General features: G+C 47.1%; 95 protein-coding genes and 1 pseudogene. 31 read left to right on the top strand and 65 right to left on the bottom strand.

Going from position 1 to position 97,998, the window contains the following annotated elements; genetic code table 11:
* From HUX64_RS18645 to HUX64_RS18595, 11 genes are all read right to left on the bottom strand, one after another.
* On the bottom strand, nt 1-612 hold a 612-nt coding region (locus tag HUX64_RS18645; protein ID WP_246247136.1), incomplete at its 3' end, for a glycosyltransferase family 2 protein.
* A gap of 284 nt (nt 613-896) precedes the next feature.
* Nucleotides 897-2,189: an adenylosuccinate synthase gene (locus HUX64_RS18640; RefSeq protein WP_174627686.1), complete on the bottom strand. Its 1,293-nt coding sequence runs from the start codon at nt 2,187-2,189 to the stop codon at nt 897-899.
* A 13-nt stretch (nt 2,190-2,202) separates the two neighbouring features.
* Complete coding sequence (locus tag HUX64_RS18635) at nt 2,203-3,393, bottom strand: ATP phosphoribosyltransferase regulatory subunit (RefSeq protein ID WP_174627685.1); 1,191 nt, start codon at nt 3,391-3,393, stop codon at nt 2,203-2,205.
* A gap of 225 nt (nt 3,394-3,618) precedes the next feature.
* The gene (hflC, locus tag HUX64_RS18630) at nt 3,619-4,479 is read right to left on the bottom strand and encodes a protease modulator HflC (RefSeq protein WP_174627684.1); all 861 of its coding nucleotides are present in this window, start codon (nt 4,477-4,479) and stop codon (nt 3,619-3,621) included.
* Nucleotides 4,479-5,681 carry an FtsH protease activity modulator HflK gene (gene hflK / locus HUX64_RS18625; RefSeq protein ID WP_174627683.1) on the bottom strand — a complete coding sequence of 401 codons (1,203 nt, stop codon included), beginning with the start codon at nt 5,679-5,681 and terminating at the stop codon, nt 4,479-4,481. Before hflK ends, hflC begins: the two co-directional genes overlap by 1 nt.
* Nucleotides 5,682-5,862: 181 nt before the next feature.
* The gene (gene hflX, locus HUX64_RS18620; RefSeq protein ID WP_174627682.1) at nt 5,863-7,128 is read right to left on the bottom strand and encodes a ribosome rescue GTPase HflX; all 1,266 of its coding nucleotides are present in this window, start codon (nt 7,126-7,128) and stop codon (nt 5,863-5,865) included.
* A 97-nt stretch (nt 7,129-7,225) separates the two neighbouring features.
* Entirely contained in the window at nt 7,226-7,462 is a 237-nt protein-coding gene (gene hfq, locus HUX64_RS18615) for an RNA chaperone Hfq (RefSeq protein WP_174627681.1), read from the bottom strand.
* Nucleotides 7,463-7,641: 179 nt separating this feature from the next.
* Nucleotides 7,642-8,874: an OmpA family protein gene (locus tag HUX64_RS18610; protein WP_174627680.1), complete on the bottom strand. Its 1,233-nt coding sequence runs from the start codon at nt 8,872-8,874 to the stop codon at nt 7,642-7,644.
* A 53-nt stretch (nt 8,875-8,927) separates the two neighbouring features.
* Entirely contained in the window at nt 8,928-9,704 is a 777-nt protein-coding gene (locus HUX64_RS18605; RefSeq protein ID WP_174627679.1) for an alpha/beta fold hydrolase, read from the bottom strand.
* A complete protein-coding gene (locus HUX64_RS18600; RefSeq protein WP_174627678.1) occupies nt 9,704-10,420 on the bottom strand; it encodes a DUF445 domain-containing protein in 717 nt (238 codons plus the stop codon). Before HUX64_RS18600 ends, HUX64_RS18605 begins: the two co-directional genes overlap by 1 nt.
* Before the next feature lie 248 nt (nt 10,421-10,668).
* Nucleotides 10,669-11,847 carry a BaiN/RdsA family NAD(P)/FAD-dependent oxidoreductase gene (locus tag HUX64_RS18595; RefSeq protein ID WP_174627677.1) on the bottom strand — a complete coding sequence of 393 codons (1,179 nt, stop codon included), beginning with the start codon at nt 11,845-11,847 and terminating at the stop codon, nt 10,669-10,671.
* Nucleotides 11,848-12,152: 305 nt separating this feature from the next.
* Here HUX64_RS18595 and HUX64_RS18590 point away from each other — a divergent pair, with 305 nt between their 5' ends.
* On the top strand, nt 12,153-12,800 hold the full coding sequence (locus tag HUX64_RS18590; RefSeq protein WP_174627676.1) for a FlgO family outer membrane protein: 648 nt from the start codon (nt 12,153-12,155) through the stop codon (nt 12,798-12,800).
* 30 nt (nt 12,801-12,830) lie between these two features.
* On the opposite strand, the gene HUX64_RS18585 is transcribed toward HUX64_RS18590, so the two are convergent.
* Nucleotides 12,831-13,889 carry a formylglycine-generating enzyme family protein gene (locus HUX64_RS18585; RefSeq protein WP_174627675.1) on the bottom strand — a complete coding sequence of 353 codons (1,059 nt, stop codon included), beginning with the start codon at nt 13,887-13,889 and terminating at the stop codon, nt 12,831-12,833.
* Nucleotides 13,890-14,295: 406 nt separating this feature from the next.
* Here HUX64_RS18585 and mtgA point away from each other — a divergent pair, with 406 nt between their 5' ends.
* On the top strand, nt 14,296-14,991 hold the full coding sequence (mtgA, locus tag HUX64_RS18580) for a monofunctional biosynthetic peptidoglycan transglycosylase (protein ID WP_174627674.1): 696 nt from the start codon (nt 14,296-14,298) through the stop codon (nt 14,989-14,991).
* Nucleotides 14,992-15,031: 40 nt separating this feature from the next.
* Here the strand turns inward: mtgA and HUX64_RS18575 are convergent, their stop codons facing one another.
* From HUX64_RS18575 to HUX64_RS18510, 14 genes are all read right to left on the bottom strand, one after another.
* Complete coding sequence (locus HUX64_RS18575; protein WP_174627673.1) at nt 15,032-16,339, bottom strand: replication-associated recombination protein A; 1,308 nt, start codon at nt 16,337-16,339, stop codon at nt 15,032-15,034.
* A gap of 78 nt (nt 16,340-16,417) precedes the next feature.
* Nucleotides 16,418-17,047, bottom strand: coding sequence for an outer membrane lipoprotein periplasmic chaperone LolA (gene lolA, locus HUX64_RS18570; RefSeq protein WP_174627672.1), 630 nt, complete (start codon nt 17,045-17,047; stop codon nt 16,418-16,420).
* 11 nt (nt 17,048-17,058) lie between these two features.
* Nucleotides 17,059-19,401 carry a penicillin-binding protein 1B gene (mrcB, locus tag HUX64_RS18565; RefSeq protein ID WP_174627671.1) on the bottom strand — a complete coding sequence of 781 codons (2,343 nt, stop codon included), beginning with the start codon at nt 19,399-19,401 and terminating at the stop codon, nt 17,059-17,061.
* 1,028 nt (nt 19,402-20,429) lie between these two features.
* The gene (fbaA, locus tag HUX64_RS18560) at nt 20,430-21,509 is read right to left on the bottom strand and encodes a class II fructose-bisphosphate aldolase (RefSeq protein WP_174627670.1); all 1,080 of its coding nucleotides are present in this window, start codon (nt 21,507-21,509) and stop codon (nt 20,430-20,432) included.
* 115 nt (nt 21,510-21,624) lie between these two features.
* Nucleotides 21,625-22,635, bottom strand: a complete 1,011-nt coding sequence (locus HUX64_RS18555) for a transaldolase (RefSeq protein WP_174627669.1) — start codon at nt 22,633-22,635, stop codon at nt 21,625-21,627.
* Nucleotides 22,636-23,022: 387 nt separating this feature from the next.
* Nucleotides 23,023-24,150 carry a hypothetical protein gene (locus tag HUX64_RS18550; protein ID WP_174627668.1) on the bottom strand — a complete coding sequence of 376 codons (1,128 nt, stop codon included), beginning with the start codon at nt 24,148-24,150 and terminating at the stop codon, nt 23,023-23,025.
* A gap of 218 nt (nt 24,151-24,368) precedes the next feature.
* Nucleotides 24,369-25,031, bottom strand: a complete 663-nt coding sequence (locus HUX64_RS18545; RefSeq protein WP_246247135.1) for a hypothetical protein — start codon at nt 25,029-25,031, stop codon at nt 24,369-24,371.
* Nucleotides 25,032-25,164: 133 nt separating this feature from the next.
* Nucleotides 25,165-27,159, bottom strand: a complete 1,995-nt coding sequence (gene tkt / locus HUX64_RS18540; RefSeq protein WP_174627667.1) for a transketolase — start codon at nt 27,157-27,159, stop codon at nt 25,165-25,167.
* Between the two features lie 119 nt (nt 27,160-27,278).
* Nucleotides 27,279-27,812 (bottom strand): 6-phospho-3-hexuloisomerase, encoded by a 534-nt coding sequence (gene hxlB, locus HUX64_RS18535; protein WP_174627666.1) that lies wholly within the window; start codon nt 27,810-27,812, stop codon nt 27,279-27,281.
* Nucleotides 27,813-27,814: 2 nt separating this feature from the next.
* Nucleotides 27,815-28,456 carry a 3-hexulose-6-phosphate synthase gene (hxlA, locus tag HUX64_RS18530; protein WP_174627665.1) on the bottom strand — a complete coding sequence of 214 codons (642 nt, stop codon included), beginning with the start codon at nt 28,454-28,456 and terminating at the stop codon, nt 27,815-27,817.
* A gap of 352 nt (nt 28,457-28,808) precedes the next feature.
* Nucleotides 28,809-31,943, bottom strand: a complete 3,135-nt coding sequence (recC, locus tag HUX64_RS18525) for an exodeoxyribonuclease V subunit gamma (RefSeq protein WP_174627664.1) — start codon at nt 31,941-31,943, stop codon at nt 28,809-28,811.
* Between the two features lie 137 nt (nt 31,944-32,080).
* The gene (locus tag HUX64_RS18520) at nt 32,081-32,554 is read right to left on the bottom strand and encodes a nuclear transport factor 2 family protein (RefSeq protein ID WP_174627663.1); all 474 of its coding nucleotides are present in this window, start codon (nt 32,552-32,554) and stop codon (nt 32,081-32,083) included.
* Between the two features lie 278 nt (nt 32,555-32,832).
* Complete coding sequence (locus HUX64_RS18515; RefSeq protein WP_246247134.1) at nt 32,833-33,714, bottom strand: DUF3014 domain-containing protein; 882 nt, start codon at nt 33,712-33,714, stop codon at nt 32,833-32,835.
* Between the two features lie 166 nt (nt 33,715-33,880).
* On the bottom strand, nt 33,881-34,321 hold the full coding sequence (locus HUX64_RS18510; protein ID WP_174627662.1) for a type IV pilin protein: 441 nt from the start codon (nt 34,319-34,321) through the stop codon (nt 33,881-33,883).
* 165 nt (nt 34,322-34,486) lie between these two features.
* Between HUX64_RS18510 and HUX64_RS19445 the strand changes: the two genes are divergently transcribed.
* Genes HUX64_RS19445 through HUX64_RS18490 form a run of 4 tightly spaced genes read left to right on the top strand, consistent with a single transcriptional unit; the run spans nt 34,487 to nt 39,124 of the window.
* Complete coding sequence (locus HUX64_RS19445) at nt 34,487-35,029, top strand: GspH/FimT family pseudopilin (protein WP_217426616.1); 543 nt, start codon at nt 34,487-34,489, stop codon at nt 35,027-35,029.
* Nucleotides 35,026-35,664 (top strand): prepilin-type N-terminal cleavage/methylation domain-containing protein, encoded by a 639-nt coding sequence (locus HUX64_RS18500; protein WP_217426615.1) that lies wholly within the window; start codon nt 35,026-35,028, stop codon nt 35,662-35,664. Before HUX64_RS19445 ends, HUX64_RS18500 begins: the two co-directional genes overlap by 4 nt.
* A complete protein-coding gene (locus HUX64_RS18495; RefSeq protein WP_174627660.1) occupies nt 35,651-36,961 on the top strand; it encodes a pilus assembly PilX family protein in 1,311 nt (436 codons plus the stop codon). The genes HUX64_RS18500 and HUX64_RS18495 overlap by 14 nt, the downstream gene beginning before the upstream one ends.
* 33 nt (nt 36,962-36,994) lie before the next feature.
* Complete coding sequence (locus HUX64_RS18490; protein WP_174627659.1) at nt 36,995-39,124, top strand: prepilin-type N-terminal cleavage/methylation domain-containing protein; 2,130 nt, start codon at nt 36,995-36,997, stop codon at nt 39,122-39,124.
* On the opposite strand, the gene HUX64_RS18485 is transcribed toward HUX64_RS18490, so the two are convergent.
* A complete protein-coding gene (locus tag HUX64_RS18485) occupies nt 39,125-39,331 on the bottom strand; it encodes a hypothetical protein (protein ID WP_174627658.1) in 207 nt (68 codons plus the stop codon). It lies immediately after the preceding gene.
* Between the two features lie 38 nt (nt 39,332-39,369).
* On the opposite strand from HUX64_RS18485, the gene HUX64_RS18480 reads away from it, so the two are divergent.
* The 6 genes from HUX64_RS18480 to HUX64_RS18455 all read left to right on the top strand — a co-directional run bounded on the left by HUX64_RS18480 (nt 39,370) and on the right by HUX64_RS18455 (nt 41,840).
* Nucleotides 39,370-39,591 (top strand): BrnT family toxin, encoded by a 222-nt coding sequence (locus tag HUX64_RS18480; RefSeq protein WP_246247133.1) that lies wholly within the window; start codon nt 39,370-39,372, stop codon nt 39,589-39,591.
* 52 nt (nt 39,592-39,643) lie between these two features.
* On the top strand, nt 39,644-39,943 hold the full coding sequence (locus tag HUX64_RS18475) for a hypothetical protein (RefSeq protein WP_174627657.1): 300 nt from the start codon (nt 39,644-39,646) through the stop codon (nt 39,941-39,943).
* A 439-nt stretch (nt 39,944-40,382) separates the two neighbouring features.
* Nucleotides 40,383-40,592: a hypothetical protein gene (locus HUX64_RS18470; RefSeq protein WP_174627656.1), complete on the top strand. Its 210-nt coding sequence runs from the start codon at nt 40,383-40,385 to the stop codon at nt 40,590-40,592.
* Entirely contained in the window at nt 40,583-40,927 is a 345-nt protein-coding gene (locus tag HUX64_RS18465) for a type II toxin-antitoxin system PemK/MazF family toxin (RefSeq protein WP_174627655.1), read from the top strand. The genes HUX64_RS18470 and HUX64_RS18465 overlap by 10 nt, the downstream gene beginning before the upstream one ends.
* A gap of 407 nt (nt 40,928-41,334) precedes the next feature.
* Entirely contained in the window at nt 41,335-41,562 is a 228-nt protein-coding gene (locus HUX64_RS18460) for a ParD-like family protein (RefSeq protein ID WP_174627654.1), read from the top strand.
* A complete protein-coding gene (locus HUX64_RS18455; protein WP_174627653.1) occupies nt 41,562-41,840 on the top strand; it encodes a type II toxin-antitoxin system RelE/ParE family toxin in 279 nt (92 codons plus the stop codon). Before HUX64_RS18460 ends, HUX64_RS18455 begins: the two co-directional genes overlap by 1 nt.
* 193 nt (nt 41,841-42,033) lie before the next feature.
* Here the strand turns inward: HUX64_RS18455 and HUX64_RS18450 are convergent, their stop codons facing one another.
* From HUX64_RS18450 to hslO, 5 genes are all read right to left on the bottom strand, one after another.
* A complete protein-coding gene (locus HUX64_RS18450) occupies nt 42,034-42,372 on the bottom strand; it encodes a BrnA antitoxin family protein (protein ID WP_217426614.1) in 339 nt (112 codons plus the stop codon).
* A 41-nt stretch (nt 42,373-42,413) separates the two neighbouring features.
* Nucleotides 42,414-42,614 (bottom strand): BrnT family toxin, encoded by a 201-nt coding sequence (locus HUX64_RS18445; RefSeq protein WP_174627651.1) that lies wholly within the window; start codon nt 42,612-42,614, stop codon nt 42,414-42,416.
* 155 nt (nt 42,615-42,769) lie between these two features.
* Nucleotides 42,770-43,360, bottom strand: coding sequence for a Uma2 family endonuclease (locus tag HUX64_RS18440; protein WP_246247132.1), 591 nt, complete (start codon nt 43,358-43,360; stop codon nt 42,770-42,772).
* A gap of 55 nt (nt 43,361-43,415) precedes the next feature.
* Nucleotides 43,416-44,216, bottom strand: a complete 801-nt coding sequence (locus tag HUX64_RS18435; RefSeq protein ID WP_174627650.1) for a hypothetical protein — start codon at nt 44,214-44,216, stop codon at nt 43,416-43,418.
* A complete protein-coding gene (gene hslO, locus HUX64_RS18430) occupies nt 44,194-45,063 on the bottom strand; it encodes an Hsp33 family molecular chaperone HslO (protein WP_174627649.1) in 870 nt (289 codons plus the stop codon). The genes HUX64_RS18435 and hslO overlap by 23 nt, the downstream gene beginning before the upstream one ends.
* A gap of 100 nt (nt 45,064-45,163) precedes the next feature.
* On the opposite strand from hslO, the gene msrA reads away from it, so the two are divergent.
* On the top strand, nt 45,164-45,796 hold the full coding sequence (msrA, locus tag HUX64_RS18425; RefSeq protein WP_174627648.1) for a peptide-methionine (S)-S-oxide reductase MsrA: 633 nt from the start codon (nt 45,164-45,166) through the stop codon (nt 45,794-45,796).
* A gap of 374 nt (nt 45,797-46,170) precedes the next feature.
* Here msrA and HUX64_RS18420 read toward each other — a convergent pair whose 3' ends face one another.
* A complete protein-coding gene (locus HUX64_RS18420) occupies nt 46,171-47,163 on the bottom strand; it encodes an efflux RND transporter periplasmic adaptor subunit (RefSeq protein ID WP_246247131.1) in 993 nt (330 codons plus the stop codon).
* A gap of 180 nt (nt 47,164-47,343) precedes the next feature.
* Between HUX64_RS18420 and gcvH the strand changes: the two genes are divergently transcribed.
* The 5 genes from gcvH (at nt 47,344) to ypfJ (ending at nt 50,869) form a co-directional block, all read left to right on the top strand.
* Nucleotides 47,344-47,727, top strand: coding sequence for a glycine cleavage system protein GcvH (gcvH, locus tag HUX64_RS18415; RefSeq protein ID WP_174627647.1), 384 nt, complete (start codon nt 47,344-47,346; stop codon nt 47,725-47,727).
* A 101-nt stretch (nt 47,728-47,828) separates the two neighbouring features.
* On the top strand, nt 47,829-48,188 hold the full coding sequence (locus tag HUX64_RS18410) for a diacylglycerol kinase (RefSeq protein ID WP_174627646.1): 360 nt from the start codon (nt 47,829-47,831) through the stop codon (nt 48,186-48,188).
* Between the two features lie 11 nt (nt 48,189-48,199).
* Nucleotides 48,200-49,132, top strand: coding sequence for a carbohydrate kinase family protein (locus HUX64_RS18405; RefSeq protein ID WP_174627645.1), 933 nt, complete (start codon nt 48,200-48,202; stop codon nt 49,130-49,132).
* Between the two features lie 25 nt (nt 49,133-49,157).
* Nucleotides 49,158-49,958, top strand: coding sequence for a nucleoside triphosphate pyrophosphohydrolase (gene mazG / locus HUX64_RS18400; RefSeq protein ID WP_174627644.1), 801 nt, complete (start codon nt 49,158-49,160; stop codon nt 49,956-49,958).
* Between the two features lie 56 nt (nt 49,959-50,014).
* Nucleotides 50,015-50,869: a KPN_02809 family neutral zinc metallopeptidase gene (gene ypfJ / locus HUX64_RS18395; protein WP_174627643.1), complete on the top strand. Its 855-nt coding sequence runs from the start codon at nt 50,015-50,017 to the stop codon at nt 50,867-50,869.
* A 57-nt stretch (nt 50,870-50,926) separates the two neighbouring features.
* On the opposite strand, the gene HUX64_RS18390 is transcribed toward ypfJ, so the two are convergent.
* From HUX64_RS18390 to HUX64_RS18365, 6 genes are all read right to left on the bottom strand, one after another.
* Complete coding sequence (locus tag HUX64_RS18390; RefSeq protein WP_174627687.1) at nt 50,927-51,475, bottom strand: response regulator transcription factor; 549 nt, start codon at nt 51,473-51,475, stop codon at nt 50,927-50,929.
* Entirely contained in the window at nt 51,453-52,832 is a 1,380-nt protein-coding gene (locus tag HUX64_RS18385; protein ID WP_174627642.1) for an ATP-binding protein, read from the bottom strand. The genes HUX64_RS18390 and HUX64_RS18385 overlap by 23 nt, the downstream gene beginning before the upstream one ends.
* A gap of 230 nt (nt 52,833-53,062) precedes the next feature.
* Nucleotides 53,063-54,730, bottom strand: coding sequence for an energy-dependent translational throttle protein EttA (gene ettA / locus HUX64_RS18380; protein ID WP_174627641.1), 1,668 nt, complete (start codon nt 54,728-54,730; stop codon nt 53,063-53,065).
* Between the two features lie 63 nt (nt 54,731-54,793).
* The gene (locus tag HUX64_RS18375; protein WP_174627640.1) at nt 54,794-55,267 is read right to left on the bottom strand and encodes an SRPBCC family protein; all 474 of its coding nucleotides are present in this window, start codon (nt 55,265-55,267) and stop codon (nt 54,794-54,796) included.
* 496 nt (nt 55,268-55,763) lie between these two features.
* Nucleotides 55,764-55,973, bottom strand: coding sequence for a cold-shock protein (locus HUX64_RS18370; RefSeq protein ID WP_174627639.1), 210 nt, complete (start codon nt 55,971-55,973; stop codon nt 55,764-55,766).
* 169 nt (nt 55,974-56,142) lie between these two features.
* On the bottom strand, nt 56,143-57,045 hold the full coding sequence (locus tag HUX64_RS18365; RefSeq protein ID WP_174627638.1) for a DMT family transporter: 903 nt from the start codon (nt 57,043-57,045) through the stop codon (nt 56,143-56,145).
* Nucleotides 57,046-57,306: 261 nt separating this feature from the next.
* Between HUX64_RS18365 and HUX64_RS18360 the strand changes: the two genes are divergently transcribed.
* Nucleotides 57,307-57,525 (top strand): hypothetical protein, encoded by a 219-nt coding sequence (locus HUX64_RS18360; RefSeq protein ID WP_174627637.1) that lies wholly within the window; start codon nt 57,307-57,309, stop codon nt 57,523-57,525.
* 25 nt (nt 57,526-57,550) lie between these two features.
* On the opposite strand, the gene HUX64_RS18355 is transcribed toward HUX64_RS18360, so the two are convergent.
* The 3 genes from HUX64_RS18355 to HUX64_RS18345 all read right to left on the bottom strand — a co-directional run bounded on the left by HUX64_RS18355 (nt 57,551) and on the right by HUX64_RS18345 (nt 59,062).
* Nucleotides 57,551-58,240 carry an O-methyltransferase gene (locus tag HUX64_RS18355; protein ID WP_174627636.1) on the bottom strand — a complete coding sequence of 230 codons (690 nt, stop codon included), beginning with the start codon at nt 58,238-58,240 and terminating at the stop codon, nt 57,551-57,553.
* A gap of 80 nt (nt 58,241-58,320) precedes the next feature.
* Nucleotides 58,321-58,773 carry a DUF4112 domain-containing protein gene (locus tag HUX64_RS18350; protein WP_174627635.1) on the bottom strand — a complete coding sequence of 151 codons (453 nt, stop codon included), beginning with the start codon at nt 58,771-58,773 and terminating at the stop codon, nt 58,321-58,323.
* A complete protein-coding gene (locus HUX64_RS18345) occupies nt 58,727-59,062 on the bottom strand; it encodes a hypothetical protein (protein WP_174627634.1) in 336 nt (111 codons plus the stop codon). The genes HUX64_RS18350 and HUX64_RS18345 overlap by 47 nt, the downstream gene beginning before the upstream one ends.
* Nucleotides 59,063-59,269: 207 nt before the next feature.
* Between HUX64_RS18345 and HUX64_RS18340 the strand changes: the two genes are divergently transcribed.
* On the top strand, nt 59,270-59,740 hold the full coding sequence (locus HUX64_RS18340; protein WP_174627633.1) for a CreA family protein: 471 nt from the start codon (nt 59,270-59,272) through the stop codon (nt 59,738-59,740).
* 21 nt (nt 59,741-59,761) lie between these two features.
* On the opposite strand, the gene rnd is transcribed toward HUX64_RS18340, so the two are convergent.
* From rnd to HUX64_RS18320, 4 genes are all read right to left on the bottom strand, one after another.
* Entirely contained in the window at nt 59,762-60,934 is a 1,173-nt protein-coding gene (gene rnd, locus HUX64_RS18335) for a ribonuclease D (RefSeq protein WP_174627632.1), read from the bottom strand.
* A gap of 143 nt (nt 60,935-61,077) precedes the next feature.
* Nucleotides 61,078-61,680 carry a DbpA RNA binding domain-containing protein gene (locus tag HUX64_RS18330; protein ID WP_174627631.1) on the bottom strand — a complete coding sequence of 201 codons (603 nt, stop codon included), beginning with the start codon at nt 61,678-61,680 and terminating at the stop codon, nt 61,078-61,080.
* Between the two features lie 44 nt (nt 61,681-61,724).
* Nucleotides 61,725-63,029: a peptidylprolyl isomerase gene (locus HUX64_RS18325; protein ID WP_174627630.1), complete on the bottom strand. Its 1,305-nt coding sequence runs from the start codon at nt 63,027-63,029 to the stop codon at nt 61,725-61,727.
* The gene (locus tag HUX64_RS18320) at nt 63,026-65,875 is read right to left on the bottom strand and encodes an LPS-assembly protein LptD (protein ID WP_174627629.1); all 2,850 of its coding nucleotides are present in this window, start codon (nt 65,873-65,875) and stop codon (nt 63,026-63,028) included. Before HUX64_RS18320 ends, HUX64_RS18325 begins: the two co-directional genes overlap by 4 nt.
* Before the next feature lie 137 nt (nt 65,876-66,012).
* Between HUX64_RS18320 and HUX64_RS18315 the strand changes: the two genes are divergently transcribed.
* Genes HUX64_RS18315 through HUX64_RS18305 form a run of 3 tightly spaced genes read left to right on the top strand, consistent with a single transcriptional unit; the run spans nt 66,013 to nt 67,860 of the window.
* A complete protein-coding gene (locus HUX64_RS18315) occupies nt 66,013-66,978 on the top strand; it encodes an aminoglycoside phosphotransferase family protein (protein WP_246247130.1) in 966 nt (321 codons plus the stop codon).
* Nucleotides 66,975-67,658 carry an N-acetylmuramate alpha-1-phosphate uridylyltransferase MurU gene (gene murU, locus HUX64_RS18310; RefSeq protein ID WP_174627627.1) on the top strand — a complete coding sequence of 228 codons (684 nt, stop codon included), beginning with the start codon at nt 66,975-66,977 and terminating at the stop codon, nt 67,656-67,658. Before HUX64_RS18315 ends, murU begins: the two co-directional genes overlap by 4 nt.
* Nucleotides 67,651-67,860 carry a dodecin gene (locus tag HUX64_RS18305; RefSeq protein ID WP_174627626.1) on the top strand — a complete coding sequence of 70 codons (210 nt, stop codon included), beginning with the start codon at nt 67,651-67,653 and terminating at the stop codon, nt 67,858-67,860. The genes murU and HUX64_RS18305 overlap by 8 nt, the downstream gene beginning before the upstream one ends.
* Before the next feature lie 53 nt (nt 67,861-67,913).
* Here the strand turns inward: HUX64_RS18305 and HUX64_RS18300 are convergent, their stop codons facing one another.
* From HUX64_RS18300 to HUX64_RS18290, 3 genes are read right to left on the bottom strand one after another with little or no spacing between them, the layout of a single operon-like run.
* Entirely contained in the window at nt 67,914-69,344 is a 1,431-nt protein-coding gene (locus HUX64_RS18300) for a TolC family protein (protein WP_174627625.1), read from the bottom strand.
* Nucleotides 69,345-69,349: 5 nt separating this feature from the next.
* Nucleotides 69,350-72,508: an efflux RND transporter permease subunit gene (locus HUX64_RS18295; protein WP_174627624.1), complete on the bottom strand. Its 3,159-nt coding sequence runs from the start codon at nt 72,506-72,508 to the stop codon at nt 69,350-69,352.
* Between the two features lie 12 nt (nt 72,509-72,520).
* Nucleotides 72,521-73,633, bottom strand: coding sequence for an efflux RND transporter periplasmic adaptor subunit (locus tag HUX64_RS18290; RefSeq protein ID WP_174627623.1), 1,113 nt, complete (start codon nt 73,631-73,633; stop codon nt 72,521-72,523).
* 848 nt (nt 73,634-74,481) lie between these two features.
* On the opposite strand from HUX64_RS18290, the gene HUX64_RS18285 reads away from it, so the two are divergent.
* Both HUX64_RS18285 and HUX64_RS18280 read left to right on the top strand, forming a co-directional pair.
* Entirely contained in the window at nt 74,482-75,954 is a 1,473-nt protein-coding gene (locus tag HUX64_RS18285; RefSeq protein ID WP_174627622.1) for an ATP-binding protein, read from the top strand.
* The gene (locus HUX64_RS18280) at nt 75,954-77,306 is read left to right on the top strand and encodes a sigma-54-dependent transcriptional regulator (RefSeq protein WP_174627621.1); all 1,353 of its coding nucleotides are present in this window, start codon (nt 75,954-75,956) and stop codon (nt 77,304-77,306) included. Before HUX64_RS18285 ends, HUX64_RS18280 begins: the two co-directional genes overlap by 1 nt.
* 110 nt (nt 77,307-77,416) lie before the next feature.
* Here the strand turns inward: HUX64_RS18280 and HUX64_RS18275 are convergent, their stop codons facing one another.
* Nucleotides 77,417-78,463: a hypothetical protein gene (locus tag HUX64_RS18275; RefSeq protein WP_174627620.1), complete on the bottom strand. Its 1,047-nt coding sequence runs from the start codon at nt 78,461-78,463 to the stop codon at nt 77,417-77,419.
* Between the two features lie 90 nt (nt 78,464-78,553).
* On the opposite strand from HUX64_RS18275, the gene HUX64_RS18270 reads away from it, so the two are divergent.
* On the top strand, nt 78,554-78,967 hold the full coding sequence (locus HUX64_RS18270; protein ID WP_174627619.1) for an HIT domain-containing protein: 414 nt from the start codon (nt 78,554-78,556) through the stop codon (nt 78,965-78,967).
* A 29-nt stretch (nt 78,968-78,996) separates the two neighbouring features.
* Here HUX64_RS18270 and HUX64_RS18265 read toward each other — a convergent pair whose 3' ends face one another.
* Complete coding sequence (locus HUX64_RS18265; protein WP_174627618.1) at nt 78,997-79,386, bottom strand: flagellar basal body-associated FliL family protein; 390 nt, start codon at nt 79,384-79,386, stop codon at nt 78,997-78,999.
* Nucleotides 79,387-79,458: 72 nt separating this feature from the next.
* On the opposite strand from HUX64_RS18265, the gene nagZ reads away from it, so the two are divergent.
* From nagZ to HUX64_RS18250, 3 genes are read left to right on the top strand one after another with little or no spacing between them, the layout of a single operon-like run.
* Nucleotides 79,459-80,475 (top strand): beta-N-acetylhexosaminidase, encoded by a 1,017-nt coding sequence (nagZ, locus tag HUX64_RS18260; RefSeq protein ID WP_174627617.1) that lies wholly within the window; start codon nt 79,459-79,461, stop codon nt 80,473-80,475.
* Nucleotides 80,468-81,025: a hypoxanthine-guanine phosphoribosyltransferase gene (locus tag HUX64_RS18255; protein WP_174627616.1), complete on the top strand. Its 558-nt coding sequence runs from the start codon at nt 80,468-80,470 to the stop codon at nt 81,023-81,025. The genes nagZ and HUX64_RS18255 overlap by 8 nt, the downstream gene beginning before the upstream one ends.
* Nucleotides 81,022-81,765, top strand: a complete 744-nt coding sequence (locus HUX64_RS18250; RefSeq protein ID WP_174627615.1) for an S-methyl-5'-thioinosine phosphorylase — start codon at nt 81,022-81,024, stop codon at nt 81,763-81,765. Before HUX64_RS18255 ends, HUX64_RS18250 begins: the two co-directional genes overlap by 4 nt.
* A gap of 32 nt (nt 81,766-81,797) precedes the next feature.
* Here the strand turns inward: HUX64_RS18250 and HUX64_RS18245 are convergent, their stop codons facing one another.
* Nucleotides 81,798-82,277 (bottom strand): FKBP-type peptidyl-prolyl cis-trans isomerase, encoded by a 480-nt coding sequence (locus HUX64_RS18245; RefSeq protein WP_174627614.1) that lies wholly within the window; start codon nt 82,275-82,277, stop codon nt 81,798-81,800.
* 503 nt (nt 82,278-82,780) lie between these two features.
* Here HUX64_RS18245 and HUX64_RS18240 point away from each other — a divergent pair.
* A complete protein-coding gene (locus HUX64_RS18240; protein WP_174627613.1) occupies nt 82,781-85,168 on the top strand; it encodes a Lon protease family protein in 2,388 nt (795 codons plus the stop codon).
* Between the two features lie 154 nt (nt 85,169-85,322).
* Here HUX64_RS18240 and HUX64_RS18235 read toward each other — a convergent pair.
* The 12 genes and pseudogenes from HUX64_RS18235 to HUX64_RS18185 all read right to left on the bottom strand — a co-directional run.
* Nucleotides 85,323-85,594: pseudogene (locus tag HUX64_RS18235) on the bottom strand (formaldehyde-activating enzyme); the annotation flags it as partial.
* Between the two features lie 989 nt (nt 85,595-86,583).
* On the bottom strand, nt 86,584-87,213 hold the full coding sequence (locus HUX64_RS18230) for an SPOR domain-containing protein (protein ID WP_174627612.1): 630 nt from the start codon (nt 87,211-87,213) through the stop codon (nt 86,584-86,586).
* A 1-nt stretch (nt 87,214) separates the two neighbouring features.
* On the bottom strand, nt 87,215-88,975 hold the full coding sequence (gene argS / locus HUX64_RS18225; protein ID WP_174627611.1) for an arginine--tRNA ligase: 1,761 nt from the start codon (nt 88,973-88,975) through the stop codon (nt 87,215-87,217).
* A gap of 58 nt (nt 88,976-89,033) precedes the next feature.
* Entirely contained in the window at nt 89,034-91,262 is a 2,229-nt protein-coding gene (locus HUX64_RS18220) for a primosomal protein N' (RefSeq protein WP_174627610.1), read from the bottom strand.
* Between the two features lie 338 nt (nt 91,263-91,600).
* A complete protein-coding gene (locus tag HUX64_RS18215) occupies nt 91,601-92,407 on the bottom strand; it encodes a class I SAM-dependent methyltransferase (protein WP_174627609.1) in 807 nt (268 codons plus the stop codon).
* Between the two features lie 14 nt (nt 92,408-92,421).
* On the bottom strand, nt 92,422-92,934 hold the full coding sequence (locus HUX64_RS18210; RefSeq protein ID WP_174627608.1) for a disulfide bond formation protein B: 513 nt from the start codon (nt 92,932-92,934) through the stop codon (nt 92,422-92,424).
* Nucleotides 92,922-93,620 carry a potassium channel family protein gene (locus tag HUX64_RS18205; RefSeq protein ID WP_174627607.1) on the bottom strand — a complete coding sequence of 233 codons (699 nt, stop codon included), beginning with the start codon at nt 93,618-93,620 and terminating at the stop codon, nt 92,922-92,924. The genes HUX64_RS18210 and HUX64_RS18205 overlap by 13 nt, the downstream gene beginning before the upstream one ends.
* Entirely contained in the window at nt 93,617-94,531 is a 915-nt protein-coding gene (locus tag HUX64_RS19975; RefSeq protein WP_246247128.1) for a potassium channel family protein, read from the bottom strand. Before HUX64_RS19975 ends, HUX64_RS18205 begins: the two co-directional genes overlap by 4 nt.
* Nucleotides 94,419-95,219, bottom strand: coding sequence for an ion transporter (locus tag HUX64_RS19970; protein ID WP_246247127.1), 801 nt, complete (start codon nt 95,217-95,219; stop codon nt 94,419-94,421). The genes HUX64_RS19975 and HUX64_RS19970 overlap by 113 nt, the downstream gene beginning before the upstream one ends.
* Nucleotides 95,216-95,377, bottom strand: coding sequence for a hypothetical protein (locus HUX64_RS18195; protein WP_174627606.1), 162 nt, complete (start codon nt 95,375-95,377; stop codon nt 95,216-95,218). Before HUX64_RS18195 ends, HUX64_RS19970 begins: the two co-directional genes overlap by 4 nt.
* A 12-nt stretch (nt 95,378-95,389) precedes the next feature.
* Nucleotides 95,390-95,668: a hypothetical protein gene (locus HUX64_RS18190; RefSeq protein ID WP_217426613.1), complete on the bottom strand. Its 279-nt coding sequence runs from the start codon at nt 95,666-95,668 to the stop codon at nt 95,390-95,392.
* A 70-nt stretch (nt 95,669-95,738) separates the two neighbouring features.
* Nucleotides 95,739-95,900 carry a hypothetical protein gene (locus HUX64_RS18185; RefSeq protein ID WP_174627604.1) on the bottom strand — a complete coding sequence of 54 codons (162 nt, stop codon included), beginning with the start codon at nt 95,898-95,900 and terminating at the stop codon, nt 95,739-95,741.
* 1,096 nt (nt 95,901-96,996) lie between these two features.
* Between HUX64_RS18185 and HUX64_RS18180 the strand changes: the two genes are divergently transcribed.
* Nucleotides 96,997-97,155: a hypothetical protein gene (locus HUX64_RS18180; RefSeq protein ID WP_174627603.1), complete on the top strand. Its 159-nt coding sequence runs from the start codon at nt 96,997-96,999 to the stop codon at nt 97,153-97,155.
* Nucleotides 97,156-97,188: 33 nt separating this feature from the next.
* On the opposite strand, the gene HUX64_RS18175 is transcribed toward HUX64_RS18180, so the two are convergent.
* The gene (locus tag HUX64_RS18175; RefSeq protein ID WP_174627602.1) at nt 97,189-97,953 is read right to left on the bottom strand and encodes an AAA family ATPase; all 765 of its coding nucleotides are present in this window, start codon (nt 97,951-97,953) and stop codon (nt 97,189-97,191) included.
* Between the last annotated feature and the right edge of the window lie 45 nt (nt 97,954-97,998).

Here is a 97,998-nt window from a genome sequence, read left to right as displayed (position 1 = left end):
ATAAGTGGGAATATTGATGACTAGAATTCCCTGCCAGAATAAACGCACGACAATATCAATATCAAAATCCATGCGTTTGCCAATGGCGGCAAAACCGGCTAATCGCTCTACAGCAGCCAGGGGATAGGCTCTGAAACCGCACATCCCGTCAGCAATCGCAAGAGACAAGGTGTTTATATGAATCCACAGGTTGGTGAAATGCCGGCCGTAAAGACGGCTTTTGGGAACTGTTTCATCAAAAAGCGGCTTGCCCAGAATCAATGCATCCGGATTTAAACGGCTTGCTTCAACAAACCGGGGAATATCAGTGAAGTCGTGCTGTCCATCGGCATCAATTTGTATGGCGTGGGTAAATCCCAGTTGTCTGGACAAGCTAAAACCATCCATAACAGCCGCGCCTTTGCCGCCGTTTTCGCGCCTATTTACCAGGCTAATCCAGGTCGATTCATTTTCGGCGCAGTTTTCCAGCACTTTGGAACATAGGGCTGAACTGCCGTCATTAATCAGTAAACACGGAATTCCGTAATTTTTTAATTTTGAGATAACCTGAGGAATGGCCTGTTCGTGATTATAGACAGGCACAATAATGCATATTTTGTAACTATTCAGCACACAGTTTATATACCGGGTTGATAATGATCCCACTTGCCGATTTTAAGACCTGCTGAATAAGTTAACATATTTTCATCAATTATTTTCGTAATGTCAGGCCCAGCGCATAAGCTATGCCCCGACAGCACAGTGTAACTCGGTATCTAGTTGTGCTGCCTGCCTGAAGGAAGAACCGCCTCAGCTTGACTATTGGCGCATCCGGATAAGGGCGGCCAGTGTTAGGTATAAAAGGCTGGTCTGTATTTTCATCGCTATACCCATTCTGGTTTTACAAGGCGAGTTAATCAAGCAAAGGGATGTTCCAGAATTATAGTTTCTTCCCTATCCGGGCCTGTTGATAAAATAGTCATTTTAACACCTATCAGTTCTTCAATTCTCTTGATATAGGCTTTGGCATTGTCAGGCAGGTCATTGAAATCAGTTATGCCTGCGGTAGCGCCCGTCCAGCCCGGCAACTCTTCAATAATGGCATGGCATTGTTCATACTGGTCTGCGCCTAGCGGCGCCGTTTCAGTAACAGCTCCTTTCAGTCTGTAGGCCGTACAAATGCCGACTTTTTCAAGACCGTCAAGCACATCCAGCTTGGTCAAACAAATTCCGCTTAAACTGTTTAGCCTTGCTGATTTTCGCATGGCTACGGCATCAAACCAGCCGGTACGTCGTTTGCGTCCTGTTGTAGCGCCAAATTCCTTGCCTCTAGCACTCAGATGTTCGCCTTTTTTATCATGTAATTCCGTAGGAAAAGGGCCATTCCCTACCCGGGTGGAATAGGCTTTAGTAATCCCCAGCACATAATCAAGATCAAGAGGGCCTATGCCGGTACCGGTAGCCGCGCCGCCTGCTGTTGTGCTGGATGAGGTGACATAAGGGAAAGTGCCGTGATCTATGTCCAGCAATGCCCCTTGAGCGCCTTCAAATAACAGATTTTTTCCTTCCGCCTGAAATTTATACAGCTCTTCACTGACATCAGAGAGCATGGGTTTGATTTGTTCACCCAGCATCAATGTTTCATCAAGCATCTGCTGATAATCAACGGCATCCGTATGATAATAATGACTTAAAATAAAGTTATGATACTCCAGCAATTCTTTAAGCTTTACCGCAAAGCTCCTGGCATTCAGCAAATCTCCGGCACGTAATCCTCTTCGCGCGGCCTTATCCTCATAAGCAGGGCCTATGCCACGGCCTGTGGTGCCAATAGCTTTATTGCCGCTCGCTTTCTCTCGCGCCTGATCAATGGCGGCATGCATAGGTAAAATTAAGGTACAGGCTTCACTGATCAGCAAGCGATTCCTGACCGAGATCCCGGCTTTTTCCAAAAATTCAATTTCGTGGAGCAAATCAGCAGGCGATAAAACCACGCCATTGCCGATCATACACTGCACATTATCCCTGAGAATACCGGAAGGAACCATATGCAATACGGTTTTTTCTCCACGTATAACCAGGGTATGGCCGGCATTATGCCCTCCCTGGAATCGTATTACAGCCTCCGCCTGATCCGTTAATAGATCAACCACTTTACCTTTTCCTTCGTCACCCCATTGGGTGCCGATAACAACGACGTTTTTTCCCATAATTATTCCAGACTTAATCCAAGGGCCTGACAACCCAGTGGTGATTATCTTTTTCTAAAATTGAGGTACAGCCCAGTTCTTTTGCATTTCCGGCCTGACCTGGTAATTGCTGAATAACAGCTTGCCGCCGTGCGCGCAAGTCCCTGATTTTTTCATTCAGAATCCCATCATCGAGATGCGGAGCGAAAATCCGCGCGCTCTGTTGTTTTTGGCCGGAATCCTTGCTTAATAAGGATAACGTTTTCAAATCGGCGCTAAAGCCGGTGGCGGGACGGGCGCGTCCAAAAACAGCACCGATATTATCATAGCGGCCGCCTCTGGCGATTTCTCTGCCTATTGACGGAACGAAAGCTGCAAAAACCACACCGGTATGATAATGATAGCCGCGCAATTCAGCTAAATCGAAACTGATTGGCAAGGAGGGAAAATGGACGGCCAGTTTTTCCGCAATAGCCTCCAGATCGGCTAATGCCAGTTTTACTTCATCATTGGCCGTGGACAGCAACTGACGCGCTTTATTAATAATTCCCCTGTCACCGTTCAGTTCCGGTAATTTCATAAGCATCATTTTAAGGTCACTATTAATACTGTATTCAGCCAGTAAATCCTGAAGCTCGGGTCTGGCCTTGCGTTGCAATACATCGAATAATTCACTTTCCTGAATTTTTGTTAAACCGGCCTGTTCTGATAAAGCCCGGTATATTCCGACGTGTCCCAAATCAAGATGCACAGCTTGTAGTCCTGCCATTACCAGCATTTCCAGCATGAGGCGAATCACTTCTACATCGCTTTCCTGACCCGCATGCCCATAAAGTTCGGCGCCAATCTGCATGGGGCTTCTGGTCTTTTCCAGGGGATCGCCGCGGGTATGTAAGACAGTCCCCACATAACACAGACGGGTGGGCGGCTCATGCTTAAGATTATGAGCATCTATTCGGGAAACCTGGGGTGTCATATCCGCTCTGACTCCCAGCATTTTACCGCTGATCTGGTCTGTCAGCTTGAAAGTTTGCAATTCCAGGTCATGCCCTGATCCGGTCAGCAATGAGTCCAGAAAATCTATAAATGGCGGTATAACCAGTTCATAGCCCCAGCAGGCGAACATATCCAGCAGCGTGCGCCGCAAGTTTTCAAGGTGCCTGGCCTCGTCGGGCAATATTTCTTCTATGCCGTCGGGCAAAAGCCAGAAGTCTTTTTGTTGCATGTTTTATCTGTCCGCTCAAACAAAACGCCCCGCAAGCGGAGCGTTTTTATATCAAAAAAGCAGGCTAATCAAATCGCCTTGCCGGTTTCTGACCCCGGCCTGAAGGCCAGCGGGGAGGGCCTGCCGCCAGCAAAGCAGTGTTGCTTTCGCTGCCGCCGAGGTGACGGGAGGCAGGCCTCGTCCCGATCATTGGCTTGATACCAGAAGGCAGGCTTCCTTTTTGCCTTATTTCTGGACATGACCCTTAAAATACTTGAAGAAATCAGACTCAGGATCAAGCACCATCATATTTGAATGTGAAAAAGTATTCTTATAGGCATTCAAGCTGCGATAAAAGGTAAAAAATTCAGTATCTTCCCCAAACGCCCTGGCATATATTTCTGCGGATCTGGCATCACCTTCGCCGCGCAGTTTCTCGGCATCCCGAAAGGAATTTGCGAGAGTAACCACCCTCTGTCTGTCCGCATCGGCACGAATCCTTTCCGCTGCTTCTGAGCCTTGGGAGCGGAATTCACGAGCCACTCTCTCACGCTCTGCTTCCATTCGGCGATAAACAGAACTGCTGACTTCACTAGGCAAATCAATGCGCATTACCTGAACATCAATAATATTCATACCCAGGTTAGCTGCGATTTTTTTGGAATTCTGAATCAAAATCTCACGTATAGCCTTGCGATCCGTTGACACTAGCTGCCTGATATTGCGTTTGCTAAATTCGCTGCGGAACGCATCTTTAATGATTTGATCCAGCCGTAAATTAGCCTGTTCTATATCACCCGCAACCACGGTATAAAAAGTTGTTACATCGCCTATGCGCCATTTAACAAAAGAATCCACAATTACGTTCTTCTTTTCAGCCGTTAAAAAGCGTTCGGGTTTAGCATCCATGGTTTGAATTCGGGAATCAAACTTTTTTACATTATTAATAAAGGGCACTTTAAAATGAAGTCCCGGTTCATAATCAGATTTTATGATTTCACCCAAACGAAATTTAATGGCTTTTTCTGTTTCATTGACTGTAAACACGCACATCAGGCCAATAAGCAATAGTCCTGCTACACCTACCAATATTTTATTCAATGTCATTAGCGTCCCCTTGCGTCACGGCCGCGGGTTATTGTTCGTAAACCGGGTTGATCTTCAACCTCATCTGCAGCGGATTCATGTACAGAGCTTTGAGCTGTCTCTGTTTTCTGAAGCGAGGGCTGCGGCTGACGTTCAATTATTTTATCCAGCGGCAAGTAAAGCAAATTGTTGCCTCCTTTAACATCAATCAAGACGGTATTGGATTCAGTCAGCACAGATTCCATTGATTCAAGATAAAGACGCTTCCTGGTTACGTCAGGGGCTTTTTTATATTCTGCAAGTAATTGTGAAAAACGGCTGGCTTCACCTTCAGCCTGCGCAATAACCTGTTCTTTATAGCCTTCGGCCTCCTGTATCTTTCTGGCTGCCGCACCGCGTGCTTTAGGGACCACATCGTTTGAATAAGCTTCAGCCTCATTGATTAATCGCTGCTGATCTTCACGCGACTTAATGGCATCTTCAAAAGCATTTTGCACTTGTTCCGGCGGCTGCGCATCCTGAAGATTGACACTGGTGATCTGAACGCCGGATTGATAATAATCCATAATATCCTGTATTTCCTTTTTAATTTGCGCGACAACTTCACTACGACCTTCGGTTAAAACAAAGTCCATTGTGCTGCTGCCAACTACTCCCCGTTGCGCGCTTTCGATGACCTGTTTTAAGGTAGCCGCGGGATTTACTACATTAAACAGAAAATCCTTGGCATTCTTTACCTGGTACTGAACTGCCAGACGAACATCGACAATATTTTCATCCTTGGTCAACATCAAGGCTTCTTTCGGCACCGAGCCGCGGCTCTGATCGCTGCCGCCGCTGCGATAACCGACCTCAATAAAACGTTGTTGCCTAACATTAATAATGTCAACCGTTTCAATAGGTACAGGAAAATGCCAGTTTAATCCGGACTGGGTTGTTGCAATATATTTACCAAATCGCCTTTCAACGCCATGGTTACCTTCATCAACAATATAAAAACCGCTTAGCCCCCACAATAACAAAGCACCGGCGATAAAAAAACCAATTGCTTTCATTGATGCCCCCTCAGTGGGGCCTCTGCTACCGCCTCTGCCGCCGCCAAAAATCTTGCCTAGTTTTTCTTGCAATGAACGTATTGCTTCATCTAGATCAGGAGGAGTTTTCTGGTCACCTCGACCGCTCCAGGGGTCTTTCTTATCGCCACCAGGCTCATTCCACGACATATATTTGCTCCATATTGGATTATTTAAATTTTATTATAATCATCCCGCAGGATATTTATCTTTAAGGGGGTCGGATGTTGCCATAGCCGAGCCATGCAATATTGGTATTCTATCGTAAATAGTCAGATTCTCATTGTTTAACTGGGAAATTTTATAAATAAGAACATCATCATCGCTAACATTAAAGCATTTCTTCAATTTTTACGGAGTTCAATAAATTCAGCTGCCTGGCATCAATTTCAATCACTAATTCACTCACGCCGGCAGCATCAATTTGCTCATCAATTATCTTTGCACAGCTAAATAACTTTGCTCGTATATCGCCTTGATCAGGTTGTAAATAACATTTTCTTTTAATCTTTGGGATTGAAAATATTTCCGCTAATACCTGATAAAGCAGATCAATACCTGCCCCGGTCTCTGCGGACACCCATACCCGAAGCGGATTCCCGGCCTCATCCCGGTCAACTCGAGGACTGATTTTATCGAGTAAATCTATTTTATTGAAAACCTCGATCTGCCTGATTTTATCAGCCTTTATATCTGTCAAAACCTGATTGACCTGGACAATAGTTTCATCTCTGTCTTCGGCATTAGCATCAATGACATGCAGCAATAAATCCGCTTCACTGGCTTCCTGCAACGTGGATTTAAACGCCGCCACCAGTTCATGCGGCAAATGCCGTATAAAACCCACGGTATCGGCCAAAACAACTTCTCTGTTGTCAGGTAATCGGCAGCTGCGCAAAGTAGGATCCAAAGTAGCAAACAATTGATCCGCAGTATATGTGGCTGCACCGGTCAGCTTGTTAAATAAAGTGGATTTGCCGGCATTGGTATAGCCTACCAATGAAACTGACGGAATTTCGGCCTTTTTTCGTTTGCTGCGCCCCTGATGTCTTTGCTTATCGACTTTTCCCAAACGCTGCTGTATCTGTTTAATGCGCAAGTCCAATAATCGCCTGTCGGTTTCCAACTGGGTTTCACCCGGCCCGCGAAGGCCGATACCGCCTTTCTGGCGTTCCAAATGAGTCCAGCCTCGAACCAGGCGAGTGGACAGATGGCGCAACTGCGCCAGTTCAACCTGGAGCTTGCCTTCAAAGGTCTGGGCTCGCTGCGCAAATATATCAAGGATCAGACCGTTTCTGTCGACGACTCGGACACCCAGAGTCTCCTCGAGGTTTCTCTCCTGGCTGGGTGAAAGCGGATGATTGAACAAAACGATGTCGGCAGAATAGGTCTCGATAATATTCTTAAGCTCATCAAGCTTGCCTTTGCCTACGAAATATTTTGGATCGGGACTTTTGCGACTGCCGGTTACTACATAAACAGGATCAGTCCCGGCTGATTTGGCCAATTCTTTTAATTCTAAAAGATCTTCCTGCCCGGAATGAAGGGTCAAATGAACCAGAACTGCCCGATCACCTGAATCGGGACGATCAAACAACGAGACCCTCCATTGACATGTTTATATAGCGGATTTTATTTTCTTGCGTTGTAATGATCTTAACCAACAAGAGACTTGCCTGAAGTGATGAAAGCGATTACTCGCCTGTTTCGTCATCCCGAATAAGTTTGACTGCCTTACTCGGTACAATTGTCGATATAGCATGTTTATAAACCATCTGACTGACGGTATTTTTCAGCATGATCACATACTGATCAAACGAATCTACCTTTCCCTGTAATTTTATTCCATTAACAAGGAAAATTGAAACAGGGGTATGCTCCTTTCTAAGCGTATTTAGAAAATTATCCTGCAAATTTTGACCTTTTGACATCCGGTTTCTCCTTATTTTTATATGAAACTGCTTATTAAGATAACTGCAATTGCATGCCAACACAATTCATTAATTATAAAGCTAAAAAACTGCATGTGCAGCCAAGCTGACTGAACATCAATTTTTATAATTTATCAGCTTATCGTCATATTATAAAAAATTCGGCTTATGATAGGCAATCAGCCAACAAAATCAATCATTACTCGCCTGTTTAACGCACGTCCTTCAGGCCGCCGGTTGGTTCTGATCGGCCGCTCTTCACCATAGGCTTTGATATGAATCATGGCAGCGGGTACGCCCTTCCTTTCGAGGTAACTCTTGAAATTTTCGCCTCTTTTCCGGGCAGCGGCCTGATTATCGATTCTTGAACCCTTGCTATCAGTATGACTACTGATGACCAGCCTGCCTTGATTAAAATATTCACGTATATATCGGGCCAGCAAATCCAGCCGCTGTTTATCTTTTGAATGCAAACTTGTATTATTGCTATCGGTAAAATAAAAAAATCTCAAGTCATCGGGACCGAATACATGAAGTGCGATGACTTTATCTTGTCTTTCAGACCAGGAAGATAAAGATTGCCTGACTGATACTCTGTTTGCTGAAATGCCCATCTGTTTCAGTTGTGCAATAACAACAGCGGCCCTGCGGGCAAACCATTCTCTGTCAGTACCGGCTACTGCCGTATCACTACTGACAATAACCTTCATTTCCGAAGACTGTTTCATGTAATCAGCAATTTTAGCAAGTTCCCGCTTAGCCAATATATTCAGGCGGTTACTGCCTTGATTAAAAAACAAGGTGCTGCTTTGCAGGTTTTGAATGTCCTGTTTTTGCTGTTCCTGCACTCGAGTTTGAACCGTATAATTTTGCGCCGCAACCGGATGCAGATTATTACGGCAATTCAGGAATTCTTTATAGCTATCGCTAAAGTTGATTGAAGATACCTCAACGCGGGTTTCTTCGAGATTAATGACAGAAGAATTTCGCAGGTAGGTAAAGGTTGGATAGTGTCCCTGTAATAAAATGTCAAGCATCGATTCGGCCGCATCGCCGTATACTGATAACCGGCCGTAGCCGTCACTGTCACCCGCTTGATCCAGATAGACCGGATAGGCAGAGGAAGAAAATGCCGCATCAGGCATCCACGGCGAGGGCATGGCTGTTAAAGTGGCCTTGATCACAGGAGACTTATGGCGTTGTTCCTGTATTGAAAACTGCAGGGGTTCGCCGGCCCGTTGGATAAAATCAGCGCTGCCGTAAAAGGGAATAAGCTGCTGCAAATAACAGACAGTGCGGCTGCCCGTGGCCTGCCACTGGACCTCCTGCATAGGGGTCTGATAATAATCCGCAAAGCTCCGCATGCTTAGCGGTAATAAAGTAATGATAATAACCCGTAGCCACGCCTGCATAATCAAAAACCTGTTTTAGCTGACGATAACTATCGGCAGCAAGAGGTTTTTTTTTACTCATGTTGTAAAAATTTTTCCACCAGCGCTATAAAAACCTCCGGCTGCTGCACATGCAGCCAGTGTCCGGCCTTGGCGATAACCTTCAGAGTAGCTTGGGGAAATAATCCGGCTATGTCATCAGGCTTGATATAGTCTGAATCTTCGCCGGCAATAAACAAGGCTTCTCCCGTAAATGGGGCCAAATGACTGGCATCCGGAAACGCTATAATATTCGGCGCCATGCGGTAAAAAATATCCAGATCAATTCGCCAGCAATAAGCGCTATTTTTCAAAACAAGATTTTGCAGCAGAAACTGCCGGTAACTCAATGCCGGAATAGCAGAGGCAAGCCGCATCTCGGCCTGTTTACGATTGCTGATTTCACCCAGCGGCAATTCCTTTAACGCCAGAATCAGCTCATCGAAGCTATGCGGGTAGCTCACCGGCGCAATATCAACAACAATGAGTTTATGGACATAGCCGGGATAATTAAGCGCAAACCACATGGCCACCTTGCCGCCCATGCTATGGCCCAGCAAACTGGCTGATTTTAACCGGTGATTATCAAGAAACAGCAACAGATCGGCTGCCATGGCGGGATAATCCATAAGAGGATGGTGAGGAGAGTTGCCATGATTGCGTAGATCCAGCGCGTAAACATGAAATTCAGCCGACAATTTTTCCGCTACGCTTCGCCAGTTACGCGAGGACGCAAAAAAACCATGCAGGATGATCAGGGGCAAATCATCCTGCCTGCCGAATTCCTCAAAGGCCAAATCCACGCCAGCCATTAAAAGTACACGAACAAGGCGCCCAGCAAGCCGCCGAATACGCCGCCCCACACCACCAGCCAGCCCAGATGCTCGCGAATAATCGCCTGAACCATCTCCTTGACCAGTTGCGGAGTTAATTCATTGAGGCGTTTATCAATCACTGTTTCAATTTTACCGATAATATCTTCGCTGATTTTGTGAGCATCCAGGCTATGCTGCAGGGCGGATTTAAAATGGTTGGACTCAACCATTTCGGCCACAGTGATTTTTATTTTTTCGGTAACCGGGGCTTTTAACGGCGCCAGAGCTTCTTCTCCGCCCATCATCACCAACAGGCCGCCAAAAGAGGATGCCATAATCGATGAGACCAGGCTTTCATAAATTTTGTCATAATCGATCGCCTTTAGCAAAAGCGTAAGATTCAGCACCTTGCCGGCCTGCTGTTCCTCAGTTTCAATAAACTGTTCAATATTGTTCAGGGTAAAAAACTGCTGCATCATCAGTTGCTTGATTGAGAACTTAAATTCTTCAAACCGGTTCGGTATAACGCCAGAACCGTATAAAAAAGGAACTTCCTCAAATAGCATATAAATTGCCAACCAATTCGTGATGGCACCGGACAGGGCAAAAAAACCAACTGATTTGATTAATTCCTGTTGAAAAAGGTAGCCTGTTAAAATAATAGCAACGGCGATCAGATTAGTAACGGAATTTTTATTAAGGAAGGGTTTCATCGTTTTTTAATAAAAGGATCATAATAAGTCTTCTCTTGTTTCAGCTGAAAATCCCGACGTTTCAGCTAGAGCTGGGCGCATGAAGCGCTGGCTTCAAATCTTCAGGGCCAGTTTATGCTTTGTTCAGCATCTGAAATACTATCTGGAAGAGGAGTAAAGTATAGATCAGGACCAGCTCTTGTAACCAGGGCAGGTTCATACCTATGCAATTGTTTATAGGTTGCAAACATTGTGCGAATTAATATTTTTTATACATACTGGCCCGCACACCACCCCGATGACCATGCCCATTGAAAGTTGTAGCCGCCCAGCCAGCCGGTCACATCCATAACCTCGCCAATAAAATAAAGTCCCGCTATCTTCTTGCTTTCCATCGTTTTAGAAGAAATAGCATTGCAGTCAACTCCACCGAGGGTAACTTCGGCGGTACGATAGCCTTCAGTGCCATTGGGCCTGATTGACCAGTTCTGAAGCTGATCAGAAATCTGCTGAAGCTGCCGGTCAGATAAATCCTGTAATGACAAATTCAGCAAATCCTCATTTAATAAGCACCTGATCAATCGCCTGGGCAAATAGTTATCCAGAATGGTTTTTAAAGTGCTTTTTATTTTTTGCCGCCGCTTTGATTTCAGCTCTGCGCTTAAAATTACCTGAGGCAGCAGGTTAACGATAAGCTCTTCTCCAGGCTGCCAATAGGACGAAATTTGTAGCACGGCCGGCCCGCTCAGTCCGCGATGAGTAAACAGGATGTTCTCCTGAAAGCTTTGATTTTTATTGCTGATCAGGCACGGCTGCGCAATTCCGGATAAAGGTGAAAGTTTATCTTTATCCGCCGGATGCAGGGTTAAAGGCACCAGACCTGCTCGCGTTGATACCACAGGTATGCCAAATTGCTCGGCAATTTTATAGCCCAAGGGCGTAGCGCCCATCTTGGGTATTGATAATCCGCCTGTCGCGATGACCAGCGATTTGCAGACAAAACCGCCGTTACCGGTTTTTATATAAAATTGCTTGGCGAGTCGTTCAATGGCATCTATGCGCGTATTCAACTGCACAATCACGCCGGCCTGAGCGCATTCTGATAACAGCATAGCCAGAATACTTCTGGCGCTTTCATTACAAAACAACTGTCCGTGATCTTTTTCATGAAATGCTATCCGGTATTTTTCGATTAAAGCCAGAAAGTCCCACGGGCTATAGCGGCTCAGCGGGGACTTGCAAAAATCCGGATTAGTGGAAATGAAATGTCCGGGTTCAATAAAATAATTAGTGAAGTTACAGCGGCCGCCTCCGGACATCAGAATTTTTTTCCCCGCTTTATTGGCATGATCCAAAACCCTCACCCTGCGGGCGCGTTTGCCCGCTTCAATGGCGCACATCAGCCCCGCTGCGCCCGCCCCGATAATAATGACATCGGTTTCAATCATGAGCTTTACCCGTAGACGAATTTAACTATACCGTAACGCCGGCTTTCTTATCTACTGCAATTATGAGGCTTTTTGAGATTTTTTTATAACTGCTTGCTCGGGAAAAAGGCGAGAACCAAAGCTCATTAATTGCAAAGTTCAAATTTTCCCGGCTTGCCACCGATTCAGTGATAAACTAGTATTTAAGAGGATTTTTATAATCTTTTAGCTTTTATACCCTTCACCCGAAGATAAGCACTGCATAATAGAAAAAGGAATACCTGAAAGCCGTTATGCTCAGAAACCTATAGTCAAGGAGATTAAGAATGTTAAAAACAGCGACCATTTTCATTTCAGCTCTGCTAATCGCATCGATGAATGGCTGCGCCTATTTCCGTCAGTATGAAACGAAAGACGCAGATCTGGTCGAAGTCAGCTATGATGCAACTTGCGAGCTTAAAGATAATCTTAAAAGGACGCTGCCTAAAAATTCCCTGGTAGTCGTCAGTACGCTTCTGAATGTAGATAACTTGAACAAGACTTCTTCATTTGGTCGTATTATTTCAGACCAGATCGCTTCGGCTTTTCATAATTCAGGCTATCAGATTATTGGCATGGAAATGCCGATAGATCTGTTTGTCATGCAGGATAAAGGCGCCCTGCACCTTTCCGATGATGCCAAAGCCGAGCTTAAGCCTTATCGTCCGGCGGTAATAGTAGGCGGCGTATATGCTCCGGGGAAGAAAAACGCCTATGTATCGCTTCGAATTGTTGACTTGCATAGCAAGAATATCATTTCATCTACTGATTTTTCCGTACCTATGGGACCGGATGCGAAAGTTTTGCTTGAATCAAAAGAAGTGGGCTCCGCAGGATCCCGTTCCGGGTCAGCTGTTGAAGGCGCAACAACACCTGCTGTCGAAGAAGCAGCGCCCCAGGTCGAAACCGAAACGCCAGCCGGCCCTATCCAATAGCTATGGCTGAAGCCGGAATCAGTTCAGTCGTTAGCGCACTTTAACCAGCCGGAAACCAAGATTGGCCTGGCGCGACCAGGCTACACTCCAATTACGGGATGCGGCCCGAAGTCTGGCGGCGTCTGCATTCCACCCGCCGCCGCGAATTGAAATCAATAACTCATTAACCGGTTTTGCATTAATGCAAACATCTTCATTACCAGTATATTTCTCCTCATATTTCGAGCATGTCCATTCCCATACATTGCCCAGCATGTCATGAAGATTAAAGTTATTGGCGCGAAATTTACCTACGGTAGCCGCATAAAAATAACCATCCTGGCAATTATGCGTCTCAGGCCATTTGAAGGACCCTGATTTTGTGTTGTCAGCTACATTCGCATAGCCGCAAGCTATATCAGGATTATTTCCCCAATACCGTGCAGTTGCGGTTTTTGCTCTGGCTGTATATTCCCATTCGGCTTCTGTAGGCAGCCTGTATTGCTGGCCCGTTTCCCGGTTCAACCAATCAATATAAGCCATTACATCGTTCAAACTTACGCAGGAAACGGGCCAGGTTTTTATCAGATAGGGACCCTGAATAGGCTTCTTCCAGCTTGCCCATGACCGCCAAGCCCAGGGCTTTTTAGAGTTTTTTTCATAGCTCCAGCAGCCTTGTTCTTCTCTATTCTGTTCTGCATCAGTAATAAAATGCGTGGCAATGACAAATCTGCTGAACTCTTCTACAGTCACTTCAGTTTTGGCCACTTTAAAACCTTTGATACAGACTCGGTGAAGCATTTCGTCATCACTGCGCCCCTTTTCTGTTTCCGAACTGCCCATCTGGAAACACCCAGCCGGGATATTAACAACATTGGGCAGTAAGACGGTGGCCTTTTGCAGCTGCGGAATTTTTAAAGACGTGACTATTCGTCTGCCTGGTTCTTGAACTCTGCCAGAGACGTCGCTATCAGCCGGTTTTAATTTGGCTACATTCTCCTGAAGGTTTTTAATTTTGACCAAATCACTTTTTGGCCGGGCTTTTGCCATGCCTGCAAAAAACCCGAGCAATAGACTCAATACCAGACATATCGCTTTACTGATCTGCATGCTGGAAATTCCTTTTCATAATGATAATCGATTGCCTGTCATAATATTACAAACAGCATAATTATCGCATTTTTTAACTTGCCAGACATTGGCTCTTATTGTACTTACTTGAAAATTGCCCATGTCTATCAGGATAAATTCCTGGCCAGTACCTTCAAGCCCTGGAAATTTCTTGCTTGAAAAAGTTAGGGCCAACAAGTGTTCCGGAAACTTATCTGCAAAGCCCGCACAAGTTGATTGTTAATCGGCGTCTATCGGCTTTATGATAGATAAAAATTAAGCCTGAAGCCCTGTTGTCTAAAAAACAGGAATGAAAGCATCTATTCATGATTGAGAGTCGGTAGTTAATTACAGCTTGGCAAAAAAATTTCATTCCTCAAGGAGCAGGCGGCGTCGATCGTTATCTATGGGAGTAAGGCTGCGGAATGTGCTGCTTTATTTACTACTGACGTTTATGGCATCATCGATCGTTCTGGTAACATTGCTGCGCTGGCTGCCTCCGCCAACATCAGCCTTTATGTTATACCGGCATGCTCAGGATTTGGCGGAAGGCCGATTATTCAAATCAATTCGCTACCACTGGGTAAGCTCAAAAAAAATTTCTCCTCATGCGTATTCAGCCGTTATTGCGGCCGAAGACCAACGCTTTTTTGAGCACTCGGGATTTGACCTGCACTCCATACAATCCTCAATTAATGTTTATATGGATGGCGGACGGCTCAGGGGAGCGAGTACCATTTCACAGCAAGTCGCTAAAAATTTATTTCTGATGCCTTCCAAAAATTTCCTCCGCAAGGGCCTTGAGGTATGGTTTACCCTGCTCATAGAAGGCTTGTGGAGCAAGGAACGGATATTGCTGGTTTACCTTAACATAGCTGAATTCGGCGATCATTTATTTGGCATAGAGGCGGCAAGTCAGCGCTATTTTGGCGTCTCCGCAAAGCAACTCAGCCGGTCGCAGGCGGCCATGCTGGCGGCAACTTTACCTAATCCGTTACGATTTCGGGCAACACAGCCCTCGCGCTATTTATTCAGGCGACAACTCTGGATACTCAGGCAAATGCAAAATCTTGGCTCCAGGAAGTATTCAGCCAACAATTAAAACCGTCTCGGGCGAATGCGGATAGGGTAGATTGGAATAGCTAAAGCGGGAATTTTTTATCCAGGTCTTTCAGATGCTTTAGTTTTTCCTTGATTTTAATCTCCAACCCTCTTTCCACAGGCTGGTAATAATGCGCACCTGCCAGTTCAGCCGGCAAATAGTTTTCACCGGCCGCATAAGCTTCCGGTTCATTATGGACGTAGCGATAGTCCTTGCCGTAATCCAGCGATTTCATTAATTTTGTAGGCGCATTTCTTAAATGCGCCGGAACAGCCAGACTGCCGCTTTTTCTGGCATCATGCATAGCGGCATTATAGGCCATATAAACTGCATTACTTTTAGGCGCGCAAGCCAGATATACAACAGCCTGCGCCAAGGCCAGCTCGCCTTCGGGGCTGCCCAGCCGTTCCTGAGTTTCCCAGGCATTGATGGCAATCTGAAGGGCTCTGGGATCCGCATTGCCTATATCTTCGGATGCCATTCTGATGATTCGCCGGGCTAAATAAGCCAAATCACAGCCGCCGTCCATCATTCTGCACAGCCAATAAAGCGCAGCATCGGGAGAACTGCCGCGTACGGATTTATGCAAGGCGGAAATCTGGTTATAAAATTCGTCGCCCTGCCTATCAAAACGCCTGACGCCGCCGGAAAGCACTTCGGCTGCGATGGCCTCATCAAGAGTCCGACTGTCTTTTGCAGCGGCAAGCTCGACGGCGATTTCAAGTAAATTTAATAACGTCCTGGCATCGCCGTCAGCAGCCTGGGCGAATTGAATTTTAATTTCATCCGGCATTTCAATAGCCAGACCGCCCAGACCCCGTTTCTTATCAGTCAGCGCCTTTTTTAACACAGCAAGCAAATCTTCGCTGCCTAATGAATTAAGCACATAAACGCGAGCCCGCGACAACAAGGCGTTATTGAGGGCAAAAGACGGGTTTTCAGTCGTTGCGCCTATAAAGTAAACTGTGCCGTCTTCCAGATGTGGAAGAAAAGCGTCCTGTTGGGATTTATTAAAACGATGTGCTTCGTCAACAAATAAAATCGTGCGTCTGGCTTGCTCCTTGCGGATTTTTTTAGCCTCTTCAACAGCAGCCCTGATTTCCTTAACACCGGCCAATACCGCGGAAACCGACATAAATTCCGCATTTGAATGATGGGCGATTAATCGGGCCAGCGTAGTCTTGCCAGTGCCGGGCGGCCCCCAAAAAATCATCGAGTGCAGCCGGCCGGATGCGATTGCCTCATAAAGCGGCTTGCCGGGTTTCAAAATATGCTGCTGACCCACATAATCATCCAATAATAAGGGCCGCATCCTGTCGGCGAGTGGCCGGGTCAAATCTTCGTTCATGACGCAAAGACAGGCCCAAGGGGAAAAGCTGCTAGATAAAAAATTCCCGCCCCGGTTCTTTCGCCCTGAGTTCTGATTTTATTCAGCAAAAACATCGACCCCCTTGGGTGCTTGAAATCGAAATACAGTCTGTTTAATAGGCGGATTCAGCACAACATGGGAAAAATATATACGGGTAAGCTGGCCAAAATTATCGCTTATCTCCATTCCGCCCAGCGAGCCTTTATTCAAACCTATCAATATATATTTAAAACTGCTTTCTGAATTTTTAGGTAACAGCTTTATCCATTGCATATCGCCATCGACGCCTTGCTGTTCCATCGTGTAATTATCTTCCAGCGATACGTCGCCGCTTAGCAGTAATGCCGGAGTAGAGCCCAGCGACTCATCCAGCTTCTTGATGGTAACCTGCTCCAGATCAGCGTCATAAAACCAGACCTTGCCTGAATTGGAAACAATTTGCTGTTGAAACGGTTTTTGATAATCCCAGCGAAATTTTCCTGGCCGCTGGAGATAAAAAACGCCATAACTGGTTTGAGCAGGGTTGCCGGCTTCATCAATCAGCACCTGTTTAAAATCAGCTGTAAGTGATTTTGAGGCAGCCAGAAAGGCTTTCAATTGCTTAACGGGTTTATCTTCGGCATAGCCCGTGCCGGTATGAAAAACCAACCCTATCAAAACCAGTTGAAAAAAATTTACTTTATTCATAACTATTATTTTTAGAAATCGTTCGGTAATAAATCATTAAGCCAGGATTTTATCGGGCTGACAGGCAGTTCTGCGCACGGAGAGTAGGCAATCGGCGCCGACCCGGCAATATAGGGGTACTGTCTTGCCCCCGGGCAAGTCTGACTGGCCAGTAAACCGTTGGCTGGATCAATCCAGGCCATTTGAATATTATCGGGCGGAATCAGATTCACCGGCTGACTTGAAATCTGCCTCATTAAAGGTATCCAAACCTGCAAGGCGCCACTGGCTCCTGTCAAACCGGCCGGCTTATTATCATCCCTGCCCACCCAGACTACAGACAGATAATCACCGCTGTAACCTGCAAACCAGCTGTCTTTGGAATCATTGGTGGTGCCGGTTTTCCCAACCAGGCCATAATCTCTCGGGAAATAGGAATAAGCAGAGCGCCCTGTCCCTTCATGCATAGCCTCCTGCAATATCGTATTGACGATATAGGCAGCAGAAGGATCAACTGCTTGCTTAACAGTAAAAGGGTAGCTTTGCAAGTGCTCGCCATCGGCCGCTACTACCGCCCTGATGCCCTTTAATGGCGTGGAGAAGCCATCCCCGGCCAAGGTCTGATACATTTGGGTGACCTCAATGGGCGTTAATTGTACTGCGCCCAAAAATAGTGACGGAAATAAATCGACTGCTCTGGTGACGCCCATGTTTCTTAACGTTTTAGCCGTTCTTGCTACACCGACATCCATGCCTATGCGTACTGTGGCTAAATTATAGGAATGCGCCAGTGCAGTATGCAGGCCAATATTGCCATGTTCTTTATGGTCATAGTTTTTTGGCCGCCAATCCGTACCGTTCTGACCTTTAACCATAATAGCCGTATCGCTGACCGGTGTGGTAATTGTGTATCGGTTGGGATATTCCAGCGCCGTCAAATAGACGATTGGTTTTATTAACGAACCTATCGGCCGGACTGCATCCAAAGCGCGGTTAAAGCCGGCGGCTGAATTATCACGACTACTCGCCAGCGCGGCAATCTCACCGCTATCTCTGCGCGTGACCACCACTGCAGCTTCCAGATTTTTAGCTTTCGGCAATTTTTCCAGCTGATTTAATTTAGCGGCTACGGTCTGTTCCAATTTATTCTGAATCACTGTATCCAGCGTGGTAAAAATTCTCAGACCTTGTGATGTTAAATCTTCCTCGCGGTATTCCTGGCTTAGCTGACGTTTAACCAAATCCAGAAAGCCAGGATATCGGTTAACTGAACGATGCGTGTTCGCAATTACATTTAACGGCTTTGCTTTCGCATCATCAGCCTGTTTTTCGGTAATGTAGCCTTCGGTTTCCATTTCATTAAGCACCAGATTCCGCCGCTGCAGGGCTCGATCGGGATAGCGCCGCGGGTCATAAAAAGAAGGGCCTCGAACCAGTGCAACCAGCGAAGCTATCTGTTCCAGCGGCAGATCCTTTAAAGAACTGCCAAAATAGAATTCACTGGCCAGACCAAAACCATGAACGGCGCTACCGACATCCTGACCCAGATAGACTTCATTTAAATAAGCCTCCAGAATTTCATTCTTACTGTAGCGGTATTCCAGAATCAAGGCCATAAATACCTCGTTTACTTTACGCGTCAGGCTTCGCTCCGAGGTTAAATAAAAGTTTTTAACCAGTTGCTGGGTAATGGTGCTGCCACCCTGAACAATGCCGCCGGCAATAAGATTCGCCCAAACCGCTCTGGCTATTGCCCGAAATGAAATGCCGAAATGCTGATAAAAATCCCTGTCTTCCGTAGCGAGCAGACCTTTAATGAGAGCATCAGGCGCATCTTTCAGTTTAATTAAAATCCTGTCTTCTTTTATAGTGGGATAAAAACTGCCGATTTGCACAGGATCCATGCGGATTATGGCAATGTCTTTTGCTTCTTTTAAATCTGTTATTCGGGAAATGCCGGAACCGGTAAAATTCAGCCGTATGAGACTGCTGGGCTGCTGTTGATCCCAGAATGTAAAATTACGCGTTTTTACGCTGATGTCATAGCCCTTTTTAAAATAGGTTCCTTCCGAAGACAAACGCGCATCCTGCCGATAATGCAGCACCTGCAGCAGTTCTTCGAATTTTGTTTCAGTCAGATTATAGCCGTCATAAAGCTCGACAGGATTGGCATAAACCCGAGCCGGAATAGCCCACCTTTTACCTTCAAACTGTTTGCGAATATTGTAATCCAGGTAGCCCAGATAACTCAGTAAAACGAAAGTAAAGCCAGCGAAAAGTATTAGCACCGTATTTCTGAACCAATGTGAACGCGGCTTATTCGACATCCTTTTAGTGGTATATCTGGATCCGCGCCTTTTTCCTCTTTCTGCCATAGTCTCTTGCTATATTTATTATTTTATTGATCATCCATAACCCGAATATGCATTATACATAAACATGATTGGCGGCATCAGCAACTGTCAATGTATTGTTAAAAATGATTCTTAAATGAACAATTCGGCTTGTCCTTAGACGCTCACCGGGTTAATGATGCCAGTGAGTTGGCACCTTAATAGGACTTACCACCTTGCCCCATCAATTATTCAATTCAATAAGGTGTTTTTTGAAATTTGTTGAGAAGTAAAAAAATCCTGCTTACGCCCAACAGTTCTGAGCGATTTGAGCTTTCATTACTGCATATCTATATTGCGCGCCGGATTTAGCAGGGTCGGAGGTTTATTTTAATAATTATAAAGTTAAGGAAACATGAACTGGGCAGATCGGTTACCGGAGACTCGGAATATGAGATTCGAAGTAACAGAGAAAGTTTGGCAGAATGGATGGTTAAGGCAAGAAAAAGCGCGAGTTTACCGAACGCCTGTAAAAGGACACTCCCAAGTTACCCTTGCACATACGACAAGTAAGGTCTGGGCGACAAAGGGGGGAATCTACTATCGGTCGCCGATGGATACTGATGGATGAGGCCTTGAATCGAGTCGGCAGGTATTGTAACAGGCAGGCTGGAACGACAAATACTTTTCTAATTGGCATACTATTTCAGGCAAGTCCCAACCTTATATTAGCGGTGCTTATCATGCCTTTGGTTTCTCCAGCCAGGCCTTAAAATTTTCTGGCCGCATTCACTTATCGCTTCAATCATCACTTCCAACTTCCTACTTTCCAATTGCATCTTCTTAGAACCACCATTGCTATTGGCCTTTCCAAACGCATGCAATTATTCAACTGAAGCATCTTGCTAATTAAGAAACTCTTTGTGCAGCACTGCTGCTGGAGTTAAAAATCGAGCCGCTCATTTTTTATTGGATAAAAACCTTGGCCTGGAGACTAAAATTTAATTCATCAGCAATCTAGAGAAAAATAAATCCCTTTTTATAAAAATACCTCGGATATCTGGCGGCTTTTACAAAGAGTTAACTGCGTTCAATTCACGGAAAGCTTGTTCTAAACGCGTTACCATGCCTACCTGGCCGGCGCGTTGCCAAACTCGCGGATCATAATATTTTTTATTCGGTTTATCGTCGCCTTCCGGATTGCCGATTTGACGTTGTAGATACCCTTCATTTTTCTTGTAGTATTGCATTACGCCTTCCCAGGTAGCCCATTGGGTATCCGTGTCAATGTTCATCTTAATCACGCCATAGCTAATTGACTCCTTGATCTCGCCAGCCGTTGAACCGGAGCCCCCATGAAAAACAAAATCCAATGTGTTGTCAGCTACGCCGTATTTCTCGGTTACATACTTTTGTGAATTGGCCAAAATGGTTGGCGTCAGTTTAACATTCCCGGGCTTGTAAACCCCGTGCACATTACCAAAAGATGCGGCAATGGTGAACCGGGGACTGATCTTGCTCAGTTCTTCATAGGCATAGGCCACATCTTCAGGCTGAGTGTATAGCAAGGAATGATCCATGCCGGTATTATCAACCCCGTCTTCTTCACCGCCTGTCACGCCCAATTCTATCTCAAGCGTCATACCCATCTTGGACATGCGGGCTAAATATCTGGCACAGATTTCAATGTTTTCTTTCAAACTTTCTTCAGATAAATCCAGCATATGAGAGCTGAACAAAGGCTTGCCGGTTTCAGCAAAGCGTTTTTCGCCAGCATCCAGCAAACCGTCAATCCACGGCAACAGTTTCTTCGCGGCATGATCCGTGTGTAAAATTACTGGCACACCATAGGCTTCAGCCACTGTATGGACATGTTGAGCCGCAGACATGGCGCCCAGAATGGCCGGTTGCTGGCCTTCCAGTTTAAGGCCTTTACCCGCAAAAAATTGAGCTCCACCGTTGGAAACCTGAATAAATACCGGGGATTTTACCTTTGCAGCTGCTTCCAGTACCGCATTGATTGAATCAGTATTAATTACATTTACCGCGGGCAGTGCAAATTTGTTTGCTTTACAAACAGCAAATATTTTCTGCACGCCGTCGCCGTTGACGACACCGGGTTTTACTACGTCTAAAATTTTTTGTGACATATTGGATTTTTATTAAAAATGATATTATTTTCTATAGTATGCAAGAGCCATATAACTCGCGGGTAAATAAAACCTCCAATTCTGGACTGAATAAGAGGTTTTAATAGCAGGCTTTTTATGCGGTATGGCTGATTTTTTCCTTTGCTTCCAATGCTGACAGACGGGCTGACAAAAAGTCTTCCAGGGACTCTAATGATTTCTCAAACCCGGCAATGCCTTCCGCTAGTTTGTCGGTGGCCATTCTGTTTTCTTTGTGCATCCGGTCAAACGTTGCCTTATCCATAACTATTTTTTCAATAGGCGCGTCGGCAGCTTTTTTCGGATCCAGTTTACGGGGCAGATCGCCCTCGCTAGACTGTAATTCGGCCAACAGGGAAGGGGCAATGGTCAATAAATCGCAGCCGGCCAGTTCCATAATTTCACCGATATTTCTGAAACTTGCACCCATAATCTCGGTCTTGTAACCAAATTTTTTATAATAGTTGTAAATCTCGGTCACTGATAAAACACCCGGATCTTCAGCGGCCGGATAAGAATCGCGTCCCGTATCTTTCTTATACCAGTCCAGAATGCGCCCCACAAAGGGGGATATCAAAGTGACACCGCTTTCGGCACAGGCGATTGCCTGATGCAGGCCGAATAGCAGCGTCAAATTGCAATGGATCCCTTCTTTTTCCAGAATCGCTGCGGCCTGAATGCCTTCCCAGGTTGAAGCAACCTTGATGAGTACCCGCTCGCGGGAAACGCCCTGCGCTTCGTATTGGGCAATTAGTTCGCGGCCCTTGGCAATACTCGCTTCAGTGTCATAGGAAAGGCGCGCGTCCACCTCAGTGGAAACCCGGCCTGGAATTATCTCAAGTATTTTTAAGCCGAAGGACACAGCTAGCCGGTCAAAAGCAAGTGAAGCCACCTGTGCCGCCGGCGCATCGTCGCCGAGCGTTGCTCTGGCGCTTTTTAACGTGTCATCGACTATGCCTTGATATTGCGGCATTTGTGCGGCAGTTGTAATTAAAGAAGGATTAGTAGTGGCGTCCTGGGGTTTGAAGGTTTCGATAGCCTGGATATCGCCCGTATCAGACACAACCACGGTCATCTCCCGAAGTTGTTCAAGTAAATTCTTTGCCATAATTAGTACCTTTTATTTTTGAGTAAAAAATCGACATTTAAATACATCGTGTTCCGAAATAAAAATGAATGTCGAATAAATCGTGAACTGACAATTAAATTATCGAAACCATTCTTGTTCAAATTCTAACAGAAGCTAAGCTGGAATGCATACTTAACAACAGGCAAATTATTTTCCTGTAATCTGCAAAAATTCATCCGGATTTAAAAGCAATTTCCAGAATTTTTCCAATCTCTTATTGTTAATTGGATATTTTTGCCTTGGCTTTGATAATCAGGTGTCTCTAGCTTTTTGGGCTTAAATTATTCTCCTCTTACTATTTATGTAAGTCAGCAATTAAAACCTGACATATTTCAGTAATCGCAGAAAATTTGATATCGGCGTTGTTTACCAAGCTCTCTTGAGTAAATACCTATCAACTCCAGTCAGACCTGGAGCTATATTTTTAGTTCCGGATAGATGCTCTCCCAGATAGCTGGAAACGCCGGTAATTTTCTGTTTTGCCAATATAACCTGTCCTTCCAAATATTTGGAAACGCCCGTAGGTGTTGCAATGTCTTTAGCCGAAATGAACTCACCTTCCAGAAACCTTTCCACTTCCAGAAACCTTTCCACTTCGGTTGCAGTTGAGGCTAAGGAATCTTTCATAGACGTAACCTGTTTCTCCAGATAGCGGGAGACTCCGGATTGTGCCTTTGTTTGAGCAGATACTGCCGAGTCTGCCAAATATCCATTAGCTATAACGGCAACCGGCTTTTCCCTAGCTGCTGCAGAATGATCGGCCAGATACTTTGCAACTCCGCTTGTAACCGATTTTATTCTTGGAGTTGCATACTGTCTTGCCAAATATTTGGCAACGCCGGACCGAACCGGTCTTTTATTTGAAGCGATGGATTGCTCTTGCAAATATTGAGCAACTCCGCTCAATACCGGTTTTACTTTTGGAGTTGTATAATTTCTGGACAAATATTTAGCCACACTCGATGGAACCGGTTTTTTACTTTCCAATACCATTTGCCTGGCCAGATACTTGGTAACTCCGCTTACCGGCGGTTGTTGCCGGGCCAATATCATTTGATTTTGTATATACCGGCCAACTCCGGTTGCCGCCGGCTCCTCTGTAACAGGGATAGACTGTTCTTCCTGAGACTTCGTTCTTTCGCTGGCTAGAGCTTCCTCTTCTTTGGCTTTGGCCGCCCGCTCCTCTTCCAAATACTTGGCTATTAAAGCCTTAGCGGCTTTTTTTCGGGCACATAAGGCCTGTTCCGCCTGATACTTGGCGACTCCGGTCAGTAAAGTAAGTTCTCCGGCAGCTTTAAGCTGTTTGGCAATATACTTCTCAACTCCACTTAATGCAGGCCTATCTCTTGCGTTAAGAACTTGCTTTGCCAAGTATTTATCCACTCCGCTTGCAGAGGGCACCTCACGTTCTGTTTTAGCCAAATATTTGGCTACGCCTGTTAGCGGCAGTGTTTGTCTGGCTGATAGTGCCTGCTTTATTAAGTATTTGGTCACACCAGTTGCTGGAGATGTTTGTTTTCTTTCCAGATATCTGGCAACACTTGTCGCAGAAGGTCTGGCAGCCAAGTATCTGGTTACTCCGGTAGATCCCTTGGCATCGTCAGAATATACAGTCGAACTTTGCAATTCCTGAGCTTTAGATCGTTTCCTGAACCAAAATAATCCAGCTACAGCCGGAAAAACGAAGCCTCTCGCAGCATTCGGCTCCATCCTTAACCTCGTTCGCGCATATATTTTTCAACGCCGGTTGCAGATCCTCTTGCTGATCCCGCAGTCTTTGCTATGTATTTGGCAACTCCTGTTGCTCCCGAGCCTGATTTGACATGTTTTTCCAGGTATCTAGCCACTCCTGTGCCTGAAGACCGGTTTAAGTATTTAGCAACGCCGGTAAGTTGGCCTGCAGCACCGGAAGATACTGAAGGCTTAGTCTCAACTTTCTTGGCTTTAGATTGTTTTTTAAAGTAGACCAGTCCCGCCAAGGCCAGAATGATTAAACCAGGCCAAAATTCACTTAAGCTGCTGGCGGCTTTTTCAGTTGTTGTTTGTGAGGCTCCGCTTGAAGCTGGACTCGGCGCCGCCGCTACCGGGTTTTCGGTAAGAGCCTGGCTGGGCTTATAATCGGCATCCTTGTAAAGAACCTTTGGCTGAAAGTGGGCAGCCGGGTATTGCGAATCTGCTTCGCTAGCGGTTTCTGATTTCGAAACAGACGGCTCGCTTGTTGTGTCTGCTGTTTCAGATTTGCTGGGTTGATAAGTCTCGTCCTGGTAAATGACCTTCGGCTGAAAGTCCGCTGCAGGATATTGTTCCGCACCTGCAATAGGACTTGCTAAAAGCAGGCCTGCAAATAAACTGTTTATTAAATTATTTTTTTTCACATTCTTCACCTGATTATTCATAAAAAGCTGATTTAGATCTCGATGGGCTGGACAGGAAGATCACATACTCGTAAAAAACAGCCTGCTTTCGCCAAAAGCAATACCCATGATTCCCATTATTCGTCTTTTATATTTAAAGTATGGCTTCCACGTTGTTTACGACGTTTTCAACAGTGAAGCCAAACTCTTTAAAAAGCTGGCCCGCCGGCGCTGATTCCCCAAAGCGATTTAAGCCCACTACCCTGCCGTTGCTTCCTACATATTTCCACCATCCATCCGTTACACCGGCTTCTACCGCTACCCTTTTAGTCACAGATGAGGGCAGAACCGACTCCCGATATTGCGCATCCTGACAATCAAAAATGTTTGTAGAAGGCATTGAAACAACACGAATTTTCTTGCCTTTGGATGTTAGCGCATCCGCTGCTTTAACGGCCAGTTCGACTTCCGATCCTGTGGCAATGATGATGGCTTCGGGCTGTCCTTCACAGTCGCTCAAAATATAACCGCCGCGGTAAATAGCTTTAATCTGCTCGGGAGTTCGAGGCATATGCGGCAAATTCTGGCGCGAGAAGATCAGAATGGAAGGTCCATCCTTGCGTTCAATAGCCGCTCTCCAGGAGACGGCTGTTTCTACCGCATCGCAAGGCCGCCAAACCTGCATGAATGGAATCAAGCGCAGCGTCGCCGTCTGTTCCACGGGCTGATGGGTTGGTCCGTCTTCGCCCAAACCAATTGAATCATGGGTATACACAAAAATCGAACGAATTTTCATCAACGATGCCATTCGCAATGCGTTGCGCCCATATTCTGAGAACATCAGGAAAGTCGCCCCAAAAGGAATTACGCCGCCATGAAGCGCAAGACCATTTAAAATGGCAGACATGCCAAATTCTCGTACGCCATAATTGATATAGTTTGCATCAGGCTTATTGGCTCGCATGGGACGGTAAGCTGACCATTCAGTCATATTTGAACCGCCTAGATCGGCAGAACCTCCGAACAATTCAGGCAATAACCTGGCATAGCCTTCAATCGATGCCAATGAGGAAAGCCTTGTCGCTGTGGTTTTCGCTTCGTCATTAACAGCGCTGATAAATTTATCTGCATCCTGAGTCCAGTTTTCCGGCAAGTCACCGGTCATACGACGCTCATATTCAACAGCCAGCTCGGGATAGGCTGATTTATACGCGGCAAAGCTATCATTCCATTCTTTCTCAGCCTTGGCTCCTTTAGCCCTGGCATCCCAACCGGCATACACCTCGGCGGGAACCTCGAATGCCTCGTGATCCCAACCGAGCGCCGCCTTGGTCAGATTAATTTCGTCCTGACCCAAGGCCGCCCCATGACACCCATGAGTACCGGCTTTATTGGGCGAACCAAAACCAATCGTTGTCTTGCAGCAAATCAGGGTAGGCTTATCAGTCATGGCTTTCGCAAATTCAATGGCTTTATGTAAAGCATTGGAATCATGACCATCCACATTGGCAATAACATGCCAGCCATACGCTTCAAAACGCTTGGGCGTATCGTCGGTAAACCAGCCTTCAACATGACCATCAATAGAAATGCCGTTGTCGTCCCAGAAGGCAATCAGATTGCCCAATCCCAGCGTACCTGCCAATGAGCACGCTTCGTGCGAGATGCCTTCCATAAGGCAACCGTCGCCCATGAATACATAGGTTTTATGGGCAACAATTTTATGACCATCTTTGTTGAAGTGAGCTGCCAATGCTTTTTCAGCAATAGCCATGCCCACTGCATTGGTAATGCCCTGGCCCAACGGGCCGGTAGTGGTTTCTATACCGGGTGCATAACCATATTCAGGATGGCCTGGCGTCCTTGAATGAAGCTGACGAAAGTTTTTCAGTTCTTCAAGGGGCAGATCATAACCGGTCAGATGCAGCAAGGAATACAGCAGCATTGAGCCGTGGCCATTTGAAAGAACGAAGCGGTCGCGATTTGACCATTTCGGATTAGAGGGGTTGTGGCGCATAAAGTCGTTCCACAAAACTTCGGCAATATCCGCCATTCCCATGGGTGCGCCCGGATGCCCAGAATTTGCTTTCTGAACGGCATCCATGCTCAATGCGCGTATGGCATTCGCTAATTCACGGCGCGAAGTCATAGTCTTCTCCTTAGTCGGTTAATTATTATAATTAGTGAAATGCTTAATCAATAAATTTTATCGATTTTTACTATTCTGCATACATTGGAACGAGTGACGATGGCCACCCGTTCATTGACTCATTCCAGATTAGCGTGCCTTGATCTCATTACTTCTTCAGAAATGCCTTTTTCATGTATGATATGGGAAATAATTGCTTCCAAAAAGATCAATGTAGACAATTCAAATACCGTTCCCATTGGCATGCCTTTCACTTTACCATACTGCTCGGAGCGGCCTATCTGGAACACTGCATCTGCCATATCGCCAATTGTCGAGTCACTTTTCGCAGAAATCAAAACAATGTTAGCGCCTATTTCCCTGGCGCGTTTGGTGAATGCGATTAACTGCTCCGTTTCTCCCGAACCGGAAATAATGATCAACAAGTCACCCTTTTTAATACTCGGCGTAACAATCTCACCCACTACGTTTACATCATAACCGCCGTGCACCAGTCTCATCGCAAAAAAATTGCCGACCAGTCTGGAGCGTCCCGCACCGGCGATGAAGATGCGCTTGGCATTGTCAAGCAGCTGGGTAAGCTTTACCTCATACGTATCGTCTGTGGCCTCAAGAATACTTGAGATCTTTTCTGTTATAAGTTGCTGATGCATAATTATGCGGCTTCAACCAGTTCGCGGATTTCACGAGCGGCTTCGGCAGGTGAAGGCGCTCCATATATTGCGGCACCGCAAACGACAATGTTGGCGCCCGCATGCACAACGTCCTGAACGGTCGCCTGTTTAATGCCGCCAGCTACTGAAATTCTGAGGTTCAGGCCCAATCTGGCGATATCATTCAAGTCGCTAAATGGAGTATGGCCGGCAGCCTGCGCATCAAGGCCGGTGTGAACTCCGATAATATGGGCGCCTGCTCTGGCGGATTCTCTGGCGCACTCTACTTTATCCGGCACATTAATGAGATCGACTTGCGCTTCTGCGCCGTGCGCGTTTGCTGCTTTGACAACGCCGGCAATGGTGGCAAGACCGGATACGCCCAATACCGTGCAGATATCGGCTCCTGCTGCATAAAAAGGTGTGGCTTCATACTCGCCAGCGTCCATAGTCTTAAGATCGACTAAAACCAGTTTATCTGGAAATCTTGCTTTCAGTTCCTTGACTATATTGACGCCGTTATGTTTTACACATGGCGTTCCAACTTCGAAAATGTCAACATAGGGTGCTGCTTGTGTCGCAAGCCCTATTGTTTGATCGAAATCTAGAGAATCTAATGCCAATTGTATTAATGGTTTTGCCATGATACGTGCTCCGAAGGATTATTAATTATTAATAGTTATAGTTGGTTACATACTTGTTTTGCGATCATAACTGTAAAGTACAAAGGGGAGGAATGTCAATGCCCAATGCTTGATGCCCGATACTTAAGGTGAGCGCCTTAAATAAGGTGAAGATAAATTAATCTTTCAATCAGAGCGTTATCGATGTTATTTAGAACAAGGCTGAGAAACAGGCCTATCTGTACATGCCTTACTTTAAACCTCTACGGAAGCTTGTGTTCTTTCCAAATCATGGATAAATAGGCAAAGAAATTTCAATTTGCCGGAAAATGAACTGAAGCCTTTATATAGCTAAACGAAACGCGGCCTCGCCTTAATGCTGCTCATGCGTGGTTTCCCAGATCGGCAGCAGTAAGGACTCACAGTGCTGCTCAAAAGATTCGCCCAGCACCAGCCCCATATCCGTTACATCATGATAAAGCCGTCTGAGCTCCAGCTCATAAGGCCGCTCAAGGGCTTTAGCCAGATATTCTCTGGCGGCATCAAGCGCTGAAACAGTTGCTCTTGAGCCGGACTTTAATTTATAGGCCTGCTTGACATAAGCTAAAGCCGGCTCCACAAAAAAAGCATCCGGCTGTTGCTGGCCTAGCCGGTATATTTTTATAAACTCAATTAAAGGAGTCAATTGGCAATGTTTCGGCAATAAGATCAAATCCTTGTCAATGCTGAGCAAAAAAGTGGATTGCTCCTGAAGCCGATTAATAATCATGTGATGCAGCACAGCACAAATAAAATCCTTGCCTTTAAGATCGGCATAGCGATAAAAAAAACTGCCGTTTTTATAACGATTGCCCAACTTGCCTACCAGACGACAGTCATCCATATCTAAATCAACAGGCAAATCGGGCAACGGCTCACCCATATCTTTAGCTTTTATAATTCCAACAAATTCATTAAGCGCTTTTTGATGCCCCTCAAATTCCAGTTCGCCCAATATGCTTGGCAGCCATCTTCCCTGCGCCTGGAGTTTTTTAATCGATAGCGCTCTGCCGCTTAAACTCTCGCGCACCCATTCCTGGCCTATTGAGTAGCTGTCGAGCCTGTCTATATTAAACGGCTCCCGCTCCTCGGCGTCCGCCTCGATGCCATTAAATCGCAACTCCATCCGGCGCCGCATAAAATAGCGCTGCGGATGCCGGAAAAAGCTGAATAGTTCGTTCAGGTCAATAATCTCTTCAGACGCCGTGTTTAGGGCGCCCTGCCACCACATGGCTGTCTGCGGTTTGGGCGCAGATAATGCCCTTGCTGTTTCGCAGTCGGCCTCGGAAAAACTGAATAAATCTGAATTGCCGTTAAAATAACGCGGACTGAAAGGCTGCAAGGGGTGCCGGGTAATAAGATCGGCAAGTTGATAACCGTCTTGCAAGACTTCCAGCAGCTCACTAATAACGACAGACGGGGGAATAACAGCATTGGTGGCATTCGACTGTCCGATATAAGTCATGATCAGCTGTTGTCTGGCCGATAACAGAATTTCCAGAAACTGATAACGATCATCCGCTCTGCGTGAACGGTCGCCTTGGCGGAAGTTTTTAGCCAGCAAATCAAATGTCGGGTTTGTGGTCGCGTTAGGGAATTCGCCGTCATTCATCCCCAGCAGAGCGATAACTTTAAACGGAATCGAGCGCATCGGCAGCATCGAGCAAAAAGTCAATTGGCCGCGTAAAAAGCCGAGAGATGATTTATGTTCCTCAACCGCTCCCTGCAGCCAGCTGACAATTACCTGCAACTCGACTTCATCATTATGTACAACAGCCAGCTCGTCGGATAATACGGCCAATAACTCGTTGATTTGCCGGCGGTCGCCTGGGTCTGCATCAGCCAGCAACTGGTCGGCATAATAATAGAGCTGCCCGCTCCAGGCTTTCAGGGTCTTCGCCTGTTTTAACTCCATGCCGGCTTTGAACACCAGTTGCAGAAAGTCATGCAAGCCGCCCAGAGCCAGAGCGGATGAGCCTTCAATATCGCGGTACGGAAGCACAGCATCAACAAAATCCTCATCACTGCCCACGGCATAACCCATCAGCAATCTATCCAGCATCGCCTGCCAGGTGTTTTCATTAAAGCCGGGCAGCCCCAGTTCCTGCTTGTGTATTGCCGATTTGCCCCAGCGCACATGGGTATCACGCACCCAGTGCCTGATTAATTCCAGATCGGCCTCGGACAAGCCAAAGCCGGAATAAACCGCCGGCTGCTCAAGTAAATCCAGCACGCTTTGCCAGCCAAAGCGGCTTTGACTTAAATTCAGAAAGCGGATTAAAGCATCCAGCGCACTATTGTTCAAATGCAAGCTGCGATCGGCAATCGCATGTTGAATGTCGTTGAAAATGGCGGCTATAAAAGGTTCATAGACTTGTATATCGGGCGCCATAACCACCATATCGCGCAGTTCCAGATCGGGGTCATTTTCCAGAGACTGCAACAACAGATTTTTCAAGACTTCGACCTCGCGCATTCTGGAATGACAAGCGTGAATGCTGATAGAGTTATCCTTGCACAGAGTCCGTCCAGCCGGGCGATTGTTTAAAATATCGTTTTGCAAATGGTGAAGATTATTGCCGGCTTCGGTCGTTTCAAAACTTTCCGGTTCAAAATCAAACTGCGCCAGCTCCAGCAGCATTTCCTGAAATTCGCGTCCTTGCTGGCCCAAAGTCGACAATAGCGGATGACCTGAAAAGTTTTCCGCACGCGCCTGTTGCCGCCTGGTCTCAAGATCAGCCCAGAAAGTCCGGGCCGGATTAAGCAAAAAAAGATGCACCTGGCAATGTTTTGCCAGCGCCTGCAAGCAGCTTAAAAATAGCGGCGGCATGGTATTAAGCCCGAAAATAAAAACTCTTTCCGGCAATTGCAAGTTAAATGAGCCTTCCTCTGCAAGATTTAGCGCAGCGATAACGTCCAGCCATACCGCGCCTCGATGCTTAGAGCCGATTTGCGCAGTTACCAGCCGCCATAGCGCCTGTTGCCAGTGTTCGGTTTCTGTATCAGACAGGACACGGCCGCTTTGCCATTCCGCCAGCATATCAGGGCGCATTATCTGGTACTGATCAAAAATCTGCGCCAGCTGTTGCGCCAGCTGATAGCGTTTCAAGGCAATATTTTCAGCTGTAAGGTATTGCGTTAACGGCAAAAACTCAGCGCCATCCAGACATCTGCGCAATACTGCTTCAAAGCGCCAAAGCAGCTGACTGCGCTCAAACGCCCCATCCTCAGCCGACAGACCAATTTTTTGCGCCAGAGAACTGAAAAACCTGGCGGGGAACAGGAACTCGTAATTGCCCCAAACATTAAAATGGCTGGCCAGCCGCTGCGATAGCCAGCGCTCCATGCCCTGACTCTGAATTAAAAAAACTTCCTTTTCAAAAGGCGATGCCGGCGGCGAGCTTTCAATGACAGCTATCAGATGAGCAACCAGATTTTCAGTTTTATTGGAGCTGTGCAGAATGAACATTGAAATGCATGGAAATAGGGAATTATTGAATTATAAGCGGCTATGCGAATTTATTGATACTCAGGCGGACACTCACATCCATGTAACCTCGGTTGTTCACCGCCGGAATGATGGAAGAAAAAAGCACAGTTTAAAAATCACAAATCAAGCTCGGACAATCCCGGATGATCTTCTGGGCGGGGGCCGAGCCGCCAGTGATACCTGCGCTCTGAAGCGTTGATGGGCAGATCGTTGATACTGGCCAGGCGCAACTTCATCAGCCCGTCCTCATCAAATTCCCAATTTTCATTGCCGTAAGAGCGAAACCAGTTGCCGGCGTCATCATGCCACTCATAGGCGAAGCGCACGGCAATACGCGCGTCATTAAAAGTCCACAGTTCCTTAATAAGACGATAATCCAGCTCTCTTGCCCATTTTCGCTGCAGAAATTTCACGATTTCGCCGCGGCCTGAAAGAAATTCAGCGCGATTACGCCATTTGCTGTCCAGGGTATAGGCTAATGCTATTTTTTCGGGATTACGTGAATTCCAGGCGTTCTCGGCCGCGCGCACTTTTTGAACGGCTGTTTCATAAGTGAACGGCGGTAGCGGCGGCCGGCTATTGTCAGTCATATGTTTACCTTTTTATTTACAAGCTTCAGCCACAATCGAAACAGTGAATATCCTGCGAATTCGCCTAAGGAACATCACCCTGGCATTACCTTGGCATTGATTTACCTCAGGCTACCTTAATTTTTCACCCAATACTTAACTTCCGCAGAATTGCGTCGTTCCGGCACTCCCTGCGGGTATGACGGTTTCTGCAAGCAGATGAAGCATCTTGCTAATCCTATTCCCAGACGAGCTTAGATGGACACACAAGCTTAAATCAGCTTCAACGCACAAACGCCCTACTCTTTCATGCTAGCCAGCTCTTCAACCAGCAGCCGTACCTTATTTTGAATAATGCGGGTATTTTCAGGACCCATGCGTATCATCTGTTTGCTTACCGGGCTTAAGGCTTCAAGCTTTTTATCGGCAAATTTATAGCGCACCGACGGCCTTACCAAGGCAATCGGCTCTTCAATAATGGGCGCCGCCAGAATTTCCGCGGCAGCTTTTGAGAAAATATCTTCCAGCTGGTGCTCGGCGGGATAGCTAAACTCATCAAAAACCTGCAGCATTAACGGCCGAAATTTTTTATATACCGACATGGCGGCTCGTACATCGATCGCATCTATCGCCGCGGCCAGTTTGTCATAACGCTGATAACCTTTATCGGACATAAACATGACGCCATCGATCAGCTCGACTTTAAACGGCTGGGCCTGTTTAAGAAAGCGCATGTGCCTTTCAAGCCACGCTCCCTGGGAAAAATCATTCGCGATCAACATATACTTTCTGATTAACTGGTCGGTATTCAGCCACGGCGAAAGTCCTGGAGAAACGCTGTTTATTGCCTCGCGAAACGGCCTGTCGCTGCCAAGAAGATCCGGCAAAACAAACCGCTGTTCCTGCATCGTGGCGCCCTCCCTCCAGGCTTCAGTATCGTACGGGATTTCTTCCGGAGCAGGTTCCGGCGCCGATACATCTGCATCCGTTTCGCCTGAATCAGGCGGGATAGTTAGAGCTTTCGTTTCAGGCACGGCGGCTTCTTCCTGCTTCAGTTTATTAAAATAAAGCCAGCCGCCGCCGGCAAGGATGATAAAAATAGTTGCCATAACTACAATTATTCCGGCAGGTTTTTTATCCCTGGTCTGATCGTATCGTCCCATCGTTTTAAGCCCCTTCATGTCGTCTTTCCAAATTAGGAATAACGTAACACATTTTGCTGTGGTAAAGGGAAGCAAAAAATAAAAGGCAAGATTGGTTGTTTATTTGAAACGGTTCCAGCATTGAATTAGTAAATGGCAGGCAAAAAAGCCTGCCCAACCTGGGCTGCTTCGCTCTCAGAATGAATTATTTTTGCCAACAATTTGCGACAGAATCAGTACCGGTCACAGTTTGGGTTCCTGCCTGATTGATGCCAAGTACATTGCATTTGGCGTCAGTGAAAGTAGGCGTGGCGGTAATTGTGTAAGACGTTGCAGAACCAGCAGTTATAGCAAGCGTATATTTCCCGTCCGGCGAATCAGTGCTGCCGACCAGATTGTGCGCGCCGCCTGCAACACAAGTGAACGTTGTGGCATGAATGCCATCAGCATATTGAGGACAGTTCGCCCTGTATTTCTCTTGCGCCAGTTGTAAGTTTAACAATCCCGCTTTGCCATCCGCACGTTTGGCTCGCGTTACATATTCCTGATAGGCCGGATAAGCAATGGACGCAAGAATGCCAATGATGGCCACCACAATCATCAGTTCAATTAATGTAAAACCCGCAGGCCGTTTGAATCTGCACATCGTTTCACCCCTGTAAAGTTATTTGGTTCATCCAAGCTTAGCATAACCGGCGCTAGGGAAGGCCATTCGATTAACCTCTCCTTCAATAGACGAATTGTAGATTAGCTTCCGGGTAAGAAAACAATATTAATCTATAGTTAACTCATACATAAAAGGTGGAGAGATATGAACAAACAAACGAGCTCCGGCGTTACTTTGGTTGAGGTCATGATAGTGATTGCCATAATCGGCATATTAGCAGCAATGGCAGTGCCATCATTCAGCGAACTCATGAAACAACAGCGCGTGGAGGGTGCAGCGGAAGGATTGGTGGCAGCTTTGCAAAATGCCAAAGCCGAGGCAATTAAAACCAACAATAATATGGGCATTGTTTTTACGCCGGCAACAACAGGCACTGATCTTAACACTTGGTGTTATGGCATGACGCCGGCTGGCGCTGCGACTTGTGATTGCACTGTAGCCAATGATTGTGCATCAGGAAGCGTTGTGCAAAGCGCTGATTTTACAGGCATCACTGTCAATTTCAATACATCAAATTCGCGGGCCTTTAGCCCTTTGCGCGGCACAGGAACACAAGGCACCATTAGATTTTCTGCCGGCAATAACAAAACCCTTGGCGTTACCACTACTACGATTGGCAGAATCCGGATATGTAAAGACACTACTTCGACAATCCCTAGCTATAACGACAGTGGGGCCTGCCCATGAATATAACCGCCAATTTAAAAGCAATGAAATATAAACAACGAGGCTTTACATTAATCGAACTTTTGATTTCTATGGTAATAGGGCTCATCGTCCTCGCTGCTGTCCTCGGCATGTTCGTTACCATGATCAAATCTGATAATGACAATTTAAAATCCATACGGCTCAACCAGGAGCTGAGGTCTGCGATGAGTCTGATTACACGGGATCTACGCCGCTCCGGATATAACGGCGCGGCGGCTGCAGCAGTAATGGCTGGTAATAATCCGTTTCAGGATATGAAATTCGACATCCTCACCCCTCCTATTAACAACGCAACCTGCGTCACTTATACCTACGATGCGGACAACGATGGCGTAGATGACGGCAATAGCGAACGCTTCGGCTTTCGCTTAAACGGCGGAGCCATTGAAAGCAGGGAAAGCGGTGAAAACTGCGCCGGGGCTACAAACTGGGACAATATAACCGACGAAAATCTGGTACAAATAAACGCCTTCATCGTTAAAGATAGCCCTACGACCTCCGCTGGCATTACTACCCACCAAATAACCATAACCTTGAGAGGACAGCTGGTTCGTGACAATTCCGTTACCCGAACTATTAGCGAGATAGTGGAGATTCGAAATGATGAATACTAAACACGATACAGTAAAGCGGATTTTCCAAGGTGCACCTCGCATCCATCAAAAAGGAATGGCAACTTTAGTCGTAAGTCTCGTCGTATTAACAATCATTACTTTAATGGTCATCTTTGCGGCCAAAGTGGGCATATTTGATCAGCGGATGTCCGCTAATGAATACCGCTATAAAGAGGCTTTTGCCGCCGCTGATGGCGGTTTGGAATACGCAGTTCAGCAATTTTCTGAAAATATTAGCGTTGGAGCCGACGGAAATTATATATACGACCCTGATAAAAACGGCATCCCAAACGCCATTCCATATCCATTTCTGAGTAAAAATAATCTGGTTGGCGGAGTTGCCAGTGCCAGTGAGGCACGATTTACAGCGACGATTGCAATCCCCCCCGCCGTGGGCGGTGTAACTGTGTATACTTTTACTTCAGCAGGTGAATCGATAGACAGAACAGGTTCGGCATCGGTTAGTGAACAGGTAGTTTTTCGGCATATCACCGGGGGTAATGTCCCTGATACACCGGTTATTGCAGGCGGCAGCATGGCGGTAACCGGCAACATGCATGTTGTGCCTAATCCCAACGCTTCGTGTCCGGATGGCACCTCAGATAGCGGCTGTGCGGTTTCAATATGGACGCATGATACGGTTAATACTTCCAGCTCCATTTCTACCTGCCAAATTCAAGGCTTTTCCGGCGGACAATGCCCCAATCCTACCAGTGATCCTTTGCACGCCCAAATAACCAATGGTACTTATCAAGGCGTTGATATTGTCGCAAGCGATCATTATACAACTGATCCCACTCCAGGGCATTTCCCCCCAGATTTATTTGATTTTGTCTTTGGTGTGCCTTATACCGAGTGGCAATCTATTAAATCAGCGGCAGAAAATCTAGACCCTTCCCAGGTTTATTCAGACTGCAATAGTTTAAATTCAAGCTCTAAAGGCCTTATCTGGATTACGGGAGATTGCCAAATTAATGGAGGGGTCATCGGCAGCGTTGCGAATCCCGTTATTCTTGTGGTTCAGAATCATCAACTACAAACCGGCGGTAATGCGACTATCAATGGCATTGTGTTCGTATTTGATGATACTCCAGCGACAGATGGTGATGTTCAGGGGCCTGCTCTCGGCGGCGGTACGGTAATCAGAGGCTCATTGATTACTGATACCGGTATTAGTGGGGGTACGGGCACGTTTGCTGTCGTTTGGGATCCAGACATATTTGCCAACATCCAAAACAACTCCGATGAAAACTATCGGCAAGTTGCCTCTATACCAGGCAGCTGGCGCGATTTCTAATTTACACATCTATCTTCAAAAGGCGAAGCTATCATGAACAGTCAAAGCAAAAAACAACGGGGCGTGGGGCTAATCGAAGTGCTGGTAGCTGCCCTGGTATTTGCGGTTGGCATTGGTGCGGTCGTTAAATTACAAGGAACTTTTTTTCAGAGCGGCAGCAATGCCAATGCCCGCGCCACGGCAGTCAGTATGGCTCAAGCAAAATTGGATGAACTTCGCGCCACTGATTTTTCCGCCATTGCCGCTGGCACAGATAATCCAAGACCGGATGGCGTCACAGATAATTCTATACCGTCTAGTGGCACAGCATTCACCTATGCGAGAACCTGGACTTCAACAGATTACTATTACAACGCAGGTGTTTTAACCCCATGCGGTAGTCCATGCAGCGTTGATCAAAAAGCGATTACCGTAACAGTTTCATGGAATGATCCTGATACCAACAATAACACAGTAGCCTTGACTCATGTTATTAACAAGAATCCCTCAGATGCTTCCAGTACATTAGTAGGATACACACCCGGTGGCAGCGGAGAAAAACCGGTAAGAATTCATAATCCGGGGTTGCTGCCGGATGTTGTGCCTGTTTCCGTTGGAAATGGGCAAAGCAAGGAGACCAGCAAACCACTTCCCGAGGTGAGTCAAAATGACCAATTTGTAGAAACCAAATTTACAGTTGATACATACAAGCCAGGTGGCGGCAATGAACTGGTACGCGAAGAAGAGTTTTTGACTCTGAATTGCGAATGCACATTAGGTACTGCTGGCTCTGTGTCTTCGGGAACCGCCGGCCGGGCGCCCAGCAGACAAACCATTGAGACTAACAATGGAGAAAGTCATCTTGCTTATGTCACGGGTGAAAAAGTAGACGGGAAAATTATCGGTTCACGTATCAGTACTGGTCAAAGTGGTCAGCAATCGGAGCTTTGTACGGATTGCTGTCGAGACCATCATGATAGTGACGGCCCAACTGGTGCGGTATTGTATGATCCTTTCCGCTTACCCATTTATTACAGCAATGGAGATCATAATCATTATGCTCTTAATAATTCAGGCAATTTGGTCCTGGCAAGTAGTGCTGGGGAGACTTATCTCGAAGCCTGCCGTATGAAACGTATAGATGGCAATTGGCGCGTTCTGCAGGATTGGCGCATAGAAAAACTTAAAGTTATGCCGTCATCTTTCTTGCTGAATAGTAGTGGCCTGGCAAACTATCAAACTTTTATAAGCCAGTTTGTTAAAGATTATGTGTCAAGCATTCCTGACGGTAGCAGTAATGCCGGCACGATCAGCACGGAAACAACATTCACAAATGAACCCCATGACATAGCGCTTCAGGCAGGAGTCAATGATAGCAGTAATGCCAATGACAGAACCATGTCGGCCCGTGCAATTTATATAGATTTTATGGATTCAAACATGGTTAAGACCATAAAAGATCAGGCTGTGAGTCATCCAGATACGGTTCTTCAGCTAATTCCGTTTTATGAAGTCAACGTCACTAAATTGGCTACATGGGGGAGTTCGGACAGTTCTCAGGCATTAGTGACCAGCGAGCCTGTACAGGATAACAATACACATAGTCGAGGAGTGGTGACTACGATTGCAGCGGGTACGCCCAATATTAAGGCTACCATAGAAAAAAGCAATACAGGGTTAACAGATACAATCACCCTTGATCCCGAAGACAAAAGCCAGTCCATAGCAGACGATATTACACTGGCAATTACTGGAGGCTCACCTCCGCCAACTGGTACACACTTAACCGGCTCAATTGCTGTGTCTGGTAGAGGCCCAACAGATACAGGCAAAAACCCGAACGATATAACAGTCACTGTGGAAATTTATAGTGGTGCAACTCCAACTCCAATTTCAAGTACTGTCTGTAATAGAACAGCAAATGGCTCATCCGTTGATGGCAATTTTGATTGCCTTCTTGATGTATCCGGTAAAACTAATAAAATTATCTTTGGAAGCATAAGTACCAACAGTAAAAATAATCATGTATGTCCTGAATCTGATGGTAATCCAAATGCGGCGGTTGTCTACGCGAATGATGGCACAACGAGTGAGTCGGCAACTTATACATACACTTATTCCACTGCGCCTTCCCCTGCACCAATGCTCGATATTACTTTGAAAAGAGAGACTAGCGGCTGCTAGCTAACCAGGTAGGGTGGCAGCGCTAAGCTGCCCACCATTTTCACCGGCAAATGGTGGGCAAACGATAAAGCTGTTTGCCCACCCTACTTTTCGGCCCTCCTTTATAACAACCAAAGGTATGGATTTATCAATGTGGGGCAAAAAAGTATTGCCCACCTTGCTATGAAAAATCCAAGATGCAAATCCCCCCAAAAGTTTAAAAATCATACGGCGCCCCAAGGCATACCCATGTTATTATTCAAATTATGAAGCCTTTTAATTGGAATTCCGATAAAAATTATAAGCTTATAAAAGAACGCGGCATCTCTTTTGAGGATGTTGTGTTCTGTTTACAAAGCGGCGGGTTATTGGATGACATTTCCCACCCGAATGATGAAAGGTATGCCCATCAGCGTGTTTTTGTGGCCGCTATTGATGATTATGTCTATTTGGTTCCCTATGTTGAAACAGAAGATGAGATTTTCTGAAAACAGTTATTCCTGCCAGAAAGGCGACCAAGCAATATTTTGGAGGTAATTTATGAAAAAATTTAAATTAGATGAGGATGAACAAGCACTTTTGGAAGCGTTTGAAACGGGTCAGTTTGAGTCGAGCTTAACGGCTGAAAGAAAGAAGTTTATTGCAAAGTCCGCCGCAGCAACCTTTAAAAAAGACAAAAGAATCAATATCAAACTATCAAGTCGCGATTTGTCCACTATTCAACGAAGAGCGCTTGAGGAAGGCATCCCTTATCAAGCCCTGGTTTCCAGTATTATTCATAAATATGTTTCTGGAAGTTTACGTGATGTTTTGCCCGCTAAGTCTACAAATAATACGTAAGGCCCCCATCCGTAACCTGTTTGCAACACACACTCGTCATCTCGTGTGGAGATCCAGCCTACAAGGATATATTTACCGCCAGGCAGGGTGGGCAGCGCTTTTCTGCCCGCCACTTTTATTAAGCAATTGATACAACCATCCCCCATAGCTCCTCCACCCCTTTAACAAAAGGCTTAACTATTCAGTTTTTGTCATTCCGAATGGAGCGGGGAATCTTAAGCTTTTTTCATGCTCTGATATTTAAAATTTCTCAGTAAGGGCAGAAGTGCAGTATCTAAAATGAATGCAGCAAACACTCCAGCAAGTTGTTCTCGCGCATTATTGAATAGAAAAAAACCGGCTATTATCTTTGTTATACTGAAATACAATCAGATTTGCTGATTCTTGGCTGGGCAGCCCACGCAACAAGTAATTTTTAACGCAGAAGGAATATTTAAAAATGTTAAGAGAAATAACAGTGCCACATTCTGAATTTTTAACCATCAGAATACCTAAAGATTATCTTGAGCAGGAAGTTGAGATATTAGTTTTTCCGATAAAAAAAAGTGCAGTTAATAATGAAGAAGCCGAAATTCAAGCTTTCTCCAGCCACAGCGCAGCAATCATTGAAGACTGGAAAGACGAAAATGAAGATCAGATATGGATATAAACATTGGCGATATTTTGTTGTGTAAATTCTATTTCAGTGATCTTCAGACAAGCAAGAATAGACCTGTTTTAGTATTTAAGGATAATCTGCCGTTTAATGATTTTGTCGGGCTTCCGGTAAGCAGTAAAACCTTAAAGCTTCAAAGTGATGAAATTATCATTACCAACAAAAATTTGTCGGAGGGTGGTTTACCTGTTGAATCAAAAGTTATGGTTCGTAAAGCTTTTGTGATTTCTAAAAACAATCCGGTCAAAAAATACGGTTCACTCAACGAAGAATGCTTGATAGAAGTTAAAAGAACTTTTTGCAAGTACTTTGAATGCAGCAATCGGTAAAAAACGCGGCATCTCTTTTGATGCCAAGTAGAGCGGGCAGCGCTAAGCTGCCCACCACTTTTACTGCCCACCTTTCACCGGCAAAAGGTGGGCAAACGATAAAGCTGTTTGCCCACCCTACCCGCTGAATTTTGACGATGTATGCGGGGATTTAATACCTCTGGGCAAATAACCCCAAAGGCGGTTTCGCTTTAGCCAGGCGGCTGGGCAGGCCTTTTTGCCCGCCGTTTACAATTAAGTACATCCGATCATGCTTTGACAAGGCTTTCATGGGGAGAGCCTAAGAGCTCAGGACGAACGGATTTACTTTTAAAAGCTGGGTGGAGATATCCGGGTGTCCTTGCGTTTCGGTTACGTTCCATCTATCATGAAACTACTTTTGTAGCAGATAATTTCGGAGTGAAGCCATGGGAATACCAGTACGCATAGATGACGCCTTGTACGAACAAGCACGAGCGCAAGCGCAGGCCGAGAGGCGCACCATAGCCGGTCAAATAGAATTTTGGGCTCTGGTGGGGAGAACTGCCTTGGACAATCCCGATCTTCCCATTGATTTTGTGCGCGACTTGTTGATTGCGCGCGCGGAAGGGCCAACGCTTGCTACACCGTTTGTGCCTGAAGGAAAGCGTAGCTGATGGGTGGTTCTCTCCAGGTTCAGCAAAGCGCGATGTTTAAACGGGCGTACAAACGCTTGCATCCGAGCCAGAAAGCCGATGTGGATGATGCCGTGGCCGACATTGTGCGAGATCCGACAATTGGCGAGGCCAAGAAAGGTGACTTGGCTGGGGTGTTTGTGCATAAGTTCAAGTGTAACGGTCAGCCAACGTTGTTGGCTTATGAATACGATCCCAAAACTCTTCTGTTGCTGTTGCTGGGCAGTCATGAAAACTTCTACCGGGATTTGAAGCGATAGCTGTAAAAGCAGCCATGTAGGTGGTCAAGCTTATTTTCCCGCCGTTTACAATACCAAACGCCGGGCTCATCAATATGATAGGCAGCTTAGCGTTGCCCTCCTATACAACATTAATGGGTTGCAGTGCAATTTTGTACATTTAGACTGGCTTATCCACAAAATCCCGGGCTAACCCATTCTTCATTGAATATCATCAAGCCCGGTGTAGCTCTTCCCGTATCACCTCCCGCAACGCTTCTTTCACGCTATCTGCCTCCAATGCCCGGCGCAAAGTATCATTGATGAGTGTCTGGTACCCCCGACCGCCCGCTTTGGCCTTGTATGCCTGCACCACCGCTTCATCCAGCATAATGGTGATGCGCTGTTTACCCAGACCCAATCCCGGCAACATTTCGGACACTGGCCGCAACTCGGCAAACTCTGTTGCGGTCAATTCTGGGCTATCCTCATCCGGCACATCCGCTAAAGACGCGGCATCCACCGCAGTCCAATCGATTTCAAAGGGTTTGGTTTTTAAATTTTTTCTGCTCACGTTGGTTCGCCTTTCTAAAAGAAATAATGTGAATACGGTCATCAGCCGGCGCGCAAAACACCACCCCCATCCAAACGCCCATCTATGGTGTTATATCCGATAAAACGCCGCTCCGGATACACCTTGCGGGTATCTTCACGCACCAGCAGATGGCTATTGAACAGCAGGCGGGCAACCAGTAACGGCAAGCCCCGATCACGGATATTGGTTTCGTTTTTGATGGGGTTGCAAGTAAATTCCACGAGTCATATTATGCACATAATTATATGCATTTGCCATTGTTTCTGGCAATGCAGGCTGCGAGTCATGCAGGGTGGTGTTTTTGCACCGTTTAAAATACCAAAAGCATGGATCATCAATATGGTAGGCAGAAAAACGCTGCCTACCCGTTCGGATTTTATCCAGACCAGATGATAGCGGGCTCCGGCGGCTCCAGGCCAAATATTTCCCATAACGGCAGTTCAACTTCCGGCAAGCTTTGTAAGGCCAGTGCTTCAGGCGAACCGAAAATCTCGCTGGCGCCATAATGGCCGTCATTTTGCAGCCAGCAGCGCTGCACGTATTCTTCCAGCGGATCGATTATTACGTACTCTTGCACCCCGGATCGTTCGTATAACAATTTCTTTTCGCGCAGGTCTTTGAGCGCAGTGCGCGGCGACAAAACTTCGACAATCAAATCGGGAGCGCCCTGAATATTTTTTTCAGTGATTTTGTCAGGATTGCATACAACCAGCACATCCGGCTGCACGACGTCGTTAGCCGATAACACCACATCCACCGGTGCGATGAAAGGAACACAGGATTTGCCTTTTAATTTTTGTTTTAGCTGGCTGTAAAACTCTCCTGTAATATTTTGGTGCTTAATAGAAGGTGCAGGGCTCATGTCAAAGATCTGTCCTGCAATTAATTCCAGGCGCTCGTCGTCCGGCCAGCTCATATAATCCGCTACGGTATAACAGGCTTGATGTTTTTTAATCTGACTGTTCACAATTAATCTCCGCGGTCTTACATGCCCTAAAGCAAAACTGAGGTATTGATGCCGCTTAGGACTCGGTTGGGGGTTCTTCAAGAAATTTTCGATAATTGATTGAGACTTTAAGCCCTGCAAAACGGCCTGCCATTTTAATCAATTCCTGGGTCGATTTATCAAACGTGAGTTTAACCTCGCTCAATGCGCGGTCTTCATAGCCTTCTTCTATACTGGGTGTTTCCAGAAGAAAATGATAAATATACACCTCCTGTTCCTTTTCATCCCGGATTTCCAAAGGCGCTCCCAATTGCGCCAGAACGTCTGACTTTTTCGGCAAGTCCGCAGAAATTTTGTCTATCAAGCTGGTATCGGCCCGCAGCTGCATTTTATCCTTATTGATTTCAGCGCCGCCAAGCGAGCGCAGGGAAATCTCTAGAAACTTGGGCGGAGCGATCTGTAAAAACAAGGATGAAAATGACCAGGCCGCTATGCGGTCTTCTTTGTTAAAATCAAGATCGGAATAAAATCTGACTTCAGGCCTTATTAATTTGTTATTGGCGTCAATCTTTCGAAACCAGTACCGCCAGTGCCTGCCTTCAGAGGTGTAGCTATTCAGGCTGGGCTGCAGTTTCGAGAGCGAAACAAAATCCTTGCTGTAAAGAATCGGCTTTTTAAAGTGCAAGGTAAAATCATCGCTTACCGCAACGCTGAAATAGCGGTCAAATTCATCCATCTGCAAATAGGTCTGGTAAGCCCGCCACCAATAAATGCAGCCGGATAACGACGCGGCCAGCACTATTATAAAAATGAGGCGCAGGCCCCGTTTAATTGCTTCAGTTTTCAAACTTTTATTAATGCCGGGTTGCAGATTCATTAACCACGAACTCCTGAGACAGGATACTTTCAACATCAATTTTATCAAAGCAGTACTGTGCATTGCAGAATTCACAGTTTACTTGAATAATGCCCTGCTCCTGCAGAATAGCTTCCACTTCCGCCCTTCCCAATAGGCGCAGGGTCCGCTCGATTTTTAGCCGGGAACAGGCGCATTTGAATTCAACCGGTTCGGGGCTGAATAATCTGACTTTTTCTTCATTAAACAGCCTGTACAACATTTTTTCACAATCCAGCTCCAGCAGTTCCTGTTCAGTGACGGTGTCTGCCAATATCTCAATACGCTCCCAATCAGCTTTATAACTTTTGTGCTCCGGCAATTCCTGCAATAACAAACCGGCGGCATGGGTGTCGTTGGAAAACAGCCACAAACGGGTTTCAAGCTGCTCGGACTGGACAAAATAGGTTTGCAGGGCGGCGGCTAAATTACTTCCCTGCAACGGAACTATGCCTTGATATGGGTCGGCATTTTCTGATTCGATGGTTAAAACCAGACGTCCCTGCCCGAACATTTTCGCTAATGATCCGGCTGGCACATTGTCGCTGCTTTTGACCAGGCCTCTTATTTTCCGGTCATGAGTCGATTGGGCGACCAGGGCTTTAAAATCGCCTGAACCTTGGGCCTGAAGAATAATTGAGCCTTTAAATTTGATCGTCGCCGACAACATAACCACGGCGGCCAGCGCCTGCCCTAACTGCTGCTGCACGATTTGCGGCCCGTGCTGATGTTGTTTGGCTGCTTGCCAGCTGGCTCCTAATTTGACCCATTCCCCGCGCACGCCCAGTTCTTCGAATAAAAAGCGGCGTAAAAAATCTTGCTCTATCATCACTCTCCAGTTAAAGATTTAGACTTTATTAAAATTAATAATCGTAGTAATCTTGGGTCAGACCGCCCTTGAATTTAATGGACAAAATAGCATATTTGCCATGATCTTTTCATCAAAAAAACTGATTTTGCCTGATCCGGCCCATGCCTTACCGGGCCGAAATACGCCCATGCCTGTTTCAAACAGGCATTTTGTGAACGGTAATCCCATGCTTCCGCCATTTCCTGAAACCATGGAACAGGCAGTGTTTGGCCTGGGATGCTTTTGGGGAGCTGAACGGAAATTCTGGCAATATCCGAATATTTTCAGCACGGCGGTCGGGTATAGCGCCGGCTATACCCCCAACCCGACTTATGAAGAAATCTGCAGCGGTTTAACCGGACATAGCGAAGTTGTAAAAGTTATTTTCGATCCGGCATTAACTCCCTACCATGAATTACTTGAGCTGTTCTGGACATCGCATAATCCGACGCAGGGAATGAGGCAAGGCAACGATCTTGGCACTCAATACAGGTCCGGAATTTATACTTATACTGAAGAACAACATCAGACAGCGCTTGAATCCAAAAAATACTACCAGCAGCGGCTCACTGAGGCGGGCTTTGGCCAAATAACCACGGAGATAATGCCGGCAGGCGAATTTTATTATGCTGAAGATTACCATCAGCAATACCTGGCCAAACAACCGGGGGGATATTGCGGCATAGGAGGTCTGGGCGTGGCTTTTGACTAAAACAGGATTACAGCAGGCAAAAAAAAGGCAGTTTATAAAACTGCCATAAATAATATTAGGAAGGATATAACGCAACTTTCAGCTATCGGGCTTGTTAAAACCCTAAAAGTTAGGTTAATAATAGCAACACTTATTGCAAATAAAAATGTGGCATATTGTCGCAGCTTAGCCTATAGGATCAAGGGGATAAAGATCGCTTAAAGTTATTTACAGTAACAAAAAGTCTACCGGCTCGCGCCGTGATAATGTCATCCATATCAGCAACGCTGCCGGATCGCAGTTCCCAACTAGCGTCCAGACAGGCATAGCCTGGAAATCGCAGACCAATTACCGGGATGAAAAGCAAACGGCATGGCAAATTCAGGGCTAGCCGCTTAATCATCTTCATTAGGAATTTGCCCGCGAATTTCTTCGGACAGCAGCATTTGCCCTCCTGTGATGACGACTTGGTCGCCGGGCTTGAGTTCCTCACTGACAAAGTAACCGTCAGTTGCAGCTGAAAAATGATCGATGCTACGGCGGCTAAACTTTTCCCTGCCGGTTTTAATATAGACAAATGCCTGATCCAGATACCAGAGTAAAGCGGATTTGGGAATAACAACGCCGGGCCGCTCCTCATTTTGCTCAGGTATCCAGGCCGCGATGCGCATGCCTGTTCTTATGCGGGCGTCAGCCGCAGTCCGGAAAAAATAGCTCTCACCCTGGATGGAATTATCGGTTTGCGGAGCGGGCGAAATCAGGCTGGCTTTTTGGGCCGAATTGCGCACGCCTGACGGCTCTATGTAAATAGTTTGAATGTCGTCCGCTAAATGTTTATCGGCCGGCAGGGTAATTTGCAGCAGCGCCTGACGGCCGGATAAAAAATCATTCAGCTTGTCCGAATCGGCAGACACTACCCAGTCGGCGAGCTTTTTACCCCAGTTAAGCAGTACTTCATTGTAAATGGCCTGGCCCTGAAAGCGCACGGCGTCCAGTTGGGATTTATCGGTTTGCCATTGCGCTTGCTGACTTTGCAAATTGTGCTTTGAAGTGACTCCATGACGATATAAATTCTGCTGGCGCTTGATGTTCTGCTCGGCATGGTTGAACTTTGCCGCGGCGCTTCTGCGTTCGGCCAGGGCCAGTATATATTGATTATGCAAAGCCAGTAACGGCTGTATATTGATAGCCTTTCCATTAGCCGTGAATTCGGTATGATAGTTGACAGACTGAAGCGTCGCAGTCTGTATGCCTGAAATCGACTGCGTTTTATCGTCCAGATGGATAACCGGCTGAGCCGCCCTGACCTGTACTTTTGACGGTTGCTCATCGTCATTGGCAAAGGTTGCAAAGGCTGGAAGCAGACTGAATAGAAAAATACAGGGCATCAGCAGCCCATTACTATCGGCGGGAAAAAGCATACTGTCGAAAAGCAGGTTTGAAAATAGGCATAAATTATAAGGTTAACCGCTAAGTTAAATAAATTTTTTGTTGTTTTTAAAAAATAGCAGGTTATCCTTTTGTGAAGAATCAAGCGGATAACCCCAAAGTTTTTTTGAGAGATGAACATGAGTGATTTACCGGAAAATTTAAAATACACGAAAACCCATGAATGGGCGCAACTGGAAGATGATAATATCGTTCGTGTCGGCATAACTGATTTTGCTCAGGAAGAGTTGGGCGATCTGGTTTATATCGAGCTGCCCGAACTGGGGCGAAAAGTTCAGGCCGGAGAACAATGCGCCGTAGTAGAGTCGGTTAAAACAGCCTCAGACTTGTTCAGTCCGGCCGCAGGTGAAATTGTCGCCGTCAATGTGGCGCTGGTGGATGAGCCGGAGCAAATAAACAAGGATGCTTATCACACCTGGCTTTTTTGCATAAGAGCGGACGCGGTAGCGGATCTGGATCAGTTGATGGATGCGCCTGACTATGCCCAGATGATAGAGCACTAAATTAAATGGCAAGGCCAGGCGGATGGTTTTCCGCCTTGAAAATGCGCCTTTTCCAGTCCATTTTGTATAAAACACTTCGAAAACACTGATCGTAACAAACAATGGCAAATCAGAATGCGAGAGGTTTACAACGGCTGATCAATGCCTGCATTTTCTCAATAGCCGGTTTTAAAGCAGCCTGGGAACATGAAGAGGCCTTCAGGCAGGAAGTATTGTTGTTTGTGGTAACTACGCCGGTGGCTATCTGGCTGGGAAAGACAAATATTGAAAAAGTTCTGTTGATCGGCACTATGATTCTGGTCCTGCTGGTTGAATTGTTAAATTCAGCCATAGAGACTATCGTTGACAGAGTCGGCTTTGAACATCATGAATTATCCGGCAGGGCCAAAGATATCGGCTCTGCAGCGGTCATGATGTCACTGGTTTGGGCAGCCATAACCTGGACATTGATTTTACTTTAAAGAGGAACGCGATGAGTGCATTGATATGTGGATCCATGGCTTACGATACCATCATGGTCTTTCATGACAAATTTAAAAATCATATTTTGCCGGAAAAAGTCCACATCCTGAATGTGTCATTTCTGGTGCCGGTAATGCGCCGCGAGTTCGGCGGCTGCGCCGGCAATATCGCCTATAATCTGAAATTGCTGGGTGAAGAACCGTTAATGATGGCTACCGTAGGTCATGATTTTGAGCCCTACGCGCAATGGCTGTGCCAGAACGGATTGTCCAGCGAATTCATTCGTATTCTGGATAATACTTATACCGGCCAAGCCTACATTACCACGGATGAAGACGATAACCAGATTACCGCCTTTCATCCGGGCGCAATGAATTACTCGCATCTGAATTCAGTGCCTACAGACAAAGGCATCAGCCTGGGCATCGTATCACCTGACGGCAAGGAAGGCATGCAAGTGCATGCCGAACAATTCAAGGAATTGGACATACCTTTTATTTTTGATCCGGGCCAGGGCATGCCGATGTTTAACGGCGATGAACTGATTAAATTTCTGGATCAGGCAAGCTGGGTGACTTTAAACGATTATGAATCAGAGTTAATGCAGGAGCGCACCGGTTTGACATTAGCACAAATAGCTGAACATGTAGATGCATTAATTATTACGCTGGGCGGCAAGGGCTCCAAAATTTATACGCAGGGACAATGTATTACTATTCCGCCGGCCAAACCCTATGTGCTGCTTGATCCCACAGGCTGCGGCGATGCCCATAGAGCCGGTCTTTTATATGGCTTGCTGAATGAGCTGGGATGGGAAATTACCGGCAGGATTGCATCATTAATGGGCGCAATTAAAATAGAACATAACGGCACCCAGAACCATTCCTTTGACCTGGACAGTTTCAAACAACGCTACCGCGAAAACTTTGGAACCTCGTTTTGATAGTTCGAGCACTGATGAGTTATTGATGCTGAAAAATACCCGGAACCTGTTGGCTATCATGGCCAGACTGCGCCATCCGGAAACCGGATGTGCTTGGGATGTCAAGCAGGATTTTACCAGCCTGATGCCCTATGTCATCGAAGAAGCCTACGAAGTGGCGGACGCTATCGAGCGCAATGATCCGGATGACTTGCGTTCGGAGTTGGGCGATCTATTGTTACAGGTAGTTTTCCATTCCCGCATCGCCGAGGAGCTGGGGCTATTCGATTTCGAAGAAGTTTCCGGGGCTATTTGCGAAAAACTGATACACCGGCATCCGCAGGTTTTTTCAGATACGGTTTTTAACAGCGATGAGGAACGCCATCGGGCATGGGAACAGGCTAAGGCACTAGAGCGGCAAAGAAAAAACAAAACCGTTGAGCAGGACAGCGTTTTAGCCGGGGTGGCCGGCAATCTTCCGGCCCTGATGGAATGTGAAAAAATACAGGACCGTGCAGCAAATTACGGATTTGACTGGTCTGAAGTGTTGCCGGTTTTTGATAAAGTCAGGGAAGAGATGGAGGAAGTCAGGGAAGCGTGGGAATCCGGCGATCAGGCTCATATCAAGGAGGAAATTGGCGACTTATTGCTGGTCGTCGTTAACCTGGCCCGTCATTTAAAGGTTAATCCTGAAATCGCCCTCAAGGAAAGCACGAAAAAATTTTCCAGACGATTTCAATATGTAGAACGTCAGGCTAGGGCATCAGATCGAGATTTAAGGGACTGCGATCTGGCTGAGCTGGACGCATTCTGGAATGCAGCAAAAAAGGCTTTAATGAAGCGGTAAAATAAACTCCATTAGACGTATTCGTTCTGATTTTGAAGCGGTAAGGAGAAAGCATTATGCGTGAAGATGGACGTGAAAGCAGTAATATTGAAGATCGGCGCGGCCTGCGCATGGGCGGCAGAGGAATAATCGGCGGCGGACTGGGAGCAATCGTCATGGCCGTTATCGCGATGTTGCTCGGCGTTGATCCAGCCGTGGTTTTGAATCAGCTCGTTAATCTCGCGCCTCCTGAGCAACAGGCTCAGCCTGTGCCTTTAAACCCGGAAGAAGAGCGGCTTAAAAAATTCATTGCTGTCGTGCTGGCTGACACCGAAGACACCTGGGGCGAGATATTTCAAAAATCAGGCGGCCATTATGAACAGCCCACACTGGTGCTTTTCAGCGGCCAGGTAGAATCGGCCTGCGGCTTCGCCCAAGCGGCGATGGGCCCCTTCTATTGTCCGGGTGATCACAAACTTTACCTGGACATGAGTTTCTTCAACGATCTGGCCGCCCGCCATAACGCGCCCGGCGACTTCGCCCAGGCCTATGTCATCGCTCATGAGGTAGGCCACCATGTCCAAAATCTGCTGGGCATTGCGGACAGAGTCTATCAGGCTCGGCAACGCGGCAATCCGGCGCGAAACAATCAATTACAGGTGCACATGGAATTGCAAGCCGATTGTTTCGCCGGCGTATGGGCGAATCACGCCGATAAATCCCGGCAAATTCTCGAACCCGGCGACATCGAGGAAGCGCTGGCTGCGGCCAGCGGAGTGGGTGATGATCGCCTGCAAAAACAGGCGCGCGGCTATGTAGTGCCCGAATCTTTTACCCACGGCTCCTCTGAACAGCGCATGCGCTGGTTCAGCATCGGCATAAAAACCGGCGATCCGAAGCAGTGCGATACCTTTAAGACTGGAAAATTATGAGGCTGGCGGGCAGACTGATTTGTAAACAAAGATAACCGCCAGATTGGCTTGGCGGCTTTATTCTCTCACCGGTTTTTTATCCAGTTTTCTTTGCAAGGTGCGCCGATGCATGCTCAGGGCCCTGGCTGCGGCCGAAATATTGCCGTCATGCTGCATCAATACTTTTTGCAAATGCTCCCATTCCAGACGTTTTACCGATAAGGGGTTCTCACTAATCAGCACCGAGGGGTCGCCTTCATTTTTATTTAAGGCATTAACGATTTCATCAGCATTGGCAGGTTTGGTCAAGTAATGTATGGCTCCCAGCTTTATCGCCTCAACGGCTGTGGCAATACTGGCAAAGCCGGTTAGCATGACAATCTGCGTGTTGGCATCCAGAGAGATGAGTTTTTTTACCAGTTCCAGCCCGGATTCATGGCCAATGCGCAAATCAATCACTGCATATTCCGGGACATTTTGCTCGGCAAGCATGATGCCGTCTTTTACATTATTAGCCACCAGCACTTCATAATTTCTTTTTTCCAGGGCGGTTTTCAGTACCCGGCAAAAAGTTTCATCATCATCAACCAGCAATAACCGCGGCTTATCCAATTCCTGAGTTCTCATCATTATTTTCTGCCTTTAATAACGGTAGCGTGATTGCTACACAGGCTCCGCCTGATTCCACATTTGAGATCGTAATTCTACCGCCTAAGCGATTGATTGTGGAATAGGTTAAAAATAATCCTACGCCCAATCCCCGCTTCTTGCTGGCTATCGGTTGTTTGCCTGCCAACTCGGCTATTTCCAACGGAAGCCCTGAGCCGAAATCCCGAATTTTAATGGTAATAAAATCCAGATCCCATGACGCATGAAATTCAATGCCCGGCTCAACCGGTGACGCTTCCACGGCGTTATTTAAAATATTAATGATGGCGTGAGTGAGTGTACGTTCAGCAATGATTTTCGCTTGGGTCGCAACGCAGGGATTGATGAAGAAGTTCAGTTTTGCCGTAGGTTGATGAACGCGCCATTGATTGAGTACCGCATCAATATAATCGGCCACCAGCGTGATTTTGCCTGACTCCGCGCGCAGTTCGCCGGCCGAGGCTGACATTACCGAAAGAGCTTCCTTGCATCGATTGATCTGTTGCTGCATGATGAGTGTTTTTTCATGCAAATCGGGAAAACGATGAAGGGGGTACTCCTGCTCCAGTTCGTGAGCCACGATGGCAATAGTTCCTAACGGTGTTCCCATATCATGGGCAGCGCTGGCAGCCAGGGTGCCCAACGCTACAACACGCTCGTCCCTTAAAGAATTTTCCCGGGCTTCGGCCAGATTTCGCTCCTGGTTCTTGAGGGTCTTGGCCAGTTCAGCAACAAAAAATGCGACCAATCCGGCACTAAATACAAAACCAAACCACATGCCAAACAAATGCAGGCTGAAATAGCTTTTGTCGCTCATGGCATGGGCTTGCTGCAGCACTTGATAATGCGCCATATCCGAGTGCAGCAGCGCCGGATCCGGTATATGCGGTTCTATAGATGGCAGGGGAACATTGAAGGCAATTAAAACAGTATATATGGAGGTAGTTAAAATCACCATATACCAGGAATAGGATTGGGGCAGCATGATGGTGGTAATAATGACGGGCAACAGGAAAACCCAGGTAATAGGATTTGACGCCCCCCCTGTCAAATACAATAATGCCGCGATAGACAGGACATCTATCATTATTTGGAAAAAAATCTCAAACTCGGTAACCGGCTCGTCTGTCTGCAAGCGCATCGAGGTATAGATATTAACTGAACCTATCGCTAATATTACCAGCCAGAGCTTCTGCTCCGGCAGGCGAAAATCAAGACCGTGTATCGATAAAAAAATCAGAAAGGACTCAATGAGCATCATCAGATTCCTGAGGACATAAATCCATTTCAGGTTTTGCCGGGCTGCATCTTCTGACTTGAGAGAATGGGAAATCATTTTATTAGAAAAGTAGGGGCTGGACAGACTGTAATTCGAATTAAAATTTACGGCTCGCATAAACCTTGGTCATCGACAATTGCTTATTAAACTCTGCATTAGACTGACAGATAGCTGTTGGTAAATGCCGGTATGCTCGGAATTACAGTAGCCATCTTGGGTAAAAGATTTATTATTCAGGCATGAGCAATGAATAGTGTGCCCTGCTTCCCTGCAGGTATGGAAATATACTACTGCGACAATTTTTTATATTTTAGGCGATGTGGATTATCGGCATCACTGCCCAGGCGGCGATGGCGGTCGGCTTCGTAATCCGCATAGTTGCCTTCAAACCAGACAACAGTACTGTCCCCTTCAAAGGCCAGCATGTTGGTAGCGATTCTATCCAGAAACCAGCGATCATGTGAAATAACCACGGCGCAGCCGGGAAAAGCCAGTAATGCTTCTTCGAGTGCGCGCAGGGTTTCCACATCCAGATCGTTAGTCGGCTCATCAAGCAACAGCACATTACCGCCGCTTTTCAGCAGCTTGGCCAGATGCACACGATTACGTTCACCGCCGGAAAGATCGCCGATGCGTTTTTGCTGGTCCGCGCCTTTAAAATTAAAGCGGCCTACATAAGCGCGAGATGGTGTTTCATACTTGCCTACGGTTATCATATCCAAACCATCGGAGATTTCTTCAAAGACGGTTTTTTTCGGGTCCATGTCATCACGCAACTGGTCAACATAGGCGAGCTGCACCGTTTGTCCCAGTGTTAAAGCGCCGGAATCAGGCTGCTCAAGAGCGGCCATCATGCGGAACAGCGTGGTTTTACCGGCGCCGTTAGGGCCGATGATGCCGACTATGCCGCCCGGAGGCAATTTAAAGCTCAGGTTGTTAATCAGTAATCTGTCGCCAAAACCCTTGCAGATATGGTCTGCTTCAATAACAATGTCGCCCAGGCGCGGGCCGGGCGGAATATAGATTTCCTGGGTTTCGTTGCGCTTTTGCAGATCGGATGAAGACAGTTCTTCAAAGCGCGTCAGCCGGGCCTTGCTTTTGGCGTGTCGGCCTTTGGGATTGGAACGCACCCATTCGAGTTCAGCTTTCATGGCCTTTTGGCGAGAGGATTCCTGTTTTTCTTCCTGCAGCAGACGAGCGCTTTTTTGCTCCAGCCAGCTTGAATAGTTGCCTTCCCACGGTATGCCGGAGCCTCTGTCCAGCTCCAGAATCCAGCCGGCGACATTGTCCAGGAAGTAACGGTCATGGGTTACCGCGACGACGGTTCCGGGATAATCGTGCAGGAACCTTTCGAGCCAGGCCACTGATTCTGCGTCCAGGTGGTTGGTAGGCTCATCCAGCAACAGCATATCGGGATTGGACAATAATAAACGGCATAAGGCGACGCGGCGTTTTTCACCGCCTGATAATTTGCTGACATCGGCATCCCAAGCCGGCAACCGCAACGCATCGGCTGCGACTTCAAGTTTACGCTCCACATTATGGCCGTCACAGGCATTGACAATATCCTCCAGGCGCGCCTGTTCTGCAGCAAGTTTGTCAAAATCTGCATCCGGTTCGGCATAAGCGGCATAAACCGCATCCAGTTGCTGCAATACCGCCTTGATTTCAGCGACTGCTTCTTCAACATTGCCGCGCACGGTTTTAGTGGAATCGAGTTGCGGTTCCTGTGGCAAATAGCCGATATTAATGCCTTTTTGCGGGATGGCTTCGCCTTCAATATCCTTATCTATACCCGCCATGATTCTCAGCAGAGTAGATTTACCCGAGCCGTTTAAACCGAGTACGCCGATTTTTGCACCGGGGAAAAAAGAAAGAGATATGTCTTTGAGTATGTATTTTTTGGGCGGGACAATCTTGCCGACCCGATTCATTGAATAAATGTATTGCGCCATGATTTTTGACAAAAATAGTAAATTGAACAGGTTAACCTGATAAAGATTAGTATTCCATAGGAATTATGAATTTTTCATGGTTGCCAGATGCTGAATCAAACTTTGCTCACCTTTTTTCATGACCCGCGCATGGTTCCAGGCAAAAATTGGGCGAGTCAAGGAAGCAAACCAGTTCATCCAGGGTTTGCAGGTATATACCCGCCACTTAAATTCAACCTGAGTTTGATTTGTCGAGCCTGCGGAAGTTAATTGACAAATGCCCTCCCCCTGTAAATCGCCTGTTACTTCAACATTAATGAAGCGATTAGCTTGAATTTGCGTTACCCGCAAATTCAACATCAGGCTATACGGCAAACAGGTACGCCAGTAATAACGTCTGACATTGTTAATTCCATTTATATCCCCTTCTTCCATTTGCTCGACTGCAATCACGTATTTCCACCAGGATGGCCATGTTTCAGTATCGACCAGGCATGACCAAACCGTTTTGACAGGCGCAGGAATCAGCCAGAATGTAGTCAAGTGAAACTTGGGCATGCAGGCAAAGGTTTATTTATCATGCAGGTATAGTATGGTTTTTTGCTAATAAAACAAGAGCAGCGGCAGGGAAGCGGGTAGGCAGTCCTTCTTACTGACAAATATCTTGCTCAGGCACAGTCTGTGCGTGTAATGTGTCGAGGATTGAAGACAGGCAAGGCGAATTGCTTTGGCGCGGCTTTCGGAAGTCCGGAATATTAATAAAGAACGCCAGGGGCTAGCAGCGGATATCGGCGAAATTTATCCAGCATAAAACACTGCCACCGGTATTCATCTTACGCAGAAATGGACAAGCCGGTTTTAGTTACAACATATATAGCTATTAATACAAAAAGTACAAATAGAATAGCCTGTCTTTAAGTCTTTGCCAAACCGATTCGCACAGTGGCGCTTTTAGCAATCCCTTGCCACTGGACAATGGCAGGGAGTTGTCCGAGTCATTACATTCAAAGAGCGAACCCAAAGTCAGTTGACTTTGGGTTCGCTTATCGGTTTGTTACGCGGGGGTTACATTCTCTGCTTGCGGGCCTTTTTGACCCTGAGTTACCTGCATCGTAACTCTTTGGCCTTCCCGCAAGGTTTTGCGGCCGGAACCGTTAATTGCGCTATGGTGAACAAAAACATCTTTGCCGCCTTCTTGCTCAATAAATCCAAAACCTTTTTCATCATTGAACCATTTAACAGTACCTACAACTTGATCTGACATATCACACTCTTACTTAAAAAAACGCCAATTTTGGTCGGCTTTACAAATCCCAGCTTCATTAAATTAAAGCCGGCTCAAACTTTCACAGCGTCCAAATAGTAGCACTAAAAATGTAACTTGAGCAAAAACATTTTAACTCTTCTTGATTATTTTTTATCTAACAGTTTATCTATGCCTCTTCCTTAATGATACTTCCTGACTTACCGGCACTTGATCGATCAACAAATTCATGCGTAATAAGCGCTATTAGAATTAGAAAAGTACCCGCTATAACCTTTAAAGTCAGTGGTTCATTATTAATGGCATTTCCAATAATCAGGGCCAACACCGGCGAAACCATGGTAATCAGCGCGACACGCGTAGCCGCAAGCCGGGTAAGCAAATAGTAATACAGCACAAAACCTATGGTAGTAGCGATTACGCCCAGATAAATAATGGCTATCAAGTTGAGGGGCGATACTACTGCCGGCCAATGACCATCCATTATCGCCCAGGTTAGCAAATAAGGCGGTATTGCCACTGTTAGCCCCCCTCCTACCTGAGATAAAGCAGGGACTTTTGCATCAATGCGTTTTATCCAGACTGCACTTGTCGATTGCAGCAAGGCGGCGGTGAGCACGCCGATAATGCCCAGCACAGCATTATGACCCAGCTGCAAGGCCGAACCGAACATAATGGCCAGGCCGCTACTGCCCAGAACATACGATAACAACTTGCCCGCTTTCAAGCTGCGTTCTCCCAGCCACATTGCCGCCAGTAAAGCCGTGAGCAAAGGTGTCAGGCCAAATATTACTGAAATCCAGCCGGAAGGAATAAATTGCGCGGCCCAATAAACAGCCAGCATGGATCCATAGATCTGTACGGCCACGGCCAAATAAGTCAATCCGGCTTTACGGTGCCAGGCCAGGCGCTGCCCCTTTATTCCCATTACGAATAATATGCAGGCGGCGCCTATTACCATCCGTCCGGTAACGCCAAATAGAAAGCCTGAACCTTCGCCGCTCCATTTAATGGCCAGCGGCGTTGTCGCCCAAAGCAAAATGACGCTAATATAAGCCAGGGCTATACGCATCAGATTAAAAATACCTGCACAATAAATAATGAGAGCATGGCAATAGTCAGTAGCTTAAAAACTGTCATTTAAGTTGCATCCAGCCATAAGAAAAATTTCGGAGCAATTCCAAGCATACACCGATCAGGAACTTGATGAGCAAGTGTAACTCCAAGGCGTGAACAGAAAATTGCCTGACTTCTACCGCAAAGCCAGTTTAAACTTATGATTTTTCAGCACTCATTCTTAGCCAAAACCGATTAATACAGATGGAAATACATTATGAAAATAAATGAATCAGAATTTGCACCGGCGCGTGATTTTTTACAAAAACAACTGGAAGCCCACTCCTGGTGGCCTAAAGAGCAACCGGGCCAGGCTCGCCAGGAGTTTAATGTAATGAAAGCCAACGCCACTGCGCTTAATGTCTGGTGCAAAAAATGGCTGGATTCAGGGCAACTACGGCAGCTTGAAAAAGCAATAAAGCGCCAGGTTCTTTAAATTTGCCGATGCATTATTTTAGAACTCATACTGTCTTTTTGCGCGCGACAATAACTCCATCCCTGGTCGGATTTATAAAAGCGTCAAATTCAGGATCATTAAATATGAGCTGATTATGCTCCATTATGGCTTCGGTCCAGCCGATAAATACATCAACATAGTTGTCCACCGCTACGCGTCCATGCCACAGTACATTATCGGCAATATAAAGCCCGCCTGGACGAATCCGGTCTTTAGCCATTTGCCAAACTTCCGGATATTCATTTTTATCAACATCATTGTAACAAATGTCGAATAGACCGTCAGTCCTGGCAAAAACTTCCTGGGCGATTTCCGCCCGGAAATCAATTCTGTCCCATAAACCGGCAGCATCAAGATATAGCTGCGCTTTTACCTTATTCGCCGCATCGCCGTCTGTGCAAATCACTTGGCCATCAGGCCCAACTGCTCTTGCAAACCAGTAAGCGGAATAACCATAGCCGCTGCCAAATTCAAATACCCGTTTGGCATTGGCGGTCTTTGCCAGAGTCTCAAGAAAAATACCTACTAATCGCCCAACGATAGGAAAACTTTTCTCTTCCGCCAGAGTTTCCATCTGCGTCAATACCGGATGATCAGTTTGACTTGTTAAAGTGCGCATATACTTTTCAATGGCCGGATTAACCGGAATTAAAACGCTGGGATTATTTATAGTGGGAGATTGCATATTGGCCATTATCTGTTCCTCGTGGGTTATAAATGAAAACCGTTCAGCAGACTTAAGGCAGATTGCTAAGGCTTAAGACTGAATACCGGTTAATTAATGGCATTTATCAGCCATATCAATATCTTAACAGCTGCCCAAATAACAAGCGCCAGCCCGCTAATAAGGGAAATTGATATTATCGCGATAGAGACCGCACTTCTTCTGACCGCTTCTCGGGGTGAATTATGGTAAGCGGTCATCAGTTCAATATTTTTTTGATTTGCTTTAAAAACAATATCAAAAATATCGCCGGCTACAGGGATCATGCCTATGAGCGTATCAAATACGATATTTACGGCCATGCGGGCAATAACTACAGTAGGAACTCCCGTACTAACAGCCTGCAGCAGGAGATAACTGGATAAAGCTCCCCCCGTTACATCACCTATGCCCGGAATTAAGCCTATCAGACTATCGAGCCCCATCCGGATAGAAGTTCCAGGAATACGAATTGAATTATCCAGCAACCATGCCCAACGCTCCAGTTGTTTTATATTTTTCATAATGTTTAGGTTCCTTGTAAAGAGTTGTATAAAAAGTCAGGTCAGGAAATTCAGCCGGCAGCAGATCTGGTACAAAGCCATGCCAGCATTTTAAGCTAAAACTTTTGAGCATTAACGCTGTTTCAGAGATTCGCTGCTTTGCATTAAATTCCCTATAAAAACAAATTAAACGGGTGCTATTACGGAAGATTATTACAGTAGCTGATATAAATCGGTCATTTCTAAACTTCATAAATCGTTTTAGCAAAGCAAACCTGGAAAAAAGCGGCAGTCTTTCCGGCCATTGCACCTTATGCTTTAAAATAAATTGTCAAAGATGGCTCATGATTTATTTAATAATCCTGCATGGCCTCGTCAATTTAATCTGGCTGAATAGAAAAACAGAACCTACATAAAAAATACTCGCTACAATTAAAATCAAATGTAACAATGCACAGCACGATTAACATACTTGCCTAAAACTGTTCCATTTCCAACATTCAGGAGTTTCTTTCCAATGAAAAAGCTAATTTTTTGGTCGCTGCTAAGCCTTGCTCTGGTACTTAACATGTTAACAGCCGGTGCGGAAACATTGGGCCATGTTGATACAAAATTCAAATGGATGGGACCCGATGACAAGATTGTCGTTGAAGCTTTCGATGATCCGGCAGTAGCCGGCGTGACCTGTTATCTGAGCCGGGCGAAGACGGGAGGTATTTCGGGAGGTATCGGTGTGGCCGAGGATAAATCGGATGCGTCCATTTCCTGTCAGCAGACCGGCCCTGTCACCCTCCCTGATGATATCAGGAGCGGCAAACGTGACAATGAACAGGTTTTCAAGCAGCGCACTTCGTTAATATTTAAATCAATGCAGGTCGTACGTTTCTATGACAAAAAGCGAAATGCTCTGGTTTATCTGGTTTATAGCGATAGAGTTATTGAAGGATCTCCAAAAAACAGCATCACCGCCGTTTCTCTCCGACCCTAAGGGCTGAGGCATTTCGCCGCCCTAGTAATCAAGCACTGCTTTCTCGATAATATTGAGTTTTTCCGACTTAACGCCAAGCAGCAGTTCGCCTTTTAATAAGCCTACCAATTCCCTGCCCACCATGCTGAAGCGCCAGCCGTGCAGTAATAAGCACTCCTCCTCTTCATCATTAAACAGCAGCGCTTCCAGATCTTTACGGGCGGCGAGAATGACGGGATTCAAGGCATTCTCTTCAGCCCGTATTCTTACTAATGCCGTTAAAATATCCAGTACGGCTTCCTGCTGTTGGGTTTTTTTAACCGGCCGCCCTTTGGCATTTAAAGGACTCGGCGGACGTTGCTTGGCGGCGGTGATTAACCGGCACAGTTCCTGTCCATAACGATTAACGACGCGCTCATTGACGCCCCGCACATTGACTAACTGGCTAACCGTTTCCGGTTGCAGTTTGGCCAAATCAAACAGCAATTCATCCCGCAGCAGCCAGCTCTTGGGGCGATTCTCGGACTGCGCCGATTTTTCCCGCCATTCAGCCAGTGCCTGAACAATTGACAACTGCTTTCCCGTCAGTTTGTTTTTGCCTCTGATTTTCAGCCAGGCTTTTTCCGGCGTCACCTCATAAAGATTCGGATTGGCCAGCTCGGCAAAGTCCTGCCTGAGCCAATCCATCCTGCCCAGCTCAGTTAATTTACTGGCCATTAATTGATAAATCTTGCATAAATAAATCACATCATCTGCAGCATATTGAATTTGATCGCCGGTCAATGGCCGCCGGCTCCAATCCGCTCTGGTATGGGCTTTGTTCAGATTAACATTCAATAAACTGGAAACCAGCATCGCATAACCGGGATTTTCCTGAAAACCCAGCAGCGGCGCCGCTAGCTGGGTATCAAAAACAGGTGTCGGCAATTTGCCGGTCAGTTGATAAAAAATTTCCAGATCCTGGCGGCAGGAATGAAATATTTTGACAATTGATGGACTGTATAAGGCTTCAAAAAGACTATCCAGATCAGGCAGTGCCAAAGGATCAATGCAGGCCACCCATTCCGGCGTTGCTATTTGCAGCAAGCAGAACTTCGGATAATAGGTCTTTTCGCGTAAAAATTCGGTATCAAGAGCCAGCCAGGGTTCTTTCTTTATCTGCTTACACAGCTCCGCCAGTTGAGCAGGCGTGTTTATATATTGAATTTCTGTCATTTTGCTTAAATTAGCTGTCATTAAAATTAACTAGGCGCATGCTTCAACTTCTTAAGGGAGTCGCTCCGGGAATTGCATTATTTTTCTTAGGCAATCATATGGACGGCGCGGAAAGGGCTTGCTTAAATGCCCTATTTAATTGGCTACTCAACCCCGATTTTATTATCACCGTCATCAATTAATCTAGGCTTAGGCTGCAATGTCTGTCTGGAACGAGGATTCCGGCGCTTTTTATGGCGGGATTTTACCCGCTTTATATCGAGCTTATGGTGATTAATTTCCACTGATTTTAAATGCTCGAATATATCCAGCGGCATTTTATCGGGCAGTTCGATAAGCGTGTAATCCGCTTGTATATTAACATTCCGGATATTATTTTTATCGACGCCTGACTCCTCAACCAATACCTTCTTGAGTTCTTCCAGAGTAAGCTGGTTTTTACGCCCCACATCCAGACGATAGCGGACCATTTTCGTGCTCGTCTGGAGACTTTCAAGAGCGGTTAATTTATCCGGCTTTTGCGGCGTGCAGCAGAATGCATGTTTAAAAGCAGGGGCTTCCTGATTTAAACAGATCAGCAACGCGGCGGCGCAATCCAGAATATCAGTGTGCAGTTCAGCCGCTACTTCCTTGATTAGCGTACGCTCAGACTCTATGGTTTTACCCTGAAGTATCGGCTGCAAAAGAGTTTTCAACTGAGTCTTCGCGCCTTGCCGGGATGCGGCCGGTTTATTGCTGATATTCATCCTCTATTTCATGCTCTTCGAACGGTTGATCGCCGCTGCGTTATTCAAAGCCGGTCCTGATAGATTTCTACAAAAGCTTCGTCCCGTAAGCGGCGCAGCCAAAGTTCTGTTTCTTCCTCAATTTTTCGTTTGCGGATTGCCTCCCGAACCAGATTTCTTTTAAACTCCTCGCTGTTGTCTTTATTTTGCCGGTCCAGCACCTGAATCAAGTGCCAGCCAAATTGAGTCTGTACAGGTTCGCTGATTTCATTGACGGCCAGTTTCCCCATAGCTTCTTCAAACGGCTTAACCAGGTCTCCGGGCCCAACCCAGTCGAGTGATCCGCCCTTTAATGCCGAACCTTTGTCATCGGAATGCGCGCGTGCGAGCGCTGCAAAATCATCGCCGTCAGCAATACGCGCTTTTAAGGCGAGCAGGCGTTTTTTTGCCTCCGCATCATCAATCAGCTCATTGGTTTTTATCAGGATATGCCGGACCTTGGTTTTGGTCACCATGTGGGCATCAAGGCCTTTTAGCTCCAGCATTTTTATAATATGAAAACCGCTTGGGCTGCGGATAGGCTCCGCCACCTCGCCTTGAGCCAATTTACCGACCACATCCACAAACAATGTGGGGATGTCGCCCATCGTCCGCCAACCCAAATCGCCTCCTTTTAGCGCATTGGCGTCATTCGACTCGCTGATTGCGCTTTGCGTGAAATCCTGTCCTGCCCGCAGGTTCTTGACAATGACTTCAGCTTTACTGCGAGCTTTTTGTATCTGCGCTGCAGAGGCGGCTTCTTTCACGGCAATCAGTATATGGCCTAAATGATACTGAACAGCCTGTTCACCGATTTTATCCTGGGTTTCCAGGTAGTGATCGACCTCTCTATCCGTTACTTTAATACGCCCGCCTATTTCTCTGCCCCGCAGCTGATTTATGATAATTTCATTGCGCATATTATCCAGAAAACTTTTATAGCTAATACCCTGGCTTTCCAGTTCCGCCCTGAATTCCTGCAAATTCATATTATTTCTTTGGGCAATATCAGCCGCTGAACTATTGAGCATTTCCTCGGTAACATTAACTCCGGCTCTTTCGGCCAGCTGCCGTTGCAGCTTATCGACAATCATCTTTTCCAGCACTTGTCTGCGCAGCACGGACGCAGGCGGCATCGCCGCCTTAGCGGCTTGAATTCTTTGCTCGATTGCCGCTACCTCGCGCTGCAGCTCGTGCTCCAGAATAACGTCATCTTCAACCACGGCAATAATGGTATCCAGCACTTCAGCCTGAACTGGAAAGCTGCTGAATAAAAAACTGCAAAACAGGACAGATGCAATCACCCTGGTCATTTTTTTCTGATCTATCATTGTTGAGGTTTCCGGTAACCGTAAATACTCTGCTCGAAGAATCGGTCCAGTTTTTCTCCTATCCCTGTCAAGCCCTTAAGCTCTATCTGGAAAAATACACCGGTCTGGCTGGTGCCGCTGACTGTGGTATTGAGGCTATTGAGATCGCTAGTGGTATTAATGAGGTTATTATTGATAATACTGTTAATGTAGCGCCGCCCGATGACGCGAAAACGCCAGCAGCAATTTTCTTTTTCCAGGCCGATAAAGCTGTCCTGGGTGGTGTTGTAGAGCAGCGAATATTGCCAGCGTCCTACCGCATACCAGTTATTGTATATCGGCCAGCGAAACGACACGTCCGTCTGGATAATGTCATTGCTTCTTATAAAACTGGTATCTCTTAACGGATCATTCAGAGGGATATTATTGCTGTTCAGGGTATTCTCAATCAGGTTGTTTTTTCTGTAAAGATATCCCACATTAATAATCTCATCCGGCTGGTTGATAAAATGAAGCACTGCCTTGCCCCGGACAATATCATTCTGGTCAGGATCCCATTGCAAGCCGGTTTCCATAGAAACATGATCGGTCAGCTGGGCATATAATTCTGAAACCAGGGGCGATAGCGTACTGGTTTCAACGGGGCCTTCCAGGTACTTGCCGTTTTTACTGACGGTAATGACGGGCGCCGTAACTTCCCGGTCACGAAAATACAGGATTTCACCGATGTTCAGCCTCAGCCTTTCCCTGCCGGTTGCAGGATCTTGCAATCGCGAAGTTAAGGCAACGGTTACCTGATTGGCATCCTGCACCCGATCCGTGCCGCTAAAGCGGTTTTCCCGGAATAGACTGCTGTACCAGAAGTCATACAGGGCCGTATCAAAGATCGGAATATCGCTCTGATCCTTTTTGGGAATATATAAATAAAACAGCCGGGGCTCCAGCGTATGCAGCATGGATTTGCCGGCCAGATTAATATCCCGCTCCAGATACAAACCGCTGTCTACAGACAAAATAGGCAGCGCCCTGGAAATATTGTCGGGCCTGCCCGCTACCTGATTCTGCAGCAGATACTGCGTGTATTGCAATGACGCCTTGGGCGTCAGGAAAGCGCTGGCGGTTTTCAATGGAAAACTGAACGAGGGTTTGACATTTAATCTTTGTCCCGTGGGCAAGTCATTATTATGCTGAAAATACACCAGTTCATTTTCCATCGCTGTATCCAGCGGCATGAAACTGAACGAATGGTTCAGGTTCAAATTAAACTGGGGCAAGCGGCGATAAGGGATTTGCCGGCCGCTTAAAGCCGGGTCAACGGTCTGGTAGTTCTCGAGCCGGCTGACAAAGGCAATGCCCGGTCTTATATAATTAAAATCGGCAGTGCTTCTGATAAAACTGAAGTTGGGGAAACTGAGCGCATTGCCCAGCTCGGCAAAATAATCTTTATCGGAAACAAAATTCAAGTCCCAGTTTAACGACAGCTCGGGAGTAAAAACGCTGTTGTTTTTACTTGAAGCCAGAAACCGCGGCTTCTTTCTGAGCTCATCATTGGGCAGATATTCCCCGCTTATAATTCCTCTGAAGTGCTCGGTCAGATAACGGAAATTGCCGCCCAGCATAATGCCTCGCTTGGTGAAATAACGAGGCTTCAGGGTCGCATCGAAATTTGGCGCTATATTCCAGTAATAAGGCGCGGAAAAGTTAAATCCGCCCGTGCGCGTCGTGCCGAATGCCGGCGCCAGAAAACCCGAAAGCCTTCTGTCATCGGTCGGAAAAGACAGATAAGGCGAATAAAAGACCGGCAGCCCCTTGAATTCAAGCCAGGCGTTTTTAGCGGCGCCCTTGCCGGTAGTCTTGTTCAGTTTCAACTCGGACGCATGCACGACCCAGTCCTGATTGCCGGGCTGGCAGCTGGTATAAGCCACATCTTTATAGCGGGACAAGGCTTTGCTATCGCGATAAGCCGCTTTTGCCCGGCCTCTGAGCGGCGTCGCAGGAGCAATAAAAATCGTATTCCGCAGCCTGGCTTCATCGGAAGTCAATTTGAGCGTGGCGGCCTCACTATACAAACTCAATTCATCCTCGCTGTAATAGACATTTCCCTGCAGATTCAAGGTCTCCGAAACACTGTCGTAATTAGCTATATCGGAAGATGAGCTCTGATCGGCGCGGCTTATTTGGACATTGCCGTAATAACTGCCGATTTCATTCTCGAATATTTCGGAATAATCAGATTTCACATCCAACGGCGATACATTCCGTAAATCCTTGCCTGGCACAAAAACAGGCCGGGTTCCAAGCTGTATAGTGCAATTTTCCCAGGGATCATATTTCAGCCGTGACTTTAAAGTGCTAAAGGTTCGCTCCTGTTCATAATCAAACGCCGGATTCAGAAGACTGAATCCGGCTTCATCGGTTCCTACAATCCTGGCCTCGCCTTTAGGATCAGTGCCGGACAGATTGCAATTCCAGCCTTTATTTTCCTCATCAACATTACAGTTCCAGCCCGGACGCCTGGTTTCAGCCTGAGGCGCGGCTTCTCCCGGTGACGAGTCCTGAACCGGATACGGCCTCTTTGCAGGAATGTTTTCTTCCGCTTCAGAGACCGCGGATTTTTCAATCTGTTCAGGTTCCGCTGGTGCGGGTTGAGTATCAACAGGTTTTGACAGCGCCGGCCGGGCATTTTTAATGGCTTCAGGTTGCTCCGGAGGAGGGCTTTCAGCAGTTTTACTTGCAGGTTTTTTATCGCCAACACAAACCCATTCCTTGCTATTTTTATCTTGTTGACAATTCCATGAGGCTTCATTGGCAAAACTGACAGGGAGGTAAAATGAGGGTAAAAAAACCAGAAATAAACGGCGGAGCATAGAAAATATAAGTTTATTAGCTTAATGAATCGTAAATCGAATAAAATGCCTGAAAGTCATTTTACCTTATATTCACTGCCGCATAATAACTAATCCGCCTGCCCATGATGATGCCTGGAGACTTAAGAGCAATAGCTATGCTCGATTGGCTTGAAAACGATCTGTTGCTGACTATCAATTGTTGCGAGCCGGCTTCCAGCGATGCCAGTTTCCGGCGTTACTTCAGAATCAGGACGCCGCAGGGCCAATTCATTGTCATGGATGCGCCGCCGCTAAAGGAAAACGTTGAGCCTTTCATAAAAATCGCTGACTTGCTGGCCCGCTCTAATGTCAAGGTGCCGGCCATTTTTCATCAAAACCCGAGCGAAGGTTTTTTAGTGCTTGAGGATTTCGGTACGCAATGCTTTCTGGATCAGCTCACTGCCGGCAACGCTACAGCTTTATATCAAAGCGCTCTCGACAGTTTATTCAAGCTGCAAAGGCAAACGCCCTTACAAAACAGCGGCCTGTCCGGTTACGATGAGCCTCTTCTTGAGAGAGAACTGGCTATCTTTGACGAGTGGTTTCTGGATAAGTTACTCGGCATTGAGCTTCCGGAGCACATACGAAGCTCAATTCATACCGTGCTTATCGACTCGGCGCTGGAGCAGCCCAGGCTATGCGTACATCGGGATTTCCATTCCCGCAATCTTATGGTATTAAATGAGGATTCGCCCGGCGTGCTGGATTTTCAGGATGCGGTTATCGGCCCGATTACCTACGATCTGGTATCCCTGTTAAGGGATTGCTATATAGCCTGGCCTGAGCAGCAGGTGGAGGCATGGATGACCGGGTATTTCCAGCGTCTTTCTCATGCCGGGCTTATCGTTTGCAGTCGGGCTCAGTTTAAACGCTGGTTTGACCTGATGGGACTGCAGCGCCACCTTAAGGCCATCGGCATTTTTTCCCGTCTGCATTTAAGGGACGGCAAGCCCGATTATCTTAAGGACATACCCCGCACCCTGAACTATGTCATGACCCAGGCGCAAGCTTATCCTGAATTTTCTGACTTTAGTAATTTTCTGCACAGCCAGGTTTTACCGATATACGGCGTAACAGCATGAAAGCGATGATTCTGGCCGCAGGGCGCGGCGAAAGAATGCGGCCATTAACTGACCATATTCCAAAACCCTTACTGTCAGTCGCAGGCAAAGCTCTTATCGAACATACCATTAACCAGCTGGTTGCGGCCGGCTTTAGCGATATAGTCATCAATCATGCCCGTCTGGGCCGGCAAATAGAAGAAAAGCTCGGCGACGGCCACAGGCTTGATGCGCATATCAGCTATTCTCCGGAAGGCGAACAAGCCCTTGAAACTGCCGGCGGCATCATTAAGGCCTTGCCCTTGTTGGGTGATGAGGTGTTTCTGGTAGTCAATGGCGATATTGCCACCGACTTCCCCTTTATCCTGCTCAAAAATGTGCCTGTCGATTTGGCCCATCTGGTGCTGGTCAATAACCCCATGCATCATGTTCAGGGCGATTTTGGCCTGGATAGCGCCGGCATAGTCGTGGATAATGGCACTGCCAGGTTCACTTTTAGCGGCATTGGCTTGTACCGACCTGAACTGTTCCGCAGCATACCCGCCGGAAAAAGCAAACTGGCGCCTCTGCTGCGCCTGGTCATACCGGAACGAAGGGTTTCAGGGCAAATATTTAACGGCTTCTGGATGGATATCGGCACCCCGGAGCGTTTGCAGGAACTGGATTTTTATTACACCCAAGGGGAAAGAGACCATGAATGATCATATTTACAAAAAACTAGAACTGACCGGCTCATCAACAGTCGGCATACAGGATGCCATCGAAAATGCAGTCAGCAAAGCATCAAAAACTGTCCACGACATGCGCTGGCTGGAAGTCGTCGAAACCCGCGGCCATATAGCCGACGGCAAGATTTCCCATTGGCAGGTCACTATCAAAATCGGCTTTACTTTGGTTGAGTAAAGGAAGATCCTGATTACCTGTTCCTCCCGTTTTGATCATCGTAAAAGCCGCTGTTATTTCCAGCCTCCTCCCAGGGCCTTGTAGATGTTTATTGTCGCCAGGCGCTGGCGTTTGATGACATCGATTAATTCGAGGTTCGCCTGCAAGGCATTCTGTTGCGCAATAAGCACCTCCAGGTAGCTGGCCCTGGCATATTTATAAAGCGCGTTAGAGGTTTCAACAGACTGTTTCAGCACGTCGCTCTGTTGTTTTTTCAGCGCATGGATATTTTGTAAATTCCGAAGATTTGAGAGTTGATTCGCCACTTCAACATAGGCGTTCAAAATAGTGCGCTGATAATTGTACATAGCGCTCAACTGGTTTGCCTTGGCTGTGTTGAACTGTGCTTTCAAGGCATTCCTGTTGATCAGCGGCGCAGCCAAGGTGCCCATAAGCGAATATGCGAGCGAGGCCGGCGATACAAATAAAAACTCGGGATCGAATGCCTGATAACCCAGGGTGGCCGTGATATTGAAATTCGGAAAGAACGCCGCCTTTGCCGCTTTCAAATCGAATTTGCTGGCCTCGATCTGAAATTCCGCTTCCCGAATGTCCGGGCGGTTTGCCAACAATTGCGAAGGAAAACCCGCTGAAATTTGCTGCGGAATTTCCTCGAAAAAAACGTTTTTGGCCCGCTCAATGGGTTGCGGATAGCTCCCCAGCAGGAAATTCATTTTGTTTTCGATTTCGGTGATCTGTTGCAGCGCGTTTTTTTCCAGTACCCGGCTGTTGAGCAGTTGCGCCTTGAATTGCTGCACCGCTAATTCATTTGCCCTGCCGGCTTCTTTCTGTATTTTGATGACATCGACGGCCTCCTGCTGTTTGCGGATGGTCTGCCGGATAATGTCCAGCTCATTATCCAGCGCCAGCAATTCGTTATAGAAAATCGCAACGCCGGCAACAAGATTTGAAATGACAAAATTGGTTCCTTCAATGCTGGCCAGATAGTATGAAATAGCGGACTTGCGCTGATTTCGCAATTTTCCCCAAATATCAACTTCCCACGATGACTGCAAGCCCAGAAAGATGTCGGTATAATTTTCGGGCACAATTCGACCTGGCGTAATTTCAGTGGAAGCGTTGCCTGCGCCGTCCATTGTGTACAGCCCGAATTTCTGAACCCCGCCGCCGACTGCCAGCTCAACTCGCGGCAGCAGGGCGGCATTGGCCAGCTTCACGCTTGAGCGTGAGATTTCAATGCGTTGCAAAGCTGTTTCCAAGTCGATGTTGTTTTTTATTGCAGTGTCCAGCAGCTTTACCAGATGCGCATCGGCGAAGAACCGTCGCCAGTTGATGCTGGCAATCGTCGTGGTGCTTTTTTGCTGCGGGAAACTGGCAGGTATTGTCTTTTCAGAAATAGACAAGTCGGTATTGAGTGTGGTGCAGCCAGTAAAAATTATAACGATTAACGAACGGGTCAGGGAGTGATAAATTCTACGCTTCATTGGGATTAGATAGTTTCAGTGAATGCCGCATCTTCTTTTTTTCCGGCGCGATGACGCTTCTCTGCAATGCTTGCAAACACCACATATAAACCCGGGATGACAACGACCCCGAAAATTGTCCCGAAAAGCATCCCCCCTGCCGCGGCCGAGCCGATGGTATTGTTGCCTATCTTGCCGGCGCCCGAAGCAAACATTAACGGAATAAGACCGGCAATAAAGGCAAATGAGGTCATCAAAATGGGACGCAAACGCAGTGCTGCGCCTTCAATGGCGGCTGCGAGCGGCGTTTTTCCCAGCCGGTGCTGCATCGTGGCAAACTCAATGATCAAAATGGCGTTCTTGCCGAGAATGCCGATCAGCATAATCATCGCGATCTGCGCGTAGATATTGTTTTCAAGGCCCATGATCATCAGAAAAAACAGGGCGCCGAAAATGCCGATCGGCAGCGAGAGAATCACCGGCATGGGCAACAGGAAGCTTTCGTATTGGGCGGCAAGCAGCAGATAAACGAACAACAGGCAAATCATAAAAATATAAATCGCCTGATTGCCCGCCTGGGCCTGATCCCTGGATGAGCCCGCCCAATCGTAGCCAAAGCCTTTCGGCAAATTTTGCGCGGCCACGTCCTTGATGGCGGCGATCGCCTGCCCGCTGCTGTATCCCGGCGCCGGCTGGCCGTTGACCATAGCCGAGGTGTACATGTTGTAACGCGTTACCTGCTCAGGGCCATAGACCTTTTCAACACGAATGAAAGAAGAAAAAGGCACCATTTTTCCTGCATCATTTTTGATATACAGCTTCATCAGATCATTGGGCTGGGCGCGATATTCGGGCAGCGCCTGCACCATGACTTTATACATCTGGCCGAAACGGATAAAGTTGGTGGCATATTCACTGCCGATAAGGGTTTGCAGCGTATTCATGGCGTTCTCGGCGGTGATGCCTTTTTGCGCGGCCTTATCATTGTCAATATACAGCAGAAACTGCGGAAAACCGACGTTGAAAGTGGTAAAGGCATTCAGGATCTCGGGCCGCTTGTTGAGCTCTTCCACAAAGGCATCGGCCACTTTCTGCAATCTTTGAAGATCGTCCGAACCGGTTTTATCCAGCAAGCGCATTTCGAAGCCGCTGGAATTACCATAACCCGGCACCGGCGGCGGCGTGAAAAACTCGATGCTGGCATCTTTGATATAGCGGGTTTTTTCTTCCAGATCACGGATGATGTCTTTATCGGAAGCCGGTCTTTCCTCCCAATTTTTCAAGCTGATCAGATTCATGCCGTACACGGCGCCTGTACCTTCGGAGAGCAGACTGAACCCTGCCAGGCTGGAAACCGAAATCACACCGTCCAGGCCCGATGCAACGCGCTGCACCTCATCCGACACTTTTTCGGTGCGCTCAAGGGTTGCTCCCGATGGCGCCGTGATATTTGCGTAGATAGTCCCTTGATCTTCTTCAGGGATAAAGCCTGTAGGGACATAAGTTCCTATCAAACCGGATCCTACAGAAAATCCAACCAATACCCCAAAAGTTATAATCCTTCTGTCAGCGATGGCGCCGATCAGTTTTTTGTAGTTATCGGACAGCTTGTCGTACCAGTTATTAAATCCCGCAAAGAAAAGCTGTAAGCCCGATTTTTCAGCATGCCCGGAACCATGAATATGCTTGAGAAACAAGGCGCACAGCGCGGGAGTCAGAGTGAGCGCCGTGATCCCCGAGAGGACGATGGAAAACGCCATGGTCAGGGAAAACTGCCGGTAAAAAACGCCTTCGGGGCCTTCCATGAAGGCCACCGGCAAAAACACGGCCGCCATCACCAGCGTGATGGCGATAATTGCCCCGCTGATTTCGCGCATGGCCTGTTCGGTTGCTTTTATCGACCCTATGCCGGAATGTTCCATTTTGGCGTGAACGGCTTCGATGACCACAATGGCGTTGTCCACGACAATACCGATAGCCAAAACCAGTGCAAACAGGGTAATGAGATTGAGGGAAAAGCCCATCAGCTGCATGAAGAAAAAGGTGCCGACCAGCGACACCGGCACGGCAATAATGGGTATGAGGGTGGAGCGAAAATCCTGTAAAAAGATGAACACCACCAGGGCAACCAACAGGAAGGCTTCCACCAGGGTTTTAACGACTTCATGAATGGATGCGTCCAGAAACTCGGAAACGTCATAACTCAGGGTATAGTCCATGCCCGGCGGGAAGGAAGTTGATTTTATCGTCGCCATTGTTGCTTTAATGTTATTAATCACCTCCTTGGCATTGCTGCCCGGACGCTGCTTTAACAAAATGGCGGCGGAAGGCCGGCCGTTTTCTTTGGAAAGGACGTTGTAATCCTGGGAATCGAATTCAATTTCGGCCACATCCTTGAGCCGCAGGATTTCGCCATTCTCCTTGCCGCTCAGGACGATGTTTTCATACGCATTCCTGGTATTGTATTTGCCCGTGTACTTTAAAACGTATTGCAGCGCCTGCGCCCTCTTGCCCGAGCTTTCGCCAATCTTTCCCGGCGCCGCCTCTACGTTCTGAGCCTTCAATTTTTCGACTATCTCGATCGCCGAGATGTTGTACATCAACAGTTTATCGGGCTTCAGCCACACGCGCATGGCGTATTCCCTGGAGCCCAGGATTTCAGCAAAACCGACCCCGTCTATTCTTTTGAGCTCTTTTAGAACATTGATGTCGGCAAAGTTGTAAAGAAATTTCTCGTCCAGCGTGGGGTCCGAGCTGAGTATGTTGATATATAAAAGCATGGCGTTTTGTACTTTCTCGACAATAACCCCTGCTTTAATGGCTTCTGCTGGCAGCTCGTCCAGCACCGAAGATACCCGGTTCTGCACATTGACGGCGGCGACATCAGGATTGGTGCCTGCCTTGAAAATAATCTGGATTTCACCGCTGCCGTCATTGCCGGAAACAGACGACATATAGGCCATGCCGGGCACGCCGTTGATCGCTCTCTCCAGCGGCGTGATCACGGCCTTGACGACCACTTCCGCATTGGCGCCTATATATTTGGTTGTGGCATTGACCTCGGGAGGCGCGATATCGGGAAACTGGGTAACAGGAAGCCGGCTTAAAGACAACAAGCCTATCAAGGTAATGAGAATGGATATTACGATCGACAGTACCGGACGATGAATGAATTGGGAAGTCATGATGATCCTGATTTATGAATCTTTGCCGTTTAAAGACATGGCTTTTGCCAGATCGACAGGTGCAGGATGTATTTTCTTGCCATCTCTCTCATTGCCTGCGCCCTCGAACAGGATCCTTTCTTCGTTGGTCAAGCCGGACTCCACAACATAAAAATCAGGTAAGCGCAGTTTGGGGACGATGTTCCTTTGCTCCAGCACATCCTCCTGATTTACCACGAAAACATACAGTTTATCCTGAATTTCAAAGGTTGACTTTTGAGGCACGAGCAACGCATTTTTAAGCTGTTTTTTGACAATAACCTTGCCGTTTGATCCATGTTTTAAAATTGCATCGGGATTTGGAAACCTCGCTCTGAACGCAATATTACCGGTTGATTGATCGAATTCGCTTTCAATCATTTCTATTTTTCCTTCGTGCCCATAGGGCCTGTTATTTGCCAGTTTTAAACTTACGGTTTTTGTTTTCTGTTCGCCATTAGCCATATAATTCAGGTAATCAATTTCTGAGAGGTTGAAATAAACAAATACCTCGCGGTTGTCGGAAATAGTGGTCAGCCGCCCGCCTTCCTCTATCAAGCTGCCGACCTTGTTGGGAATACGGTTGATGACGCCGTCGAAGGGCGCTTTAATATGTGCAAATGAAAGTTTTAAAGCGGCCTGCTCTTTGTGCGCCTTAGCCTCTTCCACAGTGGCTTTTAACGCCTCTACTTTGGCTTTTTTTACATCCAGCTCTGTCCCGGATACAATATTTTTTGCTACCAGCAGTTTCACATTGATTAATTCAACTTCGGCCGCCTTCAAATCGGCTATGGCGTTTTTATAAGCCGCATCCGCTTTTTGCAATTCCTTTTCAAATACCAGAAAGCTGAGCGTGAACAGCAACTGTCCTCTCTTGACGGGCTGCCCTTCATCGACATGAATTTTTTCAATATAGCCTTTGATTTTGCTTCTGATCTCTACATATTTCACCGAGTGAATGTTGGCTACATAGTCGTTGCTGTAGGTAATGTCTTCCAGGACAGGATTTACTACCTTATGGGTATCGACGGTCTCGGCTTCTTTTTTTGAGCTGCAGGCGGCGATGATTAAGCAGACTGAAATAAACAGTAGTTGGCTAATTTTCATTATTGGGCGCTTATGCAAATTAAAATTTTGACCCGCGGCGCAAATGCCGGGACAGGTTCTTGCGATCACCGATGAGGCTTTTCCAAACAGATGAATTTGGGTGCAAAAGTTATGATCTGTTCACTAAACGGCGGCTTTTTACGGGCGCCAGCTAATGATTGGGCAGGATTAGGCGGGGAAGGAAAGAAGCGATTATCGGAAGCAAGCGTGATGTACATAAAAAAAACAATTGATGTATTAATAAAATCCTGATGGTAATAGGAATTCAGTATTTATAAATTAAAATATAAGCAAAATGCACGCCAGTTACTTATCCAGAAACTTTTACGCTATTTAATAAGGTTACATTAAGCACTTACCTGATCAGCAGGAATCTTCCCCAGGCGCGGCTCTCGCCGTTATATACAATTACGCGGGTAATTCGTCATACCCGCCGGGAAGCGGGACCAATCTGTCTGGAACAGATTGGCATTTATCCCTTGGGGTGCGGGGCAGGAAAGCCCCGCATGAATCCAGTGCCATGAATGGCGAACTTAAATACTTCCATGTAGCCTGGATTGCTCACCGCCTCCTTGCGGTTCGGGCTTCGCCCCCTGCTGCGCATGTCCAAATTCGCTCCCGGCGAATTAGTCCGGCACAAATCCGTCTGGAACGGATTTGCATTTACCCGAAGGGTGTCAGGCAGGACAGCCTGACAGGACTCCCAGCCGGAATGACGGGCTTGAACAAACGTGTGTATAACGGCGAGAGCCGCGCCTAGCTAAAAATTCTTGCTGATCAAGAGAAATTAAATAATTCAGCTCATATCGTGTTGCATTTTGCGACAATGGAGTGCAAGATGCAACGCTATGTCCGCTATTTATAAATTGGCCATTTCCTTGTTTGCCTTAAGTTGGATGGTTTTTGGCATTTACGGGACCTATCATCTACATACCGAAGCGCGAGATTTACTTAATACTGTCGAACAGGAAACCCGTCTGTTAGCCAACAGCTTGCTGGTTTCGGTCGAAAACGCCTTGCGGGATCATCAGACTGAAGATCTGCAAAAACTCATGCAGCAATTAGAACGGATCAAACCGTCTGTCGATATCCGCATTTATATTCAAAATCGCAATGTCATCCGCTCGAACGCGGAAAGCCTGGTATGGCCGCAACAAGTCGAACAGGGCTTATACCAGGCGGCAAGAGAGGGCGAAGTGAAACAGTTCTATTACCCGGCCGATGAACCCCGCTTATTCATTTTGTCCTTGCCATTTTATGAGAGGTCAAGCAATTTAAACGGCAATGTGGCTATCGTCAAATCGCTGCAAACGATGCATGAAAATTTAAGTAAAACCAAAACCTATATTCTTTTATCTTTCATTGCTTTCATTCTGTTTACTTCCCTGCTTTGCCTTTTGTTGGGCCATATTTATATTTCAGTGCCTCTACAGAGGCTTCGCGAGGCCATGCGGAATTTCAGAAACAGCACGGAGCCCCCGAAGCCTTTACCTGTATCCGGCAAGGATGAATTTGCTGCCGTGGCGCAAGAGTTTAACCGGATGACTGCCGAGTTATTTTCGGCTTACCGCCGCCTGGATGTTGAAACGCAGCATAGACGACAACTGCAACGGGCCTTACAGGATGCGAATAAATTGATTACGATCGGTCAGTTATCGGCGGGGCTTGCCCACGAAATCGGCTCGCCCTTGCAAATCGTCAACGGCAGGGCGAGAGCGCTCGCGGCCTGCAACGATGATTATGAAGAAGTTCGCCGCATTGCCAATATATTAGTGGACCAGACCGATCGTATCACGCGCATTGTCCACCGTCTTCTGGAGTTTGCCCCGCGCCATCCGACTGAGCCTATGAGTTGCGATGTCATCACGGCTATAGCCGAGGTTATTGATATGCTGGGCTTTGAAGCACGGCGTCAGGGAGTCACAATGACTTTTGTCCACCCGAAGTCGCTGCCCTTGATATCGATCAACAAGGACGGCATCCAGCAGATTGTTTTAAACTTGCTCACCAATGCCTTGGCCGCCAATATCAATACCGGCGCCTTAACCATCGAGTTGTCCCGGACTTCGATTAGCCATGCCGAACAAACAATGCCAGTGCTAAAGCTTAGCGTCGCCGATACGGGTACAGGCATTGCGCCCGAGCATCTATCCCGGCTTTTTGAACACTACTTTACCACGCGCGGCAAACAAGGAGGCACCGGCCTTGGTTTAGCTGTCGTCAAGTCGTTAGTTACTGAAATGGGCGGCACCGTCGTGGCCGAATCAGAACCCGGAAAAGGCAGCCTTTTTATCATTCATTTGCCGTGGAGAAAAGCCTGATGATGACAGCAAGTCGTCGAATTATAGTGATCGATGATGATCCCGGTATTGTTGATTATCTAATCGACATGCTGCGCCAGGTTAATTATTCGGCCGCTGGATTCACTGATACTGCTGATGCGCTCAATGCTATAGAAAACGAGTCCTTTGATCTGGTGATATCCGATGTCATTATGCCCGGGATGCGCGGCCTGGAGTTAATGGCGGCTATACACCGTAAACGGCCTGAACAGCTGGTATTGCTGATAACCGCTTTCGGCAGTATTGATTTGGCGATGCAAAGCATGCGCGCAGGGGCCTGCGACTTTTTAACCAAACCTTTTCGCATTGAAGAACTCTATACAGCAGTAGCACGGGCGCTTGAAGACCGGCAAATGCGGCGCACGGCTGTAAAAATAGGCTTTACTGATGATAAAAACAGCGCTACGGGCATTTTTATAACTCAAAGTCCCGGCATGCAGCGATTGGTCAGCATGGCAACACGGGCCGCCGCAGTAAACTCTACAGTGCTCCTGACCGGAGAAAGCGGCACAGGTAAAAGCGCAGTAGCCCGCTGGATTCATGACAACAGTCCAAATCATTCAGGCCCTTTTATCGCCGTTAATTGCGCTGCATTGCCGCACAGTTTAGTGGAAAGTGAGTTATTCGGCGTTCGCAAGGGCGCTTTTACCGATGCCAGCAAGGATAGGCCGGGATTGTTTTCACAGGCCGACTCCGGAACATTATTCCTTGATGAAATCGCTGAACTGCCCCTGGAAATTCAGCCTAAGCTGCTGCAGGCGCTGGAAACCGGAAAAGTCCGAGCGCTCGGTGATACCAAAGAAACCAGGGTCAGCATACGCTTGATCGCCGCTACCCATCAGCCTCTGGAGCAGCGCATCCACGATAGATTGTTTCGTTTCGATCTGTATCACCGGTTGAATGTAATCAGCCTTGAAGTGCCTCCGTTAAGAGAGCGCAAGGAAGATCTTGACGCCTTAACCAAAACCTTGATCGACACCGTTTGCCTGCGCCTTGGCAAACAGGGGCCGGTCAATATTTCGGTGGAAGTATTGCGCTGGATTCGGGCCTATCACTGGCCAGGCAACGTCCGGGAGCTTGCCAATACGCTTGAAAGGGCTATTGTGCTTGCCGACCATGATACCCTTTTGCTGGAAGATCTGGCGCAGGCTTCGAAACTGCCCGTCAACGATACCAGCTTTTTTGAATTGGCAATGATGCAAGGATGGTCGCTGGAGGACATTAATCAAGCCTATATTCGCCATGTCCTGGCAATGACCGGCGGCAATAAAATTCAGGCGGCCCGGATACTCGGCCTGGATCGCAGCACCTTATACCGGAAGCTGGGATAGTGCTTTCGAAAACTCATCGCAAGCCTCAACAGCGTCGTTCCCGCTTTCTTCCTGCTGATCCAAGAGATAGTGAACAGCTTCCCAACAGCATCGAGACCAAATTCATGATCTCATTTTGAAAAGGCAATAAAGCGCCGGTAGGGCGAGCCCTGCTTCCAGGTAAAAGCCTCCGTGTAGTAGTGCATTAGAGCCAGATAGCCCAATAATCCCAAGGTGACGGCTTTACGGATTTCCACGCCAAAAAAGAAATGGGTGATTAGACTGACCCATGCATCTCCATAAGCCTGCAACACAAACGCCAGAAAAAATGAACACACGGGCAGCACCACAAAGACATGGATATTGCAGCGTTCGGCATAGCGGTAAATAAAATTCTGCGGATGACCGTGATGCCTGTTGTAGTCGTGCGTGATGTAGAAAATATAGGCCGTCGCATCATGCACCAGCCTCGGCACCAGAATCGCAAAAAAATAATACTGCTGAACATACAAATAAAAACTGCTTAATACCAGAAAGATATTCGACCAGAGAAAGCACTTGCCAAATACAGTAGGCACCTTGCGCTGGCAATAGAACCCGCACAGCACCAGTGCTGCGCATAAGCCGCCGGCGCTATGCCTGAGCCATTCCGCCTGCTGCATTGCAAGGCTGTTTTTAAGAAAAATGGCTATATAGATAAAAATGCCCGCCGCCACGCTCAGCCATAACAGAAGCTGAAACGCCCACTCAGGCAGACGACAGATGCCGCGGCCAATGCCATGCTGCTGCTTGAGCACATGAAAGACAGTCCAGCAGGCTACCAGCACATAGAGCGCGCGGTAGGGAATAAACAGGCTGCCCAGGCCGAAAACAACGGCGATGGCAAGCGTCATCAAAATAATGTTCAGCCGGTAAAACTTCAGGTATTCTGTGTTGCTTGCCAGCACAATGGCGCTGGCAATAATATGCGGCGTTCCGAAAAGAATCTGGAATAATAGAAAATGATTGGGGCTGCTGGGCAGATTTTCGCGCAGATAGCCGTTCCAGAATGAGCTGTCAACGAATTGCAAGGCCAGACAAAGCGGGATTATTGAATACAGGCCCAACAACAACCGGAATGAGACAGTCATCTTTTTGTCATCAGGCAGATCTTGAGCCGGGATTATTTGCGCAACCATGGAACTATCCTTTAATGGCTTATATTCAAACAAAATATAACATACCGATTTTTCATCTGCTTTAAGGCATTGCCTTGATTTTCCTTAAAAATGGCTACAACCTTCACGTTACACCCTCGCCTGCAGCAGGACTGCATTGTCATCGGCCGGCTTCAATTATGTCAATTATTAATGATGAACGATAGCCGCTACCCGTGGTTTGTCCTGGTGCCGGAAAAAGCGCAATTAGTGGAAATTTATCAATTGAACAAGGCCGAGCGCAAACTGCTGATTGAGGAATCGAGCTACCTGGCAGAACATCTCGCGGCCCTGTATAAAGCGGATAAAATCAATATTGCGGCTATAGGCAACCTGGTGCCGCAATTGCATATCCATCACATCGTACGCTATCAAACCGATAAAGCATGGCCGGCGCCGGTGTGGGGAAAATTTGATGCCGTCCCTTATACGGAACAGGAAATAACCGATAACATCACTCTGTTGAAAAATCGGTTAAATTTATGATCTTCCAATACCGAAAAAATATCGGCTGTTTAACCTACCAAAAACTCAGTAAAAAATACCCCCTTGAAGCCGTCGCTATTTTCATATTTTTCCAGGACCCGCTTGAAGGCTTTAAATGTTTCCTGCCGCAAGGCCTCGCGCTGCTGCGGGGCTTGCAGTGTTTCCATTGACCTGCCGCTGTAAAGCATGATCAATTCATGCCTTAATGCAGGCAGATGTTTTTTTACCTTTTCCACAGCGTCTGCGCCTTCCACCAGTAATTGAACATTAATCATCAGATATTTTCCGGGTTCTTCCAAATTAACGGTAAACTTTGGGCTCATTTGCAGATATTCTATAGCCGCTCCGGATGGTTTTTCTTCAGCAACTGCCAGGGCAGGGATAAAAATAATACCCAGTAATAAAACCAGTAAACGCATAGCAGACATCCTTTTAACTTAAAAATTGATTTAAAGTATAGGTCAACATCCTAACAATGACGCCAAGCCATAATGCCAAGTAACTACCCTATCGGCCCGATAATGCTGGATGTTGAGGGCTTAACGCTGACGCAAGCCGAAAAAGAAAAAATAAACCACCCCAACACCGGGGCGGTTATTTTGTTTTCACGCAATTATCAAAGCCCTGAACAGGTAACCGAGCTTATCAGCAGCATTCGCCGCGCCCGCAGCGGAACCTTGCTGATTGCCGTTGACCAGGAAGGCGGCAGGGTACAGCGCTTTCAACACGGTTTCACGCGCCTGCCGCCGGCATCCAGCTATGGGCAAAGCCCGGAACTTGCAGAACCGGCGGGCTGGCTTATGGCGGCCGAATTATTAGGGGTGGGTGTCGATTTCAGCTTTGCGCCGGTATTGGATATTGATTGCTGTATCAGTAAAATCATCGGCAACCGCTCTTTTTCAACAGATCATAAGCTTGCAACCCGGCTTGCCAGCTCATTCAGAAAAGGCATGAAACAGGCAGGCATGGCGGCGACTGGGAAACATTTTCCCGGCCATGGCGCCGTAGCACTCGATTCTCACCTCGCCTTGCCGGTCGATGACCGTGATATGGACAGCATCAGGGCAAAAGACCTGCTGCCTTTCAAGCAATTGATAGATGAAGGGCTGGAAGGCGTTATGCCGGCCCATGTGCTCTATCCCAGGTGCGATCCCAAGCCGGCGGGTTTCTCGCGGTTCTGGATTCAGCAAATTTTGCGCACAGAACTTAATTTTAGCGGAACGGTTTTTAGCGACGATTTAAATATGGCAGGCGCTGCCTCCGTGGGCGATTTCCCGAAGCGCGCAAGGCTTGCCCAGGAAGCCGGCTGCGATATGATCCTGATCTGCAACAACCCGCTTGCCGCCGAACAGGTGCTGGAGGCCTTGCCGGTCACCCGCGATCCCATCAGGGAGCAGCGGCTTGGGCACATGCAAGGCAAGCCGCAGCTGAATCGGGAACAATTAATGAAGACCGAAAAATGGCAAACCGTTTCAAGCCTCATCACTAGCATCGACAGCCATGCTTGAAGAAATCAAACACATCCAGTCAACCGCCGATTTGTTGTGCAGCGAAGCAGAAGTTGAGGCCGCCCTGGAAAGGATGGCCCGGGAGATTAACCTGATGCTCGCCGCTGCCAATCCGCTAATACTCTGCGTCATAAACGGCGGCATAGTCACCGCCGGTAAATTGTTAACCCGCCTGACCATGCCGCTGAATATTGATGCCATTAACGCCAGCCGTTATCAAAACCAGACCTCAGGCGGCCGCATCGAATGGATACTTAAACCGGCAACGCCGCTTAAAGGCAGAACCGTCCTGATCATCGATGACATACTCGATGAAGGTCTTACCCTGGCGGCGATTTATAACTACTGCCTGGAACAGGGCGCGACAGCGGTTTACAGCGCTGTCCTGGTGGATAAAATCCTCGGCCGCGAAAAGTTGGTAAAAGCTGATTTCATCGGCCTGAAAGTAGAAAACCGCTATCTGTTCGGCTACGGCATGGATTACAAAGGCTACCTGCGCAATGCCCCGGGCATTTACGCCTGCAAGAAGGCTGCCGAGAAACTATCGTGACGCAACTCGCTATTATCGGCGGCACCGGCCTGACCCGGATTAATGACTTGAAAATTATCAGGCGCGATCAGCTGACTACGCCTTACGGCGCGCCTTCAGCCGAATTTATTACCGGCGAGCTTAACGGCAGGAACGTTATTTTTTTGGCCAGGCATGGTAATCCGCATAGGCTGGCCCCGCATAAAATTAATTACCGGGCCAATATCTGGGGACTTAGACAGCTGGGTGTTGAACAGATTATTGCCGTAGCCGCCGTAGGCGGAATTACCCATGAAATGGGGCCTGCGCATATAGCCATACCCGATCAGATTATCGATTACAGCTACGGCCGCATGCACACTTTTTTTGACGATGAGAATGATACGGTCACCCATATAGATTTTACTTATCCCTACAGCCAAAAGCTGCGCTCACGCCTGATTACAGCCGCGGCCCAGGCCAGGATAAAAATAACGCCGATGGGAACTTATGGCTGCATGCAGGGCCCGCGCCTGGAAACGGCTGCGGAAATCAGGCGCATGGAAAGGGACGGCTGCGACCTGGTAGGCATGACCGGCATGCCGGAGGCCGCCCTCGCCAGAGAACTGGCAATGGATTATGCCGCTATTTCGGTCATTGCCAACTGGGCGGCCGGTCAAACGGCAGGGGAAATATCAATGGCGGAAATTGAGCAGCATCTCCATAAAGGCATGGCGAATACGGCTGAATTACTGAAGGCATTTACAAGACTGGATAAATAAAAGGACATCGAAGCCTGCGCCGTAAACGCGATCTAATGATGGCATCCGGCGCCATGAATGTGCCCATGAGCCGTTTCTTCTTCAGTTGCGGTCCTGACATCCATGACTTCCACATCAAAGGTTAAGGCTTGTCCTGCGAGCGGGTGATTGCCATCGATAGTAATGTCGTCTCCCTGAATATCAACTACCGTGACCACAGCCGGGCCGGAACTTACCTCCGCCTGAAACTGCATGCCCACTTCAATCTTATCTATGCCTTCAAACATATCTCTGGAGATAACCTGAACCCTGTCATCTTCAACTTCCCCGTAAGCTTCTTTGGCCGGAATGCGCACTTTAAACTTGTCGCCCGCACTCTTGCCGGTTAACGCATTTTCCAGGCCGGAAATAATATTTCCGGCGCCGTGAAGATAGACTAATGCGTCATCATCCACTGAACTATCAAGCACTTCGCCTTCATCATTAGTGAGCGTATAGTGGATGGAAACAGCTCTATTGGCGGCTATTTGCATGATAAACCTCTTTATTGCCTGTTAAAAGGCCAACGATAATACAGATTTATAGCCTGTTTGTCTGAAAAAATACTGAGACTCGAGCGGGTTTTTTTAATTCGATAAATAATCCCGCATCTCCCCCTGGATATGCAGAAGGTGAGCACAATGGACGCTCCAGGCATGGTCCGGAAGGAATAGATCGCCAATAACCCTTCAGCCTCCTCAATAACAACGCGCCCTGGAGGCGCCTGAAGCCGCCAACCCGCTATTGCCCTGAAGCTTATTTTAATCATAATAAAATTTACCCGGCCAGCAACGCTCAAGCTTTTAAATAACCCGACAGTTTAAAAATGATAAAATTATTAAGCAATAAGGACACATCCCTTAGGGGATGAAGCCAATGCTGGGGCAAGGGCCTCCATAGGCGCCAGGGAAGCGGCGCTTTATGCAGGCGCTCTGTGGCTTGCATGCCGAAGTCTGAAACGTTTGATTACCTGTAACTCGATGCCATTTATATAGCCATGCCTAATCCTGCAAAACTTCCACTTGAGTCACTGCAACTGAATGTCAATCTGGCTGATTTTGAATTGCCTGAAGCGCCCCGATTACAGTCGGCCATTTTAGGACAATCAAGAGCTCAGTCGGCGCTGGAATTTGCCGTCGCCATGCCGAATCCGGGTTACAACATCTTTGTAATGGGAGACCCTGGATTAGGCCGCTTGTCCCTGATTACTAATTACCTGGAATCTCTCGCTCCGACCTTGCCCGCGCCTTCCTCCTATGCCTATGTTGATAATTTTGATAATCCCAGAGAACCCGTAGCCGTTGAGCTGCCGGCAGAACAGGGTCAGAAATTCGGCAGGGATATTGAAAAGCTGATTGATGATCTGCTGGCAACTTTCCCGGCCGCATTTGAAAGCCCTGCCTATCAACAAAAAAAAAATGCCATTGAGCGAGAGTTTAATCACCTTTATACCACCAGGATCGAGCTGGTTGATAAAAAAGCCCAGTCCATAAACATTGCCCTGTTCAGAGACGGTGAAGCCATTACTTTTTCGCCCATCAGAAATAATAAAGCTTTGAATGAAGAGCAATTCATGCGTTTGCCGCAAGCGGAGCGGGAGGCGTTTCACAGGCATGTGGGAGAACTGGAAGACTATCTCAGTGAGGTATTGCTGGAATTGCCGCAGTGGCGCAGGACTATGGTTGAAAAGATCAAACAGCTTGATACTGACACCATCAGCCTCGCGATAGCTCCCCTGTTTGCCGAACTGAATGATAAATACCAGAATATCGATGATGCCATCACCTATTTATCAGAAATCAGAAAAAACCTCGACAACACCATTCCGGACTATCTGTTGCCGGAGCAGCCGTTGGAGGCCGCCAACCCTTTGAAAAAAAAGATAATACTGGCCGAGCAGTATGTGCCTAATATTCTGGTCGATAACAGGGATGAAAGCGGCGCACCGGTCATTTACGAAGCGCATCCGACTTATCAGAACCTGTTTGGCCGCATAGAATATAGTAGCGACCAGGGCACTTTGGTTACCACTTACCGGCGGATTTGCGCCGGTTCATTGCATAGGGCCAATGGCGGCTATCTGATTCTCGACGCCGAAAAGCTGCTGACCAGTCCCTTTGTCTGGGAAGGCCTTAAACGCGCACTGCAATCGGGCTGCATTGAAATCGAATCACCTTATTCCGAACTGGGCATTAACACCATTACCTTGAAACCTGAAGTTATTCCATTAAATGTTAAAGTGATTCTGGTAGGCTCTGCGGATACCCATTATTTTCTGGAAGTGCTGGATAATGAATTTAACGAAATGTTCAAAATTCTGGCCGATTTTGAGGGCTACATTCCGCGCACCCATGAAGCCATGCAAAAGTTTGCCATGCTGATGATCAAGCACGCGGCGGATTCCGGAGCAAAGCCGTTAACACGGACTGCAATTGAGAGCCTGATTGAACATAGCTGCCGACTTTCAGAAAACCGGCAGCATTTTTCTGCCCGGATCAAGGATTCGCTGGAAGTCATTGGCGAAGCCAACCTGTTTTGCAGACTATCCGGCAGCAGCCATATCGACAGGCTCCATATTGAAAAAGCCTTGGCGGCAAGAGAACAGCGCAACGGCAGAATGGCCGAGAACATTCTCGAAGAAATGCTTAACGGCACTATTCTTATTGACACAGAAGGGGAAGCAATCGGCAAGGTCAACGGTTTGACCATTCTGGAAGTGGGCGGCAGCAGTTTTGGCGCGCCGGCGCGCATCACCGCCACCGTTTATCCAGGCTCCCGGGGTATCGTTGATATCGAACGCGAAGCCGAGCTGGGCCAGGCCATTCACTCCAAAGGCGTAATGATATTAACCGGTTATCTTGGGCATTCCTACGCCCAGCAATTTCCTTTGGCAATTTCGGCCAGTATCGCCATTGAGCAGTCTTATGGTTATATTGACGGCGATAGCGCGTCTCTGGCGGAGCTTTGCTGTCTTATTTCAGCATTGACGCGAACCCCCATAAAACAAACATTTGCCGTTACCGGCTCCATTAATCAATACGGCGAAGTCCAGGCGATAGGCGGTGTAAATGAGAAAATAGAAGGTTTCTTCAGGCTTTGTCAGGCGCGCGGACTTAACGGGCAACAGGCCGCCATTATTCCCGCCGCCAATAAATGCAACCTGATATTGAAGCAGGACGTTATCAATGCGGTAGCACAAGGTTTATTTTCAATTTATGCCGTCTCCAGCGTCGATGAAACTCTGGAATTACTGACCGGCCAAGAAGCGGGTATGGCCGACAGCACAGGCAACTATCCTGAAAACAGCATTAATTTCAAAGCTATTTCCAGATTAAGGGAAATATCCGATATGACTGTTGATGAGGATAAAGAGGAGGGGCCTTAATTTTGACAGAGGCGCAGGGAAAACGTCTGGCCTAAGCTGGCCTTTTTAAATTCAGTTACAACAAACGATTAAAGAGTCATTCAAATAGGCTTTCCTGAATCGGGATATTGACCCGCAAAAGCGCCACAATAAAAAATCCCCAAAAAAACTCCCTTCTTTTCGCACGCCCGAACATTTGGCTTGCCTGCTGCTCATTCTTGATTTCGACTTTATTGAACATTACGGTATTGGGTTTAGCCATGAGATTGGGGGCAGCCAGGGCAAGCAAGGCATTATCTCCCTGCTTCTGGTTGGTCAGCGTGATGCCAAACGCAGTTTCTGTAGCGCTGCCTCGCGGCCCATAATCAGCTCAATGTGCGCCAATTCATTACCTGTGCCCATCAGTGCTCCACTTACAGATATCTTATCGATTTTAAACGTTTGCATGGTAGTCTCTCCTCTTAAGTTCGCGGTTAAACAATAATCAAAAGACAAGATATAACTGCAAGTTATATCTCGAGGAAAATTTCTAACTGGATCGTGAGCATAGGCAATAAAAAGCTTTATGCGCGCCCCGAAAAAATCACCGCGTTCAACCAGCAATTATTTACAACTGTCTGCTCCGGCTGGCCATTTTTGGACACTGCGCTGGCTGTCAGCACATGCTATTTCATACTGACGTGCCGATGTGCTAGACAAACAATGTAAATTTTTGCATTTTATGGGTAATGGCTTAAGTCAGGGGCCTCTTGATTCTCACCGCTATGAAAACAGAGGTGCGGATTGCTGGAGGCCGGACCAGCTACCTCTTCAGACACTATATGTTGGGCATGATCAGGATAAACGGCAGTATGGAGCATGTAGGTTGGGTTAGGGGCCTATCGCGTAACCCAACATTTGGGCGCCAATTCGATGGGTTGTAGTTTGGGATATTCATTTGGCAACCCATAAAAAATGCGTCACCTTGCCACGATGTTATTTGATTGTGGGCCCTATTAACATCCTATGAATCAAGGCTGTGACTTATCAGTGTCTCATTTCTTGAATGCTTTTTAAGACTTCTCTAAATATGGCAAGAAGCTCCTTTAAAGATGGTTTTATTGTTGCACCCTCATGTGCCACAGCTTTCCCATGATGAATTAAATTTGCGCAGACCTGTTATAAGTCTGTTATCGATTTTTCTGGATTATTTGGATTAAGTTTATATAGACTCAAATCCGCTGAGTTAAATACTTTTCTCTGAACCTTGGCATCTTTTCTCAGGCTATTAGCGAAGCCTCTTCTTTTTTAATCAAATCGACTTGCAGGTTTCATATCTCAGCCTAAATGCCTCAGAGCGCCGGCGGCAGTCAAAGCGCCATGCTATCCTAAGCGCGGATGGGCCCGAATACAGCCCCCGTCCCGATCATGGGCTTCATTCCCAACGGCCTGTTTCCTTATTGCTCGCTTTTCTCGGTAACTACAACATCAATGCCGTTCTGTCTTAACCTGGCCCTGAGGGTGCTGACACTGGACATGCGGGCATAGGGGCCTAGTTTAACCCTGCTCCAGGTCACGTTTCCTACTTTTGCCTTTTCGATTTTGGATTCAATACCCATTAAGGCGAGCCGTGCTTTTAATTGGTCGGCTTCTTTAAATTTCTTGAACGAGCCGGCCTGCATTATATAGCGGCTATCCTTGGCCTTGCCGATCCTCTCTTCCCGGGCGCGGGTCTTGATCTCGTAATCGGGCACTACGACTTCTTTTTCGGGCAAAATGGTGTAAAAATCAAACTGCGGCGGCTTGGGTCCCAGTTCGGGTTCAATCTTTTTTCCCTGCCTGGGCGCTTGTTTTTTTGCTGCAGCGGGCGTTGCGGATCCTGGCGCCGGCAGGGTTTGTGAAATATGAGCAGTAGGCGCTTGTCGGGGCGCTGAACTCCGCAGATACACCAGAAAAACCACAAAGGCAATAATCAGGGCCGTAATCAGCATCCATTTCCACAGGCCGACGCTTTGCTGACGACCGTAGTTTTGCCGGCGCGAAGCAGCGCGTCTGCCTTCGGCTCTGTATTTGTAATCCCTGGCCATATTACATTGATTCAGGTGTACTGATATTTAACAAGCCCAATGCATTTGCCAATACCTGTTTTACAGCGCATATCAAATTCAAGCGGGCGTCGCGGAGCGGGGCATTCTCAACCAGAAACTGATGGGCATTATAGTAAGTATGGAAAGCATTGGCCAATTCGCGCAGATAATGGATTAGCAGATGCGGCTCATGGTGCAGCGCCGCGCGTTCCAGTATCTCCGGGTAGCGGGCCAGGGTTTCGACGATATTAATTTCGTGCTCTTCGGTTAACAGCTGCAGATTTTCCATACCGGAAAGCAGGTTTCTTTCCCAGCCCCTCTCATCGAGTTGACGCAATACGCTGCATACTCTGGCGTAGGCGTACTGCACGTAAAAGACCGGATTTTCATTGGATTTCGAGGTCGCCAGTTTCAAATCAAAATCCATATGCTGTTCAGAGCGGCGCAGCACATAAAAAAACCGCGCTGCATCTTTGCCGACTTCATTGCGCAATTGCCTTAAGGTAACAAATTCGCCCGAGCGTGTGGACATTTGCACTTTTTCCTCGCCGCGGTAAAGCGTTGCAAACTGCACCAGCAGCACCTTCAATCTGGCCTCATCAGCGCCCAGGGCGCGCAGGGCGGCTCTGACCCTGGGAATATAACCATGATGATCGGCGCCCCAAATATCAATTATTGTATCAAAACCGCGCTCCAGCTTGTTCATATGGTAGGCAATGTCCGAAGCAAAGTACGTGGACTGGCCGTTTTCCCTGACTACAACCCGGTCTTTTTCATCGCCGAGGCGGCTGGAGGCAAACCATATCGCGCCCTCCTGCTCATACAGATGTCCGCCGGCGCGCAAGCGCTCAAGGGCTTTTTCGACTGAACCGTCATCCATCAACTGACGTTCTGAAAACCATTGCTGATAATCCACGCCGAACTCTTGCAGATCAATCCGGATGTCCTGCAGAATGGTATTCAGGCCGACCCGGAAAAAATCCCGGTAGAGCGAAAGGCCAAGCAAGGTTTTTGCCCGGTCAATCAACGCATCGATGTAGAGTTCCCTGTCTCCGCCCTGCGGTTCATCCGCCGGCAGATCTTCCAATACCAGCATTATAGGCCTGCGGTAGTCATTGCCGGTTTTTTTATGGATGTCCCGGGCAATTTCCCGCACGTAATCGCCGCGATAGCCATTGCTTGGAAAATGTGCAACTTCCCCGCACTCTTCAAGATATCTCAGCCAGATACTGACGGCGAGTATATCCATCTGCCGTCCGGCATCATTGACATAATACTCGCGATGCACTTCAAAACCGACCGCCTGTAATAAGTCGGCGACCGCCGAGCCATAGGCTGCGCCGCGGCCGTGTCCCACATGCAAGGGCCCGGTGGGATTGGCTGAAACAAACTCAACCTGGACTTTTTTACCCGCACCGGCCTTGCTTAAGCCAAATTCCCGGCCTTCGCTGTGGATTCGGCTGATAATCTGATGCCGGGAATTGGAATTGACAAAAAAATTGATAAAGCCCGGGCCCGCCAGTTCGACCCTGGACACTGCATCATGCCGAGGCAGCGCGGAAATGATCTTTTCAGCCAGCTGCCTGGGATTTGCTTTGGCCTGTTTTGCCAGCGCCAGGGCAAGATTTGAAGCAAAATCGCCATGCTGTGCATCCCTGCTGCGTTCAACCGCAGTATTGGGGGTAATTTCCCGGCTTAAAACACCGTCTGCCTTCAGGGTTTCAACGGCTTGAAGGATAAGCTCCTCTATCTTTTGTTTCATTGCTTCACTGCGTTTGTCAGATCAAATAAATAGCCGTACATTATCCATGAAAACACTATTAATACAAATCCACGGGGTCAACATCCAGTGACCAGCGCACTTTTTTTGCCTGTTTGAGTTTTTCAATTTCCGGCACCGCATCATCAAATAATTTATGCAATTCCCGGCGTTTCGCGCTTTGAAAAAGCAATTGGTAACGATAAAGGCCTGCCCGCCTGGCCATGGGCGCTGCGACCGGGCCTAAAACCTGAATATGACCTTTATTACAGGGCCGCACCAATTCGACGATGGCCTGAAGAAAAAGCTGCGGCATCTGAGCGTCAACAGCTTGCGCCCTTAACAATATCTGATGACTGAAGGGCGGCAGCCCTGCTTCCTTTCGCTCCGCCAAGGCCGTTTTTGCAAAACTCCTGTAATCTTGCCTGAGCAGCGTAGTTAACAAGGGATGCTCAGGCCTTCGCGTCTGCATAATGACTTTGCCGGGCTTTTCGCAGCGTCCGGCCCGGCCGGAGACTTGCACAATCATTTGCGCAAGTTTTTCGGCGGCGCGAAAATCAATACTGAACAGGCCGCTGTCGACATCAAGAATCGCTACTAAAGTAACATTCGGAAAATGATGGCCTTTAGCCAGCATTTGGGTGCCCAGAATAATATCCACCTTACCCTGATTAATTTGCTGCAAGTAGCCTTCCAGCGAACCTTTGCGTTGAATGGAATCACGATCCAGGCGGATTATGGTTTTATCGGCAAATAATTCAGTCAGTACTTTCTCCACCCGCTCTGTGCCCAATCCCAGCGCCGTCAACTCCCCGGTCTTGCAAGCCGGACAGTGAGCAATCAGGCGCTGTTCATGTCCGCAGTGATGGCAGCGAAGCATTTTTTCAGCATAATGAATCACCAGATTGGCGTCACAGCGCCGGCAGCGCGCCACCCAGCCGCAGCCGTGGCAAATCAAGGTAGGTGCAAAACCGCGCCGGTTTAAAAATAACAGCACCTGTTCTTTTTTTGCCAAGGTTATTTTAATTTCTTCAATAAGCTGTTCCGACAGACCTTCCTGCATGGGTTTATTTCTGATATCCAGCAACTGCAAAACCGGCTCTATCGCATTTCCCGCTCTTTCGGGCAAGTGCAGCAGACAGTAATGCTTTTTATCAACATTATGCAGGCTTTCCAGGGATGGCGTAGCCGAACCCAGCAATACCGGAATATTGAGTATTTTCCCACGCACCACGGCGACATCCCTGGCAGAAAAACGAAAACCCTCCTGTTGCTTGAAGGAAACATCATGTTCTTCATCAAGAATAATCAGCCCCGGATTTTTTAAGGGCGTAAATAAAGCCGATCGCGTACCGAGCATTATGAAGCAGTCGCCCTGCTGCATTTTCAGCCAGGCTGCTTGCCGCTCCCGGTCTGTTAATTTGGAATGAGACAGGCATTGCGCTATTGCAAAACGCTGCCCGAAGCGCTCCTCAAGCTGCGGCGTCAAGGTGATTTCCGGTAATAATATCAATACCTGTTGCCCGCGTTCCAAAACGGCACGAATGACCTGCAGATACACTTCTGTTTTGCCGCTGCCGGTAATCCCTTCCAGTAAAAAAACCCCAAACCGCCCCAAGCCTTCTTTTATGGCCGCTACCGCCGACATCTGCTGCGGATTAAGCTGCAAGGTATCATCCCTGACTAGAGAGGCGGCGAACATAACCTTTGACTCAGGCTGGGCAAGTTGTATTAACTGCTTATCCAGCAACGGTTTTACTAACGGCCGCCAGTTCTTATTCCAGGCCGAAAGTTCGGTTTCAGACAGAGGAAGTTGCTCCTGTTGAAGTTTTTCCAGCAGGCTTTTTTGTTTCGGCGCCCGCTGCAATTGATTTGCGTCCACAGTTTTGCCGGATTCAGTCAAGTTATAGTATTTTTCAGTTTGAACTACGGCCAGCTTGCCCTGGCGCAATGCTACGGGAAAGGCGGCGCCGATCACTTCGCCCAAAGGATGATGATAATAGCGGCTGGCCCAGTGCAGCAAGCGTAAATCTTTTGCCCGTAACAGGGATTTTTCATCCAGTATCCGGCTCACACGTTTTAATTTACTGCTATCAAGTTCACTGTAATCGGCAACTTCAACCAGGAAGGCGATTTTTTTACCTTTACCAAACGGAACCTCCAGCCGTATTCCGGCTTTAATAGCAGCGGGTTCAAAATTATCCGGCGCCAGATAATCAAACAGCCGGTAAACAGGCACTGATACAGCAACTCTGAAAATCAGTTCATTTCCTCTGCCTAACTTAGCCATAGTCTTTAAGTAATTCATGATGATTTAGAGCTAAGTTATTACCGGGCTTTAAATTATTTCAGTTATTCACAGAAACTGTGGATAACTCTGGGGATAAGAGGTTTTCAAAATACCTTACTGACGGTTTTTATTACGGTTTTGTTACTTTGAATACTTTTGCTACATTAAAAATAAGTCATTAATTTTCAATAACCTAATTAAACCTCGACAAGCTGCAACAGCTATCCTGCTGTGTTTCAGCTTTAGTTAAAAATCAAGCTGTTTGATGTGTATATTTAAGCTGACAAACTAAGCTGCTAATAAAGGCTAAACGCAGATTTAATAGTCCCGGATCCAATTTACCTGGGCTTGATAAATTTAATCGTCATGCGATCGCTTTCGCCGATAGCCAGATATTTTTCCCGGTCTTTATCCTTAAGTATTAAGCTCGGCGGCAATGTCCAGACGCCTTCAGGATAATTTTTTGTATCTTTGGCATTGGCGTTAATTTCAGATTTTGCCAGAAACTCAAAACCGGCGTTTCTGGCCAGCGCAATGACATAATCCTGACTCACATAACCCGATAACGCCTGGGTGTCCTGAGGCTTTACCGTGCTGTTTCGATGCTCTACAACACCTAAAATGCCCCCTGGTTTTAAGGCCCTGTAGATGGCGCTAAAGACCGCCGATGCCTGGTTGTTTTTCATCCAGTTATGGACGTTACGAAAGGTTAACACCCGGTCTGCAGAGCCATCCGGCGCTATTTTCATTAACGCGGGCGGCTGCAGCACAGCCAGCTTGACCTCTCCATACAGATTTGGATATTGATGCAACTTTTTAATAAATTCACTTAGGCTCTTTTTGTAATAAGGCAACTCGGCATCAGCTGAAAAATGCGCGGCATACAGCTTGCCTTTAGCTTTCAAATAGGGGGCCAGAATTTCCGTATACCAGCCTTCCCCCGGCCAGATTTCGACGACAGTCATCGTATCCCTGACATCAAAAAATGCCAGCGTCTGCTCCGGATGCCGGTAGATATCGCGGGTTTTATGAGCTGCAGAGCGATGTTTCCCGGCCACCGCTTGCTGTAAAGAGGTCAAATGATCTGCCGCTTGTACGGGCGAAAAACCGATTACAAGCACTAATATCCATAAAATTTTTTTCATTGCATTAATTCCGCTCAAGACTGGTTGGTTTCACGATTCAGGATTTGCAAAAGACTTAGCGTCGCCAGCATTAAAAAGGCCGCCAACGTCCAGGCGGGCATGCTGAAACCAAACAATGTCCAGTCTACCTTGGCGCAATCGCCCGTGCCGCTAAGCATTAACTTGATAGTCTCCGCTAAAGGCAAGTTTTGCAGCACATAATCCAGGCCGGGGCCGCATTCCGGCACATCCTCAGGCGGCAAATGCTGAAGCCAGACATGCCGGATTGAAATAGCGGCGCCGGATAAAGCCGTTACAGCACCTGAAACGGCATACCAGGTTATCCCTTTCTGTTTGGGATTATGCAGCGCCGCTATTAAAAAAACCATGCCGGTCGCGAGGATTGCAAGACGCTGGGAAATACATAACGGACACGGGTCCAGTCCTTGCACAAATTGAAAATAAGCCCCCATTGCCAGCAAGGTCATGCAGCCCAGGAAGCCCAGTAAAAACCAGACTCTCGGAGTAAATTTTATCAGTCTCCACATTGTTCAACTTCTCTTTTAAATGATTTTATTGACCTTGCCGGCCCTATGACCACCAGAATATCCCCAGCCTTCAGCCGGTGCTCTTTTTCTCCAATTGCAAAATGCAATTGCCCATTCAAGGCGCCCTCTACAACACCGATGAGAATCAGGTTATGCTTTTCATTCAGCTTCAAGTCACTGATTTTGGTAGTTTCCAGGCAGGAGCCTTCAGGTACTTCAAATTGCGCCATATTCAAATCATGCCGGCCAAAAACCGTATCATCGAGAATATTGGTAATCTCCGGCCTGGTTAATATTTCATGCGTTTTTCTACCGCAAATTTCATAAGGATCAATAATTTTATCAGCGCCTGCGGCCAATAATTTTTCAGCTGACTCCGGATCATCGACACTAGCGACAATGGTAATATTTTTATCAATCGCCCGCGCCGAAATTGTTAAAAATACATTATCAAAATCTCTTGGAAAAAAGCAAAAAAGGATATCGATATCAGCCCCTACGCCAATGGCTCTAAGCTCATCATCATTTCGAAAATCAATGACTTTTGCATCAAAACCCTGTTCTGCTATGAGGGCGGCTTCGGCATCATTCTTGCCGATAAAAACAAAGCTGTACTGCTGCTGATTCAAGCGGCTCATTGCTTCCAATGACAGGGTGCTGTAACCAAATACAGCAATGCGCTTCATCGCCGTCCCACGCCTTTCAAGCGGTTTTCTTCAATCTGATCGCGAAAATAGTCAATAGCGTACTCCCTGCCCATAACCACCAGCAGATCGCCATCCCCTACTACAAAATGCGGCTCCGGATTAAAATAAAAATGCTGATTTTGTAGCGGATAACTGTTTTTATATTTTCCCTGCATGGCATTGGCGCTGATCACGCCTATCAACATTAGTTTTCTTTGTTCGAAGCCAATCCCGGCTATAGTCATGCCGTCGATGAAAGAACCCGAATAGACGTATAATGTACCCATGATAATATGGCTTTGTTCATGAATAATGCCCAAAATAGCCTCAAAAGCAACCGGCTGGCCGATATATTCAGCGGCTACCATGGCAGCGATTTCAAACGGCTGAATAACATTGCTGGCGCCCGCCTGATAGAGTTTTTTTACATTGCCCTGGTTGTTGGCCCGGGAAATAATCTTTATATCCGGATTTAGATGACGACTGGTCAGGGTGATGTAAACATTGACGACATCATCGCCCGCCGTACAAATAACAGCCCGTGCACCGTTATTAATGCCGGCCTCCTGCATTACACTGTTTTTACTGGCATCGGCATGTATCACTACATAGCCCAGCCGCCTTGCTTTCAAAACGCCGGCTTCCCGGCTATCAATGATAGCAAAATGCAGCTGGTCTTTTTCAAGCTGGGCGGCAATATGCTGCCCTACCCGGCCAAATCCGCAAATAATAATAAAGTCATCTAATCGGTTCAGTTCGGCATAGGCGCTGTGTTCGCGCAGTTCGTCCATTTCCTCATTAAATGCCGCGACAATAATGGAAATAAGAAAGGACAGAATGCCCAAACCAAGCAAAATCAATACCATGGCAACGACTCGACCGCCCGTAGTCTGCGGAGGTGATATCGCCATAACCGACCGTTGCCACAGTAACTATAGCCCAGTAAAGAGCCTCGAACAGGTTTTTAACCTGCCCGCCGTTGGCCGGATTTTCAAATAAATAAATACCGGTGCTGCCGGTAAATACCAGCAAGCCCAGAAAAATACCGAGAGTAATGAGTTCAAACCGCTTGCTTGCCAGAATTCTGGCAAATAATTTTATACTATTGAAATAACGGAACAGCTTGAACAGCCTGAATACAAGGAAAATTCTCAATATCCGCAGCGGCCTGTAACTGGGCAGAATAGCGAGCAAGTCAACCACTGCCAGAGGAGTAAAAACATAGCGGATTTTCCTGACAAGCATCAGTTTGGCAACCTTGCCCAGGCGAAAAGGAATATTCAGGTAGACGGCTTTTTCGTACTGCTCAAGAATAATTTTATGATTGTCACTGTACAGCCAGCCCCGCAGCAGATACTCAACTATAAAAAGACTGATTATGCCTTGCTCGAACAGCGCCTCGCCTGCGCTCTGTTTGGAATCCACTCCCTGAATAAGCAGAAAAATGCTGAGCATAACCAGGCCAATCATAAAAATATCAAAATAGGACTTAAGCCGGCTGTTTGGATTCTCCAACAGATTATAGAAAAACAGCTTGACGCGTTGATAGCGCGTTGAAGTTTTAAGAAAGTAGGCAAAATAAACGATCAGTCGGGTCAAGATAGGATTGCCTCAAAGTCATCGCGCAGCTTATTAAGCAAGTCATCCATTTCCTTGAAAAAATAGTTTCCCATTTTCTGGCGGTTTAGCGTTTTGTAAGGGCGGTAAAGCTTGGCAAAATTATGATAGATTTCCTTTTCCGATGCGGGCAATTTCATCGTGAGGGTTAATCACTTGCCATCGGGCGCGGTTCGAACATACTCAAAAAAATCTTTAATCTTTGCATCGAGATCCAGAAACATTGAATCCATTAAAGCTTCTTGCTTATCACGCGCGGCAATGATTTCAAGAATACCAAATTGATAATCGCCATGCTCAGCGCCATCCGTTACCGCGGCTAGCGGCTTTTTCTTGTCCGCCGGCTCGTAAGCGATGACTTTAATAATGCCGATTTGATTGTCGAAATAAAAACCTTCAATCGGGTTCTTCATCTCATCCCTATGATGCATTATGTTATAGAGCCTATTGAACTTGCGCCAGAATAATAAAAAATCAGGCTCCCTATAGTTGGCGTCCAGCTCAGGCATATTTAATGCACTTGAGGATAATGAAATACTGGGCGGCCTTGGCCTTAGTGTCCGTGGTGCTTGGCAGATTAGCGTTGAGGTATTTTTTCAAGCTGCTTTCAAAATCCAGATAGCTTTCAGGGTCATCGGGCTTGGCCGGGCCTTTGTAAATCACTATAAACCCCGTGAAAAACCTATCGAAAGCAGCCGATTTTTTAGCTTAGTCAGCAGAATATGCAGTGCCTTCTTATCGCCAAACGGATCAAATTCGCTCGTCCCTCCATCGGAGAACTGCTCAATGATAAGAAAAATCAATAATCTTGTAGTCGTTCTTATATTTAGCCGTGCAATTAACACGGAGAAATGGTTTGCATGGCGCTGATGGCTTTAATTACTATATCCAAAAACGAAATATGCACTCTTTTTCATTAAAACCGGTTTGCAGCTTTGCCGCCACACCCATCAAGCCATTTTTATTCAGCCCAAAACTTCCCCGGCCTTTTCTTCCGTCAAGCCGTTATTTAGCCCTGTGGCACTTGGCTCGTCCGGGCTGCCGGAATACACTATAGGCATCGGGGCATGGGTATATGTGGCATATTTGAGCAATTATACCCACACTTTAAAGTACTTGGTCATCGCTTGGCTATAGGCAATCACTGCTTTAATGAAATGAACTGCGAGCATCGCCTTACCTGTACCTCGTATTTGCCAATATAGGTCATTCACTGATTAAAATGCGGCATATCGGGCGATGGCATCAATACATTTACATTTTTCACAGACCTGTTTCTTCTGAGCGTCTTTGTATTTTTTTCAGTGAAACCTTCCGGCGGATTGCTTGGTAAGTCAAACAATATTTTAGATGCAAGGGCTTAATAATTTTTTCAGAGAATTCAAGATAAAACCGTCCTCAATAGCCGCTTTCATGGTATAGGTATCAAAAGGCCGCCAGAGTTTTTAGCTTTCGGCATAATCGCTGAATCCCCCAAACAAGCCTGTGCACGGTCAGCTGGAGTGGCTGTAAAGCCGATAATCAGGCTCGTTCTGGTGCTAACTGTGGTATACGCAGTATTATCAAATGGGTTTTGCAGTTCGTTGAAAGTACTTATCATTTCTTCATGCTGGTCGCTCTGTGGGAACGGTGGATCTCGTCAGTCAGAAACACATGCGCTTATGGGCGAGCTTTTGCAATACATCAGCATCAAGCATTTCACTCCCTGAACCGAATTTTTGCAAATTCCCAATCACCAGACGAGTATCGGACGCCCCTCTTGAAAGATTTTAATGCTAGTTGTAGCCGCTTGCATTTAAAACCTGCCCTGCTTGAAATCAAAAAGCGTTTCCTGCTCAAATCAGCTGCAAATAAAGAAAGCGATATAGCCACTTTATTTGCAACTGTGCTTGCATTTATCGATACATGTTTGCATTAAACAATCTCATACTCACGTTAACTGCAAATCTTTTTATAGCGGCAACCCTGCCTGTAGCATCTTGCCGCGTAATTCGGCAGCCCGTACCGGGCCCACTATGTTGTTGAACAATGCCTTGATTTCAGAGGGCTTAGCATCAAACTGATCCACCAAATCTTTTATCCGGTTGCCGTTGCGAGCCAAAGTCGCTTCTATCTCATTCAATTGGCTGAACAGTACGGATTCGAGGATTTCCATCGTGACCCGTTTTTCACCTGATGGGTACACGGCTTTTACCGCCAATTTCAAGTAGCGTTGGACTTGAAGCGGGGTGCGGAGTAAGGTTGAGATCATATCGAGCGCATCCTCATTCAATATCGCATCTGTCTTGACTTTTCCATGTGATGATGAGGCAATTAGCCAATAAATACATTCACGCTGGTTGCCGGCAAGCTTATTCAATGAAAAAACCTCAGTACGAAAACCGATTTCCTCCATGGTCGGCCCTTGTAGATCATTTTTTAGTTTAGGGTGGACAGCAAGCACAATAGATAACCTGCCGTCGCCATATTCCACCAATTCGATGAGCCGTTTCAGCGCGATAAGGGTATTTCCGTTCAGATCGTGCGTTTCATCGATGAACATGACCACTGGACGTTTATTTTTCTTCAGTAATTCCAAAAACTCACGCTCACGCCGTTCTACGCTTCCGCTGCGAGACAGGAGTCGAGTAGTCACCAGAAGCGATAGGGCATGTGTTTTCACGGAGCGTTTTTTGCGTAGTGAAAATGCAGGCTTTACGAAATCGCGTCGAGTCATATATGGACTCCTCCCCAATTGCAAGCCAAGTTTTTACAGAAATTG

The organism is Candidatus Methylobacter favarea, from assembly GCF_902806695.1.
GTDB lineage: Bacteria > Pseudomonadota > Gammaproteobacteria > Methylococcales > Methylomonadaceae > Methylobacter_B > Methylobacter_B favarea.
Note: the sequence above shows the minus strand (reverse complement) of the source record. Positions and strands in the feature narration are given on the sequence as shown.

Coding starts and splice junctions, on each gene's coding strand:
- hxlA (WP_174627665.1), bottom strand. CDS start 28,456: ATGGCAAAACCATTAATACAATTGGCATTAGATTCTCTAGATTTCGAT.
- HUX64_RS18600 (WP_174627678.1), bottom strand. CDS start 10,420: ATGAAACCCTTCCTTAATAAAAATTCCGTTACTAATCTGATCGCCGTT.
- HUX64_RS18315 (WP_246247130.1), top strand. CDS start 66,013: ATGCTCGATTGGCTTGAAAACGATCTGTTGCTGACTATCAATTGTTGC.
- nagZ (WP_174627617.1), top strand. CDS start 79,459: ATGCCAAGTAACTACCCTATCGGCCCGATAATGCTGGATGTTGAGGGC.
- HUX64_RS18500 (WP_217426615.1), top strand. CDS start 35,026: ATGAATATAACCGCCAATTTAAAAGCAATGAAATATAAACAACGAGGC.
- HUX64_RS18290 (WP_174627623.1), bottom strand. CDS start 73,633: ATGAAAATTAGCCAACTACTGTTTATTTCAGTCTGCTTAATCATCGCC.
- recC (WP_174627664.1), bottom strand. CDS start 31,943: ATGTTCATTCTGCACAGCTCCAATAAAACTGAAAATCTGGTTGCTCAT.
- HUX64_RS18175 (WP_174627602.1), bottom strand. CDS start 97,953: ATGACTCGACGCGATTTCGTAAAGCCTGCATTTTCACTACGCAAAAAA.
- ettA (WP_174627641.1), bottom strand. CDS start 54,730: ATGGCGCAATACATTTATTCAATGAATCGGGTCGGCAAGATTGTCCCG.
- HUX64_RS18575 (WP_174627673.1), bottom strand. CDS start 16,339: ATGAACGAAGATTTGACCCGGCCACTCGCCGACAGGATGCGGCCCTTA.
- HUX64_RS18475 (WP_174627657.1), top strand. CDS start 39,644: ATGAAAAAATTTAAATTAGATGAGGATGAACAAGCACTTTTGGAAGCG.
- mrcB (WP_174627671.1), bottom strand. CDS start 19,401: ATGGCAGAAAGAGGAAAAAGGCGCGGATCCAGATATACCACTAAAAGG.
- HUX64_RS18635 (WP_174627685.1), bottom strand. CDS start 3,393: ATGCAACAAAAAGACTTCTGGCTTTTGCCCGACGGCATAGAAGAAATA.
- HUX64_RS18595 (WP_174627677.1), bottom strand. CDS start 11,847: ATGATTGAAACCGATGTCATTATTATCGGGGCGGGCGCAGCGGGGCTG.
- HUX64_RS18275 (WP_174627620.1), bottom strand. CDS start 78,463: ATGGTTGCGCAAATAATCCCGGCTCAAGATCTGCCTGATGACAAAAAG.
- HUX64_RS18385 (WP_174627642.1), bottom strand. CDS start 52,832: ATGATTTCCCATTCTCTCAAGTCAGAAGATGCAGCCCGGCAAAACCTG.
- HUX64_RS18355 (WP_174627636.1), bottom strand. CDS start 58,240: ATGGCCAATATGCAATCTCCCACTATAAATAATCCCAGCGTTTTAATT.
- HUX64_RS18220 (WP_174627610.1), bottom strand. CDS start 91,262: ATGGCTAAGTTAGGCAGAGGAAATGAACTGATTTTCAGAGTTGCTGTA.
- HUX64_RS18480 (WP_246247133.1), top strand. CDS start 39,370: ATGAAGCCTTTTAATTGGAATTCCGATAAAAATTATAAGCTTATAAAA.
- murU (WP_174627627.1), top strand. CDS start 66,975: ATGAAAGCGATGATTCTGGCCGCAGGGCGCGGCGAAAGAATGCGGCCA.
- HUX64_RS18495 (WP_174627660.1), top strand. CDS start 35,651: ATGATGAATACTAAACACGATACAGTAAAGCGGATTTTCCAAGGTGCA.
- HUX64_RS18265 (WP_174627618.1), bottom strand. CDS start 79,386: ATGCGTTTACTGGTTTTATTACTGGGTATTATTTTTATCCCTGCCCTG.
- hflK (WP_174627683.1), bottom strand. CDS start 5,681: ATGTCGTGGAATGAGCCTGGTGGCGATAAGAAAGACCCCTGGAGCGGT.
- HUX64_RS18280 (WP_174627621.1), top strand. CDS start 75,954: ATGATGACAGCAAGTCGTCGAATTATAGTGATCGATGATGATCCCGGT.
- HUX64_RS18205 (WP_174627607.1), bottom strand. CDS start 93,620: ATGAAGCGCATTGCTGTATTTGGTTACAGCACCCTGTCATTGGAAGCA.
- HUX64_RS18405 (WP_174627645.1), top strand. CDS start 48,200: ATGAGTGCATTGATATGTGGATCCATGGCTTACGATACCATCATGGTC.
- HUX64_RS19445 (WP_217426616.1), top strand. CDS start 34,487: ATGAACAAACAAACGAGCTCCGGCGTTACTTTGGTTGAGGTCATGATA.
- HUX64_RS18210 (WP_174627608.1), bottom strand. CDS start 92,934: ATGTGGAGACTGATAAAATTTACTCCGAGAGTCTGGTTTTTACTGGGC.
- HUX64_RS18305 (WP_174627626.1), top strand. CDS start 67,651: ATGAATGATCATATTTACAAAAAACTAGAACTGACCGGCTCATCAACA.
- HUX64_RS18330 (WP_174627631.1), bottom strand. CDS start 61,680: ATGAATATCAGCAATAAACCGGCCGCATCCCGGCAAGGCGCGAAGACT.
- gcvH (WP_174627647.1), top strand. CDS start 47,344: ATGAGTGATTTACCGGAAAATTTAAAATACACGAAAACCCATGAATGG.
- hxlB (WP_174627666.1), bottom strand. CDS start 27,812: ATGCATCAGCAACTTATAACAGAAAAGATCTCAAGTATTCTTGAGGCC.
- hfq (WP_174627681.1), bottom strand. CDS start 7,462: ATGTCAAAAGGTCAAAATTTGCAGGATAATTTTCTAAATACGCTTAGA.
- HUX64_RS18510 (WP_174627662.1), bottom strand. CDS start 34,321: ATGTGCAGATTCAAACGGCCTGCGGGTTTTACATTAATTGAACTGATG.
- HUX64_RS18610 (WP_174627680.1), bottom strand. CDS start 8,874: ATGCAGGCGTGGCTACGGGTTATTATCATTACTTTATTACCGCTAAGC.
- mazG (WP_174627644.1), top strand. CDS start 49,158: ATGCTGAAAAATACCCGGAACCTGTTGGCTATCATGGCCAGACTGCGC.
- hflC (WP_174627684.1), bottom strand. CDS start 4,479: ATGACATTGAATAAAATATTGGTAGGTGTAGCAGGACTATTGCTTATT.
- HUX64_RS18270 (WP_174627619.1), top strand. CDS start 78,554: ATGGCTACAACCTTCACGTTACACCCTCGCCTGCAGCAGGACTGCATT.
- HUX64_RS18295 (WP_174627624.1), bottom strand. CDS start 72,508: ATGACTTCCCAATTCATTCATCGTCCGGTACTGTCGATCGTAATATCC.
- HUX64_RS18240 (WP_174627613.1), top strand. CDS start 82,781: ATGCCTAATCCTGCAAAACTTCCACTTGAGTCACTGCAACTGAATGTC.
- HUX64_RS18520 (WP_174627663.1), bottom strand. CDS start 32,554: ATGACTGACAATAGCCGGCCGCCGCTACCGCCGTTCACTTATGAAACA.
- HUX64_RS18255 (WP_174627616.1), top strand. CDS start 80,468: ATGCTTGAAGAAATCAAACACATCCAGTCAACCGCCGATTTGTTGTGC.
- HUX64_RS18350 (WP_174627635.1), bottom strand. CDS start 58,773: ATGAAAAATATAAAACAACTGGAGCGTTGGGCATGGTTGCTGGATAAT.
- HUX64_RS19975 (WP_246247128.1), bottom strand. CDS start 94,531: ATGGCGATATCACCTCCGCAGACTACGGGCGGTCGAGTCGTTGCCATG.
- fbaA (WP_174627670.1), bottom strand. CDS start 21,509: ATGTCACAAAAAATTTTAGACGTAGTAAAACCCGGTGTCGTCAACGGC.
- HUX64_RS18285 (WP_174627622.1), top strand. CDS start 74,482: ATGTCCGCTATTTATAAATTGGCCATTTCCTTGTTTGCCTTAAGTTGG.
- HUX64_RS18300 (WP_174627625.1), bottom strand. CDS start 69,344: ATGAAGCGTAGAATTTATCACTCCCTGACCCGTTCGTTAATCGTTATA.
- HUX64_RS18455 (WP_174627653.1), top strand. CDS start 41,562: ATGGGTGGTTCTCTCCAGGTTCAGCAAAGCGCGATGTTTAAACGGGCG.
- HUX64_RS18390 (WP_174627687.1), bottom strand. CDS start 51,475: ATGAGAACTCAGGAATTGGATAAGCCGCGGTTATTGCTGGTTGATGAT.
- HUX64_RS18640 (WP_174627686.1), bottom strand. CDS start 2,189: ATGGGAAAAAACGTCGTTGTTATCGGCACCCAATGGGGTGACGAAGGA.
- ypfJ (WP_174627643.1), top strand. CDS start 50,015: ATGCGTGAAGATGGACGTGAAAGCAGTAATATTGAAGATCGGCGCGGC.
- HUX64_RS18365 (WP_174627638.1), bottom strand. CDS start 57,045: ATGCGTATAGCCCTGGCTTATATTAGCGTCATTTTGCTTTGGGCGACA.
- HUX64_RS18485 (WP_174627658.1), bottom strand. CDS start 39,331: ATGATTTTTAAACTTTTGGGGGGATTTGCATCTTGGATTTTTCATAGC.
- HUX64_RS18375 (WP_174627640.1), bottom strand. CDS start 55,267: ATGCCCAAGTTTCACTTGACTACATTCTGGCTGATTCCTGCGCCTGTC.
- argS (WP_174627611.1), bottom strand. CDS start 88,975: ATGAAACAAAAGATAGAGGAGCTTATCCTTCAAGCCGTTGAAACCCTG.
- HUX64_RS18360 (WP_174627637.1), top strand. CDS start 57,307: ATGAAAATAAATGAATCAGAATTTGCACCGGCGCGTGATTTTTTACAA.
- HUX64_RS18605 (WP_174627679.1), bottom strand. CDS start 9,704: ATGGCTGGCGTGGATTTGGCCTTTGAGGAATTCGGCAGGCAGGATGAT.
- HUX64_RS18340 (WP_174627633.1), top strand. CDS start 59,270: ATGAAAAAGCTAATTTTTTGGTCGCTGCTAAGCCTTGCTCTGGTACTT.
- HUX64_RS18585 (WP_174627675.1), bottom strand. CDS start 13,889: ATGCAGATCAGTAAAGCGATATGTCTGGTATTGAGTCTATTGCTCGGG.
- HUX64_RS18555 (WP_174627669.1), bottom strand. CDS start 22,635: ATGGCAAAGAATTTACTTGAACAACTTCGGGAGATGACCGTGGTTGTG.
- mtgA (WP_174627674.1), top strand. CDS start 14,296: ATGGGAGTAAGGCTGCGGAATGTGCTGCTTTATTTACTACTGACGTTT.
- HUX64_RS18320 (WP_174627629.1), bottom strand. CDS start 65,875: ATGCTCCGCCGTTTATTTCTGGTTTTTTTACCCTCATTTTACCTCCCT.
- HUX64_RS18465 (WP_174627655.1), top strand. CDS start 40,583: ATGGATATAAACATTGGCGATATTTTGTTGTGTAAATTCTATTTCAGT.
- HUX64_RS18490 (WP_174627659.1), top strand. CDS start 36,995: ATGAACAGTCAAAGCAAAAAACAACGGGGCGTGGGGCTAATCGAAGTG.
- HUX64_RS18215 (WP_174627609.1), bottom strand. CDS start 92,407: ATGAAAAAAATTTTATGGATATTAGTGCTTGTAATCGGTTTTTCGCCC.
- HUX64_RS18190 (WP_217426613.1), bottom strand. CDS start 95,668: ATGCATCATAGGGATGAGATGAAGAACCCGATTGAAGGTTTTTATTTC.
- HUX64_RS18195 (WP_174627606.1), bottom strand. CDS start 95,377: ATGAAATTGCCCGCATCGGAAAAGGAAATCTATCATAATTTTGCCAAG.
- HUX64_RS18460 (WP_174627654.1), top strand. CDS start 41,335: ATGGGAATACCAGTACGCATAGATGACGCCTTGTACGAACAAGCACGA.
- HUX64_RS18245 (WP_174627614.1), bottom strand. CDS start 82,277: ATGCAAATAGCCGCCAATAGAGCTGTTTCCATCCACTATACGCTCACT.
- HUX64_RS18515 (WP_246247134.1), bottom strand. CDS start 33,714: ATGAAGGGGCTTAAAACGATGGGACGATACGATCAGACCAGGGATAAA.
- msrA (WP_174627648.1), top strand. CDS start 45,164: ATGATCTTTTCATCAAAAAAACTGATTTTGCCTGATCCGGCCCATGCC.
- HUX64_RS18370 (WP_174627639.1), bottom strand. CDS start 55,973: ATGTCAGATCAAGTTGTAGGTACTGTTAAATGGTTCAATGATGAAAAA.
- lolA (WP_174627672.1), bottom strand. CDS start 17,047: ATGAATAAAGTAAATTTTTTTCAACTGGTTTTGATAGGGTTGGTTTTT.
- HUX64_RS18325 (WP_174627630.1), bottom strand. CDS start 63,029: ATGATAGATCAGAAAAAAATGACCAGGGTGATTGCATCTGTCCTGTTT.
- HUX64_RS18435 (WP_174627650.1), bottom strand. CDS start 44,216: ATGAATCTGCAACCCGGCATTAATAAAAGTTTGAAAACTGAAGCAATT.
- HUX64_RS18230 (WP_174627612.1), bottom strand. CDS start 87,213: ATGGCCAGGGATTACAAATACAGAGCCGAAGGCAGACGCGCTGCTTCG.
- HUX64_RS18410 (WP_174627646.1), top strand. CDS start 47,829: ATGGCAAATCAGAATGCGAGAGGTTTACAACGGCTGATCAATGCCTGC.
- rnd (WP_174627632.1), bottom strand. CDS start 60,934: ATGACAGAAATTCAATATATAAACACGCCTGCTCAACTGGCGGAGCTG.
- HUX64_RS18590 (WP_174627676.1), top strand. CDS start 12,153: ATGTTAAAAACAGCGACCATTTTCATTTCAGCTCTGCTAATCGCATCG.
- HUX64_RS18420 (WP_246247131.1), bottom strand. CDS start 47,163: ATGCCCTGTATTTTTCTATTCAGTCTGCTTCCAGCCTTTGCAACCTTT.
- hslO (WP_174627649.1), bottom strand. CDS start 45,063: ATGATAGAGCAAGATTTTTTACGCCGCTTTTTATTCGAAGAACTGGGC.
- HUX64_RS18470 (WP_174627656.1), top strand. CDS start 40,383: ATGTTAAGAGAAATAACAGTGCCACATTCTGAATTTTTAACCATCAGA.
- tkt (WP_174627667.1), bottom strand. CDS start 27,159: ATGACTTCGCGCCGTGAATTAGCGAATGCCATACGCGCATTGAGCATG.